At 48.1% G+C, this 115343-nt stretch carries 110 protein-coding genes, 1 riboswitch and 1 other annotated feature (2 of these 112 cut by a window edge); of the genes, 104 read left to right on the top strand and 6 right to left on the bottom strand.

All coding sequences use genetic code 11. From position 1 onward, the window contains the following. The 75 genes from fliM to pduL form a co-directional block, all read left to right on the top strand. Positions 1-416 carry the 3' end of a flagellar motor switch protein FliM gene (fliM, locus tag AC0YNZ_RS01095; protein WP_110769010.1) on the top strand. It extends 586 nt beyond the left edge of the window, so only the last 416 of its 1002 coding nucleotides appear in the window; its start codon lies off the left edge, out of view; the stop codon is at positions 414-416. After that, a complete protein-coding gene (gene fliY, locus AC0YNZ_RS01090) occupies positions 406-1761 on the top strand; it encodes a flagellar motor switch phosphatase FliY (RefSeq protein WP_475824899.1) in 1356 nt (451 codons plus the stop codon). The genes fliM and fliY overlap by 11 nt, the downstream gene beginning before the upstream one ends. 22 nt (positions 1762-1783) lie before the next feature. Continuing rightward, positions 1784-2146 carry a response regulator gene (locus AC0YNZ_RS01085; RefSeq protein ID WP_110769008.1) on the top strand — a complete coding sequence of 121 codons (363 nt, stop codon included), beginning with the start codon at positions 1784-1786 and terminating at the stop codon, positions 2144-2146. A 12-nt stretch (positions 2147-2158) separates the two neighbouring features. Continuing rightward, positions 2159-2803, top strand: coding sequence for a flagellar biosynthetic protein FliO (locus tag AC0YNZ_RS01080; protein ID WP_475824898.1), 645 nt, complete (start codon positions 2159-2161; stop codon positions 2801-2803). Positions 2804-2840: 37 nt separating this feature from the next. Continuing rightward, positions 2841-3548 (top strand): flagellar type III secretion system pore protein FliP, encoded by a 708-nt coding sequence (gene fliP, locus AC0YNZ_RS01075; protein ID WP_475825473.1) that lies wholly within the window; start codon positions 2841-2843, stop codon positions 3546-3548. A gap of 22 nt (positions 3549-3570) precedes the next feature. Further along, positions 3571-3840, top strand: a complete 270-nt coding sequence (gene fliQ / locus AC0YNZ_RS01070; RefSeq protein WP_110769005.1) for a flagellar biosynthesis protein FliQ — start codon at positions 3571-3573, stop codon at positions 3838-3840. 11 nt (positions 3841-3851) lie between these two features. Further along, on the top strand, positions 3852-4649 hold the full coding sequence (gene fliR / locus AC0YNZ_RS01065) for a flagellar biosynthetic protein FliR (protein WP_475824897.1): 798 nt from the start codon (positions 3852-3854) through the stop codon (positions 4647-4649). Positions 4650-4662: 13 nt separating this feature from the next. Beyond that, positions 4663-5760, top strand: a complete 1098-nt coding sequence (gene flhB / locus AC0YNZ_RS01060) for a flagellar biosynthesis protein FlhB (RefSeq protein ID WP_475824896.1) — start codon at positions 4663-4665, stop codon at positions 5758-5760. Positions 5761-5782: 22 nt separating this feature from the next. After that, a complete protein-coding gene (gene flhA, locus AC0YNZ_RS01055) occupies positions 5783-7813 on the top strand; it encodes a flagellar biosynthesis protein FlhA (protein WP_475824895.1) in 2031 nt (676 codons plus the stop codon). Then, positions 7810-9012 (top strand): flagellar biosynthesis protein FlhF, encoded by a 1203-nt coding sequence (gene flhF, locus AC0YNZ_RS01050; protein WP_475824894.1) that lies wholly within the window; start codon positions 7810-7812, stop codon positions 9010-9012. Before flhA ends, flhF begins: the two co-directional genes overlap by 4 nt. After that, on the top strand, positions 9009-9878 hold the full coding sequence (locus AC0YNZ_RS01045; RefSeq protein ID WP_475824893.1) for a MinD/ParA family protein: 870 nt from the start codon (positions 9009-9011) through the stop codon (positions 9876-9878). Before flhF ends, AC0YNZ_RS01045 begins: the two co-directional genes overlap by 4 nt. 26 nt (positions 9879-9904) lie before the next feature. Then, positions 9905-11263 (top strand): protein-glutamate methylesterase/protein-glutamine glutaminase, encoded by a 1359-nt coding sequence (locus AC0YNZ_RS01040; protein ID WP_475824892.1) that lies wholly within the window; start codon positions 9905-9907, stop codon positions 11261-11263. Between the two features lie 44 nt (positions 11264-11307). Further along, on the top strand, positions 11308-13392 hold the full coding sequence (locus AC0YNZ_RS01035) for a chemotaxis protein CheW (RefSeq protein ID WP_475824891.1): 2085 nt from the start codon (positions 11308-11310) through the stop codon (positions 13390-13392). Positions 13393-13405: 13 nt separating this feature from the next. Continuing rightward, a complete protein-coding gene (locus tag AC0YNZ_RS01030; RefSeq protein WP_475824890.1) occupies positions 13406-13867 on the top strand; it encodes a chemotaxis protein CheW in 462 nt (153 codons plus the stop codon). A gap of 36 nt (positions 13868-13903) precedes the next feature. Then, positions 13904-14491, top strand: coding sequence for a chemotaxis protein CheC (locus tag AC0YNZ_RS01025; protein ID WP_475825472.1), 588 nt, complete (start codon positions 13904-13906; stop codon positions 14489-14491). Beyond that, a complete protein-coding gene (locus AC0YNZ_RS01020; RefSeq protein WP_475824889.1) occupies positions 14488-14982 on the top strand; it encodes a chemotaxis protein CheD in 495 nt (164 codons plus the stop codon). Before AC0YNZ_RS01025 ends, AC0YNZ_RS01020 begins: the two co-directional genes overlap by 4 nt. A gap of 1 nt (position 14983) precedes the next feature. Further along, positions 14984-15421 carry a hypothetical protein gene (locus AC0YNZ_RS01015; RefSeq protein WP_475824888.1) on the top strand — a complete coding sequence of 146 codons (438 nt, stop codon included), beginning with the start codon at positions 14984-14986 and terminating at the stop codon, positions 15419-15421. 4 nt (positions 15422-15425) lie between these two features. Beyond that, positions 15426-16211: a FliA/WhiG family RNA polymerase sigma factor gene (locus AC0YNZ_RS01010; RefSeq protein WP_475824887.1), complete on the top strand. Its 786-nt coding sequence runs from the start codon at positions 15426-15428 to the stop codon at positions 16209-16211. A gap of 16 nt (positions 16212-16227) precedes the next feature. Further along, complete coding sequence (locus AC0YNZ_RS01005; protein ID WP_475824886.1) at positions 16228-17634, top strand: DUF342 domain-containing protein; 1407 nt, start codon at positions 16228-16230, stop codon at positions 17632-17634. A gap of 36 nt (positions 17635-17670) precedes the next feature. Further along, the gene (locus tag AC0YNZ_RS01000; RefSeq protein ID WP_475824885.1) at positions 17671-17997 is read left to right on the top strand and encodes a hypothetical protein; all 327 of its coding nucleotides are present in this window, start codon (positions 17671-17673) and stop codon (positions 17995-17997) included. Positions 17998-18037: 40 nt separating this feature from the next. After that, positions 18038-18604, top strand: a complete 567-nt coding sequence (locus AC0YNZ_RS00995) for a DUF6115 domain-containing protein (RefSeq protein ID WP_475824884.1) — start codon at positions 18038-18040, stop codon at positions 18602-18604. After that, positions 18597-19127, top strand: a complete 531-nt coding sequence (locus AC0YNZ_RS00990) for a hypothetical protein (RefSeq protein WP_475824883.1) — start codon at positions 18597-18599, stop codon at positions 19125-19127. Before AC0YNZ_RS00995 ends, AC0YNZ_RS00990 begins: the two co-directional genes overlap by 8 nt. A 189-nt stretch (positions 19128-19316) precedes the next feature. Continuing rightward, positions 19317-20015, top strand: coding sequence for a 30S ribosomal protein S2 (gene rpsB / locus AC0YNZ_RS00985; RefSeq protein ID WP_053375748.1), 699 nt, complete (start codon positions 19317-19319; stop codon positions 20013-20015). Positions 20016-20142: 127 nt separating this feature from the next. Next, positions 20143-20808, top strand: coding sequence for a translation elongation factor Ts (gene tsf, locus AC0YNZ_RS00980; RefSeq protein WP_475825471.1), 666 nt, complete (start codon positions 20143-20145; stop codon positions 20806-20808). 102 nt (positions 20809-20910) lie between these two features. Further along, entirely contained in the window at positions 20911-21639 is a 729-nt protein-coding gene (gene pyrH / locus AC0YNZ_RS00975; protein WP_110768988.1) for a UMP kinase, read from the top strand. Then, positions 21639-22193, top strand: a complete 555-nt coding sequence (gene frr, locus AC0YNZ_RS00970) for a ribosome recycling factor (protein WP_056637192.1) — start codon at positions 21639-21641, stop codon at positions 22191-22193. The genes pyrH and frr overlap by 1 nt, the downstream gene beginning before the upstream one ends. Before the next feature lie 62 nt (positions 22194-22255). Next, entirely contained in the window at positions 22256-23020 is a 765-nt protein-coding gene (locus AC0YNZ_RS00965) for an isoprenyl transferase (RefSeq protein WP_110768986.1), read from the top strand. A gap of 27 nt (positions 23021-23047) precedes the next feature. Then, positions 23048-23842 carry a phosphatidate cytidylyltransferase gene (locus tag AC0YNZ_RS00960; RefSeq protein WP_475824882.1) on the top strand — a complete coding sequence of 265 codons (795 nt, stop codon included), beginning with the start codon at positions 23048-23050 and terminating at the stop codon, positions 23840-23842. Positions 23843-23859: 17 nt separating this feature from the next. Continuing rightward, positions 23860-24999, top strand: coding sequence for a 1-deoxy-D-xylulose-5-phosphate reductoisomerase (locus AC0YNZ_RS00955; protein ID WP_475824881.1), 1140 nt, complete (start codon positions 23860-23862; stop codon positions 24997-24999). An 88-nt stretch (positions 25000-25087) separates the two neighbouring features. Next, a complete protein-coding gene (gene rseP, locus AC0YNZ_RS00950) occupies positions 25088-26362 on the top strand; it encodes an RIP metalloprotease RseP (protein ID WP_475824880.1) in 1275 nt (424 codons plus the stop codon). A 10-nt stretch (positions 26363-26372) separates the two neighbouring features. Further along, on the top strand, positions 26373-27821 hold the full coding sequence (gene proS / locus AC0YNZ_RS00945) for a proline--tRNA ligase (protein WP_475824879.1): 1449 nt from the start codon (positions 26373-26375) through the stop codon (positions 27819-27821). A 43-nt stretch (positions 27822-27864) separates the two neighbouring features. Next, entirely contained in the window at positions 27865-32172 is a 4308-nt protein-coding gene (locus tag AC0YNZ_RS00940) for a PolC-type DNA polymerase III (RefSeq protein WP_475824878.1), read from the top strand. Positions 32173-32341: 169 nt separating this feature from the next. Beyond that, positions 32342-32803 carry a ribosome maturation factor RimP gene (gene rimP, locus AC0YNZ_RS00935; protein ID WP_110768980.1) on the top strand — a complete coding sequence of 154 codons (462 nt, stop codon included), beginning with the start codon at positions 32342-32344 and terminating at the stop codon, positions 32801-32803. 38 nt (positions 32804-32841) lie between these two features. Continuing rightward, positions 32842-33939, top strand: coding sequence for a transcription termination factor NusA (gene nusA / locus AC0YNZ_RS00930; RefSeq protein ID WP_110768979.1), 1098 nt, complete (start codon positions 32842-32844; stop codon positions 33937-33939). Between the two features lie 51 nt (positions 33940-33990). Next, the gene (gene rnpM / locus AC0YNZ_RS00925; RefSeq protein WP_056637219.1) at positions 33991-34305 is read left to right on the top strand and encodes an RNase P modulator RnpM; all 315 of its coding nucleotides are present in this window, start codon (positions 33991-33993) and stop codon (positions 34303-34305) included. Then, the gene (locus AC0YNZ_RS00920; protein ID WP_056637221.1) at positions 34292-34624 is read left to right on the top strand and encodes a L7Ae/L30e/S12e/Gadd45 family ribosomal protein; all 333 of its coding nucleotides are present in this window, start codon (positions 34292-34294) and stop codon (positions 34622-34624) included. The genes rnpM and AC0YNZ_RS00920 overlap by 14 nt, the downstream gene beginning before the upstream one ends. Next, a complete protein-coding gene (gene infB / locus AC0YNZ_RS00915) occupies positions 34614-37250 on the top strand; it encodes a translation initiation factor IF-2 (RefSeq protein ID WP_475824877.1) in 2637 nt (878 codons plus the stop codon). The genes AC0YNZ_RS00920 and infB overlap by 11 nt, the downstream gene beginning before the upstream one ends. A 7-nt stretch (positions 37251-37257) precedes the next feature. After that, complete coding sequence (rbfA, locus tag AC0YNZ_RS00910; RefSeq protein ID WP_110768977.1) at positions 37258-37614, top strand: 30S ribosome-binding factor RbfA; 357 nt, start codon at positions 37258-37260, stop codon at positions 37612-37614. Then, entirely contained in the window at positions 37611-38600 is a 990-nt protein-coding gene (locus AC0YNZ_RS00905) for a DHH family phosphoesterase (protein WP_475824876.1), read from the top strand. The genes rbfA and AC0YNZ_RS00905 overlap by 4 nt, the downstream gene beginning before the upstream one ends. Before the next feature lie 3 nt (positions 38601-38603). Further along, entirely contained in the window at positions 38604-39518 is a 915-nt protein-coding gene (gene truB, locus AC0YNZ_RS00900; RefSeq protein ID WP_475824875.1) for a tRNA pseudouridine(55) synthase TruB, read from the top strand. 44 nt (positions 39519-39562) lie between these two features. Continuing rightward, positions 39563-40510: a bifunctional riboflavin kinase/FAD synthetase gene (locus AC0YNZ_RS00895; protein ID WP_475824874.1), complete on the top strand. Its 948-nt coding sequence runs from the start codon at positions 39563-39565 to the stop codon at positions 40508-40510. Between the two features lie 211 nt (positions 40511-40721). Further along, the gene (gene rpsO / locus AC0YNZ_RS00890) at positions 40722-40991 is read left to right on the top strand and encodes a 30S ribosomal protein S15 (RefSeq protein WP_053375765.1); all 270 of its coding nucleotides are present in this window, start codon (positions 40722-40724) and stop codon (positions 40989-40991) included. A 152-nt stretch (positions 40992-41143) separates the two neighbouring features. Next, positions 41144-43243, top strand: a complete 2100-nt coding sequence (gene pnp, locus AC0YNZ_RS00885) for a polyribonucleotide nucleotidyltransferase (protein ID WP_110768973.1) — start codon at positions 41144-41146, stop codon at positions 43241-43243. Between the two features lie 208 nt (positions 43244-43451). Further along, positions 43452-44450 carry a polysaccharide deacetylase family protein gene (locus tag AC0YNZ_RS00880; protein WP_475824873.1) on the top strand — a complete coding sequence of 333 codons (999 nt, stop codon included), beginning with the start codon at positions 43452-43454 and terminating at the stop codon, positions 44448-44450. A 111-nt stretch (positions 44451-44561) separates the two neighbouring features. Then, on the top strand, positions 44562-45830 hold the full coding sequence (locus AC0YNZ_RS00875; RefSeq protein ID WP_110768971.1) for a M16 family metallopeptidase: 1269 nt from the start codon (positions 44562-44564) through the stop codon (positions 45828-45830). Continuing rightward, positions 45811-46254, top strand: coding sequence for a dUTP diphosphatase (gene dut / locus AC0YNZ_RS00870; protein ID WP_475824872.1), 444 nt, complete (start codon positions 45811-45813; stop codon positions 46252-46254). Before AC0YNZ_RS00875 ends, dut begins: the two co-directional genes overlap by 20 nt. 135 nt (positions 46255-46389) lie before the next feature. After that, positions 46390-47289, top strand: coding sequence for a dipicolinate synthase subunit DpsA (gene dpsA / locus AC0YNZ_RS00865; RefSeq protein ID WP_475824871.1), 900 nt, complete (start codon positions 46390-46392; stop codon positions 47287-47289). Next, positions 47286-47873 carry a dipicolinate synthase subunit B gene (locus AC0YNZ_RS00860; RefSeq protein ID WP_056637256.1) on the top strand — a complete coding sequence of 196 codons (588 nt, stop codon included), beginning with the start codon at positions 47286-47288 and terminating at the stop codon, positions 47871-47873. Before dpsA ends, AC0YNZ_RS00860 begins: the two co-directional genes overlap by 4 nt. A gap of 31 nt (positions 47874-47904) precedes the next feature. Further along, on the top strand, positions 47905-48939 hold the full coding sequence (locus AC0YNZ_RS00855; protein ID WP_475824870.1) for an aspartate-semialdehyde dehydrogenase: 1035 nt from the start codon (positions 47905-47907) through the stop codon (positions 48937-48939). Between the two features lie 59 nt (positions 48940-48998). Continuing rightward, a complete protein-coding gene (gene dapG / locus AC0YNZ_RS00850) occupies positions 48999-50213 on the top strand; it encodes an aspartate kinase (RefSeq protein ID WP_475824869.1) in 1215 nt (404 codons plus the stop codon). A 27-nt stretch (positions 50214-50240) separates the two neighbouring features. Further along, on the top strand, positions 50241-51116 hold the full coding sequence (gene dapA, locus AC0YNZ_RS00845; protein ID WP_475824868.1) for a 4-hydroxy-tetrahydrodipicolinate synthase: 876 nt from the start codon (positions 50241-50243) through the stop codon (positions 51114-51116). A gap of 364 nt (positions 51117-51480) precedes the next feature. Further along, positions 51481-53160: a ribonuclease J gene (locus AC0YNZ_RS00840; protein WP_110768965.1), complete on the top strand. Its 1680-nt coding sequence runs from the start codon at positions 51481-51483 to the stop codon at positions 53158-53160. Between the two features lie 189 nt (positions 53161-53349). Further along, the gene (locus tag AC0YNZ_RS00835; RefSeq protein WP_110769466.1) at positions 53350-54084 is read left to right on the top strand and encodes a ClpP family protease; all 735 of its coding nucleotides are present in this window, start codon (positions 53350-53352) and stop codon (positions 54082-54084) included. After that, positions 54081-54293: a YlzJ-like family protein gene (locus AC0YNZ_RS00830; RefSeq protein ID WP_475824867.1), complete on the top strand. Its 213-nt coding sequence runs from the start codon at positions 54081-54083 to the stop codon at positions 54291-54293. Before AC0YNZ_RS00835 ends, AC0YNZ_RS00830 begins: the two co-directional genes overlap by 4 nt. A gap of 81 nt (positions 54294-54374) precedes the next feature. After that, positions 54375-57047 (top strand): FtsK/SpoIIIE family DNA translocase, encoded by a 2673-nt coding sequence (locus AC0YNZ_RS00825; RefSeq protein ID WP_475824866.1) that lies wholly within the window; start codon positions 54375-54377, stop codon positions 57045-57047. A 118-nt stretch (positions 57048-57165) separates the two neighbouring features. Continuing rightward, positions 57166-57948 carry a spore cortex-lytic enzyme gene (gene sleB, locus AC0YNZ_RS00820; RefSeq protein WP_475824865.1) on the top strand — a complete coding sequence of 261 codons (783 nt, stop codon included), beginning with the start codon at positions 57166-57168 and terminating at the stop codon, positions 57946-57948. A gap of 129 nt (positions 57949-58077) precedes the next feature. Beyond that, on the top strand, positions 58078-59370 hold the full coding sequence (gene yfmF / locus AC0YNZ_RS00815; protein WP_475825470.1) for an EF-P 5-aminopentanol modification-associated protein YfmF: 1293 nt from the start codon (positions 58078-58080) through the stop codon (positions 59368-59370). Positions 59371-59373: 3 nt separating this feature from the next. Further along, a complete protein-coding gene (gene yfmH, locus AC0YNZ_RS00810; protein ID WP_475824864.1) occupies positions 59374-60660 on the top strand; it encodes an EF-P 5-aminopentanol modification-associated protein YfmH in 1287 nt (428 codons plus the stop codon). Next, positions 60657-61403, top strand: coding sequence for an elongation factor P 5-aminopentanone reductase (gene ymfI / locus AC0YNZ_RS00805; protein ID WP_110768960.1), 747 nt, complete (start codon positions 60657-60659; stop codon positions 61401-61403). Before yfmH ends, ymfI begins: the two co-directional genes overlap by 4 nt. Positions 61404-61528: 125 nt before the next feature. Continuing rightward, positions 61529-61780: a DUF3243 family protein gene (locus tag AC0YNZ_RS00800; RefSeq protein ID WP_475824863.1), complete on the top strand. Its 252-nt coding sequence runs from the start codon at positions 61529-61531 to the stop codon at positions 61778-61780. 190 nt (positions 61781-61970) lie between these two features. Beyond that, positions 61971-62738 (top strand): DUF3388 domain-containing protein, encoded by a 768-nt coding sequence (locus AC0YNZ_RS00795; RefSeq protein ID WP_475824862.1) that lies wholly within the window; start codon positions 61971-61973, stop codon positions 62736-62738. 18 nt (positions 62739-62756) lie between these two features. Then, positions 62757-63767, top strand: a complete 1011-nt coding sequence (locus AC0YNZ_RS00790; RefSeq protein ID WP_475824861.1) for a RodZ domain-containing protein — start codon at positions 62757-62759, stop codon at positions 63765-63767. Between the two features lie 29 nt (positions 63768-63796). After that, positions 63797-64294 (top strand): YajQ family cyclic di-GMP-binding protein, encoded by a 498-nt coding sequence (locus AC0YNZ_RS00785; RefSeq protein WP_475824860.1) that lies wholly within the window; start codon positions 63797-63799, stop codon positions 64292-64294. A 157-nt stretch (positions 64295-64451) separates the two neighbouring features. Then, positions 64452-64595 carry a hypothetical protein gene (locus AC0YNZ_RS00780; protein WP_475824859.1) on the top strand — a complete coding sequence of 48 codons (144 nt, stop codon included), beginning with the start codon at positions 64452-64454 and terminating at the stop codon, positions 64593-64595. Further along, complete coding sequence (gene pgsA / locus AC0YNZ_RS00775) at positions 64592-65167, top strand: CDP-diacylglycerol--glycerol-3-phosphate 3-phosphatidyltransferase (protein WP_475824858.1); 576 nt, start codon at positions 64592-64594, stop codon at positions 65165-65167. The genes AC0YNZ_RS00780 and pgsA overlap by 4 nt, the downstream gene beginning before the upstream one ends. 91 nt (positions 65168-65258) lie before the next feature. Then, positions 65259-66509, top strand: a complete 1251-nt coding sequence (locus AC0YNZ_RS00770) for a competence/damage-inducible protein A (RefSeq protein ID WP_475824857.1) — start codon at positions 65259-65261, stop codon at positions 66507-66509. 256 nt (positions 66510-66765) lie between these two features. Continuing rightward, positions 66766-67818: a recombinase RecA gene (gene recA, locus AC0YNZ_RS00765; RefSeq protein ID WP_475824856.1), complete on the top strand. Its 1053-nt coding sequence runs from the start codon at positions 66766-66768 to the stop codon at positions 67816-67818. Between the two features lie 79 nt (positions 67819-67897). Further along, the gene (locus AC0YNZ_RS00760) at positions 67898-68602 is read left to right on the top strand and encodes a RecX family transcriptional regulator (protein WP_475824855.1); all 705 of its coding nucleotides are present in this window, start codon (positions 67898-67900) and stop codon (positions 68600-68602) included. 181 nt (positions 68603-68783) lie between these two features. Next, positions 68784-70328 carry a ribonuclease Y gene (gene rny / locus AC0YNZ_RS00755; protein WP_475824854.1) on the top strand — a complete coding sequence of 515 codons (1545 nt, stop codon included), beginning with the start codon at positions 68784-68786 and terminating at the stop codon, positions 70326-70328. 89 nt (positions 70329-70417) lie between these two features. Beyond that, entirely contained in the window at positions 70418-71212 is a 795-nt protein-coding gene (locus tag AC0YNZ_RS00750) for a TIGR00282 family metallophosphoesterase (RefSeq protein WP_475824853.1), read from the top strand. Positions 71213-71350: 138 nt separating this feature from the next. Next, positions 71351-71611, top strand: coding sequence for a stage V sporulation protein S (locus AC0YNZ_RS00745; protein WP_006036664.1), 261 nt, complete (start codon positions 71351-71353; stop codon positions 71609-71611). A 113-nt stretch (positions 71612-71724) separates the two neighbouring features. Next, on the top strand, positions 71725-72666 hold the full coding sequence (locus AC0YNZ_RS00740; protein WP_475824852.1) for a dipeptidase: 942 nt from the start codon (positions 71725-71727) through the stop codon (positions 72664-72666). A 182-nt stretch (positions 72667-72848) separates the two neighbouring features. After that, positions 72849-74606 carry a 2-oxoacid:acceptor oxidoreductase subunit alpha gene (locus AC0YNZ_RS00735; RefSeq protein WP_475824851.1) on the top strand — a complete coding sequence of 586 codons (1758 nt, stop codon included), beginning with the start codon at positions 72849-72851 and terminating at the stop codon, positions 74604-74606. Beyond that, positions 74584-75450 (top strand): 2-oxoacid:ferredoxin oxidoreductase subunit beta, encoded by an 867-nt coding sequence (locus tag AC0YNZ_RS00730; RefSeq protein WP_475824850.1) that lies wholly within the window; start codon positions 74584-74586, stop codon positions 75448-75450. The genes AC0YNZ_RS00735 and AC0YNZ_RS00730 overlap by 23 nt, the downstream gene beginning before the upstream one ends. Positions 75451-75541: 91 nt before the next feature. Then, complete coding sequence (gene pduL / locus AC0YNZ_RS00725; RefSeq protein ID WP_475824849.1) at positions 75542-76117, top strand: phosphate propanoyltransferase; 576 nt, start codon at positions 75542-75544, stop codon at positions 76115-76117. A gap of 83 nt (positions 76118-76200) precedes the next feature. Here the strand turns inward: pduL and AC0YNZ_RS00720 are convergent, their stop codons facing one another. Further along, positions 76201-77694 (bottom strand): MDR family MFS transporter, encoded by a 1494-nt coding sequence (locus AC0YNZ_RS00720; protein WP_475824848.1) that lies wholly within the window; start codon positions 77692-77694, stop codon positions 76201-76203. A 187-nt stretch (positions 77695-77881) separates the two neighbouring features. Here AC0YNZ_RS00720 and AC0YNZ_RS00715 point away from each other — a divergent pair, with 187 nt between their 5' ends. The 3 genes from AC0YNZ_RS00715 (at position 77882) to AC0YNZ_RS00705 (ending at position 80663) form a co-directional block, all read left to right on the top strand. After that, positions 77882-78484 carry a TetR/AcrR family transcriptional regulator gene (locus AC0YNZ_RS00715; protein ID WP_475824847.1) on the top strand — a complete coding sequence of 201 codons (603 nt, stop codon included), beginning with the start codon at positions 77882-77884 and terminating at the stop codon, positions 78482-78484. Positions 78485-78552: 68 nt separating this feature from the next. Then, positions 78553-80145 (top strand): tRNA (N6-isopentenyl adenosine(37)-C2)-methylthiotransferase MiaB, encoded by a 1593-nt coding sequence (gene miaB / locus AC0YNZ_RS00710; RefSeq protein ID WP_475824846.1) that lies wholly within the window; start codon positions 78553-78555, stop codon positions 80143-80145. Between the two features lie 23 nt (positions 80146-80168). Then, positions 80169-80663: a YlbF/YmcA family competence regulator gene (locus AC0YNZ_RS00705; RefSeq protein WP_475824845.1), complete on the top strand. Its 495-nt coding sequence runs from the start codon at positions 80169-80171 to the stop codon at positions 80661-80663. A gap of 290 nt (positions 80664-80953) precedes the next feature. Here AC0YNZ_RS00705 and AC0YNZ_RS00700 read toward each other — a convergent pair whose 3' ends face one another. Continuing rightward, the gene (locus tag AC0YNZ_RS00700) at positions 80954-81568 is read right to left on the bottom strand and encodes a biotin transporter BioY (RefSeq protein ID WP_475824844.1); all 615 of its coding nucleotides are present in this window, start codon (positions 81566-81568) and stop codon (positions 80954-80956) included. A gap of 123 nt (positions 81569-81691) precedes the next feature. On the opposite strand from AC0YNZ_RS00700, the gene AC0YNZ_RS00695 reads away from it, so the two are divergent. Then, positions 81692-82543, top strand: a complete 852-nt coding sequence (locus tag AC0YNZ_RS00695; protein ID WP_475824843.1) for an ATP-binding cassette domain-containing protein — start codon at positions 81692-81694, stop codon at positions 82541-82543. Beyond that, positions 82533-84293, top strand: coding sequence for an ATP-binding cassette domain-containing protein (locus AC0YNZ_RS00690; protein ID WP_475824842.1), 1761 nt, complete (start codon positions 82533-82535; stop codon positions 84291-84293). Before AC0YNZ_RS00695 ends, AC0YNZ_RS00690 begins: the two co-directional genes overlap by 11 nt. On the opposite strand, the gene AC0YNZ_RS00685 is transcribed toward AC0YNZ_RS00690, so the two are convergent. Both AC0YNZ_RS00685 and AC0YNZ_RS00680 read right to left on the bottom strand, forming a co-directional pair. Then, the gene (locus tag AC0YNZ_RS00685) at positions 84276-84866 is read right to left on the bottom strand and encodes an HAD family hydrolase (protein WP_475824841.1); all 591 of its coding nucleotides are present in this window, start codon (positions 84864-84866) and stop codon (positions 84276-84278) included. The two genes, AC0YNZ_RS00690 and AC0YNZ_RS00685, sit on opposite strands and share 18 nt — an antisense overlap. After that, positions 84863-86074 (bottom strand): MFS transporter, encoded by a 1212-nt coding sequence (locus AC0YNZ_RS00680; protein ID WP_475824840.1) that lies wholly within the window; start codon positions 86072-86074, stop codon positions 84863-84865. The genes AC0YNZ_RS00685 and AC0YNZ_RS00680 overlap by 4 nt, the downstream gene beginning before the upstream one ends. 167 nt (positions 86075-86241) lie before the next feature. On the opposite strand from AC0YNZ_RS00680, the gene lepB reads away from it, so the two are divergent. The 8 genes from lepB to AC0YNZ_RS00640 all read left to right on the top strand — a co-directional run bounded on the left by lepB (position 86242) and on the right by AC0YNZ_RS00640 (position 98406). Next, entirely contained in the window at positions 86242-86793 is a 552-nt protein-coding gene (gene lepB / locus AC0YNZ_RS00675; RefSeq protein ID WP_475824839.1) for a signal peptidase I, read from the top strand. Positions 86794-86981: 188 nt separating this feature from the next. After that, positions 86982-88457: a sensor histidine kinase gene (locus tag AC0YNZ_RS00670; protein ID WP_475824838.1), complete on the top strand. Its 1476-nt coding sequence runs from the start codon at positions 86982-86984 to the stop codon at positions 88455-88457. Further along, complete coding sequence (locus tag AC0YNZ_RS00665) at positions 88435-89124, top strand: response regulator transcription factor (RefSeq protein WP_475824837.1); 690 nt, start codon at positions 88435-88437, stop codon at positions 89122-89124. The genes AC0YNZ_RS00670 and AC0YNZ_RS00665 overlap by 23 nt, the downstream gene beginning before the upstream one ends. 24 nt (positions 89125-89148) lie before the next feature. Beyond that, on the top strand, positions 89149-92178 hold the full coding sequence (locus tag AC0YNZ_RS00660; RefSeq protein WP_475824836.1) for an efflux RND transporter permease subunit: 3030 nt from the start codon (positions 89149-89151) through the stop codon (positions 92176-92178). A 370-nt stretch (positions 92179-92548) separates the two neighbouring features. Continuing rightward, positions 92549-92716, top strand: a complete 168-nt coding sequence (locus tag AC0YNZ_RS00655) for a hypothetical protein (RefSeq protein WP_475824835.1) — start codon at positions 92549-92551, stop codon at positions 92714-92716. A gap of 161 nt (positions 92717-92877) precedes the next feature. Then, on the top strand, positions 92878-94830 hold the full coding sequence (locus tag AC0YNZ_RS00650) for a putative thiazole-containing bacteriocin maturation protein (protein ID WP_475824834.1): 1953 nt from the start codon (positions 92878-92880) through the stop codon (positions 94828-94830). After that, positions 94827-96767 (top strand): TOMM precursor leader peptide-binding protein, encoded by a 1941-nt coding sequence (locus tag AC0YNZ_RS00645; RefSeq protein WP_475824833.1) that lies wholly within the window; start codon positions 94827-94829, stop codon positions 96765-96767. Before AC0YNZ_RS00650 ends, AC0YNZ_RS00645 begins: the two co-directional genes overlap by 4 nt. A gap of 61 nt (positions 96768-96828) precedes the next feature. Next, on the top strand, positions 96829-98406 hold the full coding sequence (locus AC0YNZ_RS00640) for a SagB family peptide dehydrogenase (protein WP_475824832.1): 1578 nt from the start codon (positions 96829-96831) through the stop codon (positions 98404-98406). A 90-nt stretch (positions 98407-98496) separates the two neighbouring features. On the opposite strand, the gene AC0YNZ_RS00635 is transcribed toward AC0YNZ_RS00640, so the two are convergent. Further along, positions 98497-98988: a hypothetical protein gene (locus tag AC0YNZ_RS00635; protein WP_475824831.1), complete on the bottom strand. Its 492-nt coding sequence runs from the start codon at positions 98986-98988 to the stop codon at positions 98497-98499. Between the two features lie 188 nt (positions 98989-99176). Between AC0YNZ_RS00635 and AC0YNZ_RS00630 the strand changes: the two genes are divergently transcribed. The 8 genes from AC0YNZ_RS00630 (at position 99177) to AC0YNZ_RS00595 (ending at position 107715) form a co-directional block, all read left to right on the top strand. Continuing rightward, positions 99177-99515, top strand: a complete 339-nt coding sequence (locus tag AC0YNZ_RS00630; protein WP_475824830.1) for a DUF3889 domain-containing protein — start codon at positions 99177-99179, stop codon at positions 99513-99515. A gap of 84 nt (positions 99516-99599) precedes the next feature. Next, positions 99600-99911 carry a YbjQ family protein gene (locus tag AC0YNZ_RS00625; protein WP_056637404.1) on the top strand — a complete coding sequence of 104 codons (312 nt, stop codon included), beginning with the start codon at positions 99600-99602 and terminating at the stop codon, positions 99909-99911. A 294-nt stretch (positions 99912-100205) separates the two neighbouring features. Beyond that, a complete protein-coding gene (locus AC0YNZ_RS00620) occupies positions 100206-100895 on the top strand; it encodes a pseudouridine synthase (RefSeq protein WP_475824829.1) in 690 nt (229 codons plus the stop codon). 82 nt (positions 100896-100977) lie between these two features. Continuing rightward, complete coding sequence (locus AC0YNZ_RS00615) at positions 100978-101328, top strand: rhodanese-like domain-containing protein (RefSeq protein WP_475824828.1); 351 nt, start codon at positions 100978-100980, stop codon at positions 101326-101328. A gap of 348 nt (positions 101329-101676) precedes the next feature. Beyond that, positions 101677-102423 carry a type I methionyl aminopeptidase gene (gene map, locus AC0YNZ_RS00610; protein ID WP_475824826.1) on the top strand — a complete coding sequence of 249 codons (747 nt, stop codon included), beginning with the start codon at positions 101677-101679 and terminating at the stop codon, positions 102421-102423. Positions 102424-102510: 87 nt separating this feature from the next. Then, positions 102511-102743: a binding site (T-box leader), on the top strand. A gap of 49 nt (positions 102744-102792) precedes the next feature. Further along, on the top strand, positions 102793-104664 hold the full coding sequence (locus AC0YNZ_RS00605; protein WP_475824825.1) for an arginine--tRNA ligase: 1872 nt from the start codon (positions 102793-102795) through the stop codon (positions 104662-104664). 97 nt (positions 104665-104761) lie between these two features. Beyond that, positions 104762-107029 (top strand): heavy metal translocating P-type ATPase, encoded by a 2268-nt coding sequence (locus AC0YNZ_RS00600; RefSeq protein ID WP_475824824.1) that lies wholly within the window; start codon positions 104762-104764, stop codon positions 107027-107029. Then, positions 107029-107715 (top strand): sulfite exporter TauE/SafE family protein, encoded by a 687-nt coding sequence (locus tag AC0YNZ_RS00595; protein ID WP_475824823.1) that lies wholly within the window; start codon positions 107029-107031, stop codon positions 107713-107715. The genes AC0YNZ_RS00600 and AC0YNZ_RS00595 overlap by 1 nt, the downstream gene beginning before the upstream one ends. Before the next feature lie 5 nt (positions 107716-107720). Here AC0YNZ_RS00595 and AC0YNZ_RS00590 read toward each other — a convergent pair whose 3' ends face one another. After that, entirely contained in the window at positions 107721-108164 is a 444-nt protein-coding gene (locus AC0YNZ_RS00590; protein WP_475824822.1) for a hypothetical protein, read from the bottom strand. 215 nt (positions 108165-108379) lie between these two features. Further along, positions 108380-108537, top strand: a riboswitch (cobalamin riboswitch). Positions 108538-108701: 164 nt separating this feature from the next. On the opposite strand from AC0YNZ_RS00590, the gene AC0YNZ_RS00585 reads away from it, so the two are divergent. The 8 genes in view from AC0YNZ_RS00585 to cobD are tightly spaced (at most 40 nt apart) and all read left to right on the top strand, a layout consistent with a single transcriptional unit that may run on beyond the window. Then, complete coding sequence (locus AC0YNZ_RS00585; RefSeq protein WP_475824821.1) at positions 108702-109673, top strand: ABC transporter substrate-binding protein; 972 nt, start codon at positions 108702-108704, stop codon at positions 109671-109673. A gap of 40 nt (positions 109674-109713) precedes the next feature. Next, complete coding sequence (locus AC0YNZ_RS00580) at positions 109714-110715, top strand: FecCD family ABC transporter permease (protein ID WP_475824820.1); 1002 nt, start codon at positions 109714-109716, stop codon at positions 110713-110715. Then, positions 110712-111494 carry a heme ABC transporter ATP-binding protein gene (locus AC0YNZ_RS00575; RefSeq protein ID WP_475824819.1) on the top strand — a complete coding sequence of 261 codons (783 nt, stop codon included), beginning with the start codon at positions 110712-110714 and terminating at the stop codon, positions 111492-111494. Before AC0YNZ_RS00580 ends, AC0YNZ_RS00575 begins: the two co-directional genes overlap by 4 nt. A gap of 32 nt (positions 111495-111526) precedes the next feature. Then, positions 111527-112591: a nicotinate-nucleotide--dimethylbenzimidazole phosphoribosyltransferase gene (cobT, locus tag AC0YNZ_RS00570; RefSeq protein ID WP_475824818.1), complete on the top strand. Its 1065-nt coding sequence runs from the start codon at positions 111527-111529 to the stop codon at positions 112589-112591. A 10-nt stretch (positions 112592-112601) separates the two neighbouring features. Beyond that, positions 112602-113192, top strand: a complete 591-nt coding sequence (gene cobU, locus AC0YNZ_RS00565; protein ID WP_475824817.1) for a bifunctional adenosylcobinamide kinase/adenosylcobinamide-phosphate guanylyltransferase — start codon at positions 112602-112604, stop codon at positions 113190-113192. Continuing rightward, on the top strand, positions 113189-114169 hold the full coding sequence (gene cbiB, locus AC0YNZ_RS00560) for an adenosylcobinamide-phosphate synthase CbiB (RefSeq protein ID WP_475824816.1): 981 nt from the start codon (positions 113189-113191) through the stop codon (positions 114167-114169). The genes cobU and cbiB overlap by 4 nt, the downstream gene beginning before the upstream one ends. Next, positions 114151-114963 (top strand): adenosylcobinamide-GDP ribazoletransferase, encoded by an 813-nt coding sequence (gene cobS, locus AC0YNZ_RS00555; protein WP_475824815.1) that lies wholly within the window; start codon positions 114151-114153, stop codon positions 114961-114963. Before cbiB ends, cobS begins: the two co-directional genes overlap by 19 nt. Positions 114964-114983: 20 nt before the next feature. Beyond that, on the top strand, positions 114984-115343 hold the start of the coding sequence (gene cobD / locus AC0YNZ_RS00550) for a threonine-phosphate decarboxylase CobD (protein ID WP_475824814.1). It continues 744 nt past the right edge of the window; 360 of the gene's 1104 nt are visible here — the first part of the coding sequence; its start codon is at positions 114984-114986; its stop codon lies off the right edge, out of view.

Raw genomic sequence — 115343 nt, 5'->3', positions numbered from 1 at the left:
CGATAGCACTTATTTCTTTCAGCACCAAAATTGGCGACACGACAGGAATGATCAACCTTTGTATTCCGCATGTCGTTATCGAACCGATTATGTCCAGATTATCTGTTCATCATTGGTTTGTTTCGCAGAAGAAAGCCCGTGCGCCAGAAGAGGTTGAAATATTGGAGCAGCGGGTGAACAAAGCGAAGCTTCCAATCGTAGCTGAGCTTGGTGAATCCTCGCTTACGATCAAAGAATTTCTGGGACTGAATATAGGCGATGTTATTTCATTGAATAAGTCAGTCGATGATGGTCTGAAGATTAAAGTGGGAGAGAAGCTTAAGTTTATTGGCAGTCCGGGCTCCGTTAAGGATCGACTGGCTGTTCAAGTAGATCAGGTTGTCAGCGAAGGAGTGGAAGAAGATTATGACGAGTAAGGACTATTTGTCACAAGAGGAAATTGATGCATTGCTTCGTCAATCCGTAAGTGAGCCGGAACCGGAGCTGCCCTCTGAGGCCGGACAACAACTTTCAGACTTCTTATCCGAAATGGAACAGTCTGCGCTGGGCGAAATCGGAAATATCACCTTTGGCAGTGCCGCGACAGCACTATCGACGCTGCTTGGCAAAAAAGTAGACATCACGACGCCGCAGGTTAGCATCGTTAAAAAAGACGAACTCCCGGACATTTTCCCTAAACCGCATGTCGCGGTCAGCGTGCAATATGTTGACGGATTTCAAGGCATTAACTCTCTCGTTATTAAGACAAAGGATGCCCAAATCATTGCTGATTTGATGCTGGGCGGTGAAGGGAACAACATCACTGTCGAAGAACTGAACGAAATTCATATTAGTGCTGTACAAGAAGCCATGAATCAAATGATGGGTTCTTCCGCGACGTCGATGTCAACGATCTTTAATCGATTTGTCAACATTTCACCGCCAGGAATTGATATTTTAGATGTGAATAACGGCGATGGCATGGAGCATTTGCCGCCAGTGGATTTGTTTATTAAAATTTCTTTCCGGTTGACGATCGGCGATCTTATCGATTCGACGATTATGCAGCTTCTTCCTATCCCTTTTGCAAAGCAAATGGTTGATATATTGATGGGGGTAGTAGAAGAACCGCCAGCACAGCCTGCAGTTACAGCTCCAGCTGCTGCTCCTGCAGTTCCCGCAGCGCAGCAAGCAATGGCTATGCAGGAAACAGCTGCCGCAGCTCACATGAACGCTGTGCTGCCACAAATGCACATGGCACCGCCTATGCAGGAAATGCCGCAAATGAGTCAAATGAACCAGATGTACGAAATGAACCAGATGAATCATATGAACCATATGAACCATATGAACCATATGAACCAGATGCCGCCGATGCAGTTTCAGACACCGGCAGCCGGCTACGATATTCCCATGCAGCCGCCTGGACCTCATACATATGGTCATTCAGCTAATCGTAATGTAAACGTTCAGCCTGTCCAATTTGCTAATTTCGGCAACGCTCCGTTTATTCAGCCAGATGAGACAAACCTCAATTTACTGCTCGACATACCGCTTAAGGTCACGGTAGAATTAGGAAGGACCCAGAAGCAAATAAAAGATATTTTGGAGCTGTCGCAAGGTTCGATTATCGAGCTGGACAAGCTTGCCGGCGAGCCGGTCGACATCCTGGTGAACAATAAGCTAATTGCCAAAGGCGAGGTTGTTGTTATCGATGAAAACTTTGGTGTTCGCGTGACGGATATCGTAAGTCAATGGGACCGTATTCAAAAATTACAATAGTATCCTGGGAGGATAAAAAGAGATGGCAAACCGCATTCTTATCGTAGACGACGCAGCTTTCATGCGCATGATGATTCGTGACATTTTATCAAAGAACGGCTACGAAGTCGTCGGTGAAGCCCCGGATGGCGCTCAGGCGGTAGAAAAGTACAAAGAACTGAAACCGGATTTGACAACAATGGATATTACGATGCCTGAGATGGACGGAATCTCCGCACTGAAAGAGATCAAAAAGATAGACAGCAATGCAAAAGTGATTATGTGTTCAGCAATGGGTCAGCAAGCAATGGTTATTGATGCGATCCAAGCAGGCGCAAAGGACTTCATCGTTAAACCGTTCCAAGCTGATCGCGTAATTGAAGCGATCAAGAAAACGCTCGGATAGCGGATAGACAAGATGTTTAACTTACCTTCGCGCATTTCAATGGTGTCTGCTCTTGGGATGGCGATTTGGCCTCGTTTTGCTGCTGCTGCTGCAACAGACGGCAGCAGCGCAAACAATGATGAACAGATGGTGTTCACGGGTACAAAGGATCTAGCGGGCAGCTTGATTTGGGTCATTATCGCGCTTGCCATCGTTATCGTGTTGATCATTTTAGTCATCAAATGGTTGTCTCAGCGCAACCGTACGTGGGGAACGAATCGTTCGCTTCGTTCGCTCGGCGGAATTGCGCTCGGACAAAACAATTCGCTTCAAGTCGTTGAAATTGCTGGACGGATTTATATTGTTGGTGTCGGCGAGAACATTACCCTAATCGATAAGATTGACAATGCTGAGCAGGCAAACGCTGTCATAACTGCGCTCGAACGCCAGCAGCAATCTGCGTGGTCCAAAGACATCATTTCTGAGCTGCTTAGCAAGCTTAGAAACCGTAACGAAAGAGCCGAAACAGAGCTGTCAGAAGAGCAATGGAATTCAACATCCTCCTTTCAGCATCTGTTGCAAAACAAGCTTAGTAAACAAGCAGACCGCAAACAACAATTGGAATCGATGCTGCATGAATCTAAATCAAATGAACGGTTGATGGATGATGAAAAATAAGTGGTGGATATCAATCGTTGCTGTACAACTGTTTGCCATGCTCATACATAATCAGGCATTTGCGGAGCCTTTGCCCGACGTATCCATTAACATTGGCGACGGAAGCGGCGACACGCCCGGTACTAGCGCCTTATCCATTCTTTTATTAATAACAGTATTAAGCATCGCACCGGCAATTATGGTGCTAATGACCAGCTTTACCCGAATTGTTATCGTTCTAGGCTTTGTAAGAACTTCACTTGGAACGCAGCAAATGCCTCCCAATCAAGTATTAATCGGTCTTGCGATGTTTTTAACTTTTTTCATCATGGCGCCAACGTTCTCGCAGGTCAACGACGTTGCACTTCAGCCCTATTTAAAAGGTCAAATCTCGCAAACTGAGGCTTTCCAAGAAGCATCCGTCCCAATGAAGAAGTTTATGTTCTCCCATACGCGGGAAAAGGATTTAATGCTCTTCATGAATTACACCAAAACGGAGAAACCTGCTTCATTTAAAGAGATTCCAATTACGGTATTAATACCTGCATATGCGATCAGCGAGCTCAAAACAGCTTTTCAAATGGGATTTATGATTTTCATTCCGTTTCTAGTCATCGATATGATTGTTGCGAGCACATTGATGGCAATGGGGATGATGATGCTGCCTCCCGTAATGATATCTTTGCCGTTTAAACTGCTTCTATTTGTATTAGTAGATGGATGGTATTTGATCGTAAAATCTTTATTACTAAGCTTCAACACGTGATACTAGCAGGGAGTGACGTTCGATGAGTACTGATTTCATAATCGGATTGGCCAGCGAGGCTGTATTCGTCGTTTTGAAAGCCAGTGCACCAATGCTCGTTCTTGCTTTGGTCGTAGGGTTACTTGTCAGCATATTTCAGGCAACAACACAGATTCAAGAGCAGACGCTGGCATTTGTCCCGAAAATTGTAGCTGTTTTCGTTTCCATCATTATTTTTGGCCCATGGATTCTAAATACGGTTATCGACTTTACTTACAATCTGCTGAACAATCTTCATAATTACATCGGTTAGGTTGTGAGTGAATGAACGCGATCGTACAAGGTTTTCCTATTTTTTTGCTAATCTTTTGTCGAATAACTGCGTTTTTCGTCGTAGCGCCTGTGTTCTCCTCGCGAGGCGTGCCGAACGTGTTCAAGATCGGTCTCGGCTTCTTCATTTCGTTTATCGTTTTTTTAACGTACGGAATGAAGCAGACGATTGTACCGGACGCAGAGTATGTGCTTGTGCTGTTTCGTGAAATATTAGTCGGCGTTTTGATGGGTTATGTGGTCTATTTGTTCTTCGCCGTTGTTCAAACCGCAGGCGCCTTTATGGATTTGCAGGTTGGTTTTGCGATGGCAAACATAGTAGACCCTCATACGGGTACGTCAGCCCCTTTGCTCGGCAATTTTAAGTACATGCTGATTATCGTCATTTTTCTGATGATGAACGGCCATCATTTTTTAATAACGGGTCTCATGGATAGCTACAAATGGATGCCTTTGTCAAATGAACTTTTTAGCAGATTGATGAGCGGCAGCGTGACCGACTTTTTAACGAGATTGGCAGGCAACACGTTTCTGCTTGCCATTCAAGTAGCTGCGCCGCTTATTGTGGCCATGTTTTTGACCGATGTAGGCTTGGGTTTCCTGACTAAAACAGCTCCTCAATTCAATGTGTTTGTAATCGGTATCCCGTTAAAGCTTATCATCGGCATGATTCTGCTTGTCTTGTTAATGCCAAGCCTTGCTGGCATATTTGAAAGATTGTTTTCCATCATGTTTGGCGCTCTGGAACAGCTATTCGGTATTGTGCAGGGTCCGCCGCCTGAAGGGCAATAGGAGGATGCTGCCCATGCGCAATTACCGTCTAAAGCTTGATCTTCAGCTGTTCAGTCAGGAGAAGACTGAGCAAGCCACTCCGAGAAAACGGGATGAAGCAAGAAAGAAAGGTCAGATCGCCAGATCCGCTGATCTGCCTGGTTCACTTATTTTAATGTTTGTTTTTATGAGCTTCATCATGTTAGGCGGTTATTTCAAAGCGCATATTATGATGCTGTTCGGAAATTTATTCGAAGACTGGCTGCTGATGGATTTAACGGCTGGAAACGTGATGTCACTCTTCAGCGATGTAGCAATCGAGCTGCTGCTCATTTTGCTGCCGATATTTGCAATTGCCGTTATTACCGGGATCCTTGGTAACATTGTGCAGTTTGGTTTTTTGTTGACAGGCGATCCTCTTAAAATGAAATTTAGCAAGTTGAACCCGGTTAACGGGTTTAAACAAATATTTTCAGCAAAAACAATAGTTGAATTTTTAAAGAGTGTTCTGAAGCTTCTGATCATAGCAGTACTCGTGTATATGACGATCATGAAGGAGTGGGATCGGATATTAGTATTGGCAAGCCTTCCGGTTCAACAAATATTTAGCTTTATCGCAGGTTTAACCGTGAAGCTAGGGATTGAAATCGGTGCGGTGCTTACGGTACTCGCGCTAGCCGATTATTTCTATCAACGCTTTGAACATAGCAAAAGCTTAAGAATGTCTAAACAAGATATAAAGGATGAATACAAGAAATCGGAGGGTGACCCGATCATCAAGGGCCGTATTCGTGAGCGTCAACGCAGAATGGCGCTGCAGCGAATGATGCAGGAGGTTCCGAATGCGGATGTCATCATTACGAACCCTACACATTTTGCCATCGCATTGAAGTACGATGCGACGAAGATGGAGGCGCCCAAGATAATTGCCAAAGGGATGGATCACGTAGCGCTTCGCATCAAAGAAATAGCCAAACAAAACGGTGTTGTCACAATGGAAAATAAGCCGCTGGCCAGAGCGCTTTACGAACGGGCTGAGATTGGGGATGTGATTCCGCAAGATTTGTTCCAAGCTGTGGCTGAGGTGCTCGCATATGTATATAAACTGAAAGGACGCGTGAAATCATCATAACACTACCGGAGGAGACGGCGTCATGAAAGCAAAGGACTTTGTAGTACTTTTTGGCGTAATTGGAATTGTGCTCATGATGATAATCCCGATCCCAGTCCTACTACTAGATATTCTCATTATATTAAACATTTCGATCGCTTTGATGATTTTGCTGATCGCTATGAATACAAGGGAAGCACTTGATTTCTCAATATTCCCGGCCATTCTATTAATCACTACTCTATTCCGTCTAGCGCTGAATGTTTCAACGACTAGAAATATTTTATCGCATGCTGAAGCGGGGGAGGTCGTCGCTACATTTGGCAGCTGGGTTGGCGGGGGAGAAATTGCAATCGGCTTTATCGTCTTCCTCATCCTCGTTGTCGTTCAATTTATCGTCATCACGAAAGGCTCCGAGCGGGTAGCGGAGGTCGCTGCAAGATTTACGCTAGACGCGATGCCAGGTAAACAAATGAGTATCGATGCGGACCTGAATGCTGGATTGATCAATGAACAGCAAGCGAAAGCCCGCCGATCCAAAATCGAACGGGAAGCCGATTTTTACGGTGCGATGGACGGTGCCAGTAAATTCGTAAAAGGCGATGCGATTGCCTCTATCATCATTCTAGCCATCAACTTGGTAGGCGGATTCATAATCGGTATGGCTATCCATGATTTAAGCTTCGGCGAATCACTTTCGACGTTCTCTATCCTTACAATCGGTGACGGACTCGTCAGTCAAATACCTGCTTTGCTTATTTCAACCGCCGCAGGCCTGATCGTTACCCGTGCAGCATCTGACGGAAACCTGGCTGAGGATGTTACGGCGCAGCTTTTCAAATATCCGAAGCTCTTATTTATCGCCGCAGGAACGATAGCTTTACTGGGTCTTACACCAATCGGGCCAATGCGGACTTGGCCATTCGCGATTATGCTGGCATACGGCGGCTGGTTCATGCATAAAGCGATTCATAAGCAGAAGGAACAAGAGGAGATGCTCGTTGAAGAGCAGCAGATTGAAGAGGTTCGCAGTCCCGAAAGCGTCATTAGCCTTCTGCAAATTGATCCGATTGAATTCGAGTTTGGATATGGACTTATACCGCTTGCGGATACGCAGCAGGGTGGAGATTTGCTGGATCGGATCATTATGATCCGCAGGCAATGCGCGCTGGAACTAGGGCTCGTTGTACCAGTTATCCGGATTCGGGATAACATTCAACTGAAGCCGAATGAATATGTAATCAAAATTAAAGGCAACACCGTAGCCCGCGGTGACTTGCTGCTCAATCATTATTTGGCCATGAGCCCGGGGTTCGAGGACGATTCGGTCATCGGTATAGAAACAACCGAGCCAGCTTTCGGATTGCCTGCCATGTGGATCGATGAGCAGATGAAGGAGCGGGCAGAGCTGTCCGGTTATACAGTCGTAGATCCACCATCTGTAGTGGCGACGCATTTGACGGAAATCATTAAACGTCATGCACATGAGCTCATAGGCCGCCAAGAAACGAAACAGTTAGTAGAAAATGTGAAAGAAACGTATCCTGCGCTTATTGATGAGTTAATTCCTTCTATTCTCGCAATCGGCGACGTACAGAAAGTATTGTCTAAGCTGCTGCGTGAAAAGGTATCGATTCGTGACCTCGTTACCATTTTTGAAGCATTAGCTGATCACGGTAATTATACGAAGGACACTGATATCTTGACAGAATATGTACGTCAGTCATTATCCAGACAAATTACACAGCAGTTTTCTTCAGGCAGCGACACCCTGAGGGTTATTACGGTCGGACCGCAGCTTGAGAAAAAAATTGCAGAGTCTGTACAGCAGTCGGATCAAGGAAGCTATATTGCGCTCGATCCCGTTTCTACGCAGCAGATTTTTCAAAAGCTTAATGAGCATGTCAATCGTCAAATTCAATCCGGCCAACAGCCAGTCGTACTCGCATCGCCTACCATTCGAATGTATTTGAGACAGATCGTGGAGAGAACGATGCAAGATGTGCCTGTGCTTTCCTACAGCGAGCTTGAACCGAATATTGAAGTACAAAGCGTCGGGGTGGTGAACCTATGAGAGTAAAGAGATATGTGGTAAATGCACTGCCTGAGGCTGTTTCCATGATTAGGAGCGAGCTCGGGAAGGATGCCGTTATTCTGAATACAAAGGAAATAAAGGTCGGCGGGTTTATGGGCATGTTCCGGAAGAAGAAGATGGAGGTTATAGCCGCTATCGAGTCGAATCATACGCCACCTCCGCCGCAGCCTATACGTAAAGCGGATCCTCAAGTGGATGCGGCCGTGGAGCAAATATTGCTTACGGCGCAACGCACTGCTACTGCAGTAATGGAACCGCCCGCAGCTCCTCCTGTTGTGGAACGAAATGCCAGCATCGGACGCGAGCAGTTCATAATTGATGAGATTCGAGATTTAAGAGAATACATGGTCAAGCTCTCTAAACAATCAAGTAATCAAATGGCGATGTCCGAGCAATTGATTCAGCTCAAAGAGCATTTGATCGAGCAGGAGTTGGATGCGCAGTGGATCGAACGTTTGCTTCAATCGATAATGGACCAGCAGAACGAGGAACGAATTGAATTCAGCAAGGAGCAGGTTTGGGATCTTGCCGCTTCACAGCTTGAAGAGTGGCTGCGGCCCTACATAGGCAGCGGTATTAGCAGTCAAGCAAGAGTTGTGCATTTTGTCGGACCAACAGGTGTGGGCAAGACCACAACGATCGCAAAGCTTGCAGCAGAACATACGATTAAGAACGGACGGCAGGTTGGATTTATTACTTCTGATACATACCGGATTGCGGCAGTCGATCAGCTTAGAACATATGCAAACATATTGAACGTCCCTCTAGAGGTCGTTTTCTCGCCAATGGATTTGCCGCGTGCCTTCATGCAGCTTGCCGAGCGGGATTTAATTTATATGGATACAGCAGGGCGGAATTTCCGCAGCGAGCTGCATGTATCCGAAGTGAACAGCTTGCTTCAAACGACCGAGCCCAGCGAAACGGTGCTGGTGCTTAGCATGACAGGCAAGACTCGCGACATGGCTGCGGTTGCGGAACATTTTAGCAAATACGGTGTTCGCAAGGTATTGTTTACGAAGCTGGATGAAACAGCGGTTTTCGGAGCGATTTTTAATCTGATTATGAACTATGAATTGCTTCCTACATATATGGCCAGCGGACAGACCGTTCCGGACGATATTGCGAAGTTTCAACTAGAAACGTACATACAGCAGCTGCTCAGGAGTAAGAACCCATGATGGATCAAGCGGAAGCGTTACGTAACTTAGTAAAGCAGCAAGAGCTTCAAGACGAGGGCCGTACGACTCGTGTTGTAACGGTCACCAGCGGAAAGGGCGGCGTCGGAAAATCGAATTTTAGCCTGAATTTCGCATTGTCGCTGCAGCGGTTGGGAAAAAAAGTGCTTGTATTCGATGCAGATCTCGGAATGGCTAACATTGATGTGCTGATGGGCGTATCTTCGACCTACAATTTATATCATTTGCTTAAGCAGGAAAAAACGATTTGGGAAATCGTGCAGGAAGGGCCGGAGGGACTGAACTTTATCGCGGGCGGATCCGGTTTACGTGATTTGATGGATTTATCGGCGGAGCAGCTTGACCGTTTCGCGGAGGAAATAGGCAAGCTGCATGGCAAATATGATGTGATCTTGTTTGATACAGGTGCCGGACTTTCAAAGGAAACGGTTAAGTTTATCACTTCCGCCCAGGAAACAATCGTCGTCACTACACCTGAGCCAACATCGATTACGGATGCTTACGCGTTAATTAAGATGGTTAAAGCAATGGAAGCTGACGTTCAATTCAAATTAATCGTCAACCGCGCCTCAGATTTCAGGGAAGGGAAGCAAACCGCAGATAAAATCAGCATGGTAGCTAAGCGGTTTCTCCAGTCAGATCTGCCTCATTTAGGCATTTTGCCAGATGATCCAAACGTTTCTAAAGCTGTTAAGCGTCAATTGCCGTTTACCGTCGCTTACCCGGGAAGCGAAGCATCGCTCGCGGTTGACCGGATTGCGAAGCACTTTCTTGAGATACCGCAAATCACTGCAGTTAGCGGCGGAGTCAAAGGGTTTTTGCATAAAATGTTCAGGCGCTCAAGATAATCCTTTGGAAGTGAGGAGGAAACAAGATGGCTCCTTATCGTGTCCTTGTTGTTGATGATTCCGGATTTATGCGGAAAATCATAAGCGATTTAATTGTTCAGGATCCGCAATTTACGATTGTGGCGACTGCTGAGAATGGACTAGACGCCATTGAAGCGGTTCGTGAATGGAAACCGGATGCTGTTACATTAGATTTGGAAATGCCGTTAATGAACGGAATAGAAGCATTGCAAATGATAATGAAAGACAACCCTACGCCTGTCATTATGCTCTCGGGAATTAGCGAAGATAATACGAGAGAGACGATTAAGGCGCTGCAATTCGGTGCATTCGATTTTATAAGAAAGCCTTCAAGTGCCCTATCAAACGATATTCATCAGGTCGGCGAGGTTTTGCTTGAAAAATTGCGTATCGCCGTTCTGACGAAGCGGCATCAACCTGTCATTACGATTAGCGAGAAGCCGGAGTCGATTGTCGAAGAAGTAAAGACGAGAATACATAGTATTGACAATGCTTTGAAAAAGCCTCTGCATCTTGAGGAGCCTGTAATTGCACCGCTGCCTGCACCAATTAAAGATCGGAACAAGCCGCTTTTCCCGAAAGTGGAGCACAAGCAGCGGCCGCAGCAAGAGGCACCCCCATTACATACAAAACCAAAAGGCGCAAAACCTGAAGTAACTGACAAGGGAAAGGCAGCTTCGACTGCTGCCCGCAATTCCGTCAGTAAGGAACCGCTGGCTGATGCTAAACCTCTTTTTGCAGAGCCGCTTTCTATTAGGAAGGCCAAAACTAGCGACCCGCAATCAGCATTCAAACATATAGTAGCAATCGGTACATCGACAGGCGGACCAAGGGCGCTCCATGAAGTGATTACATCTTTGCCAGCGGATTTTCCGGCTCCTGTGCTCATCGTCCAGCATATGCCTCCAAAATTTACAAAGTCACTGGCTCAGCGACTTGACAGTTTTAGCGGTCTGCATGTTGTTGAGGCGGAGCAGGGGCAGAGAGTGGGTGCCGGAGTTGTTTATCTTGCGCCTGGGGGATATCACATGGAGCTTGCTAAGGATTCGTCCGGCTACTCGATTTTATTGACGGAACAGCCTCAACGCAACGGTCATCGCCCTTCCGTCGACGTTTTGTTTGAATCGTTGACAGCATTTCGGGAGCTAAAGAGGCATGCAGTCATCATGACAGGTATGGGAAGCGACGGCGCGAAGGGCATGAAGCTGCTAGTCGAATGCGGTGCCGAAACAACGATTGCCGAAGCGGAAGAAACCTGTGTCGTTTATGGCATGCCCAGGTCCGCGGTTGAGGCTGGCTGCGTGGGCAAAGTATTGCCGCTGCAGCACATTGCCCCGCAGCTTGTGCAGGCAGTGCTGAAATAATAGGCTAGATCGCTTTTAACCATACTTACAGGAGGTGCTGAGAAATGGATATGAATGCCTATTTATCGATGTTTATCGATGAATCTAATGATCACCTGCAAGCGCTGAATGAAAATTTGCTTCGACTGGAAAGCGAGCCTGAGGAGCTTAGTATCGTTCAAAATATATTTCGTTCAGCTCATACGCTGAAAGGGATGTCGGCCACTATGGGCTTTGAAGATTTAGCTGCGCTGACGCATGAAATGGAAAACGTGCTCGACCTCGTTCGAAACAGCAAGCTAAAAATGGACAGCTTTATTTTTGATACCTTGTTTAAAGGGCTGGATGCTCTAGAGGCGATGGTTCAGGATATCGTAGGCGGCGGAACGGGCAAAGCTGACGTCACCTCCATCGTGAACTCGCTGCAAATTATTTTAAAGAGTGACTACAGTGCGAGCAAAACGGTTGAAGCTCAGGCAGTGGCGGCAAGTGCAGTAGGTGCTCCAGTTTCAAGCGCATCAGGGGCGATGCTGCTCGATGAATTCCAATCCTCCATATTGCTTCAATCGATTGAGTCGGGCCACAACGTATTTCACATTCAGATAGCTATTCGTGATAATTGCTTGCTGAAAGCGGTTCGCGCGTATATGGTGTTTGAGCTGCTTGAGCGTACGGGCGAGGTTATTAAATCTGATCCATCCGTTCAGGATATTGAGCAGGAAAAGTTCGATTTCACCTTCACTGTATTTACGATTTCGCAAGTGGCGCAGGAAGATCTTCAAGCACAGCTTCTTAACATATCTGAGATTGAGTCAGCTGTTGTAACGTTATTGGACGCAGAATCGTTAGCTGTACTCAGTCAATCTCATGCAGCTGCGGCAGTAGAAGTGATTGAGGTTGCTGAGGTTGCGAAGGCTGATGCTCCGTCTAAAGCTGGTGGTGATACGCCGCGTGAAGAAGCAACAAGCAAAGGACAAGCTTCGTCTGCGCCAGCTAATGTATCTAGAACCATTCGTGTCGATATTGAGCGCTTGGATACGCTTATGAACTTGTTTAGCGAATTGCTCATCGACCGCGTAAGACTTGAGCAGCTATCCAGCGAAATTAAACGAAACGACTTAACCGAAACGGTAGAGCATATGACGCGCGTAAGCTCGGACCTTCAAAGCATCGTTCTTAAGCTGCGGATGGTTCCGGTTGATTCTGTATTTAATCGTTTCCCTCGTATGATTAGAGATTTGGCTAAATCGCTGGACAAAAAAATCGAACTTGTCATTAATGGCGCTGATACAGAACTTGACCGTACCGTAATTGATGAGATTGGCGACCCGCTAGTTCACTTGCTTCGTAATTCGGTTGACCATGGTATTGAAACCGTCGATGAGCGAATTGCAGCCGGCAAGCCGGAAACGGGCACAATCTACCTGCGCGCCTATCACAGCGGAAACCATGTCTTTATTGAAGTGGAGGAGGACGGTCGCGGCATTCACCAGGAGCGCGTTCTCAAAACGGCTGTCAAAAACGGCGTCGTAACCGAGGAGCAGGCTAAGCAGCTGTCCCCGGACGATATCAATATGCTGATTTTTGCTGCGGGCTTTAGCACAGCCGATAAAATTTCTGATATTTCGGGACGCGGCGTCGGTCTAGACGTCGTGCGGTCCAAAATCACCTCTTTAGGCGGTAACGTGACTATCGATTCCGTATTTGGAAGAGGGACAAAGTTTTCTGTTCAGCTGCCGCTTACGCTTTCTATTATTTCGGCGATGCTTATTCAGCTGGGCTCTGAGAAATATGCGATTCCTTTATCCTCTATCGTCGAAACCGGAATCATTCGCAAGGAACAAATTTTGCATGTTCATGGCCATAAAATGATTGAGTTTAGAAACACGATCATACCGTTGATATCACTTAGCAAAGTGCTGGATTCTCCGGATTTTAATGAAAATGACGAGCCAGAAACCGAAATTGTGGTCATTCGCAAAGGGGAGAAATGGGCTGCCGTTATGGTTGATGAATTTATTGGCCAAAGTGAAATTGTCCTAAAAACCTTAGGAAAATATTTAACGAATATTGAAGCAATTTCTGGCGCAACGATACTTGGCGACGGGTATGTCGCATTGATTATTGATCCGAATGCATTAATCAAATAGGGAGGTTTTTACGATGGGGGAAGAATTAAAAGTTATCGTGTTCGCGCTTGGCAATGAAGAATACGGAATTGAAGTAGATAAGGTCCGCACGATTGAAAGACTATCTCCGATTACGCGCGTCCCGAAAACTGCAGCTTTTATTAAAGGGGTTATTAATTTGCGCGGCGTAGTCGTTCCTGTCATCGACCTGCGTGGCCGGTTTGACCTGCCGGAAACGCCGGCTACCGAAAATTCCAGAATTATTGTTGTCGTTGCAGCAGACATCGAGGTAGGCTTTATTGTTGATTCAGCGAATGATGTCATCGATATCGATTCGGATACGATCGATTTGCCGCCGGAAATTGTCGGAGGCATTAAAGCTAAATACTTAAGAGGCATTGCAAAGCTTGGTGAAGGCCGACTTCTCATCATGCTGAATTTGTCCGAGGTGTTGAACAAGAGCGAAATCATTCAAATAGAGCAGATAGAGGTATAACTAGTGAGCCTATTCAGCCGCTTTGAAGCATTTGAGATGGATGTATTGAAAGAAGTCGGCAACATCGGGGCAGGTAACGCTGCGACCGCGCTATCACGCTTGTTAGACAAACCAGTCGATATGGCTGTACCAAAAGTAAGCTTACTGCCCTTTGAAGAGATTGCGGAACGGGTTGGCGGCTCCGAACAAATCGTGCTGGCGGTGTTCCTTAGGGTAGAGGGTGAAGCTCCCGGCAACATGTTTTTTATAATAGAAGAAGCATCTGCCAGACGAATTTTGCGTCAGCTGCTTTCTATGAATATTGCAGAGCAGGAGGGTTACTCCGAAATGGAGCTGTCTGCGCTATGCGAGATCGGCAATATTTTGGCAGGCTCTTATTTATCCTCATTAGCTGATTTTACTCATTTAACGATGGCCCCATCCGTCCCTGCAATAGCAGTAGATATGGCAGGAGCCGTACTGAGCTACGGTTTAATGCAGTACGGAGAGATGGGGGACTCGGCCCTTCTAATCGAAACGACATTTTTGGAAGATTGCCAGTCGCTTGAAGGACACTTCTTCCTTATTCCAGATCCGGAGTCGTTTGAAAAGATTTTTAGGGCTTTGGGAGTCGTTAGCGAATGATACAACAAAATCTGGTCAAAGTCGGCATGGCTGATTTAAATATTGCAACAGATGGAGCAATACTCAAAACGACCGGCTTAGGATCTTGTGTGGGGCTTACTTTGTATGACCCCATCCGAAAAATAGCCGGAATGGCACATGTGATGCTGCCATCATCAGATATTGCCCGAGAGACCAAAATGAATTTGGCCAAATATGCCGATACGGCTATCCCCGAATTGCTTGATCGGATGATCGCAGCCGGCGCATATGTCGAGCGAATGAAAGCAAAGATGGCTGGCGGTGCTCAAATGTTTGCTATGTCGGGCCACACTGATTCCTTAAGAATTGGTCCCCGTAACGTAGAGTCATGCACGGAGATGCTGCGAAGATTGAATATCCCGGTTATTTCTCAGGATACGGGAGGAAGCTTTGGGCGGACGATTGAATTTGACAGTTCGAGCGGAATGCTGTCCATCAGAAGCGTACAGTTTGGAACAAAGGAGATTTGATATGCTGGGAACATGGCGATGGAATGTCGTATTTGGTATTTTCGGCACCGTGCTTACGGTAGCTTTCTCGATCGGAAACAATCCGGTTACTGTTATGCTGCTTAGAAGTATGTATGCTTTCATCGCTTTTTTTGTTCTGGCGTATGGAGTACGGGCAATATTGGCATACATTCTTCAGCCCCCTTCTCTTGTGGGCGAGCAGACCGAAGTCGATGAGGGTAAAGGGATTCAGCTGGATTTGCAAACTCCTGACGAGTCGATGGATATTAACCAAATGCTAAAATCGCAGCTGCAGGATGGCGGGTCAGCGCCATCCGCTGATGCTTTATCTAATGAAACAGCCGGCTTTCGACCGTTAAATCCTCCACAATTATTATCTACAAAAAATACGCAGCCGGAAGAATTGGTAAAAGCCATTCGTCACCTGACAGGAGAGTGAGTCAATGATCGAGCAGAAAACCCCTCATTTGACAAACTTGCAGATGTGGCAAGCATGGAGAGAACAGGGCGATTTGGAAGCTAAGAAGAGGCTTATTGAGCAATATTTGCCGCTAGTTGATTATGTAACGAATCGAATGGCGATCGGACTTCCGAAAAACGTTATGAAGGACGATCTTTCCAGCAATGGCGTTATGGGTCTTATTGATGCAATCGAGAAATTTGATTACGGACGCGGCTTGCAATTCGAAACCTATGCATCGTGGCGCATTCGCGGTTCAATTATTGATGGATTACGGCAGGGGGACTGGGTTCCGCGTTCCGTCCGGGAGAAAGCGAAAAGAGTGGAAGAGGCATATCAGCATTTGGAGCAACAATATTTGCGCTCTGTAACTGATGCTGAAATTAGCCGTTACCTTGAAGTGTCTGAGAAAGAATTTACGAACATACTCCAAGATATTGCGGTCACAACCGTATGCTCCTTGGAAGATCCGATTAGGGAAGAGGAATCGGAGACGAGAATGTCATTGCTGGTAGATGATAAAGCAAAAAACCCGGATCATAAGGTACATGAGTTTTATTTAAAGGAATCATTAGTTAAAGGTATTGAACGGCTTACAGAAAAGGAACGCACAGTCGTTTCACTGTTTTACTATGAGGAATTATCATTAAGTGAAATTGCTGAAGTAATGACACTATCACCATCGAGAATTTCCCAGCTCCACTCGAAAGCTATTTTGCGGCTGAGGGGAGCTTTGGCTAAGCATAAAGATCAACTCATGCAGCATTAGAAAGGAGGGCAGTAAGGTGAATAACCTACAATTAGAATCATACCTGAGCATTCAGATATCAGCTGATAAGTTGGCTGCATTTTTAACATTTATCCGAATTTCAGATGAATTTGAATGTAAGGTCGATGAGCTGGAGCGTTTCGTGCGCAGCAAGGGGGTCGTTCACGGCCTGCTTACTGATGTTCTGAATCAAATCGCTGCTAATCCTCTGGCATATTATAAGGAACAGACGCTAGTTGCACAAGGTGAGTCTCCCGTACCAGGCAAGGACGGCTTCATCAAGCCTGTATATGATATGGAATCTGGTAATAGCGCCCCTGCTGAGCTTGAGGATGGAAAGGTCGACTTTAAAGAGGTCGTGCAGCTCAAAAACGTCAAGCGCGGTCAATTGATTGCAGAACGTTTCGATCCTCAGCCGGGACCGTTCGGTAAAACTGTGACGGGAGAGGAAATTCCGGCCAAGCTTGGCAAGCAGGTTAGATTTAAGGTTGGCAAAAATGTCGTGCTTAATGATGGCCAGACAGCGATGTACTCCGCCATTGACGGTCTTATTTCACTTACGGATAAAGAGAAAATCAATGTTTTTCCTGTGTATGAAGTGAACGGCGACGTCGATTACAGCGTCGGAAACATTGATTTTGTAGGAACGGTAGTCATTAGAGGCAACGTGCTCAGCGGTTTCCGGATTAAAGCATCCGGCGACATCCGGGTAATTGGCGGTGTCGAAGGGGCAGAAATCGAGTCAGAGGGCTCCGTTGAAATTACGGGCGGCATCCTGGGGAGCAATAAGGGCTTTGTAAAAGCAGGGCGTAACGTGCGAAGCACATTTATTCAAGAAGGCAATGTAATGGCCGGTGAAGAGGTGCTCGTTTCGCAAAGTATCATGCATTCGCATGTAAGAGCAGGTAAAAATGTCATTTGCTCCGGCGCCAAAGGATTAATCGTTGGCGGGCTCGTACAGGCTGGCGATTTTGTCAGCGCCCGAACGGTTGGTAACTCCATGTCCACGGCAACGACGATTGAGGTAGGTGTAAAGCCTGAATACCGTATAGAGATGCTCGAGTTGAGAACTAGACTTAGACATAATATGGAAAGTTTGGACAAAACAAATAAGGCTCTAGCTATTTTGGATCAATTGGCAGCTACAGGCCAGTTGTCTCCGGAAAAGTTGGCATTGCGCATTAAACTAACGGCTACGAAGCGCCAAACGCTCCTGGAAAACGACCATACTAAAGACAGAATTCTTAATATTGAGAAATCGCTTGAGGATACTGACCGCTCGAAGATCGACGTTAGCAATATCGTTTATGGCGGCACGAAAATCGTGATAGGCAGATATACCAAATTTGTGAAGGATCCTTCGCAGCGTGTATCCTTCCGGTATTCTGAAGGAGATATCGTTTTACTTCCGTATACCAAATAAACAGCACAAATGAATAGCGCAAAGAGGTGAGCTGATTTGTCGTTCAAATCCATTGATTTGCAGATGTCCGTACCTCGCACACAAGAATTCAGCGGCATGCAAGGACAAGCTATTCATAAGCCCGTGATGGATCAAAATATGCTAGCAGCTCAAGCATCGAAACAAACCGAGCTTGCTAGAGGGAAAAATATCGCAATAGAGCAAACGAACGGGCTTCATGTACGCAGCGAGCATGATGGGCAGCAGGGGAATGCTTATCAGAAGCCAAGGCAGAAGCGTACAGATTTAGAGAATGCGGATAGTGAGCATGAGCAGTCTCCGGCTCATCCGTTTAAAGGGCATAAGTTAGATATAAAGCTGTAAAAAAATAAAAGGCGAATATTAGAAAGGCAGGCTATGAACGATGCAGCCATATTTGCAATATATTGTATTATTCGGAGCGGTTGTCATTGTTGGCGCCTTTGTAATGCCTCGGAAAAAGCAGGATAAAGCATTTCCGCCGCAAACTATACAAAATATGGAGACGGCATTAGAGCAGTTTATGGAAAACATGGAGAAAGATAATGAAGAGCTCGTTCTCTTAGTTAGAAAAGCGCAGCAGGAGACAAAATCTGATGCTGAGCGCAAAGAGCAAAGAATTGCTCAGCTGGAGAAAAAATGCGAACTGCTTACAGAACAGCTGCAATTGACGCTGTCCAATTCTGCCTCTTTGGCACTCCAGAGTGTTTCTACTCCCCAAACCGCAGCTATCGATACGACTAAGCATGAAGCAAAGCATGCGCAGCAGCAAGAGCCAATAATTGAGGAGCCTCCGATGATGAATAGTATCCATGCCCGATATTCGGAGCTTTTCATGTTATATGAGCAAGGCAAATCCGTTGAAATGATTTCCAAAAAGCTTGGAATGAATATGGGCGAGGTACAGCTTATTATTCAGCTCGCAAAGCAGGAGGCGGCTGTCCATGCTTAAAAACCGGGCATTTATGATCGGCCTCGGCGCTGGCATCATTCTTGGGGCCTTGCTTTTCCAGCTCATGCTCTCTGGCGAGCAGAGCAGACAAAAACTAGGCCAACTTGGCAAAGATACGGCTGAGAGGCTGTATACGCGGGCAGAAGTCGATGCGTTACTGGAGGCAGAGAAACTGAAAGAGCAGCCTGCAGCCGCAGCTGAGCCGGTCAAGAAGGAGTCAAGCGGGGCATATCTTAAAGAAGCCGCACAAGAAGCCGAGCTTGTCAAGGAGAAGGCCGCAGCTGTGCATGTCATCCGTATCGAAGCGGGTTCTGGGTTAGCCAAAACGGCAGAGCTGCTGGCTGCACAAAATATTATCCATGATCAAGCAGCTTTCATCAGTCAGATGAACAAGTCGAAAAAGCTGGTCCGCGCCGGTTATTTTTTGTTTCAAGAAAATATAACGGTGGATGAAGCCATTACCGTCGTTACGGGACAGCCGATAACGGAAGAACAAGCGGGTGCGATTGATATAAGCAATTAAGCAAGCTAACCTTTCTTTTCGAAAAAACGTCTGTTGCGCGTGCTAGTTATTTATGGTATATTAATTCACGGTGTTAAAAACGCACGCAGGTCAATTTTGTCAAACGGTGCTTCCGCCCGGCGGAAGTTTTGGCGAAAGATGCGACTAGCGGAGGAGCACTAAAAAACCATTACAGGAGGTGTTGAAGAAATGGCGGTTATTTCCATGAAACAGCTACTAGAAGCTGGGGTACACTTCGGTCATCAGACTCGTCGTTGGAACCCGAAGATGGATCGTTATATCTTCACTGAAAGAAACGGGATTTACATTATTGATTTGCAAAAAACGGTTAAAAAAGTTGACGAAGCGTACAACTTTGTTAAATCGATCGCTGCAGACGGCGGCACTATGCTGTTCGTAGGTACGAAAAAACAAGCACAAGATTCCGTGAAAGAAGAAGCAGAGCGTTGCGGCAACTTCTACATCAACCAACGTTGGCTTGGCGGAACTTTGACTAACTTCCAAACGATTCAAAAACGTATCGATCGTTTGAAACAGCTTGAGAAATGGGAAGAGGACGGCACTTTTGAAGTTCTTCCGAAGAAAGAAGTTATCATTCTTCGTAAAGAAAAAGACCGTTTGGAAAAATTCCTTGGCGGTATTAAAGGAATGAAAGGTTTGCCAAGCGCGTTGTTCATCATTGACCCACGCAAAGAGCGTATCGCTGTTGCTGAAGCTCGCAAACTTGGTATCCCAATCGTTGGTATCGTTGATACGAACTGTGATCCAGACGAAATCGACTACGTAATCCCAGGTAACGATGATGCAATTCGTGCCGTTAAGTTGTTGACGTCGAAAATGGCTGATGCAATCGTTGAAGCTAACCAAGGCGAACAAACAACGGCTTAATTAGAGGCTTTAGTTAAACAACAAAGGGTGGTCAGATGGTGATAAACCTCTCACTGCCCTTTTTTCGAATGTAAATCACGGATGTCAATAATTTACAATTACGGAGCTATATGACTTCGTAAAACTTATAGGAGGGCTTATAATGGCAGTTAGTGCTAGCGCTGTAAAAGAACTACGGGAAAGAACTGGAGCAGGTATGCTCGATTGCAAGAAAGCTTTGGACGAAACAAACAATGACATCGATAAAGCGATCGCGTTTCTTCGTGAAAAAGGTTTGGCGGCTGCAGCAAACAAAGCAGGCCGTATTGCAACTGAAGGCGTAGTTGAATCGTACATCCACGCTGGCGGCCGTATCGGCGTTATCGTTGAAGTTAACTGCGAAACAGATTTCGTTGCGAAAACAGATCAATTCCGTGATTTCGCAAGAGACGTTGCTATGCAAATCGCAGCAGCTAATCCGAAATTTGTTCGTCGTGAGGATGTTTCTTCTGAAGAGCTTGAAAAAGAACGTGAAATTTTGAAAGCTCAAGCGCTAAACGAAGGTAAACCAGAAAAAATCGTTGAGAAAATGGTTGAAGGACGTATTTCGAAATACTACGAAGAGTTCTGTCTTCTTGAGCAATCCTTCATCAAAGATCCAGACAAAACAATCGCTACTTTGCTTAATGAAAAAATTAGCAAAATCGGCGAAAACATCTCTATCCGCCGCTTCGTTCGTTATGAGCTTGGTGAAGGCCTAGAGAAAAAAGTTGACAATTTCGTTGAAGAAGTAATGGCTCAAGTTAAACATTAATCCGAACGCACAGGCGGGGCGGGGCGTCCGCCCCGCCTGCTTGTGTGAATAGAACATATTTGAAGAACCTCTTTTAAAGAGGTACTTGATGGGGGTATTAACGTGGAGCAACCTGTTTATAAACGTATCGTACTGAAAGTTAGCGGTGAAGCATTGTCTGGAACTGAAGGGTATGGCATTGAAGCTTCGGTCATTGCTTCGATAGCTGATCAGGTGAAGGAAGTCGTTGCACTTGGCATTGAAGTAGCAATTGTCGTCGGCGGCGGCAACATTTGGCGCGGTATTGCCGGCACTGCAAAAGGGATCGACCGTGCAACAGCCGATTATATGGGAATGTTGGCTACTCTTATGAACGCACTCGCACTTCAAGATGCACTGGAACAAGCTGATGTACCAACCCGCGTACAAACGTCGATCGCTATGCAGCAAATTGCTGAGCCTTACATCAGACGCCGTGCGATTCGCCATTTAGAGAAAGGTCGCGTCGTTATTTTTGCTGCAGGTACAGGGAATCCGTTCTTCTCAACGGATACGACAGCAGCGCTGCGTGCGGCTGAGATCGAAGCAGAAGTTATTCTAATGGCGAAAAACAAAGTGGATGGCGTATATTCCGCAGATCCATTTAAGGATAATACGGCTGAGAAATTTAAGGAACTTACATACCTCGATATGCTGAACCGTAATCTAGGTGTAATGGATTCAACAGCTGCCTCACTATGTATGGACAATAATATTCCGCTTATCGTATTTGCAATTACGGAGAAAGGGAATATTAAACGCGTCGTACTGGGTGAGGAAATCGGAACGATTGTGAGAGGAAGTGCGAAATAATGCCACAAGATTTAAAGAAAAATGCAGAAGAACGTATGGATAAAGCGATCTCGGCGCTAAAACGTGATTTATCTTCCTTACGCGCCGGTAAAGCAAACCCTTCTTTGCTGGACCGTATTCAAGTGGAATATTACGGAGCTATGACACCTGTCAATCAATTGGCTAACATAAATACTCCTGACTCGCGCACGTTGTTTATTCAACCGTGGGACAAATCGTCTATGTCGGCAATCGAGAAAGCGATTATGAAATCGGATCTTGGTCTAACGCCTTCCAACGATGGTGTAGCAATTCGTATTTCTATTCCGCCGCTTACGGAAGAGCGTCGTGCTGAGCTTGTGAAAACTTCGAAAAAGTTTGGTGAAGAAGCGAAGGTAGCGATTCGCAATATTCGCCGTGACGCTAACGATGGCATAAAGAAGCTTGAGAAAACGACGATTTCTGAAGACGAATCGCGTGGACATCAAGAGGACATTCAGAAAGTAACGGATAAATTTATTGCCGAAGTAGACAAAGTGCTAGTTGCCAAAGAAAAAGAAATTATGGAAGTATAATGATACTCTGAGCCCCTCCGATAGGTGGGGTTTGGTTTTGATTTCGGTTGGGAGGAAGTAAGATGATCGAGCGACTTTGGGCCAAACTAGGCAAATCGTCCTTACAGCCGACTGATTCTGTGGCCTTAGAAAATGTGCCTGAGCATGTTGCGATTATAATGGACGGGAACGGTCGCTGGGCTAAGGATCGTGGATTGCCACGAATGGCAGGTCATCATTCCGGCATGAAAGCGGTCAAACGCATTACAATTGCAGCAGATCGGTTAGGCGTCAAATATTTGACGTTATATGCGTTTTCAACGGAAAACTGGAAGAGACCGAAAGCTGAAGTGGATTTTCTCATGAAGCTGCCGCAGCAATTTCTTGAAATTGAATTGGAAGAGCTGATTGCTAACAATGTGCAGGTTCGTATGATGGGGCATAAAGAGGATTTGCCGTCATTTACGATAAGCGCTGTTGAAGAAGCAATCGTCAAGACCGCCAATAATACAGGACTTGTTTTGAATTTTGCTTTAAATTACGGAAGCCGTAAGGAAATGCTTGAAGCTGTGAAAAATATAGCAGCAGATGTTCAAAATGGACATTTGGCCATAGATGATATTGACGATAAAGTGATGGCCGATCGATTGCTTACGAGCGGATTGCCCGATCCGGACTTGCTTATTCGTACAAGCGGAGAATTGCGGCTAAGCAATTTTATGATGTGGCAGCTTGCATACAGTGAATTGTGGTTTACCGATGTGTATTGGCCGGAATTTACGGAAGCGCATTTTCAAGAGGCGATTTTGGAATATCAACGCCGTGCACGTCGATATGGTGGATTGTAGCTTCAAGCATCGGAGTGTGACTTCTCTTTGAGACAACGAATTATTACCGGAGTTGTAGCAGGTGCAGGGTTCATCGGACTAACGGTAGTAGGCGGATGGCTATATACTTGTCTCCTCATATTACTTGCGGTTATCGGCTTTACAGAATATGCGCGCATGAATGGTGTAGCATGGTCGCATCCGTCTTCATTGCTCGGATACGCGGGCGTGCTACTGTTCGTGCTTCCATGGTCAGCATGGGGGATTACGGTTCCATCAGTGCTGACGATCGTTTGGATGCTTGCCTTCTTACTGCTCGCACTAACCGTTATTACAAAAAATAGAACGACGATTGATGGCGCCGCACTTATGTTGCTAGGCGCTTTATATGTAGGTTATGGCTTTGCAGCCATGGCTGAAGTGCGTCAAATCGAGCATTACGGTTTATTATGGACGTTTTTGTCCTTTGGGTGCATTTGGGCATCGGATATAGGTGCTTATTTTACGGGACGGGCTATCGGGAAAACGAAGCTCTGGCCGTCGATTAGCCCGAACAAAACGGTTGAAGGCGCCTTGGGGGGCGTGCTTCTTTCCTTAATCGTATCCGCCGTTTTCGCTTTATCGATTCCGGACTTTGTTGCTTTGCCAAAAGCCTTGCTGATTGGATTAATTGCTGCAGTTGCCGGTCAATTCGGAGATCTGATACAGTCAGCTTACAAGCGAGTGAGAGACATTAAGGATACAGGCACGTTATTACCGGGACATGGCGGTGTGCTTGACCGATGCGACAGTTGGCTCATCGTATTTCCGCTGTTGGTGCTGACCGAGCTGCTGCCCGTATAAGTCAGGAGGGTTTTTGCATGAAAAAAATAAGTATACTGGGTTCGACAGGTTCAATCGGAACACAGACATTGGACATTGTAGCTCACGATCCTGATCGCTATAAGGTTGTCGGTTTGTCCGCAGGTGCAAATGTCGATTTGATTATAGAGCAAGCGAAGCGATTTAAGCCTGCACTCGTAAGCGTAGCCACGAAAGAAGCTGCTGATGCCGCACGTCCTCACATGCCGTCTGGCACGAGAATGGTCTACGGTGAAGAGGGGCTTATCGAAGTAGCGGCTGGAACGGATGCTGACATCGTTGTAACGGCAATTATGGGAAGCAGAGGGTTGCCCGCAACGTTAGCGGCTATTGATGCCGGCAAAACGATTGGCTTAGCAAACAAAGAAACGCTCGTTACCGCGGGCCATATCGTGATGGACCGAGCTAGGCAGCGCGGAGTATCGATATTGCCGATTGACAGCGAGCATTCTGCGATATTTCAATGCTTGAACGGTGAAAATCGTCAATCGATCAAACAAATCACGCTGACGGCTTCCGGCGGTTCTTTTCGCGATCGCACAAGGGAGCAGCTTGAAGGCGTGACGGTTGCTGAAGCGCTCAATCATCCAAACTGGTCAATGGGCGCGAAAATTACGATTGATTCCGCGACGATGGTCAATAAAGGACTTGAGGTCATCGAGGCAAGATGGCTGTTCGATGTTACATACGATCAAATAGATGTCATTATTCATCCGGAAAGCATCATTCATTCATATGTCGAGTTTACCGATCACAGCATAATCGCACAGCTTGGACTGCCGGATATGCGTGTGCCGATTCAATACGCTTTATCCTATCCGGAGCGCAACGTAACGCCAACGGGCAGGCTGAATCTGGCGCAAATCGGCAAGCTGAATTTCCGTGAGATGGATTTCGCCAGATATCCTTGTCTAAGGCTAGCCTTTGAGTGCGGCCGCCAAGGTCAATCGTCACCGGCGGTATTCAATGCAGCTAACGAGGTTGCCGTCGCACGCTTTTTGAAGGGCGAAATTACGTTTCTTGACATCGAGCGGATATTGGAGACAGTAGTTGGTCGACACGAAGCATCTGATATCAATGACTTGCAAATGATCGCAGAAGTGGACGCTTGGGCGCGCCAGCTGGCAGAATCCGTATAATATCGGTCAAATACCGGTTCTCTTGTATCGGACGGGAGAATAATGATAATCTATGTACAGGCCGTAATGAACAGGAGGCTTCAGCTTAATGCACATGATTCAAGTCGTCTTTTTGACTATACTCGTCTTTTTCGTTATCGTAACGATCCACGAATGGGGTCATTACTATTTCGCAAAACGCGCGGGCATATTGGTTCGGGAATTTGCAATTGGCTTCGGACCTAAACTCTTTTCCGTAAAACGTGGTGAGACCAGATATACGCTTAGGCTTATTCCTGCTGGTGGATTTGTACGGATGGCTGGTGAGGATCCTGAGATTATCGATGTACAGCCAGGGCAAACGATAGCCGTTAGAGTGAAGGACAATCGGATCACCCGGCTCTATATGGACCGTCTTGATGAGCGCAGCGGCGTTATACGCGGTGAAGTCGTTGCTATTGATTTAGAACGCAAGCTTGCTGTTACATTGGACGTTGAAGGGGAAAACGAGAGCTTCTCGGTGCATCCTGCGGCGTTGATGATTTCAAAAGGCAAGGAAACACAGATCGCGCCGATAGACCGACAATTCGGCAGCAAAACGGTAGCTCAGCGCGCGATGGCTATTTTTGCGGGACCACTTATGAATTTCGTGCTCGCCTTCGTTTTGTTCGCTGCGTACATTCAGATGGCTGGTGTTCCAGTCGATTCGCCGGATAAGCTGCTCGTTAATGAAATTTCAGAAGGCATGCCCGCAGATAAAGTCGATTTGAAAAAGGGCGATGTTATTGACGCGGTCAACGGCGTTAAAATCGGCGCTGACTTCGATAAAATGATCGCAATTATCGGCAAATCGCCGAATGTGCCCATCAGAATGGATATCATTCGAGACGGCAAAGCCCAGCAGGTTGTTATCACCCCTGAACCGAACAAGGAAGGGGTAGGCAAGGTGGGGATTAGCGCGGCACTGCCGACACGGCCCGCTACCTTTTCAGAAACATTTACTGGCGCAGGCAAGCTGATGAAGTTTATGACGATAAGCATTTTTGAAGGATTCAAAAAGCTTCTTTTTGGAGAGTTCAAGCTTGATGATCTGGGAGGACCTGTACGGACCGCTGAGGTAACAAGTCAAATTGCGCAGAAAGGCATTGCGCAGCTTACATCGTGGACGGCTTTGCTAAGCTTGTATTTAGGAATATTCAACTTGCTGCCGATTCCGGCGCTAGATGGCAGTCGTCTCATATTCCTGGGAATTGAAGCGATTCGCCGTCGTCCTATTGATCCAAACCGGGAAAGCATGGTGCATTTCGTTGGCTTTGCGCTCATCATGCTGCTGATGCTAGTAGTTACTTATAATGATATTTTACGATTGGTTAGAGGGGAGTAATTCGTCGCTCATGTCTAAGGATAAACAGTTTGTCACAGAAATTACGCCACAAGGCGAAGATTTCTCCAGATGGTATTTAGATGTAATTAAAAAAGCGGAGCTTATGGATTACTCACCGGTACGGGGCTGTATCGTGTTCCGTCCGGAAGGCTATGAGCTTTGGGAAAATATTCAGCGCGATCTGGACCGGCGCTTCAAGGAAACCGGTCATCGCAATGCATATTTCCCAATATTTATCCCCGAAAGCTTCTTTCAGAAAGAAAAGGAGCATGTTGAAGGCTTTAATCCTGAGCTGCCATGGGTAACGGAAGCAGCAGGCGAGAAGCTCGAAGAACGTCTCGCTATTCGTCCTACATCGGAAACGATGTTTGGCCATATGTATTCGAAATGGATTCAATCGTATCGTGATCTTCCTTTGCTCATTAACCAATGGGCCAACGTGGTGCGTTGGGAGAAGCGGACGATGCCTTTCCTGCGGACGAGCGAATTTTTGTGGCAGGAAGGACATACAGCACATGAGACGGAAGAGGAAGCGCGTCAAGAGACGATGCAGATGCTCGATGTTTACACGCAGTTTGTAGAGGAGTTTCTCGCTATTCCGGTTATTAAAGGCGAGAAAACGCCTTCGGAGCGCTTCGCGGGTGCGGTTGATACGTATTCCATCGAGGCGATGATGAAGGACGGAAAGGCCGTACAAGCTGGTACCTCCCATTACCTCGGCACTAAGTTTGCGGTTGCTTTCGACATTAAATTTCTTGATCGTGAGAATACATTGCAGTTCGCGCATACGACTTCTTGGGGCGTAAGCACAAGGTTAATCGGCGCACTAGTTATGGTCCATGGCGATGACCGCGGTCTGGCACTGCCTCCGAAGGTGGCACCAACCCAAGTTATTATGATTCCTATTGGTCCGGCGAAAATGCGCGAGCAGGTTGTCGGCCGCGTTGACGAGCTTTATGCTGAGCTCAAAAAAGCCGGAATACGGGTACGTGTGGACGATCGCGCAGACGTCAGCCCAGGCTGGAAATTTAACGAATACGAAATGCGCGGCGTACCGCTGCGTCTAGAGCTCGGACCGCGTGATATGGAAAACGGACAAGTTGTGCTCGTATCCCGTATCACAGGCGAGAAGCGCATTGTGCAGCAAGCGAATCTCATCGCTGAAGTAGAAGCATTCCTGGAAGAAACGCATCAAGAAATGTACAACCGTGCGAAGCAATTCCGCAGCGACAACTCGCGTTCGGTTGAGAAGCTCGATGAAATGAAGAGCTTCCTTGAGGAGCAGCGCGGCTTCGTAGAAGCTGGCTGGTGCGGTTCCGCCGCATGCGAGAAGCAGGTAAAAGAAGAAACAGGCGCAACTAGCCGCAATATTCCTTTCGAGCCTGCAACGCAAAAGAAAACATGTCTTGTGTGCGGCGATGATGCCAAGCATACTGTCGTATTTGCACGTGCTTATTAAGAACTGAAGCTAGCTCGGTTCGGATCTTAAGGAGTTGAGTTTTATGAGCCAAACCGTGGACAAGCGGCAGCGCTTCGAGCTGCTTTTGCAGCAGGCGCAGCTGCCGCATGAACTTATCCAAACTTATTTTCAAGATGGTTATATAGATCAAGTTATCGTTAGCAACAGCAACCGGGAATGGACGTTTTGCATCCGCAAAACGTCCATGGTTCCTTTACAGGCCTATAATGGTCTGTGTCAAGCTGTTCGGGTGAAGTTTGAGCATATCGCAGCGGTCACCTTTGTACTCATCTACGATCCTGTAGTGGAGACGGAGTCCATTGTTTTGCAATATTGGGGATTATTTATGGAATGGGCACAGCGCGAGATCGCTTCCGTAAATGGATGGCTGCAGAAGGCTACCATTGCAGTTGAGGGCGACGTGCTGACGCTGTCTTTGCTCGATAATACAGGTTTGGAGCTTGCCCGCAAAAAACGTTTGGACGAGGAAATTATACGTTTTTACAATCAGTATTTTCAGCGCGCATGCAAAGTGAAAATGATCGTCAGTGAGTCCAGACAGGAGATTTTGGACGAGTACGCCCTTCGGATAGAGCAGGAGGAGCGAGAATACGTTCAGGAGCTGATGGCCAGCTCGCAATCCGAATCGGACCTCGTTGATGATGCTGAAATTAAGCTTGCTGTCGGTTATGATATTCGGGAAGAGCCTGTTCCATTGATGAACATCATGGAGGAAGAGAAGAAAATTACGGTACAAGGCGCTGTTTTTGGTCTTGACGTGAAGGAGCTTCGCAACGGAAGCACCTTATTTACGTTTAATGTTACCGATTTCTCGGATTCAATCGCAATGAAGATGTTTGCTAAGACGAAGGATGACGTAAAAATATTAAACCAGCTGGCTAACGGCAAGTGGGTTAAAGCACGCGGGCGGATCGAATACGACCGCTTCATGCAAGAGCCTGAGCTGGTCATGATGCCAAATGATTTGCATGAGGTGAAATCGCCTCCTGATCGTATGGATAAAGCAGAGGAAAAGCGCGTCGAATTTCATCTTCATACAACGATGAGCGCAATGGACGCGGTTACGCCAATAGACGTATATATTAAGACCGCCGCAAAATGGGGACATAAAGCCATTGCGGTAACGGATCACAGCAACGTACAATGTTATCCCGATGCGAATAAAGCAGCCAAAAAAAATGGTATCAAGGTGCTGTTCGGCGTAGAAGCTAATGTCGTTAACGATGCGGTTCCGATGGTGCTGGAATCCAGACCAGAACCGCTTGCAACGGCAACTTACGTCGTGTTCGATATTGAGACGACGGGCTTATCGGTAATCAACAACAAAATTATAGAGCTGGCCGGCGTTAAAATGCGCGAAGGCAAAGAAATCGACCGTTTCTCAACGCTAATTGATCCGCATGAAAAAATCCCATATCATATCCAGCAGTTGACGAATATCAATGATGATATGGTAAAAGGGCAGCCGGACATTGAGCCGAAGCTTCGCGAATTTATCGAGTTTATCGGTGATGATGTGCTGGTTGCGCACAATGCAAGGTTCGATATCGGTTTTATTCAAGCGAACTGTAAAGCATTTGGCATGCCAGAGGTGAAAAATCCAGTGCTGGATACGCTGGAGCTGGCCAGATTTATTTTTCCGACACTCAAAAATCACCGTTTGAATACGTTAGCAGATAAATACAAGATCAGCCTCGAAAACCATCACCGGGCTGTGGATGACTCACTCGCGCTCGGCGGCGTGCTTTACGGCTTGATTGCAGATGCAGCAGAGCGGAATATTACGAACCTGCATCAATTAAATGATTATGTCGGCATTGATTTATCGAATTCACGTCCGTTCCACAGCAATATTTACGCGTTAAATGCGGTCGGCAAGAAAAATTTGTTTAAGCTTATTTCTATTTCGCATACAGAGCATTTTAAACGAGTTGCTACGATTCCAAAGAGCAAGCTCGTCGAGCTCCGAGAAGGCTTGCTCGTAATTTCCGGCTGTGAGAAGGGCGAGTTTTTCGAGACGGTGTTGAATAAATCGTACGAAGAAGCGCTGGACGTTGCCCGCTTCTATGACGTCCTTGAAATTCAACCAATCGACTTTTATATGCATCTGGTTGAGAAGGGGCTTGTCGGCAGCCGGGCTGAGATCGAGCAAGCGCATCGCCGGATTTGTGAAATCGGTGATGAACTCGGTAAACCGGTAATCGCTACCGGGAATGTGCATTATTTGAATCCGCGCGACAAAATGTACCGGGATATTACGATTCACGGCATAACGGGCTTCAGTCCGCTGAAGAGTATACGCAAGCCCGATGCTCATTTCCGCACGACGGAAGAAATGTTGGAGGAGTTTGCTTTTCTCGGCGAAGCAAGAGCATACGAGGTTGTGGTCAAAAATACGGTTGAGCTAGCTGATCGTTTTGAACCGTATGATATGTTCCCGACAGGCCTGTTCGCGCCAAACATTGAAGGGGCAGATGAGGAAATTCGCAATACCTGCTACGACACGGCGAAATCGATGTATGGCGAAGAGTTGCCGCAAGTCGTCATTGACCGCTTAGAGAAAGAACTAGTACCGATCATTAAATTTAAGTTTTCCGCCAACTATTTGATTTCTGAAAAGCTCGTGAAGAAATCCAATGCGGACGGTTATTTGGTCGGCTCGAGGGGATCGGTCGGTTCTTCAGTCGTCGCTACGTTTCTAGGCATTTCTGAGGTTAATCCGCTGCCTGCCCATTATTTGTGCAAAAATTCGGATTGCCGGCATAGCGAGTGGTTTTTGGATGGAAGTATTCCAAGCGGCTTCGATTTACCGGACAAGCTATGCCCGAAATGCGATAAGCCGATGAAGGGCGAAGGACAGGATATCCCGTTTGAAACGTTCCTTGGCTTTAAAGGCGATAAGGTTCCCGATATCGATCTTAACTTTTCTGGCGATTATCAGCCAGTCGCCCATAACTATACGAAAGTATTGTTTGGCGAGAAAAGCGTATTCCGTGCGGGTACGATCGGTACTGTCGCAGAAAAAACGGCCTACGGTTTCGCTAAAAAATACGAAGAGGAGCACAGCAAGAAATGGCGCGGAGCGGAGCTCGCCAGACTTGCTAGCGGCTGTACCGGCGTAAAGCGGAGTACCGGACAGCATCCGGGCGGTATTGTCGTCGTTCCCGACTATATAGAGGTCGAGGATATTACACCCGTGCAGTATCCTGCAGACGATGTGAACGCGGAATGGAAAACGACTCATTTCGATTATCATGCTTTTGATGAAAATTTGCTGAAGCTCGATATACTCGGACATGATGATCCGACCATGATGCGGATGCTGCAGGATTTGACGGGGGTTGATCCGACTTCCATTCCGATGAACGACCCTAAAGTAATGAGCATGTTTAACTCTACGAAAGCGCTGGACGTTCCGGGGGAGCAAATACGTTCTTCGGTTGCGACTTACGGCGTACCCGAGATGGGAACTAAATTCGTAAGGCAAATGCTTCAGGAAACGCAGCCGTCCTCTTTTGCGGATTTGCTGCAAATTTCCGGTTTGTCGCACGGTACTGGCGTTTGGCTCGGAAATGCCCAGGAGTTAATTAAGAACGGAACCTGCAACATTAAGACGGTTATCGGCTGCCGGGATGACATCATGCTGTTCCTGATTTACAAAGCGGGCATGGATGCAGGTCTTGCGTTTAAAATTACGGAAAGCGTGCGTAAAGGAAAAGGCTTGACGCCGGAGTGGATAGAAGAGATGAAACGGTGCAAGGTGCCGCAGTGGTACATCGATTCCTGCCTGCGCATCGAGTATATGTTCCCGAAAGCGCATGCTGCCGCCTACGTTATTTCCGCGGTTCGAACTGCATATTTCAAACTCTATTATCCGATTCAGTACTATGCCACTTACTTTACGGTCAGAGCGGATGATTTCGATTTAGAGCTGCTGTGCCAAGGGTACGATGCGATTTTGCGGAAGCTGATTGAAATCGAAGCTAAAGGGTTTAATGCGCTGCCTAAAGAGAAAAACATGGTTTCCCAGCTGGAAATGTCGCTTGAAATGACAGCAAGAGGCTTCTCATTCAAACCGATTGACCTGTACCGCTCCGATGCAACGAAGTTTCTTGTTGACGGTGATTCGCTTATTCCGCCATTCGCTGCTATTGCCGGTATCGGAGATAACGCGGCACGCAACATTGCAGCTTCTAGAGATGATGGCGAGTACTTGTCGATCGAGGATTTCCAAATGAAATCGAAGGCGACGAAGACGATTGTTGAGGTACTCGGCAACATGGGATGCTTCCGTGGATTGCCTGAATCCAATCAGCTTTCACTGTTTTAGAATAAGGCCGGTTAGAAAAGATTTCTTGTCACTATAGTGCGGTTATGATATAATTTTTCTGGCAATGATGATGATAAAGACTTTGATGCAGAAGAGTGGGGAAACCCACTCTTTACGTTTTGTAATTGGCAAAATGGCATAGTGCGTATAAACAGGAGGTCAACTGAATTTGAGTAATTCCAAAATCAAAGCTGCCGTTCAAGATATGGTGCTACCATACCTAAGCAGTAATGGATTTGAACTAGTTGATATTGAGTATGTCAAAGAAGGCAGCAACTACTTCCTTCGCATATTCGTGGATAAAGAAGGCGGCATTGATATCGATGATTGCGGCCGCATCAGCGAATTTATGAGCGAGCAATTAGATAAAAACGATCCGGTAACTGACGCTTATTTTCTAGAGGTTTCTTCCCCTGGCGCAGAAAGACCGCTTAAGAAGGAAGAAGATGTCCGTAAAGCAATCGGTAAACACGTTTACATAACGACATATGAACCGATTAGCGGCGCTAAAGAATTCGAAGGGCTGCTTCTTGCATTTGACGGGGAAAATGCGGTTGTACGTACAGGGAAGAAGGATTATACGATTCCTTATGCCAAGGTAGCAAGCGCAAGGCTCGCTATCGTGTTTTAAATATTGTTTTTTATATTGAAAGGGGGAAATCCAGTCCAATGAGCATGGATTTTATTGAAGCATTACAGGAAATAGAAAGAGATAAAGGGATTACGAAGGATGTGCTTCTGGAAGCCATCGAGGCCGCGCTTATCTCCAGCTACAAAAGGAATTTTAATACTGCGCAAAACGTACGGGTCGATATAAATCGTCATACTGGCGTTATTAAAGTATATGCCCGTAAGACGGTTGTCGATGAGGTGCTGGACCCGCGTCTGGAAATTACGGTAGAGGCATCGCGTGAAATCAATCCTCACTATCAGCTTGATGATATTGCTGATATTGAAGTGACGCCGCGTGACTTTGGACGTATCGCTGCCCAAACAGCGAAGCAAGTCGTTACGCAACGTATTCGTGAAGCAGAGCGCGGACTGATTTATAACGCATTCATCGATAAAGAGGAAGATATCGTTAACGGTATCGTTCAGCGTCAGGATGTTCGCAACTTATTCGTGGATCTTGGCAAGGTTGAGGCTGTATTGCCTTTGACTGAGCTTATGCCAACCGACAAGTTTAAGCATGGCGACCGCGTGAAGTCTTATATCACGAAAGTGGAAAATACGACTAAAGGTCCACAAATCATTTTATCCCGTACGCATCCGGGCTTACTTAAACGTTTGTTCGAGCTTGAAGTGCCGGAAATCTATGACGGTGTCGTAGAAATCCGTTCGGTTGCCCGGGAAGCTGGCTTCCGTTCGAAAATCGCCGTTCATTCCCGTAACTCCGAGGTTGATCCAGTTGGTTCATGTGTCGGGCAAAAAGGACTGCGCGTTCAGACGATCGTAAACGAGCTTAAAGGCGAGAAGATCGATATCGTTCGTTGGTCTGAAAGCGTGGATGAATATGTTGCGAATGCACTCAGCCCATCCAAGGTGCTTGAGGTTATCGTGTTCGAACAGGAGAAGATGGCCAGAGTTATCGTACCGGACTATCAGTTATCGCTTGCGATTGGTATCAAAGGTCAGAATGCGAGGCTTGCCGCTAAGCTTACTGGCTGGAAAATCGACATTAAGAGCGAGACACAAGCGGAGCAGGAGTATGGCCGTCCTAAATCATTGACTACGGTTATGCACCAGGACTCGGTTTCCATCGATTAAACAATTGTTAGATGGATAGCGTCATTTCAGTTGGCATAGGAGGGGTGTACAATGAGACCGAGAAAAGTACCACTTCGCAAATGCGTCGCTTGTCAGGAGATGAAGCCGAAGAAGGAACTTATTCGGATTGTGCGGACACCGGCCGAAGAGGTGCAGATTGACCTGACAGGCAAAAAAGCGGGCCGCGGAGCGTATTTGTGCGGTAAAGTGAGCTGCTTTAAATTAGCGAAGAAATCCAAGGCGCTTGATCGAGCGTTAAAGCAGCATGTTGGAGAGCATATTTATGATCAGCTTGAGCAGGATTTCGTTGCGGTAGAGGAGCAGTTTATCGCCGGCAAGGAGCTGATAAGCGATGAAGCAGAATAAGAGCTTATCGCAGCTTGGCATGGCAATGCGTGCCGGCAAGCTTATTACTGGCGATGAAATCGTGCTTAAAGCGGTAAGATCCAAACAAGTGCATCTCGTTATTATTGCAGGGGATGCTTCAGAAAATACGAAAAAAAAATTTCGTGACAAATGCAACACCTACGGTATACAACTCGCCGAAGCATTCGACCGTGAGCAACTAGGAAAGGCGATTGGTAAGCCAGAACGGGTTGTAATAGCGGTAACCGATGCACAATTCGGAAAAATGATTGCGAGTCATCTGAGCCATAATACGGAGGTGGACCATATTGGACAATAAACAAGACAGCAAGGACAATAAAGATAAGCTGCGCGTTTACGAGTATGCCAAGTCACTTAATATGAGCAGCAAAGAAATCATTACGATTCTTAAACGACTTGATTTACCTGTCAATAACCATATGAGTGTCATGGAGAATGAGATGGTAAACAAAGTCGAAGGATTTTTTCGCAATATTAAACAAAATGCCGCCGCTAAGCGTGCACAGGAAACAACTAGCGTATCTGTATCCTCCGCTCAACCAACTGCAAGCAGGCCGCAATCGCAGCAGCCGCAGCAGCAACAGGAACGGAAGGTACAGCCGATTCAAGAAAACAAAAATCTAAAGCAAGACAGACAGGGGCCTATGAATTCTATTAATACGAAACCACAAACCAACCAACAGCAGTCTGAACAACGACCAGCAGGACAACAATCGAGCCGTCCAGCGCAACAGTCCAGCAATAATCGTCCGTCACAAGGAAACAATAGCTCCAGCCGTCCGAACCAAGGACAAGGCGGACAAGGAAATCGCCCGGGTCAATCAAACGCGGGTTCAAGCCGTCCAGGCCAAGGTCAGGGCGGTCAAGGGAATCGTCCAGCTTCATCTGGACAAAACCGTCCAGCGCAAGGCGGTCAAGGGAATACAGCAAACCGTCCAAGCGCTCCGCGTCAAGATGCAACCAGCCGTCCGGCTCCATCCGGCCAAAGCCGTTTTGACTCCAAACCGGCGCAAGGTCAAGCACGCGGTAATGACAATAGAAATGCAAGACCTGGTCAAAAAAGATTTGAAGATGGAAAACCGGGTGGCTTTAGAGGGAACAACAACCGCGGTCAAAAAGGACGCGGAGGAAAATACCAGCAGCAGCAGCCGCCACGTGAGAAAATCGACAATACACCTAAAAAGATTATCGTACGCGGTACGATGACCGTTGGCGAAATGGCTAAATTGCTTCATAAGGATGCATCGGAAGTAATCAAAAAGCTGATTTTCCTAGGCGTTATGGCTACGATCAACCAAGAGATCGATATGGACGCCATTCATTTGATCGCTACAGATTACGGCGTAGAGGTTGAAGTGAAAATTCCGGTTGAGGAAGATGACTTCGAAACCGTTGAAGAGACAGATGAAGATGAGGATTTGGTATCACGTCCACCGGTTGTTACCATTATGGGTCACGTTGACCATGGTAAAACGACCCTGCTTGATGCGATTCGCAAAACGAACGTAACAGGCGGAGAAGCCGGCGGTATTACGCAGCATATCGGTGCTTACCAAGTTGAAATTAACCATAAAAAAATTACGTTCCTCGATACTCCGGGTCACGAAGCGTTTACGCTTATGCGTGCCCGTGGAGCGCAGGTGACGGATATCACAATTATCGTTGTAGCCGCTGATGACGGCATTATGCCGCAAACGGTCGAAGCGATCAACCATGCCAAAGCAGCTGGCGTTCCAATTATCGTAGCGGTTAACAAAATCGATAAGCCGGAAGCGAATACCGAAAAAATCAAGCAAGAGATGACCGAATATGAACTCGTTCCGGAAGAGTGGGGCGGCGATACAATTTTTGTCGAAGTTTCCGCTAAGCAAAGAATTGGTCTTGAAGGCCTTCTCGAAATGATTCTATTGGTTGCAGAAGTGAATGATTACAAAGCGAACCCGAACAAGCGCGCTCGCGCTACCGTTATTGAAGCCGAGCTTGATAAAGGTAAAGGTCCGGTTGCGCGTATTCTCGTACAGCACGGAACGTTGAAAATCGGTGATGCTTTCGTTGCAGGTAACTGCTTCGGCCGTATCAGGGCAATGGTGAATGATAAAGGCCGTCGCTTAAAAGAAGTTGGTCCTTCTACTCCAGTAGAAATTACTGGTTTAACCGAAGTTCCGCAAGCCGGAGATCCGTTCATGGTGTTCGAAGATGAACGTAAAGCCCGCGCCATTGCTGACCGTCGTTCCATTAAACAGCGTCAATCGGATATGGGTGCAAATACACGCGTAACGCTTGATGATCTGTATAACCATATCAAAGATGGTGAAATTAAAGACCTGAACGTTATTATTAAATCTGACGTTCAAGGCTCGTCTGAAGCACTCAAAGGCTCGCTCGCAAAAATCGATATCGAAGGCGTTCGAGTAAAAATCATCCACAGCGGTGTTGGTGCGATTACGGAATCCGACATCATTTTGGCGTCAGCTTCAAATGCAATCGTAATCGGGTTTAACGTTCGCCCTGATCCGCAAGCTGAAGCAACAATTGCGCAAGAAAAAGTTGACGTGCGCATGCACCGCGTCATTTACAATGTAATCGATGAGATTGAGCAAGCCATGAAAGGTATGCTTGATCCGATCTTCAAAGAGGTTGTTATCGGTCATGCTGAGGTTCGTAACGTATTTAAAGTTACGAAGGTTGGCGCAATTGCAGGTTGTATGGTCACTTCCGGTAAAATTACCCGTAACGCAGAAGCGCGTCTTATTCGTGCCGGCATTGTAGTCTTTACAGGCAAGATCGATTCCCTTAAGCGTTTCAAAGATGATGCCAAAGAAGTTGCTCAAGGTTATGAGTGCGGTATAACGCTTGATCGTTACAACGATGTTCGTGAGGGAGACACGATCGAAGCGTTTGTCATGGAATCAGTAGAGAGGTGAGTATAGCATGGCAAAAATCCGGGTAGGACGGGTCGGCGAACAAATTAAAAAAGAGCTGAGCCAAATTATTCAAACAGAGCTGAAAGATCCAAGAATCGGTTTCATTACCGTAACCGGTGTTGAAACGTCGAGCGATCTGTCGCAAGCTAAAGTGTTTTTAAGCGTGCTTGGCAGTGAAGAACAGAAGGAAGCCACGCTTAAAGCTCTTGCAAACGGAACAGGCTTTATTCGCACTGAGCTTGGCAAGCGTATGCGCCTTCGTCATACTCCAGTACTGCTGTTTAAGTTTGACAGCAGTATCGAGTACGGCAGCCGTATCGAAGCACTGCTTGAAAACATCAATAGCGGGAATTCAGCCCGATGACGGTACAAGGTAGCTATTTGAAGCAGTTGGATGATGCGCTGGCGTTTATCAGCGATTCCGATCATTTTCTGGTCGTGTCGCATGTTCAGCCGGACGGTGATGCTATAAGCTCTACTGTAGTCGTAGGCTGGCTGCTTCAGAAAATGGGCAAATCGGCTGTGCTGATTAATGAAAGCGAGTTGCCTTCGAGACTTAGCTACTTACATCAATTCGATTCGATTGTTAATTATAAGCAAGCTGTGCCACAGCAAAAATTCAATGCCATTATTTCGGTCGATTGCGCGGATTTCAAACGCATCGGGGAAGTGGCGAGCAGCTTTGCCCCAGAAGCAAAGCTGCTCAATATTGATCACCATCCGACGAACAACGGATTCGGTGCCGTAAATGTCATAAGAGCGGAAGCTGCTGCCACAGTTGAAATATTGTTTGATCTAATCGAGCGGGCAGCAATTTCGTTGGATCTGAATTGCGCAACGGCTATCTATACCGGTTTATTAACCGACACGGGCGGCTTCCGTTACTCTAATACGAGTCCGCGCGTAATGGAGATTGCCGCTCAACTTCTTGCTGTGGGCGTGTCCGGTAACGAGCTTGCCGATCATTTACTTGAGAAAATGACATTGGCAAAGCTTAAGCTTCTACAAATCGCTTTAAACCGGCTCACCTTTTCAGATAACCTGGAGATCGGTTGGGTTTATATCGGCAAGGATGATTTGCGTAATACAGGCGCGGTATCTGAAGACCTTGAAGGTATCGTAAATTATGCTCTTAATGTTGATGGGGTAGAAGTCGGCATACTCTTTAAAGAAACAGACGACGGCGCTGTCAAAGCGAGCCTGCGTTCAGCAGGCAAAGCTAATGTAGCCGCAATCGCGCAAGCATTTGGCGGTGGCGGTCATGTTAGGGCAGCAGGCTGTCGACTTGAAGGTTCATTAACAGATTCGATTACAGTGCTAGTGGAAGCGGTCAGAAAGGCGTTGGTTTAAACGATGGACGGCATTTTGGCAGTTTGGAAGCCTGAAGGCTGGACTTCCCACGATGTGGTTGCGAAGGTTCGCCGAATACTAAAGATGAAGCGGATTGGACATGCTGGTACGCTTGATCCTATGGTGACTGGTGTACTCCCTTTATGTTTGGGACGTGCAACTAGAGTGGTTGAATATGTACAAGAGCGACCTAAGTCATATGAAGCCGTATTGCAGCTTGGTATTGCTACGGATACGGAAGACTTAACCGGAACGGTCATCGAGCGCCAATCGTCAGTTGCTGTTACTGAGGAAGCGGTTCGTCAAGCATTATCGCGTTTTAACGGTGAAATTGAACAAGTTCCGCCGATGTATTCTGCGGTAAAAGTGGATGGCAAACGTTTGTACGAGCTGGCGAGAGAAGGAAAAACGGTTGAGCGGAAATCGAGAAAAGTGACGATTCATCAAATTAATCTCATTGACGCACAGCTTGAACTCGAACAGCCGAAAATAACGTTCTCGGTCGTTTGTTCAAAAGGTACATACATTCGCACCTTATGTGTAGATATCGGCAAATCGCTGGGCGTTCCTGCGACAATGGCCCATTTGACGAGAACGATGTCAGGCGGTATAACGAAGGAAAGCTGCTTGACGCTGGAACAGATCGAGGAATTGCAGCAGACTGGTAAGTTAAGCGAGCATTTAATTGCCGCGGATGAAGCCATTGCGCATTTGGAGCGGGCAACCGTTCCGGAATCGATCGGGAAGCTTGCTTTGCAGGGGCAGAAAGTTAACCTGAACCATGCAGGCATTTCGGCATCAACAGCTGAAGATGGACAGCTCATCCGTCTTTATAACGATCATAGCTCGTTTCTTGGCATTTTTCAGATTGATCTGGGAGCAGCTGCTTTCAGGCCAGTTAAAGTATTTTCGGCTTAACCTATCGATGTAGAAAGTTAACAGGAAATGCAGGTGTTTCAGCGTTGGAAATTATTCCATTAAGTTTTCCTTTAAACGGATTGTCCACGTTATCGCTGGACAGACCGCTTTCCATAGCAATCGGTCACTTTGACGGTGTTCATCGCGGGCACCAAAACGTAATTCGCCAAGCAGTGAATGAGGCGAAGGGAGCCGAAATGCTATCGGCGGTCTTAACCTTCGATCCCCATCCGAAAGAAGTTCTCGGACAAGGGGATCAATATTACCGTTGTCTTACGCCTCTTGACGTTAAGACTGCTTTATTCGCTGAGCTCGGAGTAGACCTTGTATTTGTTATGAGGTTTGATCACGAGTTTGCTTCCGTATCTCCTGAGCGATTTGTGGACGAAGTGCTGCGGACACTGCGTGCCAAGCAGGTAGTTGTAGGCTTCGATTTTAATTTCGGCCATAAAGGCTTAGGCAATACAGAAGCTCTGAAGCAGTTAGGACAACCCGACATCGCCGTTCATGTCATCGAACCTCTGTTCGAGAACGGGATAAAAGTGAGCAGCACCTATATCCGTGAAGCGCTTGAGCTGGGTGATCTAGAACTGGCTGAACGCTTGCTTGGGCGTCCGTACGAAGTACGCGGCAATATCGTGCATGGAGATAAGCGAGGAAGGACAATCGGCTTTCCGACAGCTAATCTTAAGTTTAATGCTTCGTACATCGCGCCGAGACTGGGCGTCTACGCGATAACGGCTTGGCTTAACGATAAAGCATATCCCGGCGTCTTGAATTACGGCTTAAAGCCAACCTTTCATGAGAAAGAGCTGCAGCCGGTGATGGAGGCTCATTTGTTTGACTTCAATGGAGACATCTATGGTGAACAGATGCGTTTGCAATTCCATTCGTTTATCCGTTCTGAGAAAAAATTCAATTCCATTGATGAACTTATCAAACAAATCGAATCCGACTCGCATCAGGCTAAGGAAATTCTCGGTTACCACTGACGTGCATGTTTGTTTCAAGGTGATATTAACTTCTTGATAGTTAGGAAGATATGCTCCTCGACAACTGTCCGCATTATATGTTATACTATACAACGTTGTGAGTAGTCATACATGCTGTATGTATTACCCAAAACTTAACCTTAGCTTGGGTGTCCGATCTCACCGACGGCAGCGAGGCTAATGGCGATTATTTAGAAGGAGGTGAATTAGGATGGCAATTACACAAGTACGTAAAAACGAACTGATTGAGACGCATAAGACACATGCAACTGACACGGGTTCTCCGGAAGTTCAAGTAGCTATCCTGACTGAAAACATCGTTAACTTGACTCAACATTTGCGGGAGCACAAGAAAGATCATCATTCCCGCCGTGGTTTGCTCAAGATGGTAGGTCAGCGCCGTAAGCTGCTTGCATACCTCAAAAACAATGATGTTAGACGTTACAGCGCATTGATCGAAAAACTCGGCCTACGCCGTTAAAACATGCGTAATGAAAAGCAACCTGGTTGTCCAGCCGTCCGGGAATACCGGATATGCGGATTCGGGTTGCTTTTTGTAATAGGGAGACACTCAGAAAAACCTGCCGATTTGCAGTGAAATAGACAAAACAAATAACCTTTAGGAGGGATAAAATGGTACAACGAATTGAGATGATAGTAGGCGGAAGACCGCTATCCATTGAAACAGGCCGCCTTGCGAAGCAAGCGAATGCCGCTGTAACCGTGCAATACGGCGATACTGTCGTATTGTGTACTGTAACAGCTTCTGCAGGACCGAAAGATCTGGATTTTTTTCCATTGACAGTAAACTACGAAGAACGTTTGTACGCTGTCGGTAAAATCCCTGGTGGATTCATTAAACGTGAAGGCCGTCCAAGCGAGAAGGCGATTTTGTCCAGCCGGCTTACGGATAGGCCTATTCGTCCGTTGTTCCCGGAAGGCTTCCGAAATGACGTTCAAGTGATGAATATCGTTATGAGCGTGGACCAGGACTGCCCGCCGGAAATCGCATCTATGATCGGTACCTCGGCTGCATTATCGATTTCTGACGTTCCATTCGACGGTCCGATTGGCGGCGTAAGCGTTGGTCGCGTGAATGGTCAATTTGTCATTAATCCGACAGTTGAGCAGGAGCAGCAAACGGATCTGTTTGTTGTCGTAGCCGGCACAAAGGATGCCATAATGATGGTTGAAGCGGAAGCGAACGAAGTTTCTGAAGAAGTTATGCTCGAAGCGATTATGTTCGGTCATGATGAAATCAAAAACATTGTTGCCAAGATCGAGGAATTGCAAGCGATTGCCGGCAAGCCGAAAATGGAAGTTAAACTACATACCGTGAATGCACAAGTAAATGCTGAAGTTCGCGCTTTTGCTTCTGCCCAGCTGGTAGAAGCCATTAAAGTGGAAGAGAAACATGCCCGCCAGGATGCTATTGACGCTGTTAACAGCGCGGCTGTTGCTCACTTTGAAGAGCAATATATCGATACGCCAGAGCTGATTTCCGATGTGAAGGAAGTTCTTTATGACATCGTGAAGGAAGAGGTTCGCCGTCTAATTTCGCATGATAAGGTTCGTCCAGACGGTCGTTCACTTGAAGAAATTCGTCCAATTGATTGTGACGTAGCGCTTCTGCCACGTACACATGGTTCGGGCTTGTTCACGCGTGGACAAACACAAGCGTTAAGCATTTGTACATTAGGCGCAATGGGCGACGTTCAAATTTTGGACGGCATCTCTCCTGAGGAAACAAAACGTTTTATGCATCACTACAACTTCCCGCCATTTAGCGTTGGTGAGGCTCGTCCGCTTCGTCCGCCGGGGCGCCGGGAAATTGGTCACGGAGCGCTTGGCGAGCGCGCGCTTTCCAAAGTTATCCCATCTGAAGCGGATTTCCCTTATACGATTCGTCTCGTTTCCGAAGTGCTGGAATCGAACGGTTCATCATCACAAGCAAGCATTTGTGCAAGCACGCTGGCTATGATGGATGCAGGCGTACCTATCAAAGCTCCTGTTGCAGGTATCGCGATGGGTCTCATTAAAGACGGCGAACACTTCGCTATCCTCTCTGATATTCAAGGCATGGAGGATCATCTTGGCGATATGGACTTCAAGGTTGCCGGTACAGCTGAAGGCGTAACAGCTATTCAAATGGACATCAAAATTGCGGGCATTAATCGGGCGATTTTGCAGCAAGCTCTTGAACAAGCACGTCAGGGACGCATTTTTATACTAGGTAAAATGCTGGAAAGCCTGCCGACTACACGGACAAGCTTATCGAAGTATGCGCCGAAAATTTTGACGCTTCGCATTAACCCGGACAAAATCCGTGATGTTATCGGCGCAGGCGGAAAAATCATCAACAAAATTATTGAAGAAACAGGCGTTAAAATCGATATCGAGCAAGACGGAATGGTATTCATTGCTTCCTCAAACGAAGAGATGAACCAGAAGGCAAAAGCGATTATCGAAGGTATTGTGAGAGAGGTTGTCGTTGGCGAAATTTACGTGGGTACAGTTAAACGCGTAGAAAAATTCGGTGCTTTTGTTGAGATTTTGCCGAATAAGGATGGACTTGTCCATATTTCGCAGCTGTCGACTGAACGTGTTGCCAAAACGGAGGATGTCGTGAATATTGGCGACCAAATCAAAGTTAAAGTAACAGAAATCGACCAACAAGGCCGAATTAATTTGTCTGCCAAAGTATTAATGACGCAAGAAGCATCACCGCAATAAGAGTTCATCTCTAAGGCGAAAAATAGCAGCATGAGTAAGAAAAGAGCCAGATTCGATCTGTCTCTTTTTATTTTTTTATATAGGACCGAATTGCCGTAGCTCGTTTATGCTTGCATAATCTCGTCCCATATTTCATACAAATGGATTAACATGCTTCTTTAAGGTCAAGCTTAGGAAGAGTGCGAGGTCGTTTACGGGAGTGGGAGTTATGATGGTGAGAAAAGCTGCTGCAATCGCTGCAAGCATGCTGATGCTGCTTGTTTTCGTGAGCATTAATGATGATGTATCGCAATTTCTTGCCTCATTGAAATATGGCAATGCTAAACCGGCTTCAGCAGTGCTTACTGCTTCCCTGCCGGAGCGTCAAAGGCTGCTGACCATCATTTCAGCGGAAGCGGAGAAGCGAAAAATCGATCCTGTTGATGCGCGGATTGACCGCGTATGGAAAGCGATTCCTGGTTATAATGGGATAGAAGTGGATGTAGAGAAAACGCTTGAAGCAGCATTGCTTGCTCCTCCCACGAATACGATACAGTATGTCTTTAAAGAAGTTGAGCCGAAAATCAAGCTTAACGATCTTGGCCCCTATCCCATCTACCGCGGAAATCCGAACAAGAAAATGATTTCCCTCATGATTAATGTAGCTTGGGGTAATGAATACATAGATTCTATTCTAAAAACACTCAAACGGGATAATGTGAAAGCAACCTTTTTCTTAGATGGCAGCTGGCTGAACAAGAACGCGGATATCGCCAAACGAATACAAGCCGAAGGACATGAGATGTCTAATCATGCATATACTCATCCTGATATGAGTGCTTTAAGCAGGCAGGCGCAATATAATCAAATTTCCAAAACCGAGGCGTTATTGAAATCCGCATTAAATGTAAATAACAAATGGTTTGCTCCTCCGTCAGGCTCATTTAATCAAGCTACCGTTCAAATTGCCGAGGAGCAGGGATTAAAAACGGTGTTGTGGACAATCGACACGGTTGATTGGATGAAGCCCCCGGCTGATTCAATTATACGCAAAATCTCGATGAAGCTGGAGCCGGGCGCATTAATACTGATGCATCCCACATCCTCGACGCGCGATGCGCTTGCAGGCATAATCGCTACGGCTAAAACAAAGGGCTATACGCTTGGAACGGTCAGTGAGACGCTATCATCAAAGCGCATACCTGCTGCTGTTGAGGGGGCCGACTGATTCTGATATAGTAAAAACATTCATGTTTAAAAACACATGCTTACGATGCCAGTTCTGTTCGGCAAAACTAATAATGAAGTATTGCCGCGCAAAACATTAGGAGGACTACTGGTGAAAAAATACACGCTTAGCAATGGATTACGCGTTGTCGTCGAATACATTCCGACCGTAAGATCGGTTTCGTTTGGTATTTGGGTTAAAACGGGCTCCCGTAATGAGACGCCTGAAAACAACGGAATTTCCCATTTCATTGAACACATGCTGTTCAAAGGCACAGAGAACCGTACGTCGAAGGACATCGCTGACTTATTTGACGGCATTGGCGGTAATGTCAATGCGTTTACTTCTAAGGAATATACATGTTATTTTGCAAAAGTGCTTGATGAGCATTTGCCGCTCGCTGTGGACGCGCTTTCAGACATGTTCTTCCATTCTAAGCTTGATCCCGAGGAGCTGGCGAAGGAAAAGAATGTCATTCTCGAGGAAATTTCCATGTACGAGGATACCCCCGATGATAAGGTGCATGACGAAGCGTCGCGTGCCGCATTTGGAGATCATCCGTTAGCTTATTCGATATTAGGGCTTGAGGATCGTTTGTCAGCTATGGACTCGAATACGCTTCGCGGGTATATGAACGATGCGTATACGCTTGAGAATACGGTCATCAGTGTTGCAGGCAACGTGGAAGAGCAAGGCCTGCTCGCTTTATTGGAGAAGCATTTTAACAGCTTTTCGAACAGCAAGCCGTCATCCTCGATCGTAAGTCCGCCGGCTTTCCATGGCGATTACTTATTTTACAAGAAGAAAACCGAACAAAATCATTTATGTATATCATTTCCTGGCTGTTCAATTACTGATTCTCACTTGTATGCTATGATTCTGCTTAACAACGCGCTTGGCGGCGGAATGAGCTCCAGACTGTTCCAAGAAATTAGAGAGAAGCGCGGACTTGCTTATTCTGTCTATTCCTACCACACGTCCTATGCAGATACGGGCTTGTTTACTCTTTACGCGGGAACGGCTCCTAAGCAAACCAAGGAAGTGCTCGACTTGACGATGGAGCAGCTTAACGAGCTGTCTGTTAAAGGTCTGGGCGAAGATGAATTGCACCGTGGCAAGGAGCAGCTGAAAGGGAGCTTGATTTTGAGCCTTGAGAGCACGAGCAGCAGAATGAACCGTTTAGGCAAAAACGAGCTGATGCTCGGTCAACACTATACTTTAGACGAGCTGCTGAATCGGATCGATTCGGTACAGATGGCGGACGTTGTTGAAGTGACGAAGCGTATGCTGTCCGTACCTTTTTCCGTCGCAATGGTAGGCTCTAATGATAAAGCAGCAGCGCAGCTGGGGAGGAATCAATTTGTATCAAGTTCTATTTAAACGACTAGAAGGAAATGAAGATATCGCGATTCCGCGAAAAATGTCCGAATGGGCTGCGGGCTTTGACCTGCAGGCTGCTGTAGGAGATCCAACCGTGTTAGAGCCAGGAGAGCGCAAGCTCATACCTACCGGCTTTGCAATGGCTATGCCAGGCGAGCTGGAAGCACAAATTAGACCGCGCAGCGGACTCGCATACAAGCATGGCATTACCTGCTTGAATTCACCAGGAACAATTGATGCGGACTACCGGGGCGAGGTAAAGGTGCTTCTTATCAATTTGGGCCAGCAGCCATTTACGATTACGCGCGGAGAGCGGATCGCTCAAATGGTGTTCCAGCAGGTGCCTGCGGTTACGATTACTGAAACCGAACAATTGCCTGACACTGTACGAGGCGCGGGCGGCTTCGGCCATACGGGCGTATAGGCCGGGATTAAATAATCATACAACTTTTTTATAAAAAGATCGGGTTTTTTGCCTGATCTTTTTTTATTTTTCACCCCGCTCTGGGCGCAAGCATAAGATGATCTAGATCTAGTAGCAAGAAAGGAGTGAAGCTTAATGCTAACAGGCGTTCAAGTGCTGCTGCTTGGCGGTGATGCAAGACAGCTCGAGGTCATACGCAAGCTGACAGAGCTTGATGCTACCGTCACCGTCTCAGGCTTTGACGGCTTACATTCGTCGCTGGACGGAGCCGTTCAAGCGGAGTTCGAAGAACAGCTGTTCGAAGGCATCGATGCGCTTCTGCTGCCCGCGGTAGGCACAGATGACCAAGGCTTGATCCATGCTGTCTTCAGCGATCGTGAAATGCAGCTGACTGATAGCCATTTTGCAAAGCTGCCAAAACACTGCACGGTGTATACGGGAATGGCCAAACCATATTTACGCCAGCTGTGCGAGCAGCACACATTATCTTTAATTGAGCTGTTTGACCGTGATGATGTCGCGATATACAATTCCATACCGACAGCGGAAGGCGCATTGATGATGGCGATTCAGAATACCGATATAACCATTCACGGTGCATCCTCCATGGTACTCGGTTTTGGCAGAACAGGATTTACGATGGCCCGCACACTTCAAGGTTTAGGATCGAAGGTGAAGGTTGGCGTACGTCGTTCGGAGCAGTTTGCAAGAGCTTCGGAAATGGGCTTCGAGCCTTTCTACATCAGTGGTTTGTTGCAGCATGTAAGCAATATTGACTTGCTTTTTAATACAATTCCGACTATGATAGTCACAGCGCAAATTATCGCAAATTTACCTTCGCGGGCCGTAATAATCGACCTCGCATCGAAGCCTGGCGGCACTGATTTCCGCTTTGCAGAGAAGCGGGGAATTAAAGCGATGCTCGCACCCGGACTACCCGGTATCGTCGCACCCAAAACAGCTGGACGTATCATGGCGGATTGCTTATCTCAGTTGATTTTGGAAGATACGATTAAGCGGGGGAATGGGATATGAATTGGTCTGGAATAACTGTGGGTTATGCTTTGTCTGGCTCGCACTGTACATTTGCTGAGGTTATGCCTGAGATTAAAAGGTTCGTCGATGCAGGTGCGAATGTGGTGCCGATCGTATCGAATACGCTTATGACCACGGACACGAGATTCGGAAAGTCCGAGGATTGGCAGGCGCAGCTTAAAGCAATTACTGGAAACGAATTGATATCTACGATCGTGCAGGCGGAGCCGCTAGGTCCTTCTAAGCTTCTGGACGTTCTCGTCATAGCGCCATGCACAGGCAACACAACGAGCAGACTAGCAAATGCGATAACAGACAGCGCGGTGCTCATGGCTGCCAAGGCGCAAATGCGCAATGGACGTCCGATTGTGCTTGCCATTTCAACAAATGATGGTCTCGGTTTAAATGCCGCTAACATAGCGAAGCTGCTAGTGGCTAAACATATTTATTTCGTACCGTTCGGCCAAGATAACCCTGTGCAGAAGCCTAATTCGCTTGTTGCCAGAATGGATTTGGTCTTGGAAGCATGCGAAGCCGCCCTTGCGGGAAAACAGCTGCAGCCTCTGCTTGTCGAACGGCACTAATGACACATGTATAGAGGGGAGACGACAACAAATGTCGAATCAGAAATTGTTTAATGTTGCTGTAGTAGGAGCAACAGGCGCAGTAGGGGAACAAATAATAAAATTACTAGAGTCAAGAAACTTCCCGATTGAGAACCTTAAGCTATTATCGTCTGCTCGTTCAGCAGGCACCAAAATTAATTTCAAAGGTCAAGAGCTGACGGTTGAAGAAGCAACGCCGGATAGCTTCAAAGGTGTTGAAATTGCTTTGTTCAGCGCAGGCGGCGACGTTACTAAAGCTTTGGCTCCGCATGCGGTTGAGCATGGCGCAGTATGTATCGATAACACGAATGCATACCGTATGGATGAGAACACTCCGCTTGTCGTTCCTGAGGTAAATATCGAGAAGGTAAGCGAGCATAATGGCATTATCGCAAACCCGAATTGTTCGACAATCCAAATGGTAGCTGCGCTTAAGCCGCTTCAAGACCGTTATGGCATTTCCCGTATCATCGTTTCCACATATCAAGCCGTTTCAGGTGCGGGAAGCCGTGCAATTGACGAAATGCTGCGTCAAACGCAGGCTGCACTCAATGGCGAAGCTGTAAACCCGGATATTTTGCCGGTAGGAGCATTGCCGGTTAAGCATCAAATCGCATTCAATGCGGTTCCGCAGATCGATAAATTTCAAGAGAATGGCTATACGCTCGAAGAAATGAAAATGGTTCGCGAAACGAAAAAAATTATGGGTGACGAGTCCATCCAGGTTACGGCCACTTGCGTGCGTATTCCTGTCGTTTACGGTCACTCGGAATCCCTGTATGTAGAACTCAAAAACGACTACGATTTGGAAGAGGTAAAGCAGCTGCTGGCAGATGCACCGGGCATTACGCTCGTTGACGATCCTGCTAACCAGCAGTACCCGCTTGCGACTGACGCTGCCGGCAAGCCGGATGTATTCGTTGGTCGCTTGAGACGCGATCTAGGGTCTGAACGCGGACTTAATATGTGGATCGTCTCCGATAACCTGCTCAAAGGCGCAGCATGGAATGCTGTTCAAATCGCTGAACATATCGCAAAAGGTTAACTTATTAAGTAAAGGGTAATACGCTCTTCCTCTCGGGATCGAATACGGAGGATAACAATATGCGCATCCTGATTCAAAAATTCGGGGGCACCTCTTTATCTACCGATCACGCCAGAGAACACGTTATCCATCACATTAGTAGAGAACGCAGTAACGGCTTGGCTGTTGTCGTTGTCGTATCGGCTATGGGCCGCAAGGGAGATCCTTATGCAACGGATACTTTGCTGCAGCTCATTCGTAACAATGGCGACAAGCTGCCGGTGCGTGAGCGGGATATGCTGCTAGGCTGCGGAGAAATTATTTCCGCAGCCGCTTTATGCAGTTTACTCATCGCAAACGGCATCCCATCCGTCGTTTTAACCGGCGGACAGGCGGGCATGATTACTGACGAACAATATGGGCAAGCCCGAATTAAAGAAATTCATCCGGAAAAGGTACTTGGTCATTTAGGTGCAGGAAAGGTTGTTATTGTAACCGGCTTTCAAGGAAGCACGGCACAAGGCGACACGACTACGCTCGGACGCGGCGGCAGTGATACATCTGCAACTGCTCTCGGTGCAGCGCTGCGAGCCGAAATGGTTGACATCTATACGGACGTAAACGGAATCTTAACAGCAGATCCTCGCATAGTTGAAGAGGCAAAGCCACTGCTTGTCGTTAGCTATGCTGAAATATGTAACATGGCAAGGCAAGGCGCGAAGGTTATTCATCCACGTGCCGTAGAGATTGCCCAGCAGGCACGTATACCGCTGCGGGTACGATCTACCTTTTCGAACGAAACGGGGACGCTTGTAACCGATTCAGCCGAGCTAAAAGCAGAACTTACCGTTAAGGATCGGCATGTCACGGGAATTGCGCATGTATCCGGAATTACACAAATATCAGTAAGGGCTATCGAAGGCCGCAATGATGTGCAGCTGCAGGTGTTTCAATCGATGGCAAAACATCATATTAGTGTTGATTTTATAAATGTAACGCCTAGCGGCGCAATTTATACTGTATTTGATCATGATGCTGAACGTGCAGTTAATGTGTTGAAGGACGGCGGATTCGTGCCTTCAGCAATAAATGGCTGTGCAAAGGTATCCGTAATTGGCGGCGGGATGAATGGAGAGCCTGGCGTTATGGCGCGCATTGTGGAAGCGCTGACGGAACAGGGGATTTCCATCATGCAATCAGCTGATTCTAATACAACGATTTGGGTGCTCGTTCGTGAAGCGGATATGGCAGAGGCATTACGTTCTCTCCACGCGAAGTTCGAGCTTCATCGATAGAGAGCAATACTTTTGGGAGGAATTCAGATGGAATTTGGAAGACTAATTACCGCGATGGTAACCCCATTCGATGCGGACGGTCAAATTGATTGGCAAACGACCGGCCGACTGATTGATTATTTAATTGAGGAACAGCAAAGCGATAGTCTTGTCGTTTCAGGCACTACTGGCGAATCGCCGACGCTGTCCGATGAAGAGAAGCTGGAGCTGTTCCGATTTGCTGTCAAGCATGCGAATGGTCGTTGCAAAATTATTGCCGGTACGGGGAGCAACAACACGGCCCATTCCATCCATCTGACGAAAGATGCGGAAGCGGCTGGTGTTGACGGCATCTTGCTTGTCGCTCCTTATTATAACCGTCCTAACCAAGAAGGACTTTATCAGCACTTCAAGGCTATTGCGGAAGCTACGGCTCTGCCTGTCATTTTGTACAACGTGGAAGGCCGCACTGGAGTGAACCTTTCCGTTGAAACGACGCTTCGCTTAGCACAGATCGACAATATTGTGGCAACGAAGGATTGCGCTTCAACCGATCAATTAACACAAATTATTAGCGGCGCCCCCGCTGATTTTAAAGTATACAGCGGAGATGATGGCGCAACTTTGCCAGCCTTGGCTGTTGGCGGCTATGGTATTATCAGCGTAGCAAGCCATATTGTCGGAGCACAGATGAATGAGCTTATTAAAGCTTATATTAGCGGCAACGTGCAGGAAGCTGCTCGTATTAATGGGCATTTATTTCCGATTTTCAAAGGACTGTTCTATTGCCCGCATCCGGTGCCAAATCCAGTCGCAGTAAAATTTGCACTTGGTTTGAAAGGTTTCCCAGTCGGCGGTGTAAGGCTTCCACTAGTAACAGTTAACGAAGCAGAAGCCGCATTTTTACGCAATTTGATCGTATAAATAGACGCTATCGTTGACTGCAGCCGGTGCATCCAGCATCGGTTTTATTTTTTTGGGAAGCATAATGAATAATAGCAATATCGGGTTTCACTTGTATTCCATCTTTTTCTTCATGTATAATGATTTCAAGTGACTGGGTGCGGCAAATATTTGGAAATGAACTTAACGTCAGAGCGGCATCTGACGATAACAGCACATAAGTATAAAAAAGGTTCGGCGTCACAACACCAAATGGATCAGTGTGAAGAAAATTCATGCTATTCCATATTAAGACAATACTTACGAGCGTTCTAGCTTCGCAAAATTTAATAAAAGGATTACGAAGCAAGTTAGCTTCGCAAAATTTTAAGGAGGAAAGATACACTTGTCTAAGAAGAACAACCACGATAAACTGCTCATTTTTGCATTAGGCGGAGTAGGCGAGATCGGTAAAAATATGTACGTCATCCAGTATAACAATGACATTGTTGTTGTTGACTCAGGCTTGAAGTTTCCAGAAGAGGACATGCTCGGAATTGATATCGTTATTCCGGATATCTCGTATCTAACGGAAAATCGCGACAAAGTTCGCGGAATTATTATTACGCATGGACATGAGGATCACATCGGCGGCTTGCCGTATGTGCTGAAGAGCTTAAATGTTCCATTATATGCAACAAAACTTACGCTCGGACTGATCGAAGGTAAACTGAAGGAAGCAGGCTTGCTCGGAGAAACGAAGCGTATTCTCATCAATGCAGACAGCGAAATTCAATTAGGCACTATTCGTGCTTCCTTCTTCAGAACGAATCACAGTATTCCTGATTCCGTAGGTGTTAGCTTGGATACGCCAGAAGGCACAGTCGTTCATACGGGTGACTTTAAATTCGACCACACGCCGGTTAACGAGCAATTCGCTGATTTGCAGCGTATCGCCGAAATTGGCAAACGCGGCGTTTTGGCGCTGTTGTCGGACAGCACGAATGCTGAGCGTCCTGGATATACGCCGTCTGAAGCTCAGGTAGGCGATAATCTTGAAGATATTTTCCGGAAGTCATTACAGCGCGTAGTTGTTGCGACTTTCGCATCAAATGTACACCGGATTCAACAAATTATTAATGCTGCAATCGCTACCCGCCGCAAAATCGCTGTTGTAGGCCGCAGCATGGTGAACGTTGTTGGCATCGCTTCCGATCTTGGTTATTTGAACATTCCAGAGGGTATGATTATCGAACCGGAAGAAGTTAACAAATTGGCTGCTGACCGGGTTGTCATTTTATGTACAGGCAGCCAAGGCGAGCCAATGTCGGCGCTTACGCGCATGGCTCGTTCAACACACCGCAAGGTCGATATTTTACCTGGAGATACGGTTATTATCGCCGCAACGCCGATTCCAGGCAACGAACGTTATGTTGGTCGTACGGTTGATGAATTATTCCGTTTGGGCGCAAATGTTATTTACGGCAATGGTTCGGTCTCTGGCGTGCACGTATCCGGTCACGGCAGCCAAGAAGAATTGAAGCTTATGCTTAACCTGATTAAGCCTAAATATTTCATTCCAATTCATGGTGAATACCGGATGCTTCGCCAGCATGCTAAGCTTGGAGAAGCGATTGGCATCGACCGCGAAAACATCTTTGTCATCGATAACGGCGACACTGTCGAATTCCAGAACGGGAACGGCCGTAAAGGCTCGAAAGTACAAGCAGGCAATGTCCTAATCGATGGTTTGGGTGTTGGCGATGTCGGTAATATCGTACTGCGTGACCGCAAGCTGTTGTCGCAAGACGGCATTTTGGTCGTCGTGGTCACATTAAGCAAACAGGATGGAGCGATCTTGTCCGGTCCGGACATTATTTCTCGCGGTTTCGTTTATGTTCGCGAATCCGAGGGTCTGCTTGATGAAGCAAATCGCATCGTTACTTCAACGCTTACACGTCTGATGAATGATAAGGTAAATGAATGGGCATCGCTTAAAACGAATGTGAAGGATGCGCTTGGCCGCTTTTTGTACGAGCAGACTCGCCGCCGCCCAATGATTTTGCCAATTATTATGGAAGTTTAATTCGATAGCTGAACAATGAAGAGGATCGCTTGTCTAATCCGCAGTTGCCGCGGCGGACGCAAGCGATTCTCTTTTTTTTTATATTGCATGTAATCGCTGCTTCAAACTGAATAAATTCGACGTCAGACCCCATACTATGACAAGCAATAATTCATAAGAGGGGGATTGCACATGAATTGGCAATCACAGATGGACATAGCAGCAGAGCAGACCGAACCAAATACGGATGAGAAAAAAAAGGCGAATGCTGTTGTCGAAACGATCCAGCAGCTCGGCCAGACTGCTATACCAGCACAAACAGAATCAAATATTTTTTGTATGACCATTATTGGTCAAGTGGAAGGGCATCTTGTCTTACCTCCACAAAATAAAACGACTAAGTACGAGCATCTGATTCCGCAATTAGTGGCTGCAGAGCAAAATCATAAAATTGAAGGCATCTTTATCGTCCTTAATACGGTAGGCGGCGATGTCGAAGCGGGACTCGCGATTGCTGAAATGATTTCATCCCTTTCCAAGCCAACCGTGACGCTTGTGCTTGGCGGTGGACATTCCATCGGCGTTCCGATTGCAGTAGCAGGGGATATGTCATTTATTGCAGAAACGGCGACGATGACGATTCATCCGATTCGGTTGAACGGACTCGTGATCGGCGTACCGCAAACTTTCGAATATTTGGATAAAATGCAGGAGCGTGTCGTCCGTTTTGTCACATCGCACTCCAACGTGACTGAGCACACCTTTAAAGAGCTGATGTTCAAAACCGGCGAGCTTACCCGCGATATCGGTACAACGGTCATCGGCTCGGATGCCGTGAAGCATGGGCTTATTGATGCGGTGGGCGGCTTGGGCGAAGCGCTTAAAGAATTAAATCGACGGATTGAAGCTGCTAAAAGTGGAAGAGTCGAGGTGAACAGTATATGACGATTTACACAAACATGCCTCTTGAAGTGGTACTGGAGGGCTTTCATGACGAAATGGAGCAGCTGCAAGAAGTATGGTTGAAAGGCGTGAAGATGCAGGTCATGCCTGTGGCGCCTGGAATGGGTAAAATTGTGCGTCTTTTAGAATGCAGTCTTGATGATTACTTAAATCCGAATTTAACGCCGGGCACAATTGTCCATTACCAATAAACAACAAACGTACGTTCGTACGAATGTCTCATAGGAACATTTGTCCACCTATGGTATAATCTTTTACCAGAGGTGACGAATGTGGCAAAGAAAAAGAGACGAAAAAAATCAATCGGCACAAACTTAAAATACGAAGTATATGGCATTTTGCTCATTACGATCTCCATTATTGCTCTTTCAGGAGAAGCAGCTGTCGGGCGCTCGTTATCCAAACTTTTTGGACTAGTGCTCGGCAAGTTTTATTTCGTGCTTGCTTTAATTGGCATACTTGTCGGATTGGCAGTCATGATTAAACGGGCTTGGCCAAAGGGCTGGACTAATAAACGGACTGGCTTTTTTATTTTGGTACTCGCTTTTACGTTGATGAGCTCGATATCGGAAATTGACCAAAAGCTGAGGCCAACGGCTGATTTGACAGGTACGATGATATTCAGGCAGCTCAGCAGTGATTTGCAATTATATTTAATAAGCGTACCGGCAGATAACAATTTACCGATAAGTAGTAAAGAAATTAGCGGCGGCTACGTCGGCGCGATTCAATATTCATTATTTTTCTCCTTGTTTGGTTACTATGGAGCAAAGTTAATTATGTTCGTCATGTTCGCTATTTCTATTATGCTGATGACGGGTAAGTCGTACGTGGAATTAGGAAGATTGGTGAGCGCCAGAGCTATTCGAATGTTCAAATTGCTGGCGGCCAAATGGGCGACAAGATCATCACGGCGTGTTTCTGCTGCGGCGGTTAATGCAAATGCAGGGCAAACGGATCTAGACGATGATGAGACGATCGACGACGATCATGAAGGCTATGTTGTGTCTCCGCCAAGGAGGAGGAGATCCTTGTTTTTCTCTTGGAGACAGGATCGCGATACCGAGGCACCGGGCAATCAGGATGAAGAGCGGGATGAATGGGTATTCGAGCCAGATGGCACGGAAACACGTGATAGCAATAAACCGGCGTGGCAAAATGATTTTGAACCGCCGTGGGAGAAATCAGGCGAGGATCTACATACAGAAGTAAGAAATGCTGCGCCTGTACGGGATGGCGTTATGCCATGGGAAGAGGCAGGAACAGGCATTATTATCGATCATGTGCAGCCTGCCGGGCCGATCGGGGAAGAATGGAACGAGTCATGGCCTGTTCAGGAACCTGCCGATGCCGGGCTGGATGATGAGGAAGAGGATGAACAGGAGGACGAGCAGGATTTACAGGATTCGGACAACATGCGATCCGTTGCAGGCGCCGAAGCATCGGAAGCCATCGTAAATGAGGATAGTATGTTGCAGACTGCACCGAAACACCCGATAGCTCTGGAAGAGGCTATGGCGAAGCCATATTTGCTGCCTCCGTTTTCGCTGCTTACGAAGCCGAATTTACTTGGCAAAAGTGCCGATGCATCCGATATGTACGATTCGCGAAGAAAACTTGAGGCGACGCTTGAAAGCTTTGGCGTGCGGGCTAAAGTGCTAGATGTGGTCAGAGGTCCCGCAGTGACGCGCTATGAAGTTCAGCCGGCTACAGGAGTTAAAGTTAGCCGTATCGTTGGACTTACGGATGATATCGCTCTTGCATTAGCTGCCAAGGACATCCGGATGGAAGCGCCGATTCCAGGCAAATCTGCGATTGGAATAGAAGTGCCGAACATGGAAGTATCCGTCGTCACGATGCGCGAGGTAATGGAGACGGCGACTTTCCAAAATGCATCGTCTAAATTATCAATCGCATTCGGGCGCGACATTTCCGGTCAGACGATTGTGGGCAATTTAGCAAAAATGCCCCACTTACTCGTTGCAGGCGCTACAGGCTCGGGTAAATCGGTTTGTATTAACGGTATCATTACGAGTATTCTGTATAAAGCTGCGCCGGACGAAGTGAAATTTCTCATGATTGACCCGAAGATGGTTGAATTGAATGTGTACAATGGAATACCGCATTTGCTTGCTCCTGTCGTGACGAATCCTAAGCGGGCGTCACTCGCCTTGAAGAAGATTGTTGTAGAGATGGAGAGCCGCTACGAGCTGTTTTCTAAATCTGCGACGCGTAACATTGAAGGGTATAACACTTTAATGGCGGATAATCCGGCTGCAGTTCTTCCGTATATCGTTGTTATAGTGGACGAGCTTGCAGATTTAATGATGGTTGCCGCGAATGACGTGGAGGATTCGATCGCAAGACTTGCCCAAATGGCGCGTGCTGCCGGCATTCATCTCATCATCGCGACCCAACGCCCGTCAGTCGATGTTATTACAGGTGTGATCAAAGCGAACATTCCGTCGCGTATCGCATTTGGCGTATCTTCTCAAGTCGACTCGCGCACCATTCTTGATATGGTTGGAGCAGAGAAGCTGCTTGGCCGCGGCGATATGCTGTTCTTGCCTGTAGGAATGTCTAAGCCGATAAGGGTGCAAGGCGCCTTTCTATCGGATCAGGAAGTGGAAACGCTCGTTAATTATGCTCGAGGCCAAGCCGAAGCGGAATATAAAACAGATCTTGTACCTGAGGTTGAAGAAGAATCGTCTGATTCCGATGAGGTGCTCGATGAGCTTTACGATCAAGCGGTACAAATTATTTTGGAAGCCAAGCAAGCGTCAGTGTCCTTGCTGCAGCGTCGAATGAGGATCGGCTATACGAGAGCTGCAAGATTGATCGATCAGATGGAGGCTCGTTCTATTGTCGGTCCATATGAAGGCAGCAAGCCGCGTGAAGTGCTTATTACGATGGATGAATTTCAAGCTGGCAGGGTCAGCTCTTAATTTCCGCTAATTGCTGGAAGAGGGACTTCATGCATAGAAGAGGGATCAATTTCTCATACTAAAGTTAGGTAACGCTACCTTAAGCGAACTAACTTGCAAGAGAAAGGCAGATCCCATCATGAGAAATCGTTTGATATTGATGACCTCGATTATCGTGCTGTTGCTGTTCGGGTCCATTTCATTACTGCGCGGAGAGCATAACGAAGCAGCGGAAACGTTCAGCAACGCTACTTTGACGGTAGGTTCCTCCGGTCAGGACGTCTATGAATTGCAAGGACGGCTCAAGCATCTCGGTTATTTCAAAGGTGAAATAGACGGGAAGTTTGGACAAAGCACTAAAAACGCGGTAACGTGGTTCCAATGGAAGTTCGGCATGAAGTCGGACGGCGTTGTCGGAGCAAAAACAAAGCTTAAACTTTGGGAAGCTACGAAAAGCTGGAAGCCGACTGCAGCTCCTTCAGACTCAAAAGCAGGTGCCGGCGGGAAAGAAACCGCTAGCTCGAAAGACAGCAAAACGTCAATTGCAAAGTCCAACCGACTCGGCTTGACGGATAATGATTTGAAGATAATGGCCAACGCCGTATACGGCGAAGCGCGCGGAGAGCCTTATGAGGGACAAGTAGCGGTTGCAGCTGTTATTCTTAACCGTTTGAAATCGCAAAGCTTTCCGAATACGATTTACGGCGTCATCTTCCAGCCTCTCGCTTTCACAGCGGTTGCCGACGGTCAAATTTGGCTGACGCCTAATGAAAAAGCGAGAGAAGCGGTCGAGGATGCCATTAACGGCTGGGATCCAACTGGCGGCTGCGTCTACTATTTTAATCCGGAAACGGCTACCTCGAAATGGATCTGGACCCGGACGCAAATTAAAACGATCGGTAAGCATATTTTCTGCATGTAACTATAAGGATTTCACGAAAGGAAGCAGCCATTACTGTCTAGCGCAGCAGTGGTTGCTTCTTCCATTTCCTATAGGTTAGAATGGTATAGTGAATTGTCAAATGGAATAGATTTACTCTATAACGCGCCGATGAAAGGAGCAAACCGAGTGACCCAATTCGAAAGAGGGCAGCTGCAGCGTATTCGTCTGCATGTGCTGCCTACAAAACGATTTAAAACGTTTGCTATTTCCTTATTTGCGGGACTTACACTTGAAGAGGCAACAGTAACTCCGGTTGCGCTTATTCCGTTCGTTCTGAGAAGAGGCACAGCGAACTTGCCGGAAACCATCGCTTTCCGTGAGAAGCTGGATGATTTATATGGAGCAGGCTTCGGTTTCGACGTATATAAAAGAGGCGATTCCCAGATCGTTCAATTCCGCATGGATGTCATAAATGATGAATTTGTTTCGTCGAACACTTCGCTCCTTGCAGAATCGCTTCGCTTCCTGGGGGATGTGCTTACCGATCCGCTGTTAGACAATAATGGTTTCCATCATAAATATGTGGATGCAGAGAAAACAACGCTTAAGAAAAGGCTAGAGGCGATCGTGAATGATAAGATACGGTATGCGGCTGAGCGATGCCTAGAGGAAATGTGTGCGGATGAGCCTTACCGTCTTCATCCGCTTGGCAAGCTGGCAGACATCGATGCGATTACACCTTCATCGTTGTATGCGAATTATGAGCAGTGGCTGGATAACGCCGCGCTTGATTTATATGTTGTTGGCGATACGACGCTGGAGGAAGTTACTGAGCTTGTAACGAAAGCTTTTAGGCTAAAGGAAGGCTCGCCATCTGTTTATTCGGTTCCAAATGTGCAGCATCCGGTTAAAGAAGTGAAGACCGTTACGGAGCGGATGGAGGTTAGTCAAGGTAAGCTGAATTTGGGTCTTCGCACTGGAGTAGGTTATGAAGATGACGCTTATCCGGCAGTCTTAATGTATAACGGCATTTTGGGCGGATATCCGCATTCGAAGCTGTTTTTGAACGTGCGCGAGAAGGAAAGCTTGGCGTATTATGCTTCATCACGGCTTGACGGCCATAAAGGTCTTTGCACGATTCAATCCGGCATTGAGTTTGCCAATTACGACCGTGCGGTCGTTATTATTAAGGAGCAGCTTGAAAGCATGCGCCAAGGCCAGCTTTCAGAGCTGGAGCTGAATCAAACGAAGGCGATGATCTCTAATCACCTCCGTGAGCTTCAGGATTCCGCTTATGAGATGATCGCCTATGATTTCAATAGCGTACTTACCGGGAAGCAGCGAAGCGCGGAGCAGCTGCTTGAGCAGGTTCAGGCGGTTACCGCTGAGGATATCGTGAAGGTTGCGGAGCGCGTTCAGCTGGATACGATTTACTTTTTGCGCGATCGAAAGGAGGCATAACGAATGCAAACCCTTAGCTATCCAAACGTGCAGGAGACGTTATATCGGGAAGTGCTTGATAACGGGCTTGAGGTTATCGTGCTGCCGAAGGAAGGCTTTAATAAAACCTATGCGACATTTTCTACGAAATATGGCTCGGTTGACAACCGGTTCTCGGTAGGCAATCAGCCTCCGGCGAAAGTGCCTGACGGCATCGCTCATTTCTTGGAGCATAAAATGTTCGAAGAGCCTACGGGCGACATTTTTGCCGTTTTTGCATCTCAGGGAGCGTCAGCGAACGCGTTTACGAGCTTCGACAGAACGGTTTATTTGTTTTCGGCGACGGAGCAAATTAACGAGAACTTGGAGACGCTGATCAATTTCGTTCAAAATCCTTATTTTACGGATACGAACGTAGAGAAGGAAAAGGGGATTATCGAGCAGGAAATTAATATGTACCGTGACAATCCCGATTGGAGAGTTTATTTCGGCCTGATTGATGCGCTTTATCACGAGCATCCGGTGCATATCGATATCGCTGGTACGGTAGAGTCCATCAGACAAATCGACAAGGAAACCCTTTACCGCTGCTATGAGACGTTTTATCATCCATCCAATATGCTGTTGTTCATCGTAGGCGGCGTAAATGCGGAGGAAGTGTTCCAGCTTGTACGCGAGAATCAAAACGGCAAATCGTTTGAGCCGCAAGGACCGATAGAGCGATATTTTGAGAAGGAGCCTGAATCCGTAAAGATTAAACGCAAGGTGACGGAGCTGCCAGTGTCATTGCCTAAATGCATGCTCGGCTTCAAAGAAAAGAAGACAGGTCTAAGCGGGGAAGCGCTTCTGCGGCAAGAAGTGACGACGAAGCTAATGCTTGAGGCTCTGATTGGCCCTAGCTCCAAGCTTTACCAACAGCTTTATGAAAATGATCTGATCTCGGATTCCTTCGGTCACGAATACAATTCGAGCACCGGCTATGCCTTCTCGGTCATTGGCGGCGATACGCCTAACCCGGATGAGCTCATCAAGCAAATACGAACGGCTGTAGAAGGTATATTGGCCAGCGGTATTGAACCAACCGCGTTCGAGAGATCCAAACGAAAAAAAATCGGCGGATATTTACGTATGCTAAACTCCCCAGAAGCGATTGCCGGCGAATTTACGAGATATCGGTTCCGTGACAGCGATATGTTCGATGTGCTCGATTTTTATGAAAAATGTACGCTTGAAGAAGTTAATGAGCGGCTGCGCGAGCATTTCGATTTTGAACAGCTTGCGGTATCGACTGTGGAACAGCCGTCAAAATGAAGACGCTCCAGCAAATGACGGTGCTTATTACCGGGGGAGGCCGCGGGATCGGGGCAGCCATTGCTAAACGATTTGCGGCTGAGGGTGTAAATATCGTCATTCATTATTTACAATCGCATGAAACGGCTAACGAGACGGCGCGAACTTGCATGGCTCTTGGGGCGAACGTATTAACGATCTCAGCAGATCTGCGCTCGAAGGAGCAGCTCGAGCGGATGCGGGAGAAGCTGGAGAGCCATAACATGCTTCCGGATATATTGGTTAACAACGGCGGTATCTCACACTACGGTATGCTGATGGATGTGTCGGAGGAAGAATGGGATGAAGTGATGGCCGTTAACCTGAAGGGAATGTTTCTTTGCTCGCAGCTGTTTATGCCCTATATGATTGCACAGCGTTATGGCCGAATTATTAATGTTTCTTCCATTTGGGGGATGTCGGGAGCATCCTGCGAAGTGCTTTATTCTACAACCAAGGGCGGCATGAACGCTTTTACGAAGGCGCTGGCGAAGGAGCTGGCGCCGACGGGCGTTACCGTTAACGCCGTTGCTCCAGGAGCTGTTGACACGGAAATGATGGACGGGTTCAACGCGGAGGAGAAGGCTGCGATACAGCAGGAAATACCAGTCGGACGATTCGGCTCCACAGATGAAATCGCTTCGCTTGTTTATTTTCTGGCGCTGCCGGAGTCATCCTACATTACGGGGCAAATCATCAGCCCTAACGGCGGTTGGCATACTTAATTTCAAGACTGCCGTTATTATGGACAAGTCTTTTGGTCTTTTGGTCTTTTGCATAATTAGAGCAGCATTTACGCATGATAAGACCGTTGATGATTCTTTTCTATATCTGTAGGAGGCGAAGGAACATGTCAACTGTCCTTACTAATTTTGCAACATGGAAGCATTTTTTGGCGGACCGAGTATCGCAAGCGAAAAAGATGGGGATGTCGGAAGAAACAATTTCATCTTTAGCTTTCGAAATCGGTTCTTTTCTCGAAGAGAAGGTTGATCCGAAAAATGAGGAAGAACGCGTGTTGAAGGAGCTATGGGATGTTGGTGACGAGAGTGAACGAAAAGCGCTTTCCTGCTTGATGGTCAAGCTCGTTCAAAAATCTTAACTGCCCCCGTACGGAGACGATATTTTCGTCAACAGAAGCAGAAGCAGGAGAGCCTCCCAATAGGAGGCTTTTCTGCAATGTTTCTTTTTGGGTTGCAGGATTGTGACGAAAATTGTAGAATTATGTTTTATGACGAACATATCCATCATTTACATACTTCTATAACAACAGGTTTAGGACGGTGACAGTTTTGGAATCAAAACAGTGGTACATGGAATATAAAATACATAAGAACCGCCCGGGTTTACTCGGAGATATCGCCTCTTTGCTAGGTATGCTTGAGGTCAATATTATGACCATTAACGGTGTTGAAGATCGGACACGGGGCATGCTTCTTCAAACCAATGACGACGAGAAGATCGAGCTGCTTGGCAAAATGCTGCAAAAGGTTGATAATATTACAGTAAATAAACTAAGAACGCCAACGATCGTCGATATTTTGGCGGTTCGTCATGGGCGTTATATCGAGCGTGATTCGGACGATCGCAAAACATTCCGTTTTACGCGCGATGAGCTCGGTATATTAGTCGACTTTTTAGGTGAAGTGTTTAAGCGAGACGGAAATCAGGTTATAGGATTACGGGGGATGCCTCGAGTAGGCAAGACGGAATCTATCATAGCGGGCAGCGTATGCTCAAACAAACGGTGGACATTCGTGTCCTCTACTTTGCTTCGGCAAACGGTTAGAAGTCAGCTGTCTGATGACGAGATGCAGCCGAACAATATTTTTATTATTGACGGAATCGTAAGCACCATTCGCTCGAATGAGAAGCATCACGGCTTGCTGCAGGAAATTATGGCCATGCCATCGACGAAAGTAATTGAGCACCCGGATATATTCATTAAGGAATCTAATTTCGATTACAGCCATTTTGACATTATTGTTGAACTACGCAATACGCCAGATGAGGAAATATCGTATGAATCTTTCACAGCAAACTATACAGACGATTTCTAATTGGAAGGAGGCCGTCTCATGTCTGATTTAGGTGAATTGCTTCGTAAGGCGAGGGACCAGCGCGGCTTAACGCTAGATGATATTCAAGAAACGACAAAAATAAGAAAACGGTACTTGGAAGCGATTGAGAGTGGAGATCACAGGGTTTTGCCCGGTCCTTTTTATGTTCGGGCATTTGTGAAAAATTACTCAGAAGCTGTAGGACTAGATCCTGACGAAGTGCTTCGTTTGTATCAGCATGAGGTGCCTGCTGCACCGGTTGAGCAAATTTCAGAGCCTATTGTGGCAAGATCGCCACGTCGGGTGAAGTCACAATCGTCAGAGAGACTTGGCAAAATCGGTTTCAATGTCATGATGTGGTCCTTTCTTATTTTGATCGTTGTCGTCATATGGGTGTATGTCATCAATAGCGACTCTGACGCTCCTAAACAGGTTGATAATAGCACGGATATAACGGAAGCCTCCGAACCGCCGGTAATCGATACGGAGGATAATGCCACAGGTACAGGGAACGTGAGCACACCGACTACCCCGCCCGTTTCTCCTACACCAACACAAGCGCCGACTACTGTTACATTCGGAAGCAAGGTGGGGAAGGCTGACCAATATGATATTGGACCTGCAGGCACCATCCATAAGGTTGAAGTTAAAGTAGCTGGCGGAAGAAGCTGGCTGGAGGTTCGCTCGGGCAGCAATAAAGGAGAGAAGCTTTACTCGGCAAATGCTGAGGATGGAACTGTCGAATCCTATGATCTTACCGGACCTATCTACATCAATGTGGGCAGATCCGATCTGACGGAAATAAAAGTGGATGGCGTGCTTGTGCCGGACGGCGATCGGGCGGGCTCAAAAAAACTGCTGCTTAAACCCGTTAGTGACGGAACTCCGGCAGCTGACGGAAGCACAGGTACCGGGGCAGGTACTGAAACAGGCACGGGGACTGATGCTCAACCAGGCACTGAAACAGGCACTGGTACCGGAACCGGGACAGGTGTCGGAGCAGGCGCCGATCAAGTGAAAACAGAATAATGATTACAGTAACAAAGGAGAGGTTTTAAATGGCTTCAGAAAATGCTTTTGATATCGTATCCAAGGTAGACATGCAAGAATTAGCGAACGCCATTAAGCAAGCGGAACGTGAGATAGAAACGCGTTTTGACTTTAAGGGCAGCAAGAGCTCCATTGCACTTGAGAAAGAAGAGCTGGTAGTCGCTTCAGACGATGACTATAAACTAAAAAACGTTCTTGATATATTATTGTCCAAAATGGTAAAACGAGGCGTTCCGATCAAAAACTTGGATTACGGTAAAATTGAAGGCGCATCGGGCAATACCGTTCGTCAGCGTATTAAGCTAAGACAAGGCATAGAACAGGATGTTTCGAAAAAAATCAATATTTTAATTCGTGATTCGAAGTTGAAGGTAAAGAGCTTAATTCAAGGCGATCAGATAAGAGTATCGGGTAAAAGTCTTGACGATTTGCAAGCGGTTATGAAGCTGCTGAGAGAAGCAGACTTACCTGTTGAGCTTCAATTTACTAATTATCGCTCATCGTAATAATGAAGCTTCGTTTCATCGGAATTCGAGAAACGGGGCTTTTCGTTTTTGCTGCAGCCGCAGCTCCAAAATGAGGCTTTTGCCGCTTTTGACACGTGTAATAGCATGTATTATACTTGGTTAGATAGCTTCAGGGAAGGATCTGGGGGATACATAGATGAAAGAGAGTACAAATGCATTAACTCAAGGTTGCTTAGCTACTGATCCGCAGCTGGAAATAAAATCCGGTTTTATTATCGAACAAAGGGTTCCCGTAACGCACACCAATGAGTTAGATCGATCTAAGGAGGGAATTGCGTGAATCTGGCGAACCGCATTACTCTTGCCAGAATATTTTTGGTGCCGGTTATTATGTTTTTTCTGCTTATTAAAGTGGATTTGGGGTCGTTCAGCATCTCGGACTTCTCCATTACATACAATCAAATCGCAGCGGCACTCATTTTTATTGTGGCGGCAAGCACAGACGGACTAGACGGCTACATTGCGCGCAAGAACAAAATCGTAACGAACCTCGGCAAGCTGCTCGATCCTTTGGCGGATAAGCTGCTTGTAGCTGCTGTACTTATTTCGCTTGTCGAAATGGACAAGCTGAACGCTTTGATTGCGATTGTTATCATTAGCCGAGAATTCGCGGTAACGGGTCTTCGTCAGGTAGCGCTTCTTGAAGGCTCCGTAATGGCTGCCAGCAAATGGGGCAAATGGAAGACGGCTATTCAAATTACAATGATTATCGCGCTCTTGATCAATAACTTTCCATTCAATTTCATTGACTTTCCGTTCGATGTTGTCGCTAGCTGGGTGGCAGCCGCCATTACGGTTTACTCAGGCATCGATTATTTCGTGAAGAACAAGCATTTGATTCCGGTAGAATAACGTCAAAGCATCTTTCCTATAAACGGAGAGATGCTTTTGTATATTTGCTTACGGTTAAACTTACTTATGAAGGCGGAGGGAACCCAAAATTATGAAAGCAGAAATCATCGCGGTCGGAACGGAGCTGCTGCTCGGCCAAATCGTAAATACGAATGCGCAATTTTTGTCACAGAAGCTTGCCGGATTAGGTATCGACGTTTATTTTCAAACGGTTGTCGGAGACAATTCTGAGCGGCTGCGGCAAGCGATAGAAATAGGAAGAAGCCGGGCTGATTTGCTAGTCTTTACGGGGGGACTCGGACCGACGCAGGATGATCTTACGAAGGATGTTTTAGCAGAATATTTGAACCGTAAGCTCATTATTCACGAGCCTTCGATGGCGCAAATCGAGGAAATGTTCAGCTCACGCGGCATCCATATGGTCGAAAGCAACCGCCGGCAGGCGTTAATGATCGAGGGCGGTGAGCCGCTCGAAAATATGACGGGACTAGCCGTAGGCAACGGTTTGTCTGTAGACGGCACTCTGTATTTGCTTCTTCCAGGGCCGCCGCGCGAAATGAAGCCGATGATGGATGGCGCTGGCGAGGTATGGCTGCGTTCCGTGCTGGGGGAGACAAAGCCGCTTTATTCGCGGATACTGAAATTCGCGGGGATTGGAGAGTCGAACCTAGAAGCGAAGCTGCTTGATTTGATTGACGGTCAGGTAGACCCAACCATTGCCCCTTATGCGAAGGAAGGCGAGGTTTCCATTCGGGTATCCACCAAAGCGGGCACACCTAATGAAGCGGATCAGAAAATCGATAAAACGCTCGAGAAGATCAAGGAACGTGTAGGCGAGCATTTATACGCACAACAGGATATCCCGATCGAAGAAGAGGTTGTACACCTGCTGAGAGCCTCAAGGCGCAAGCTGGCGAGCGCGGAAAGCTGCAGCGGGGGTTTGTTTGCCGAACTTATTACAAACGTTCCTGGAAGCAGTGGAGAGTATGTAGGAGGGGTTGTCACCTACACCAATATAATGAAGCATCATTTGCTTAGCATTCCGATGACGCAGCTTGAGGGGGAAGGTGCGCCCGGCGCCATTAGCGATTCGACTGCTGCATTGATGGCGGAGCGGGTCAGAGAACTTGCGGACGCTGATTTTGGCGTTTCCTTGACAGGAGTTGCGGGACCGTCAGAATCCGAGGGCAAGCCTGTTGGGCTTGTTTATGTAGGTATCGCAGAGCGCGGCAAGAAGGCCGTCGTTCATACCTTGAACCTAAGCGGAGGCAGAAGCATGATTAGGCTGCGTGCCGTCAAGGTTGCTTTATATCGTCTATGGCTGGCGCTGCAAGGGCGTTAAGGAAACGATATCGAATGGCTGAAGTCTACCGTTTCCGAGGAAATTCGATAAAATAAATAATATTTGTCAAATGTCGACTTTCAGGTTATAATTAATTATAGTTACCGGAAGAACCGTGGCGAAGATTACTTTGCTGCGGTTTTTTTATGTCCATTTGATGGGGAAACAAAAGGCGAATGTATGTTCGAAAAAATGCTTGTCATCCCATCGGAAAAAAGGTATCATAACATTATAAATAAAGAAGGATGTGAGTTTCTTGTCGGATCGTCGCGCTGCACTAGAAATGGCTTTGCGTCAAATTGAGAAGCAATTTGGTAAAGGCTCCATCATGAAATTAGGAGAATCCACACACATGCAGGTAGAGACCGTGCCTAGCGGTTCCCTTGCTCTAGATATCGCATTAGGAATAGGCGGCTTGCCGCGTGGACGTGTTATTGAAATATATGGACCGGAATCTTCCGGTAAAACGACAGTTGCACTTCATGCAATTGCAGAGGTTCAACGAATTGGCGGACAAGCTGCTTTTATCGATGCAGAGCATGCGCTAGATCCGCTTTATGCAAACAAGCTTGGTGTTAATATTGATGAACTTTTGCTTTCACAGCCTGATACGGGCGAGCAAGCCTTGGAAATCGCTGAAGCACTCGTACGCAGTGGCGCTGTTGATATCGTCGTAATTGACTCCGTTGCGGCGCTTGTACCGAAAGCGGAAATTGAAGGCGATATGGGTGATTCTCACGTAGGTCTTCAAGCACGTCTGATGTCACAGGCTTTGCGGAAGCTTTCGGGGGCAATCAGCAAATCGAAGACGATTGCGATCTTCATCAACCAATTGCGTGAAAAAGTAGGCGTTATGTTCGGTAACCCCGAGACAACGCCAGGCGGACGCGCTTTGAAGTTCTACTCCAGTGTACGTCTTGACGTACGCCGTATCGAGACATTGAAGCAAGGTAATGATATGGTCGGTAACCGTACCCGTATTAAGGTCGTTAAGAACAAAGTTGCTCCTCCGTTTAAGCAAGCGGAGATCGACATTATGTACGGCGAAGGAATTTCCAGAGAAGGTACGCTTGTCGATATGGGCGTAGAGATGGATATTGTGCAGAAGAGCGGAGCATGGTTCTCTTATAATGGGGAGCGCCTTGGCCAAGGCCGCGAGAATGCGAAGCAGTATTTGAAGGATCACAAGGATATCGCTGAAGTCATCGAAAAGCAGATTCGTGAAGCGAGCAACCTGTCGGCTGCAGCAACTCAGGCTAACTTTAAGGCTGAGGAAGAAGACGACGAGGAATTCGAAGATCTGGAATAAATTTATTTGATCATATACTTACTGATGCTTCGCCGTCCCATTAGGGGCGGCGATGCTGTGTTTAGAGAGGATGTACAGTGTGGTCCATAGCAATCTAAGCGATGTCGAAGAATGGATGATCTTATCTGTTCGACAGGACAAGAAGGAACGAAAATTGTATCATCTCTTTGCTGATTCTGAGAAAGCGATGCTATCGGTGCATGAAGACATATTGATCCGTTTCCGACTGACGAAGGGGCAAATATTAACGGAAGTTCAAATGGAAGAAATACGAATGGAAGATGAACGGTACCGTGCTTATGTGCTGGCCATCGCTTATTTGGGCGCAAAGCCGCGAACAAGAAAGCAAATCGAGCAATATTTAAATCGCAAATTGTTTGAGGCTGACAATATTCAATATGCGCTTGACCGTTTAGAAAGGGAGCATATTGTGGATGATGAACAATATGCACGTATGTTTGCTATCGGCCGGCTTAGAAACAGCTTGAAGGGGCGTCGCTTTATCAAACAGGAGCTGCAGCTGCGAGGCGTGTCGAAAGAAGCCGCAGCGGAAGCAACCGATTCATTAGACCGCAAGGTAGAGCTGGCGTCAGCAAAAAAGGCTGCTGAAAAGAAATGGCGCTCTTTAAAAGGAGAGCCGGTAGACCGAAAGCGCAAGCTAATGGGCTATTTAATGCGTAGAGGCTTTCCAGGAGATATCGTGAAGGAAGCGCTAAAGTCGATCGATCTGAATGGGGAAGACGATGTATTCGAGGAAGATGATGGGCTTTTGCTTGACAATTGATTTTACGAAACGATAAAATGAGGTTGTATTCCTTCAATTTTGAATCAATTTTCCTTCCAAAAGTTGATTCAAAACGATTATTTTCGTCAAATTAGTAAATGTTGAAACGGTTTGTAGCCGGTTGAAAACCTAATATCATCCCAAGCAGTGCCTTGGTGTATGCAGCAAGGAGGTGAAACAGATGCCTAATGAGGTCATTTGGATCTTGATCTGTCTCTTTGTTGGCGCAATTTTCTTTGGGATTGGTTATTTTATTCGAAAGTCGATTGCCGAGGCCAAAATTTCAAGCGCTGAGCAAGCTGCTGTCCAAATCGTAGAAAATGCGAAGAAAGAAGCGGAAGCTCAGAAGAAAGAAACCGTGCTAGAAGCAAAAGATGAAGTCCACAAACTTCGTTCCGAAGCTGAGAGAGACATTCGTGAACGACGCAACGAGGCTCAACGTCAGGAAAGACGTTTGCTCCAAAAAGAGGAGTCGCTGGATAAAAAGTTAGAAGCACTAGAACGCAAAGAAGAAACTGTAGCCAACAAAGAAAAACGGATCGAAGAAACGCAAGAGCAGATTGATTCCATTTACAAGCAGCAGCTTAGTGAATTGGAACGCATATCGGGTCTGACAACGGAAGACGCGAAATCGATCATTTTATCCAATGTTGAACAGGAAGTACGACATGAAACAGCACAGATGATTAAAGAGATCGAGCAGCAAGCGAAAGAAGAGGCCGACAAGAAAGCCCGTGATATTATATCACTCGCTATTCAACGTTGTGCGGCTGATCATGTGGCTGAGACGACGGTTTCCGTCGTAACATTGCCGAATGAAGAAATGAAAGGCCGTATTATTGGGCGTGAAGGCCGAAATATCCGAGCTTTGGAAACATTGACTGGTATCGATCTCATTATCGACGATACACCGGAAGCGGTCATTTTGTCTGGTTTCGACCCGATAAGACGCGAGATTGCCCGCACTTCTTTGGAAAAGCTTGTGGCTGACGGTCGTATCCATCCTGCCCGCATTGAAGAAATGGTTGAAAAATCTCGTAAAGAAGTGGACGAGCGAATCCGTGAATATGGTGAGCAAGCTACTTTCGAGGTTGGCGTTCATGGCTTGCATCCGGATTTAATTAAGATTTTAGGTCGATTGAAGTACCGGACAAGTTATGGTCAAAACGTATTGAAGCACTCCATGGAGGTTGCTTACTTGACTGGCTTGATGGCTGCAGAGCTTGGCGAAGATATAACGCTGGCAAAGCGTGCAGGATTGCTGCATGATATCGGTAAAGCGCTGGACCACGAAGTGGAAGGCTCACACGTTGAAATCGGTGTTGAGCTTGCTAAGAAATACAAGGAGCATCCTGTCGTTATTAACAGTATTGCCTCCCACCACGGTGATACGGAAGCGACTTCTGTTATTGCGATGCTCGTAGGAGCGGCTGATGCATTATCGGCTGCACGTCCGGGGGCTCGTCGCGAAACGCTTGAAACGTACATTAAACGACTGGAGAAGCTTGAAGACATTTCCGAATCGTTTGAAGGCGTTGAGAAATCGTATGCGATCCAAGCTGGCCGCGAAGTGCGCGTCATGGTGCAGCCAGAAAAAATCGACGATACGGAAGCATTCCGCCTCGCACGAGATATTACGAAAAAAATCGAGAGCGAACTCGATTATCCGGGTCATATTAAAGTCACGGTTATTCGGGAAACACGCGCGGTTGAATATGCAAAGTAATCAACAAAAAAATATCAGCTTTACAGAAAAGTGGCTGCTTGTTAGCCACTTTTCTGTTTGCAGGCGTACAAAAAAGGAAGTGTAATGACATGAATGTATTATTTATCGGCGATATCGTAGGGAACGTAGGAAGAAGTGCTTTAAAGCGTGTGCTGCCAGCTCTTAAAAGTAAATATAACCCTCATATAATCATTGCAAATGGCGAGAATGCGGCTGCAGGCAGAGGGATTACGGCAACAATTGCGAAGGAATTTTTCGAATGGGGTATTCATGGCATAACGATGGGTAACCATACGTGGGATAATAAAGATATTTTTGAATGGATCGATGACGAACCCCGCCTTGTTCGCCCGGCGAATTATGCAGAAGGCGCTCCTGGACAAGGCATGGCCTTTATCAAAGCCGGAGGAAAACAGCTGGCCATTATCAATTTGCAAGGCCGTACGTTTTTGCCGCCGATCGATTGCCCTTTCCGCAAGGCAGATGAGCTGATCGAAGAGGCTAGAGAGCACACGCCAAACATTTTGGTTGATTTTCATGCGGAAGCAACCTCGGAGAAGATCGCGATGGGCTGGCATCTGGACGGCAGAGCATCGATTGTGCTTGGAACACATACGCATGTACAAACGAATGACGATACGATTTTGCCTGGAGGAACGGCTTACATAACCGATGTTGGCATGGTTGGTCCTAAGGAAGGCGTACTAGGCATGGAGCGCAATGCAGTATTGCATAAATTTATTACGCAGCTGCCGGTCCGTTTTGTGGTGGATGAAGGAAAATGGCATTTGCATGCTATTTCCGTTCAGATCGATGAAGCAACGGGACAAGCGCGCAAAATTGAGAAAATCCGTCTCACAGAGGACGAATGGCTTCTGATGTAATGCTTGGAATCTTTGAAAAGTTCCGACAATTCAGAACAGTTTGTGAATAAGTGGAATAAAAGCAGGAATTTTTTAATCTCCCTCGAATACTATTTAAAAGTGGAATCCATCCAACAGTCCAAGGGGAGGTACTTTTTTATGGATGTATTAAAAGTTTCAGCAAAGTCCAATCCAAATTCCGTTGCAGGTGCGCTCGCAGGCGTTCTTCGTGAACGTGGCGGTGCGGAACTGCAGGCCATTGGTGCTGGTGCGTTAAACCAAGCGATCAAAGCAGTCGCGATTGCTCGCGGATTTGTCGCTCCCAGCGGGGTGGATTTAATTTGCATACCGGCTTTTACTGACATTGTTATTGACGGGGAGGATCGAACAGCAATCAAATTGATTGTTGAGCCTCGGTAGCAAGTCCAAGCGGCGCTAATGCATCAGCCAATTGGATAAAAGGAGAGGGTTCGCCTGTTTACGTCGTAGACAGGTTTTTTTGCTGCGAGTCAAACAAATGGTGAGGTGTCTCTATGAAAGTAGTCGATTTTCATTGCGATGTGCTCTGCAAGCTGCTGCTTGATGAGGATTTAAATTTTCAAGGAAGCAAGGCTGGCCGTTTAGATGTTACATACGAGCGCCTGAAGGCAGCAGGAACTGTTCTGCAAACATTCGCGATCTACATACCGCAATCTATGAACGGAAGATTAGAGCCTGTTTTGGAGAGCGTGGATCGCTTTCACCAAATGGTATTATCGTGCGAGGACATGATTTGGGTAAGAACGGCTCAGGATTTAGACGATTGTATCCGGGACGGAAAAATCGGAGCGCTTTTGTCGCTGGAAGGTGTCGATGGACTTCAAGGTCAAATGTCTCTGCTTCGGACCATGCATCGATTAGGCATTCGCGCAGCGGGAATGACCTGGAATCATGCGAACTGGGCTGCAGACGGTGCTATGGAGCCGCGCGGCGGAGGCTTGTCAATAAAAGGCAGAATGTTTGTAGAAGAATGTGATAAATTGGATATACTATTAGATGTATCCCATTTGTCCGAGCGGGCGTTTTGGGAGGTGGCCGAGCTCTCGCAAAGACCAATTATCGCCTCTCACTCCAATGCAAGATCGATATGTGATCATCCGAGAAATTTAACAGATGCCCAGATTGAGAAATTAATTGCGAAGCAAGGGCTGATCGGGGTCACATTCGTTCCCTGGTTTGTATCGAACGCGGAGGTCGTAGTCATCGATGATTTGCTTCGTCATATCGAGCATATCTGTGAGCTTGGCGGAGAATCCCATATAATGCTCGGCTCTGATTTTGATGGAATTGATCGTTATATAGAAGGATTAACGCATCCAGGAGAGCTTTTCTCGCTTCAGGAAGCGCTGCTGAAAAGGTATTCCGAGCGGCAAACCGAGCAGTTTATGTCTGGGAACGCACTTCGTTTTTTGAGAAAGAGCCTCCCGATTGCATAAGGGCTGTTCGATCTATTTGCGGTATGGAAACAATCGAAACAAACTATGTTTTGTTTAAGCGTTTACATCTTGATTTTTGTTAGTGTGAGTTTTAAAATTGTTGTGACTGTTATGACTTATATTATATAATTGCTTGATGATATGAATATTTGCACGTTCTAGAAAAAGAGGAGTTGGGCATTTTGATCAGTCAATTGTCTTGGAAGATCGGGGGACAACAAGGCGAAGGCGTCGAAAGTACGGACCGGATCTTTTCCACGGCGCTTAATCGCTTGGGTTATTATTTATATGGATATCGACACTTTTCCTCGAGGATCAAGGGCGGACATACTAATAATAAAATACGCATTAGTACGAAACCGATTCGCGCTATTTCGGATGATTTGGATATTCTAGTTGCATTTGACCAAGAAAGTATCGATCTGAATGCAAAGGAACTTCGTCTCGGCGGCGTTATTGTCGCTGATGCTAAATTTAATCCAACCATACCAGAAGGTATAGAAGCAAGATTGTTTGCCGTTCCTATTACAGCAATGGCTGAGGAGCTGGGCACGTCATTAATGAAAAACATGGTTGCTTCAGGCGCATCCTGGGCGCTTCTTGGACTGCCGCTGGAAGTATTCAATAAAGCGGTTGAAGAAGAGTTCGGACGCAAAGGCGCAGCTATCGTTGAGAAGAATATTGAAGCGGTTAAACGCGGTGCTGAGTTTGTGCTGGAGCAAGCGGGCGGACCGCTGGATGAGTTCAAGCTTGATGAGGCTGACGGGCAGCAGAAGCTGTTCATGATCGGCAATGAGGCTATCGGTCTTGGCTCTATAGCGGCAGGCTGCCGTCTGATGGCCGCTTATCCGATTACGCCTGCTTCCGAGATCATGGAATATCTGATCAAGAAGCTTCCTAAATTCGGCGGTACGGTCGTACAAACCGAGGATGAAATTGCAGCGGTAACAATGGCAATCGGCGCAAACTATGCAGGCGTTCGCACGATGACGGCATCCGCGGGTCCTGGCCTCTCGCTAATGATGGAGGCGATCGGTCTTGCTGGCATGACGGAAACACCGCTTGTGATCGTGAATACGCAGCGGGGCGGTCCATCGACTGGATTGCCGACAAAGCAAGAGCAGTCAGACCTGAATGCAATGGTTTACGGTACGCATGGGGAAATTCCGAAAGTCGTTATCGCGCCGGCATCGATTGAAGACTGCTTCTACGATACGATTGAATCCTTTAACTTGGCTGAACAATACCAAGTTCCGGTTATTTTGATGACGGATCTGCAGCTATCGCTTGGTAAGCAATCATGTGAAGAACTGGATTACAATAAAATTGAAATCAAGCGCGGCAAGCTGGTCGAAAATGTACCTGCTCTTGAAGGCCATGATTTGTTTAAGCGGTATGAGCTTACGGAGGACGGCATCTCCCCTCGCGTCTTGCCTGGCGAGAAGGGCGGTCTGCATCACGTAACAGGCGTTGAGCATGATGAGACGGGGCGTCCCTCGGAAAATGCATTGAACCGTCAGAACATGATGGATAAGCGGCTTGGCAAGCTGAACGATATGTATATTCGTGACGCAATCCGCGTCGACGCGCCTTTTGATACGCCGGAATTGCTTATTATCGGCATGGGTTCGACCGGTGGTACGATAGACGAGGCTAGGAGCCTGCTTGCGCAGGAACAGATATCGTCAAACCACATAACGATTCGCCAAATTCACCCGTTCCCTACGAAGCTTCTGCTTCCTTACTTGCAAAATGCGAAAAAAGTGATCGTCATCGAGAACAACGCTACGGGTCAGCTAGCAGCCCAAATCAAAATGAACGCAGGCTTTGCAGATAAAATAGAAAGCTTGCTTAAATATGACGGCAATCCGTTCTTGCCTTCCGACGTTCACAAAGCTTGTAAGGAGTTGAGTTTAGATGGCAACATTCAAAGAGTTTAGAAATAATGTAAAGCCCAACTGGTGCCCAGGCTGCGGAGATTTCTCCATTCAAGCGGCAATTCAACGTGCGGCTGCTAACGTAGGGTTAGAGCCTGAGCAGCTTGCGGTCATCTCGGGTATCGGCTGCTCCGGACGGATTTCCGGCTACATTAATGCATATGGCTTCCATGGCATACATGGTCGTGTGCTTCCAATCGCTCAGGGCGTTAAGCTTGCTAACCGCGAACTAACGGTTATCGCATCCGGAGGCGACGGAGACGGGTTCGCAATCGGCATGGGTCACACGGTTCACGCCATTCGCCGTAACCTGAACGTCACCTATATCGTGATGGATAACCAAATTTACGGATTGACGAAAGGTCAAACCTCGCCGCGCAGCGCCGAGGGCTTTAAAACGAAATCGACGCCTGAAGGCTCGATTGAGTCGACGCTTTCGCCGCTCGAAATTGCATTGTCCGCAGGCGCGACGTTCGTTGCCCAATCGTTCTCCAGCGATTTGAAGCAGTTGACGAGGCTAATTGAAGAGGGGATCAACCATGAAGGCTTCTCCCTTATCAACGTATTCAGCCCATGCGTTACGTTCAACAAAATTAATACTTACGACTGGTTCAAAGAAAATATCGTCAACCTGGAGCAATTCCCGGACTACGATCCATCGAACCGCGTGCAAGCGATGAACAAGATCATGGAAACGAACGGCATGCTCACTGGTCTTATTTATCAGAATAAAACGCGTAAGTCCTACGAGGATCTCGTGACCGGCTTCAAGCCTGAGGGTCTGTCTAAGCAGAACATCAAGATTACCCCGGAAGAATTCGGGAAGCTTGTTGCCGAATTTAAATAAGCGGTATGACCAGCATACGGCCGATAGGCCGTATGCTTTTTCAATCGACTGGAGCGGCAGGTCGATTATTACATAGCAGGAGAGTGACAGCATGATAAATAGAGAAGTACCAATCGGCGTATCCGCAAGACATATTCACTTATCACAGGAGCATGTCGGGCTGTTGTTCGGCCAAGGTTACGAGTTAACGGAAATGAAGCCCCTATCCCAACCGGGTCAATATGCAGCGAATGAAACGGTCGCTGTTGTCGGACCAAAAGGGAGTTTCGCTAAAGTAAGAATTCTCGGTCCTGCCCGTAAGCAGACTCAGCTCGAGGTATCGCGTACGGATGCATTTGCGCTCGGCGTTAATCCACCTGTACGGGAATCCGGCGACACGAAAGGCTCAGCTGGCATTAAGCTCCAAGGGCCTGCCGGCGAGGTAACAATAGAAGAGGGCGTAATCGTAGCGGCAAGGCATATACACTTCCACACGAGCGATGCTGAGCGGTTTGGCATAGCAGACAAGCAGTCGCTCAAAGTTCGCTTTGCCGGTGAGCGCGGCGTCGTATTCGAAAATGTAGTCGCGCGCGTATCCGAGCAATTTGCGCTCGATATGCATATCGATACCGATGAAGCGAATGCGGCGGGCGTGAAAAACGGCGATATCGCAGAAATCATAGATTAACCGTTAAAAAAAGACTGCTCTCAGGTCGTCAGAGACGATTTGAAAGCAGTCTTTTTTATAGAGCAGCTGGTAAGTAAGAGCGGTTAATGACCCATCATCATGGACACTTCAGGCTTCTCTTCCGGATTCGTGCTTTGCTCTTGTTTCGGTCTGCGAAGCAATAATGCGACAATGGCGCCAGCGATTGAAACGGAAGCTAGGATGAAGAACGTATCCCCATAGGAGGAATAGATGACGTTTGGTCCTGGATTTGTTGTGCTGTAGTGTTCTATTCTGCTGGCCAGTATAGTCGACAAGCCGGCGATTGCGAAGGAGGTCATTACCTGCTGTGCTGCTGCTGTTAAAGAGGTTACACGGCTAACAAGCTCTTTAGGAGCTGACTGCATGATGTGCGTATTAAGCGGCATCATCGACAGGCCCATGCCCGCGCCAAGCATGGAAAGTGGTATCATAAGCGTAAGAATAGTCGTATCCGCAGAAATTTGGCTAAGTATGATGCCTGCAAACGTAACGATAGCTAAGCCGGTAATGACGACGGGACGCGCTCCAAAACGGTCAAACAGCTTACCGCCGATCGGCATGAATATACCTGCTGCAACTGCTTGCGGAAGCAGGATTAGACCCGTTTCAAATGCAGAGTAGTTTTTGGCGATTTGCAGGAAAATGGGAACAAGGAACAACGTACCGAATAAAGCGATTTGTACGATCCATTGCAAAACGATACCGCGGGTGAAATTGCTTGATTTGAAAACGCGAAGCTCAAGCAATGGTTCTTTACGGCTAAGCTCCACGATTATGAATATAATTAGCGCGATACCGCCAACGATCATACCCGTCAATGCTGCTGGTGAAGTCCAGCCGCTGCCTGCTCCGCCCTCTCCGCCGCCAGCTGAGCTTACGCCGTAAGCAAGCATGGCGAACGCCAGAGGCGCAAAAATGATACCTAAGAAATCAAGAGCGGGTACGCGTTTCCGTTCGACATTAGGCAATGTGCGAAGTCCGACGATAACAGCAACTACGCCGATCGGAAGATTGATAATAAAGATCCAATGCCAAGATACATAATCTACGAGCCAGCCGGCCACAACAGGGCCAAGAGCAGGTGCCAGAAGCATCGGAATACCGATCATGCCCATCACCGCGCCTTGCTTGCCCGGAGGGCTTAGTCTAAAGGTAAAGGCCATAGCGATTGGTGCAACCATACCGCCGCCAAGACCTTGGATGATCCGGAATACGATAAGCTGCTCTGCTGTTGTGGCAAGAGCGCATAGACCCGATCCGAGCGTAAACATAATGATCGAGAACAAGAAAACCTGTTTCGCCCCGAATCGGTCGGACATCCATCCAGCAAGCGGAATAACGGCGGCTTGCGCAAGCGCGTAGCCCGTTATCGTCCATTGAACGAGAGACATGGAGCTTTTGAAATCAGCCATTAATCCAGGCATAGCGACATTCATTGCGGTACCGTCCAAAATAACCATAAACATACCGACTATTATGGCGATGAGCGGCGCGATAATATTGCGAATCGACATCGGATCGCCAGCGGGTGCTCCTTTTTGTGAAGCTGAAGCCATATCATTTCCTCCTATCCGTATATAGGGGTCTATTCTTCCTCTTATTGACCTGTGCTAACTTGTCAGGATACAATAAAAAGATGACCGCATCTATGTGCGGACAATTGTCCGCACTACTGAATCATAAAGACGAATTGAGCAATTGTCAATCGTTTATTTGTTAACGCGGAAAAAGGAGACAGAAACGATGACTGCACCAGAAAACGGCAGAACGAAACAAGAACTAAGCAAAGCGATACTGCATACTGCTAATCACTTGTTTACGGAGCATGGGGTAGAATCGGTCAGTATGCACCAAATAGCCAAATCGGTTGGCATTGGACAAGGCACCCTTTACCGGAGGTATTCTAATAAAGGCGATTTGTGCATGGATATGATGAAAGAGAACTTCGACATCTTTATCAGCGAGATCGATGAATATTTAAAAGCCGCAGCGCAGCAGACCGTGCAGCAGCGACTAAGCGGAGTCATGCGCAAAATTATCGCATTCATCGATAAGGAATCGAAATGGCTGGGCGTTATGCAATCCTATAATAAAACGGAAGATCATAAAGCCGATTTTTTTCAATCGCCGCCGTATCAATATTTACACAATGTGCTTAGCAGCTTATTTAGAGAGGCTGTCGAGTCAGAGCAGGTGCATAAGGTTGATCCGGCCTATACGGCCCATTCTTTTATAGCTGTGCAATCGCCGCATACGTACAGGCATCTGCGGCATGTGATGGGTTATACGTGCGAAGAGATTCAAGACCGATTTTGTTTGACCTTTATTGACCCTCTATTCCGTTAACTGGTATAATACTGAATTGGGCTATCTGAACAAGCAACTATTTGTACCCATAAGGAAGTGAATCGGCATTGACGAAGGAAAGTAACCAGACCGCTGCGGACAAGAAGCAGGACCAGCTTAAGGATTACTCCAAATATTTTGATTTTAGCGATGCGAAAGTGATCGATCAGGATGAGAATTCAACGACCTACCGCATTAAAGGAAGGATCGTCAATATAAATGCGGCACCAAGCCACAAGGATGAGAAGAAACGCGGCAAAGAGGACATCGAGGTGCATTACGATTTTGCAATCCCCGATGAGCTGCGAACGATCGGCGCGGGCAAGCATTATCTGATCCAAACGTACGGCTGCCAAATGAACGAGCATGACACCGAGGTCATGAAGGGCATGTTCGAAGAAATGGGCTATACACCTACAGAGGATCGAAAGCTTGCAGACGTTATTTTGCTCAATACTTGCGCGATCCGTGAAAATGCGGAGGACAAGGTGTTTGGCGAGCTCGGTCACCTTAAGACGCTGAAGACGGAGAAACCGGACTTGCTGCTCGGCGTTTGCGGCTGCATGTCGCAGGAGGAATCGGTTGTCGGACGTATATTGCAAAAGCATGCTTTCGTGGACATGATCTTTGGAACGCATAACATACACAGACTGCCGTATTTGCTGCAAAACGCCTATTTCAGCAAAGAGCTGGTCGTTGAGGTATGGTCCAAGGAAGGCGACATTATCGAAAATATGCCCAAGAAGCGCGAAGGCATGCGTGCTTGGGTGAACATTATGTATGGCTGCGATAAGTTCTGCACCTACTGCATCGTACCGTATACGCGCGGCAAGGAGCGCAGCAGGCGTCCTGAGGATGTGATCGCCGAGGTGCGCGACTTAGCCCGCAAAGGGTTTAAGGAAATTACGCTGCTGGGCCAAAACGTTAATGCGTACGGCAAAGATTTCGAAGACATTAACTATCGCTTTGGCGATCTGATGCAGGACATGTCCAAAATCGATATTCCAAGAATCCGCTTTATGACGAGCCATCCGCGTGATTTCGATGATCATTTAATTGAGGTGCTTGGTACGGGCGGCAATTTGGTCGAGCATATTCATTTGCCGGTGCAGTCCGGAAGCACTGAAATATTGAAACGAATGAGCCGCAAGTATACCCGTGAAATGTATTTGGAGCTGGTTGGCAAAATTAAAAAAGCGATCCCGAACGCCATGCTGACTTCGGATATCATCGTCGGCTTCCCGGGCGAAACGGATGAGCAGTTCGAGGATACAATGACGCTGGTGCAGGAAGTAGGCTTCGATTCCGCATATACCTTCCTCTATTCTCCCCGCGAAGGAACACCTGCCGCAGGCATGGAGGACAATGTGCCGCTTGAGGTGAAGAAGGCGCGGCTGCAGCGCTTAAACGCGCAGCTAGCAGCGAATGCGAGAGAAATGAATGAGCAGCTGCGAGGCCAAATCGTTGAAGTGCTCATTGAAGGCGAAAGTAAAAACAATGCGAATGTCCTATCCGGACGGACGCGCACGAATAAATTAGTTCATTTGGAAGGTCCAAAGGAATGGATCGGGCAGTTCATTATGGCGAAGGTAACCGAGGCTCAAACCTGGTATATTAAAGCCGAAGCGATCGAACAGAGCCCACAAGAAGCCGTTAGCTAACGGGGAAACAGGAGAGATGACAAATGGCAGAGAAGCATACAGCAGAAAATCAAGCGGGGCAATGCGATCACGGGCATGAGCATGGAGAGGGCTGCGGCATTCCGAGCTTTCATACGCGCGACCTCATCGTTCGCGAAGATATTAATAAAAAAGCGAAGGAGCTGGCCGATCTAATCTTCACATCGGAGGAAGTACAGCACTATCGCCGTGCGGAGCAGCAAATCAACGGCAATGAACGCATACAGCAGCTTATTGCCAAAATCAAAAAGAAACAAAAGGAAGTTGTCGCATTCGAAACGACTTTCAAAAACGCGGATATGGTTAAAAAAATTGAAGCTGAGATGGAAGAGCTGCAGGATGAGCTTGACGGTATTCCAATCGTAACCGAATTTCAACAAAGTCAATCCGACATTAACTATTTGCTGCAGCTTGTCATCTCTATTGTACGCGACACGGTAGCTGAGAAGATCAACGTGGAAGATGCTTCGGAGCCAGCTCCAGAGGAATGCATCGAGTAAGCCGTTCTAGTTAAGTGAAGGTTAGCGGTTCGGTAAGTGAGAATGAATCGGAATAAGCCGTATATGACGCTGCTCCTGACGGTGCAGTGTCATATACGGCTTTTTTAAGTGAATGAATTGTACATATTCCCCATTTCGATTCGTGTATTAGGCAGCGGACGTTGCAGTACTATTAGCTGCAAGTTATATCCGGGCACGGGGCCCAACGTATAAATAACAAAAACCGCTTATCCCTAGTTGATAGAATCAATGAAAGGAATTAGCGGTTTTTTTGTATGCTAGTTATAGCTTTATACGTTAAATGAAGATTTTTCCGCACGGCTGCTTGCGGTTGACGAGCGAATGTAGACGATGTAAGGTGTTAAGGAGATTGCTAAAATCGTGCTTGCGAGCGATTTTAGTGCATCGCCGATGATGAAAGGATAAAAGCCGGCTGTCATCGCCTTCTGGAACGGAAGATCGAGACTTTGCATGAGCCAAGGAATACCCGGAATGTATGCGCATAGCGAGCTGAATAACTCGAAAATAACGAAAAAAGCAATAAAAGCTATGATTTTATTTCCTTTGGAGCTGCTGCTGCGTAAGAAGGCACCAGCAGCAAGGCTGACTAATAGCGCGCAGAACGGGAAGGCGAAGATAAACCCGCCGGTAGGACCTGTCAGATGTGCAATTCCGCCTTGGCCGCTGAACAACGGCAGGCCGAATGCTGCGAGCACGATGACGATAAATATGCTTAGGAAAGCGTTGCGCGGCGTCAGGAACAGACCGGCTAACGCAACAGCTAATGTCTGAAGCGTAATAGGAACAAACGAGCCTCCGAGTTTAATCGTCAGAGAGCTCATGACGATAAACAACGCTGCGAATAAAGCGATGAAGACGAGTGATCGAATGTTATTGGTTTGCATAATGCGAAACGACTCCTTTATGTAGTTGCTGATTAATGTTAACCATTTATATGTGATCTCAGTTAACAAAATAGAATTGTAGCATAGCCAATCGTTTTGGGGAAGAGGTTGGGTGAAAGTTTTTTGGATGAAATCAGTCAGATCGAATTGAAGCAAGTAACGGTTACGCCGCCTGTCATGCTGGAAGGGCAGAAGCGGCTGCCTATTATAAAAAATGTATCCCTGACTATACATAAAGGGGAGTGGATATCGCTGCTCGGGCGAAACGGAAGCGGGAAGAGTACGCTTGCCAAAGTAGCTGCGGGCTTCCGTACAGCCGGCGTTGCCGGACAAATTACGAGGAGCATAAAGACTGCGGCAGAAGGCAAGCCGATTCCGATCGTGTTGCAGCAGCCGGAGACAGCGATGGTCGGAGCAACGCCTTGGGAGGACGTCATTCTTATGCTTGAGCAAAATGAGCTGGCGGCTGCCGATATTCCATTAGAAGCCGCGCTTGCGCTGCGAAAAGTCGGGATGAGCGAGCGGCTGCATCAGCCTATTGAAACGCTATCCGGAGGGCAAAAGCAGCTGGTTGCCATAGCAGGCTGTTTGGCGGTGCAATCCCCTTTGCTCGTTCTTGATGAAGTGACGGCCATGCTGGAGCCAGAGGCAGCGAGCGCAGTGCTGGAGCAGGTAAGGAGCCTGCAGCAATCCGGCGTAACGGTTATGTGGATTACGCAGAAGCTGGAGGAGCTGCGCGAGGGCGATCGCATCGTCGCGATGAATGACGGTTCGATTGCGTATGACGGGCAAGCTGGGGAATGGTTCGCCAGATCACAATCCGGGGTGAAAGACAGCTTATGCGAGCGGCTCGGTTTTGAGGCGCCATATGCAGTGCAGGTCGCTTGGGAGCTTGAAGAACAAGGCGTCATGCTGCGGCCGTTTCCATTTACGGACAAAATGCTGGCAGAGGCGGTGAAGCGCTATGAATGCTGATTGGAAGTTAAGCGGCGTTAGCGTCTTTGCTGACGGAGCGGAAAAAAAACAGCTGCTTAATGATGTTCATATGAGCTTCGAAGCGGGAAAGATTACTTTGCTGATTGGACGCAACGGTGCGGGAAAATCAACATTGCTTGAGACGATTGCCGGAATCCGTACGATCCAGGCAGGCATCGTAGAGCTCGGCGGCAATCCGCTGTGGATCAAGGAGAGCCGCCGAAGGCGGCTTAATCGGGACGTTACGCTAAGGCTCGGCATTGCTATGCAAAGCTCTGAATCGCAATGGTTTGCTTCTACCGTACGTGACGAGCTCCTCTATTCGCTTAAGCCTTATCATGTGGATGCCGCTAAAGCGGAGGCGAGAATGGAGCGGGCGCTGGAGGGGACAGGCTTACCGCAGGAGATGATGGAGCGTGATCCGTGGACGCTCAGCGGAGGGCAGCAGCGAAGGCTGTCGCTCGCCTGTTTGCTGGCGTGCGAGCCGGAATGGCTGCTGCTCGACGAACCGACGGCGGGGTTAGACGCCGCCGGCATCCGCCTGCTGTGCGCGGTGCTTGAGGCGCACAGGGCGGCGGGGCGCGGAGCGGTCGTGGCAACGCACGACCTCGACGCGCTGCTGCCGCTGGCGGACGCGGTCGCCGTGGTTGACGGCGGCACGGTCCGCGCAGCGGCTCCTGCGGCGGCGATTGCGCATGCCGCAGCGGCGCCGCAGGCGCTGCGCGCGCTGGCTGAGCTGCGCGCGGAGGCGGCTTTGCCGCCGCAGGTGCCGGCGCGGAGCGACGGAGCGCCGTGGCCAGCGCCGCGCGAGGTTGCGGCGGTGCTGGCAGCGGAGCTTGGGCGGCGAGCGGCCGTGCGTGCCGCCGCCCAAGCTGATCAAGCGGAGGCGTGCATTTTGCCCAAACTATCGTTGAACGAAGGACAACCGCTGAACTGTAAACCGGAAGATGATCATGCAGCAGCTGAAAGGTCCGCTGCAGCCATCACCCTTCCAGCATCAGAAGGGTCGGAGCGGCTTCGTTCCGGCCACTTCGATCCGCGTGCGCTTATGCTTGTTTATTTATTTCTTTCGGCTAGCGTGCTTGCGCAAAAAACAGCTTTGGAGCTATCGCTTGCCGCGCTGGTAACGCTGATGCTGTTAGCGCCGTTTCGAGCGTTCATATGGCCTTGGATGCGGGTCATTCGCGCTTATGTCATGATGATCCTTGTTTTTTGTATAATTGGGGGCGTAGAATTTGGGCCGTTCTCCTTCGACTGTGACAAGGTTTGGCCGATTGCGATAAAGTTTGGCAAGCTGCTTCTTATTATGCTCATTGGGATGCCGATGCTTAAGCTGATGACGCCTTACAGGCTGCAGCGGTCCATCGAGCAAACGTTTGGCTGGCTCGACAGACTGCGAGTGCCCATTCATTCCTTTGCGCTTATCGTAACGCTTATTTTTCGGTTTATTCCGCTTTTAACTGGAGAGTGGGAGAGGTTTGCAAAGCTTGCACATGCGAGAGGGAAGGCGGTTACGCCTTTGAGAACGGTGCCGTTCAGCATGCTTCTTTCGGTTCTTATTCCTTATATGCGTTCTATCCTTCGATTAGCGGAGCAAATGGCGGATGCGCTGGAGGCACGCGGCTTCGGCTATATGAAGCGAAAGCCTGCTTACGGCTTTCGCCTGCGGTTCGGCATGCCTGATGTCTATTTGCTCAGTATTGCCGCGGGAAGCGGCATACTGCTCTTCGTATTAGCTTTCTTGCTTTAACAGCGGGAGAACAAACGAAATCCACTGTCCATCCTCATCGGCAAGCAGCGTCCGCCAGCCGAGCGACGCTGCTTGCTTTAAATTTTTTTCATGGTCATCGACGAACAACACATCGCTGCCTGAAGGTATAGATGCGGCCGCCCTGGCGTAAATTTCAGGGTGAGGCTTTTTTATAGCTGCCTCGCTTGAAATCGTTACGCTCTTCAAATAGGGCCTGATTGGCTTAACGATAGGTTCGACCCAAGCGGGAAGATGATTGCTTAGCAGATGAATATCGGCGACAGCATGCCATTCAGCGATTTTCGCTAGTGCCGGCAATGGCTGCAAGCTCCTATCAATAAATGTTCTCGCTGTTTCTGTGTTCAGCAGCGGCGTATAATTCTTGATCCATTCCCAGAACTGTTCCTCCAAAATGCTGCCTGTCCATAAATGTTCGCTTATTTGCCGCTTATATTCAGAGTAGAGCGCTTCTTCAGAAATGTTGGCTTCCGCAGCCAGCAGCTGCCAGAAGAGCGGCGATAAGTTTGTCGCAAGCACGCCGCCGATGTCCAGTACAAGCTGGGGTCTCATCATCCCGTTACCTCCTCAGCACTCTCTTTACGGATGATCATTTTTGCATGACGCTCCTTCATAGCCCACACGACGACAAGCGCGAATGCTATTGCGCCGAGCATTGAACCAAACAGGAAGCCGCCATTCAAGCCCCAGCTTTCATTCAGCCAGCCGGCCAGAAAAGGCCCCGAGAACATCCCGATTGCATATAATGCCTGATACAAGCCCATTGCGGTAGCGCGTCCGGGAAGCTCGACGTCGCGAATAGCAAGCCCTAGCAGTAGAGGCATATGCAGTCCCTGCGCAAAGCCGTTAATCGCTTGCGTCGCGACGAGCACGTTGAACGAATCCGCAAATACCATAGCCGCCGTACAAATCGTGCTCAAAAAAAAGCCAAGCCCAATCGTGCCCCAGTAACCAAATCTAGGCGTGAACCACCTCGCTGTTACTAATGAAGCGAAGGCATGTGGAAGCATGAAAGCAAACACAAGCATGGTCAGCTTAAGCCCGTCAGCGCCCATTTCTTCCGCTTTAAGCGGCGTAAAGCCGAACATGGTAATAAAGAGAACGCCATGAGCGAGAATGGAGAGCAGCGATACCTGCAGCAGCGTTTTCGTTCGCACGACGTTTTTAATCATCGCAAAAGACATTCCCGGCTGTTCGCGTAGTTCCGTACGAGGCTCTTTTAACATAAATGCAAGCAGAAGCCCGATGACTGCAAGTACAGCTCCGGTGGCGAACGGCGCATTTGCGTTAAAACCGTCAGTGAGCCAGCCGCTAAGCAGCATGCCGATCATTTGCCCCGACACGGTCATAACGCTGATATTGCCCATTGCGCGTCCTGTCTGTCCAGCTCCAAAATAGCTGGCGTAAAGGACGGTGAAAGCGACCCAGGTGGAAGCGCAAACGCCAGCCATCAGTCTGCCCGCCAGCGGCCATATCCAAAGTCCCGGTATAAGAAACAGCAAGCAGCTGATTCCAGCGGTCAGCATGCCGAGCAGGATGAATGGCTTGCGTTTTCCGAAGCGGTCCGATAAGATACCAAGCGGAAAACGGACGAACATTTGCACGAAGCCATAGCTTCCAAGCACGATGCCGATAAAAGGCAAAGAAAGTCCGCGATCGCTCAGGTAAGGCGACAAAGTCGGGACGTATACGTACATAGAGGTCCAGTATAAAATGGTTACAGTCGTAAAAAGCAATCTTTGTGCAGCGGATATTTGATTCATCGCTCTTAAAAACCCCTCTCACTTTCACTTTATCGCATGGCAGCTGCCGTTGTCACTCCCTATTTTCAAAGCCTATATGGAAACTTTCTCCATCCAATGGCGTATAAAGCAAGGGACTTTTTAAGGTCTTATCCGGCGGAACCGATTAATGGTAGAGGAGAATGCTTGTGAAGACAGAAAAACTTCAAGCTAAAGAATGGCATAAAGAATTACGGGAATGGGCTATATCGCTTGGCATAGCGGTTGTCGTAGCCATGCTGTTCCAGACGTATGTATATGCGCAATCGGAAGTTCGAAATGTATCCATGCAAAATACGCTAGTCGCGGGACAACGTTTGATCGAGGACAAATGGTCCTATCATTTTCACGAGCCGCGTCACGGGGATATTGTCATTATAAACGGCCCGGAGAGTGATTTGCGTCTGATTAAGCGAGTCGTTGGCTTACCGGGTGACGTAGTCGATATCCATAATGGGGAAGTATATTTAAACGGGGAAAAAATCGATGAGCATTACGTCAAAGGACAGACGTTTGCGGGCAGCATAGACATCCCATTTACAGTAGAAGAAGGGCAGCTGTTCGTCATGGGCGATAACCGCGAGCACAGCATGGACAGCCGGGAAATCGGTCCGATCGCAAGATCAAGCATCGAGGGTAAAGCCGTATTGCGCATATGGCCGCTTCCTAAATTCGGAACGCTTAACGAAGAGCAGGAGTAAAGTTCAATCCGCTCACATTAAATGAGATTAATTATTTATGACATTAAATAATAATGCCATTAATATATGAAAGCATTATTCAACCAAACGTAATAATTTCGTAAGAAATGGTTACAAGTTCGTTTAGAAATAGCCGTTATGATAAACCATAGATTCAACAATAAGGATCAGCGAGGCGTGAAAAAAGATTGTCCATTCGAGTGAAGCTGTACATGTCCTATTTGGCGATGGTGTTCGTACCGATCATATTAATGAGTGCTTTTATGATTTTCATTTTTTATGCCGGCGGCGTCGAAGATGTTCGTCATTACTATGAGAGGGAAGACAAAGAGCCCTACCAGCAAGCGCTCGTATATGGCGAATTGTCATATGTGCTGCGCAATGATGCAGGCGAGCTGGAGAAGAAGCAATACGCGGCCGAGATTCAAGAAAGGCTTGGAGAGCTGTGGGCGGGCCTGCTTATTTCAAGGGATGGGAAGATTACATCGGTCGCACCTTTTTTGGAGCAGGCCGCGCCGAATGAAAATTGGCAGCAATTATTAGAGCAGCCGCCAGCAACGGTAACGTTCAATTCGTACCGCTTCGAAACGAGCACGGTCGATTTTGCCTATCCGGATGGAGGCGAAGGCAGAGCTGTGCTGTTCAGAAGGAATGATACTGTTCCTATTTATTGGAGACCTGTCGGCACAGCATTCAGCTTGGCTTTTATCGGTCTAACGAGCCTGCTGCTTACTTATTTCGTTTCCAGGAGCATCATCCGTCCGATTAAGAAGCTTGAGGCGGCGGCGCTGCAAATTAAGGAGGGTGATTTGACTCACAAGGTCGAGGCGACGACGAAGGGTGAAATCGGACAGCTCAGCATCGCATTCGAGGATATGAGGGTGAGGCTGAAGCAGTCGATCGATCAAAGTCTGCAATATGAAGAAAATCGCAAAATGCTGCTTTCTCACATTTCGCATGATCTGAAAACGCCAATATCAGCGATTAAAGGCTATGTGGAAGGCATTATGGACGGAATCGCGAACACGGAAGAGAAGCGCAGCCGTTACATGGAAACGATCTACCGGAAGGCTGCGGACATGGATCAACTGATTGATGAGCTGTTCCTATTCTCGAAGCTTGATCTTCAAACCGTCGCATTTGATTTTAAAGTAATCGACATTATCCGTTATTTGGAGCATTTCTTGGACGAGCAGCGCTTTGATCTGGAGAAATCGGGCGTAAGACTGCTTTACAGAGAGCAAGCGGAGCCTATCATGATCGCCGCTGATCCGGATAAGCTCAGCCGGGTACTCACTAATATTTTGAACAATTGCGTTAAATATATGGCTCAGCACTCCGAGCTTGCAGCGAAAGATATCACCGTCAGAGTAAAGGAATTAGAGCAGCATGCTCTCGTAGAAATCGAAGATTCGGGTCCAGGCATTGATAAGGACGATTTGCCTTATATTTTCGACCGTTTCTACCGTGCGGAGCAATCCCGCAATTCGGAAACAGGAGGAAGCGGTCTCGGACTTGCGATTGTCAAACAAATTATTGAAGGGCATGGCGGTGTCGTTTGGGCGGAAAATGCAGAGCATGGGGGAGCCCGCTTCTGTCTGAAGCTGCCTAAGTCGATTCCCGTCAAAACGGTGGGTGAGCATGAAGAACATACTAATCATTGAAGACGAGAAAGCCATTGCCGAGCTGGAACGTGATTACTTGGAAAGCTACGGCTTTAGCGTGCACATTGAAGGGAGAGGCGATATCGGGCTGCAGAAAGCATTGGAAGGAAAGTTTGACCTTATTATTTTGGATGTTATGCTGCCAAAGATAGACGGCTTCGAAATTTGCCGCCAGATTAGACAGACGGTCAATATTCCAGTACTTATGGTGACAGCTAAGAAGGAAGACATCGACAAAATTAGAGGGCTTGGCCTAGGAGCCGACGATTATATGACCAAGCCCTTCAGCCCAAGCGAGCTCGTTGCGCGTGTGAAAGCACATTTAGCCCGGTATGAGCGGCTTACGTCGGATAAAACAGTACGTGGCGACCTTATTCGAATCCGCGGGTTGTTCATAGATAAACCATCGCGCAGAGTGATGATTCATGAGCAGGAAGCGATGCTGACATCTAAGGAATACGAGCTGCTGCTTCTGCTGGCCTCTCATCCCAATCGCGTATTTGAGAAGGAAGAGCTGTTTGAGCGGATTTGGGGGCTTGATTCAAACGGGGACGCAGCTACAGTCACGGTACATATACGGAGACTGCGCGAGAAAATAGAGCATGACCCGTCAAAGCCCCAATATATCGAGACGATTTGGGGAGTTGGCTACCGTTTTAAAGTATAGATAGAAGATGAGGAGTGGAACAAATTGAAAAGCATCATTCGATTTTCGATTAATAACAAATTTGCTTTATGGATATTGACGCTGCTAGTTTTGATCGCCGGGCTTTATTCGGGAATGAATATGAAGATGGAAACACTGCCTGACATCACGGTACCTATCGTTAGCGTGACGACGGTATATCCCGGGGCAGCCCCGGAAGAAATTATGGAAAAAATAACGAAGCCGATCGAGCAGCGCACACGCAATCTGAACGGCGTGAACGTTATCAGCTCAACGTCCTACGAGAATGCTTCCTCGGTCGTGATCGAGTATACGTATGAGACGGATATGGAAAAAGCGGCTGAAGAAGTGAAAAACGCGCTTGCTGAGCTCTCGCTTCCAGATGGCGCTCAGGACCCTTCGGTATCACGAATCAGCCTGAATGCCTTCCCGGTATTATCGCTTAGCTTGTCTAGCGAAAGCATGAATTTAGAGCAGCTAACAAAGGAAGTTCAAGCAAATGTTTTGCCGAATTTGCAAGGCATAGAAGGTGTGGCGAGCATCCAGATTTCAGGCCAAAATGTGATGGAAGGCGAGCTTGCCTTTAAGAAGGATAAGCTGAAGCAATTCGGCTTGACCGAGGATATGGTAAAAGGAATTATTAATGCTTCGGCCGTAACCGTCCCGCTTGGCATTTATGAATTCGGCGATACAGAGAAGGCGATCGTCGTTGACGGAAATATTTCTTCAGAGAATGACCTGAAAAATCTAATGATCATGCCGGGCGTCAAGCTAAGCGATATAGCGGATCTTAGCATTGTCGGCAAAGCGGAGTCGATCTCCCGTACGAACGGCAAAAATGCAATCGGCCTGAGTGTGGTGAAGGCGGCCGATTCCAACACTGTCGATGTCGTAAATAAAGTGAAAGAGGCAATTAAACAGCTTGAAAGTAAAAATGAAGGCTTAACGTTTGTAACTACGCTCGATCAAGGAAAGCCGATCGAGGATTCCGTGCACACCATGCTAAGCAAAGCGATCATTGGTGCCCTGTTCGCTGTTATTATCATTATGATTTTCTTGCGCGATATTCGTTCCACGATCATTGCGGTCGTCTCGATTCCGTTGTCGATCCTGATAGCTCTCCTTCTATTGAGCCGGATGGATATTACGCTGAACATTATGACGCTAGGCGCAATGACTGTCGCCATCGGGCGTGTAATTGATGACTCCATTGTCGTAATCGAGAACATCTACCGGAGAATGGCTCTCTCCACAGAGAAGCTGAAGGGCAAGGATTTGATCCTCGACGCAACGCGCGAAATGTTCGTACCGATATTGGCATCGACCATCGTAACGATTGCGGTGTTTCTGCCGCTTGGACTTGTCTCCGGCATGATCGGTGAAATTTTCCTTCCGTTTGCATTAACGATCGTATTTGCCTTGTCGGCATCGCTCCTTGTAGCAATTACGGTTGTGCCGATGCTGGCGCATATGATGTTCCGTAAAGGCATAAAGCCGGGCAAAGCGCATCACGATAAGCCAGGACGCATGGCTGAGTGGTATAAAGGCGTTCTTCGTTGGTCACTTAACCATAAATTTATCGCATTTGGTTTGGCTGTTCTCCTGTTAGTCGGAAGCCTGTTCCTAGTTCCTGTTATTGGTACCAGCTTTCTAGCCGGCGACGAAGAGAAAATGATGGTCGTTTCCTATAACCCTGCCCCTGGCGAAACGCGCGAGCACGTTGAGAAGTTGTCGCTTGAAGCGGAACAGCAATTGCTTGACCGCGAAGGCATCACAGTCGTGCAATATTCAGTGGGCGGTCAAAATCCGTTTAGTCCAGGAGCTTCGAAGCAAGCCTTATTTAACCTGAGTTACGAAGATGATTTTGCGGACTTCACCGCCGAAAAAGAAAAAATCGTACCGCTTCTTCAGGCGTTAGGCGGCAAAGGCGAATGGAAACAGCAGGACTTCACCGGCGGCGGCCTAGGCGGATCAGGCATATCGATGCTCGTCTATGGACCGGATATGAAGTCGCTGCAGCCAGTGGTTGATGATTTAGTGACAAAGCTCGAGGGCAACAAGGATTTGAAAAATATCAGTTCCAGCTTATCTGAAACGTATGACCAATACAGACTTGTGGCGAGTCAAGAGAAGCTAATTCAAAACGGCCTGACGGCTGGCCAAATTGCAATGGCGCTGAGTCCGGTTCGCGAACGTCCCGTACTGACGACGATCGAAAAGGATGGTGAACAATTCAACGTTTATGTGAAGGTTGAAGCAAAGACGTATTCAAACAAAGCAGATCTAGAAAACGTGATGCTGACATCGCAGATGGGCAAGGAAGTGGCGCTCAAGGATGTTGTGACGATCGAGGAAGGCGAGTCGCCTAACACGATTACAAGACGCGATGATCGTATTTATGCCGAAGTAAAGGCCGATGTAACGGCGTCCGACGTAGGAAAAGTATCGACTGAGCTTCAGAAGATGATTGACGAGACTGATTTTCCTGCCGGTGTTGATATTGAAATGGGCGGCGTCTCAGAACAAATCAATGAATCGTTTACGCAGCTTGGCCTAGCGATGCTGGCGGCTATCGCGGTTGTATATCTCGTACTTGTCATCACGTTTGGCGGAGCCGTTACGCCTTTTGCGATATTATTCTCACTGCCGTTTACGATTATCGGCGCATTAGTGGCATTGCTCATAGCAGGGGAAACACTCAGTGTAACCGCAATGATTGGAGCGCTAATGTTAATCGGTATCGTGGTCACGAACGCGATCGTTCTAGTCGACCGCGTCATCCAGAAGGAGAAGGAAGGCTTATCCGTTCGCGAATCGCTGCTTGAAGCAGCGGGCACTCGGCTTCGTCCAATATTAATGACGGCGATTGCTACTGTCGGAGCGCTGATTCCGCTGGCATTTGGCTTCGAATCCGGCGGACTGATCTCCAAAGGGATGGCGGTTACGGTCATTGGCGGCTTAACGAGCTCGACCTTGCTCACGCTCATTATCGTTCCAGTCGTCTATGAGTTCTTGAACCGTAAGAAAAAACCACGTGCCGCAGAAGAAGGATAACGAGGCCTTGCTAAAAGGCGCAATAGTGAGGCTGTCTTCAAGATCATTGACCTTGAAGGCAGCCTCTCTGTACGTTCACGGGTATATCTATTAAACGGCATATAGGCGAATGCAGCAGGAACACTTGCGGAGTTAATTTCATAAGTATATGTCATGAACAATCAACGGCTTAAGATCAGTTCGACATGCCCAACCGGAAAAATGTCTAATTTTGTCTGGACCGTTGAAAAAATCATGAACACATAACGGAGGCTACAGAGATGAATGAGTTTAAAAATGATCTGCAAAATCTGAATATTGACCCTTACAAAACGAGTGGAATAACGCCAAACGCCGGTCAAGGTCAGGTTGATCCTAAAGATTCGCGGCTGTGCATCGGCTTTTGTATCGGCTTTTGCATCGGTTTTTGTTCCTGCTCAAGCTGTTCCTGCAGCAACTGTTTCAGATGCTCGAACTGCTTCCGCTGTGCAAACTGTGTCCGCTGTTCGAACTGCTTCCGCTGCAGCAGCTGTGCGCGCTGCCGCTAAAGCATCATTAAAGATTATGTAAACGCAAGATTCAAGAAGTCCCAGTCAGCGATCCGGCTAACTGGGGCTTCTTTCTATATAAGAGCAGTCATGACGGACAAATAGCCCTACATACCTTTATAGAGGAAATGTTGCAAGGATTTGTGGAAATTTCGACAAGGGGGTATGGAACTTGGATTCTTCTATGCGTCTTAAAGTGAGAGGGGATACTTTTTTTCTCCCGAGCTCTGACGGAAGCGTTTATTTTCGAAACAATATCGGCTCGTTTCGAATGGAAGGAAGCTCGATCAATCAGTGGATTGAAAAACTAATGCCGGTATTTAACGGCGAGCATTCGATGCATGATTTGACGGACGGCTTGCCGGAGCAATATCGAAAGATGGTGTATGAAATCGCGGAAGATCTGTATAGAAACGGATTTGTCCGGGATGTAAGCCGGGATCTGCCGCATCACCTGAAAGAGGAAGTTCTTGAGAAATATGGGTCGCAAATCGAATTTTTGGACAGCTTTGAAGGCTCAGGCGCCCATAAGTTTCAGCGCTTTCGCCAGTCGAACGTACTTGCCGCCGGATCCGGCTCTTTTTTTGTATCGCTGGTGAAATGTTTGCTGGAGGCCGGGATGCCGCAAATTCGCATGCTGATTACGAATCCTGAAACGACGAATCGGGAGCGGATATTGGAGCTGGCGGAGCATGCCCGCCGAACGGACCCGGAGGTCAGGGTGGACGAGGTCGTCCAGACTAAAAAGGGGCGGATTGATTGGCGTTCGGCGGTGCAGTCGTTCGATGCGGTATTATTTGTGTCGGGAGAGGATGGGGAGCCGGAGCTTAGAATTATGCAAGAGATTTGCAGGGAGGAGAAAAAGGTGCTGCTGCCTGCAGTATTGCTGAAGCAGGTTGGGCTGGCCGGACCGCTTGTACATCCGGATTTGAAGGGGGACTGGGAATCCGCTAGGCGCCGGATCCATCAACAAGCGATTTACAAAGATCCCCGGCTTCATGCTGCCTCCGCCCCGGCGGAAGCTATGCTTGCGAATGTAATCGTCTTTGAATGGTTCAAAACGGCTGCCGGGGTTGCAGGATCGGAGCTGAAAAATAAATTGTTTCTGCTTGATTTGGAGACATTGGACGGAAGCTGGCATCCGTTCCTGCCGCATCCGCTTGCGAACGGACGTCCATCCGTCAATCAGGTAGACCACTTGAAGCTGCTGTCAGCAGGAGAATCGGAACAAAGGAGCCTGGCGGGTTTAATGACTTACTTCAGCCGGCTAACATCGGGTGAAACGGGCATTTTTCATGCTTGGGAGGAAGGTGATCTGCGGCAGCTCCCACTGTCACAGTGCCGCGTGCAGACGGCAGATCCGCTGTCGGAAGGTCCGGCAGAGCTGCTGCCTGAGATCATCAGCAATGGCATCAATCATGAGGAAGCACGCAGGGAAGCTGGGCTTGCCGGCATCGAGGCTTATGTGTCGCGAATGACGGGCTTGCTTGTAAATACGGTGCATGCGGAAAACGATCCTGCAGCTCCGTCAAGCCCGCTTGAATTCATTGGCGTCGGAGCGGGAGAGTCGGCCGCGGAGGGCATTATCCGCGGTTTGCAAAAATGTCTGACAGACGTCTATGAAACGGCGTTAGAAGCTCATGCTCCTTCCGTCAATCCGGTGCAGCTTAAACTAGTAGACGATGATCGATGCCGCTATTATTTAAGCGCGCTGACGACGATTCAAGGCTCGCCTTCGATCGGCTTTGGCGAAGATGATAACGGCTTTCCTGTCGCGTGGGTTGAAGCAAGCGGCTGCTGGTATGGCGCGGTCGACCTCAATCGCACGAGGGCGCTGCGCAGATCGCTGCAGCGGGCGCTGCTGGCTGCCCAAAACAAAGAAGCTTGCGGAGCGGCGAATACGATTAGCAAGTCCTCCGTAAATGTGAAGGAAGCGATGGCGGAGAGCGTATCCATTCCGGCATGCAATCCGTTCGAGAATCGTGAGGTGCTGCATTCCGCATTGCAGCAATTAAATCGTTCCCGGAAGCATATAGTCGTCTACGATCTAGCGGTTGAGTCATTTTTGAAGGAGGGGCTGGCAGGGGCATTCGGCGTGTCGCTTCGAGAGGAGGAGGAAGGGTGAGCGCTACCGTAGCGGTTATAGGGGAAGGGCAGCTTGCAGACTATGTATGCGGCGAATTATCCGGTGACTGCCGAATCGTCCGCCAAAAGGATTTCACATCCGAAGTGCCGGAATCCGCTAAGCTGGCGCTTCTTCTACATGATGGATACAACCCCTCGGACCATCTATTTGCCGAGGAAGTGTTTCAGCGCTCCGGCGTGCCATGGCTGAGAGCGTTTGTTTCGTTCGGGGAGGGTGTGATCGGGCCGCTCGTTGTTCCAGGAATGGCGGGATGCGGAAATTGCGCCGATCTGCGCCGCTTAATGGCGGGAAATGACCGGAAGGAAATGTGGGAGCTTCAGCAGCATTTCATGCAAGAAGGCGTTTCTTCCGATGTATGGTCTTCACGCCTCGGTCTTCTTCATATGGCTCAAGTTACGGCGGCTGAGGCTCGTAGCGTGCTTGCGGGCTCACCAGCCCGAACGGAAAACCGGATCATGCTGATCCATCTGCAAACGTTAAATAGCTCCGCTCATTTCTTTTTGCCGGATCCGCTTTGTCCTTCATGCGGAACGTCGCCGGACGATGGTGAGGAAGCCGCCCGGATTTCGCTGCAGCCAAGTCTGAAAATTAGCGCAAGCAGCTATCGCTGCCGTTCAGGTGACGAACTGAAAGCAGTATTGACGAATGACTATGTGGACGCGCGAACGGGCTTTTTGAACGGAAAAATGATCGATCTGGTGTCGCCGTTTGCCGATTCGAGCGTCAATTTGCCTCTGTTCTCGGGGGATGAAGGCTGCGCCGGCCGGACGCATTCCTTTGCGGACAGTGAGATGACCGCCATTTTGGAAGGCTTGGAGCGATATTGCGGCATGTCGCCTCGCGGGAAGCGGACGGCCGTTCATGACAGTTATTTGAATTTGAAAGAGTTGGCGCTCGATCCCGTTTCAGTTGGCGTTCATGAAAAGGAGCAGTATGAAAGGCCCGGCTTTCCATTCCGGCCGTTTGATCCAGGCCGGCAAATCGACTGGGTGTGGGGCTACTCGTTTTTGCAGCAGAGACCGATTCTCGTACCGGAGCAGCTCGCCTACTACAGCGCGGGATGCGGCCACGGCTTTGTTTATGAAAGCTCAAACGGCTGCGCGTTGGGCGGCAGCCTGGAGGAAGCTGTTTTTTACGGCATAATGGAAGTGGTAGAACGCGATTCGTTCCTTCTGACCTGGTATGCTCAGCTGCAGCTTGCTCCTATCGACCTGTATTCCTCCGGGGATCTTGAATTGAATTTAATGGTCGAGCGTTTGCGCGAGGTGGTCGGCTATGACGTACATTTATTTAACTCGACGATGGAACACGGCATTCCAAGCGTTTGGGCGCTAGCCAAAAACAAGGCGGATAAGGGAGTGAACATCATATGCGCGGCTGGTGCGCATCCGGATCCGGTGCGCGCGGCAAAAGGTGCGATCCATGAGATCGCGGGCATGCTGCTGTCGTTGAACGAGAAACTGGAGGAAAACCGGGAGCAATTTGAACAAATGCTGAACGATCCGTTTCTCGTACGGCAAATGGACGATCATGCGATGCTGTACAGCTTGAAGCAGTCGGAGGAACGGCTTGATTTTTTGTTGCAAAACGGCCGCCCGTACAGGACTTTCGCTGAAGAGTTTAAACCAAAGGCAGAGCATGCGGATTTGACGGATGATTTAAGAGCCATTCTTCAAAATTTCCGCGAGTTGAATCTGGATGTCATCGTGGTCGATCAGACGACGCCTGAGACGCTGCGAAACGGACTTCATTGTGTGAAGGTATTGATCCCGGGCATGCTGCCGATGACGTTCGGACAGCAGCTTATCCGCTTGAGCGGCCTGGAGAGGGTATTGCGAATTCCTGCAGAGCTTGGGTATGCCGATAAGCCGCTTGCGCCTGAGCAGTTAAACCGTCACCCGCATCCGTTTCCGTAATGGCCCGTCTGCTGTTTTAAAGCGGGTTTTGCCTTAAGCAAAGCCTTTAGGAGGAGTAGGAATGAGTCTGAAGGCATTTTTGCACCAATTGCAATTCGATCCGGACAAGGTTAAGCCTCAAAATTGGGAGACCGATTGGGAAGACGCCCCGCTTCCGTATAAGCTTTACCGGCGGCTGCCGGCTTTTCCGCTGTCCGCGGAAGTTCCGTTAACCTTGGAGCATAAGCCGGAATGTGCTGAGCCGACGCTACGCGGGCTCGGCCATTTTCTGTGGTATACGTTCGGGCTTACTCAGCTCAGCCAGGCTGTATCAGGACCGGAAGCGGGTGACGAGTGGGGAAGCCCGATGCAGCTTTGCAGGCGCTACGTTCCTTCAGGCGGCGGCTTGTATCCAAGCGAGCTTTATCTTTATTTGAAGCTGGAGGATTTGCCGCATGGCGTTTATCATTATGATGTGGCGCATCACCGATTGATTCTGCTTCGCGAAGGCAATTATGATTGCTATTTGGGAAAGGCGTTAGGCAATCGATGCGACATACCCGCTTGTTTCGGCGTCGCGTTCGTGTCGACCATGTTTTGGAAAAATTACTATAAGTACAATAACTTTTCTTATCGTCTGCAGGGGCTCGATGCCGGATTGCTGCTCGGACAACTGCTGGAGGTGGCAAAACGGTACGGTTTTCAGACAGGCGTGTACTTTCAATTTCTTGACCGTGCCGTTAACCATTTGCTAGGTTTATCCGAGCAGGAAGAGAGCGCCTATGCGGTCGTACCGTTATCTGCTGAGCCGGATACCGAATGGTTTTATGAAAATAAGGACGAAGACTTTATATCGGCGGCCGATTTGTGCAAAGAGCTGGCAGCGGTTGAGCATGAGCACTATATACGTTCGAGGAGAGTGGCGGAATATCCGGTAGTCTTAAAGATGAACGCCGCAGCCATGACGGATTCCCCGCAATGGTTCCGGCAAATCGGAATGGAAGAAGAAGCGTCCGATAAAAACGCTGCGTATAGGCTCCCGCACGTGAACAGGCTTTCATATGACCTGGCGTCCGTTCTCAGGGAGCGTTATTCGCCGGAAAACGAATACGTATTGCGGACGGTTAGCAGCACCTGCCTTGCTGCTTTATTACAAGAGGTTATGGCTTCTTTTAAATACCGGAACGATTTGGACGGCAAGCTGCCGAGTCCAGAACCTCGTGTTTCCCTTTACGGCTGCTTCTATGGCGTAGAAGGAATTGGGAATGGCGCGTATCGCTATGACGGCTCGGAGCATGCTTTGCGGCTCGTTCGTACCGGTGATCTCCGGTCTTGGCTGCAGCGGGGGATGGCTCTGGATAACGTGAATTTGTACCAAGTGCCGCTTTGCTTTCATGTGGCAGGAGATACGAATCATCACTTTGAAAAGTTGTGCTATCGCGGCTATCGTATCCAGCAAATGGAGGCGGGGATGCTCGTTCATCGCTTGCTGCTTGCCGCTGCCGCTTCCCAAATGGGCGGGCGCCCACTGCTCGGCTACGATGCAAACACGAGTGACGAGATTTACGGAATGGTTTCCCGGGGACATACGAGCCTTATTCAGATACCGGTCGGTCATTGCCGCCGCCGTTCGCGGCTGGAGGGTAGTTTGGCACACTAGCTGTTAAACGAAAAAGGACAGATGGAATGTCGGTGACATTCCATCTGTCCTCTTTTGTTTATGCGGTTTGTTAAGCGGAGGGCTGCAAATTTACCGAGGCTGCTCCTTATCAGCTGCCGCTGCCGGGTAACATACGACAGGCAGGCATACATGGTGAGGGTGAACCATTGGATGGACCCATTCATGATGATAATCGATAGAGGTGTGTTCCCATCCATCATGCGAATAATGATCGAAGTGAATATGGTGCTCATCATCATGCATCTCAGGATGGAAATCATGCATGTGATGAAGGTCATGCATTTGATGCATCTCAGGATGGAAATCATGCATGTCATGCATGTCATGCATAAGATGGAGGTCATGCATGTAGTGGTGGAATTCGAGCATATGATGGAAATCATGCATGTGATGATAATCATACATGTGGCTCAGATCTACACAGCAATGGCACTGGGATTTCGGTGTCTCCTCCGTCTCGGCTTCTGCCTGTGTAGCCGGTTGGTTAGGAATAAATTGCATTTGCTGGTAATACTCCGGCATGGCTGCCGATTGTTGCACATAAGGCTGATTGGGTATCATGATTTGCCTCCTTTTTTTCATACTTTACAATATGCCTTAATCGAAAAAAGGGCACTTATCCCTATAAAATGGGCTGAAGCAGTGGAGACGGCTTCTTGCAATAGCTATTCATCCAATTAATTTGCATAGGACGGAACGAAGAGGGTGACGCTAGTACTATCACAATGAATCAGACAGGTGGTGGTAAAATGCTTCGTCATATCGTTATGAAGGCTGTATTTGTTTTGCTAAGCTTAGCTCACACTGAGGTGAGGACAGCGGATGAGGCTGCCCTGCATGCTGAACCGGCTTATGCGAAGTGGGGTAAACTTGCCGTGGAGGAAACGTCGAGGATGTATCGTAACGCATCTATTCTCGATTATAAATACGTTGGCAGAACAAAGCTGTCAGAGGAACAAGCGGAGGAAAACTTCGTGCTTTGGCTGCGTAAGGACTCGAAGGAATTCGGTGTTAGGGTCAGTATTACGATTCAGACAAGCTCGGATCAGCTGCTGCATCTCAATATAAAAGAACTTGATCCGAATTAATTGAAACATCTTATGAAGCTGCCTCGTAATAGAAGAAGCAAAACGAGATCAAATGCTTCAGAATGAAGCGGGAGGAGCTTAACGATGCTAATTACGACAACGCCAACGATTGAGGGACGTCCGATTCAGGATTATGTAGGGGTCGTTACGGGTGAAGCGATTATGGGAGCCAACGTCGTTCGCGATTTTTTTGCATCGATTACGGACATCGTAGGAGGACGCTCCGGTGCATACGAGGGCAAGCTGAAGGAAGCGCGTGACGTTGCGATCGATGAGATGAAGAATCAGGCTGCGCGGCTGGGAGCCAATGCGATCGTTGCTATCGATATTGATTATGAGGTCGTGCGCGAAGGAATGCTTATGGTTGCCGTTAGCGGAACGGCCGTTCGTCTGTAACTTAAGCGCGATTTTGAAGGAAAGCGATACAACTTTGATTGGTATAAGCAGCGCTTATGTAATCGGGTTTTGTCGCTTTTTTTGTTATGCAGGTGCTGCGATCGGTTGAATGATAAACTGCGTTTGTCTATTCTATTGATTTTACAATCTATTAGGTAAAATGATATGTTTCGGTTATACTCAGGTTGAAAGCTTTGATAAAATGCTTACCAGTTTACATGGTTACTCAGCATCTGATTTCAAACGAAATCAGGTGCTTTTTTATTTGATTTTTGATTGGAAAGCGGGCTGCATATGAGAATTAATAAATATATAAGCGAAACAGGCTTTTGTTCCAGAAGGGAAACGGACCGCTTAATAAGCGCCCGAAGAATTACAATTAATCATGTGATTTGTTTGCCGGGGGCTTCCGTAGCGCCAGAAGACGTTGTTCTTATTGACGGACATGCAATAGCAAGCAAAGGGGAAGCCGTTTATATTGCGCTTAATAAACCGGTTGGCATAACTTGTACAGCAGCAAAGCATGTTACAGGTAATATTATTGACTTTATAAACCATCCCTCCCGGATTTTTGCGATCGGCAGATTGGATAAAGCATCAGAGGGATTAATACTATTAACGAATGACGGAGATATCGTAAACAAAATGATGCGCTCGGAGAACGGTCATGAGAAAGAATACTTGGTGAAAGTGGATAAACCGGTCACATCCCAATTTCTTCAGGAAATGTCGAACGGCGTAGATATTTTGAACACTAGAACCAAGCCATGCGCTGCTATTATGCATAGTGAATATGAGTTCCGGATCATTCTGACTGAAGGTCTTAATCTGCAAATTCGGAGAATGTGCAAGGCTCTCGGTTTTAGAGTTCTAAGACTCGAACGCATAAGAATTATGAATATTACCTTGGACGGTTTAGAAAAAGGGGAATGGAAAGACCTTACCGCAGGCCAGTTACAGAGGCTGTTCGCTCAGCTTAATTAAACAAGTTATATAGTTGCGTTCATATGCGGTGTGTTCATTCCAATATGGACATTGACGTACCTTCGCGATACAATGCATGTGAATGAATAAACAACAAGCAAAGCTTGAAGGGATGAAAAATATGTATCCGGAAATAACGACAGCCGAGCTGGAGAACCAGCTGAAAGAAGGCAAATCCTTAAACCTCGTTGATGTTCGTGAGCCAGACGAATGGCAGGCTGGCCATATCAAGGAAGCACGCAGCATTCCGCTTTCTGAGCTTCAAGAGCGCATCAATGAGCTTCAGCAGGGCGATCAAGAAATCATACTCATCTGCCGCAGCGGCGGACGCAGCGGCAAAGCCTGCGACTTCCTGCAAGCCCAAGGCTATAAAGTTGTCAACGTAACCGGCGGCATGCTCCAATGGCCAGGCGAAGTTACATACGGCGAATAAACGGGATGATCAATCCCTGCACAAAGCGATATTTTGAAAAAAGTCCTTCTGAGGGCTTTTTTTTATCCGGTCCCATAGGAAAACCCGGCAATGGATAATGGAAATAAAGTCGGCTGCACAATAAAAACCTGCGGCTTTTTGATGTGGACGATCATCCTAATTTAATAAATTCGCTTATTGGATCATAAAAAAGAGTATAAGGATGCAGCTGCTTACAGCTTGTTATGGGGGTTAGATGTTAGTTGGATATATTTTTAACGACATTTAGGTTAATCTAAAAAGCATATTGGTTTCAGGGAAAACAGTTCAAGCTGCGTCGTAAATGAAGTGAAGGATTGGGTGATAGCAATGATCATAATCAAGACGAAGGACGAAATTTTGAAAATGAAAAAAGCGGGCGAGATTTTAGCGGCCTGTCACCGGGAGCTGCGGACATTCATTCGCGCCGGTATTACGACACTGGAAATCGATCAATTTGTTGAAACCTTTTTACAAAATAATGGAGCAATACCGGAACAAAAAGGGTATCACGGATATCCGTTTGCTACTTGTACTTCGGTTAATGATGTTATATGTCACGGTTTTCCTAGTCAGACGCTGTTAGTGGAAGGAGATATCGTGACGGTCGATATGGTTGTCAACCTGGATGGCTGGCTGGCGGATTCGGCATGGTCGTATGCGATCGGGAATGTGTCGGAAAAATCGCAGAAGCTGCTCGATGTTACGAAGGAATCGCTCTATAGAGGCATTGAACAGGCCGTTGTGGGAAATAGAATCGGCGACATTTCGCATGCTATTCAAGTTTTTGCTGAGTCGCAAGGGTTCTCGGTCGTGAGAGATTTTATTGGACACGGCATCGGCCAGGAAATGCATGAGGAGCCTCAAGTGCCCCATTATGGACCTCCGCATAAAGGAACGCGTTTAAAGGCTGGAATGGTACTGACAATCGAACCGATGTTAAATACGGGGAAATATCATAGCAAAATCGATCAAGACGGCTGGACGGCCAGAACGGTTGACGGCGGCTTATCGGCCCAATATGAGCACACGATTGCCATTACAGAAGATGGTCCGGTCATCCTGACGGAGCAGTAGGCTTGCATGCAAAACGGTCTTATATTCCATCTTGACATGGCCATTCGTATCCTGTATAAATACATTTAAGCAATCAATTGGATATAAATAACATTAGTGATTGGGACAGTAGTCTATGACGGATAGTTGCAGCGAGCCGGGTCAGTGGAAGCCGGTACGGATGTCTTAGATGAAGCGGGCCCAGGAAATGGTTTGCCGAACCGAACGTGCAGCAGTAGGCAAATCCGGTCATAGACCGTTATGAAAACGAGGGGCCAAGCCGGAATTAAGCTTGGCACTTAGAGTGGTACCACGGGATCTTTACGGCTCTCGTCTCTTATTTTAGAGACGGGGGCCTTTTTTTATTTTAGCCGAATGGAGGAGACTTTAATGATTCATGAACAAATCATAGCGGCCATTGAAGAAATAACGCAGGACCTTCTATCGGGGCAGAAGCTGGTGCGACCAGAAAATTTAAAGATCGCGGTCGAGCATCCCGTTAGTCTTGAGCATGGCGATTACAGCAGCAGCATCGCTATGCAGCTTGCAAAGTTATTGAAGCGTGCGCCATCGCAAATCGCAAGTGAATTCAAACAAAAGCTGCTTGCTCATTCAGGCATTGCCGCTTCGGTCGGAAAAATTGAGGTCGCGCCTCCAGGCTTTCTTAACTTTTTTGTAAATTGGACCTGGTGGGCGGAGGCATCGGCTCAGCCGGCGTATTTCAGCATGCAATCCGGCAATAAAGTGCTCATCGAGCATACGTCGATCAATCCGAATAAATCGGCTCATATCGGTCACTTGCGCAATTCCTGCATAGGCGACACATTAGCCCGAATGCTGAGAAGGACAGGTCATGAAGTAGAGGTGCATAACTATATCGATGACTTGGGCAATCAGTTAGCAGATACAGTGGTAGGCATTCTGAATACGACGACGGAGCAGCCTTATGACCGTTTTGGCGATTTTTGCTGGGAGACGTATGCCAAAATCAATAAAGCGTACAAGGAGCAGCCAGAAATGCTCAAGCAGCGTACAAGTGTGCTAACCATGCTGGAGGAGGGCCATTCCAATGTTGGATGGATGGGCCTGCTCATTGCGGAACGGATCGTACGCGAGCATATCGAGGAAATGAAGCGGTTCGGCATCACTTACGATGTTCTCGTGTGGGAAAGCAGCATTGTAAGGGAGGGCTTTTGGTCAAGGGCGTTTGCGCTTCTGCAGACGACAGAAATATTCCGTCTGGAAGACGAAGGAAAGCTGAAGGGCTGCTATGTGCTGAAGCAGCCGGCAGCCGAGGGCGAGCCGGATGAGCAATCGGAGTTTCAAGCCGATAAAGTACTCGTTCGCTCGAATGGCATTCTGACCTATACCGCCAAGGACATCGCTTATCACCTCTGGAAGTTTGGTTTGCTCGATCAAGATTTTCGCTACAAAAAGTTTGCGGATCGCCTATGGTCCACCCATTCAGGCGGTGTGAGGAAGAAAATAGGCCGCGCCGATATGGTCATTAATGTGATTGATCAGCGGCAGGAATATCCGCAGGCGATGGTCAAGCAGGCGCTGCTCGCCCTAGGCTATCAGAAGCAAGCAGAGCAGCTCCGGCATGTCAGCTATGGCGTCGTGTCGCTTAGTCAAGGCATAGCAAAGGGTCTCGGCATCGATACATCCGACGGCAAACATGCCTACGCTATGTCGGGCAGACAAGGGATCGGCATCAAAATTGCTGATTTTTTGGAACGAATGGAACAAATCATCGATGCGAAACGTTCCCGCAAAGCCGGTTTAGCGAGTCATGTGATAGCGGCCGCATCTATCCGTTACTATTTGCTGCGTTACCATCTGCAGACGGAGGTTGTATTTGATCTCGATCAGGCGACGGAGATATCCGGGAATACCGGTGTTTATTTGCTTTATTCCTATGCGCGCTCCAGCAGCATTTTGAAGAGGACCGGAGTGTCTGATTCACCCCCGCATGATTTATTGGCGTTCAATGAGCTGGGGGCTCAGGAACGAAGTCTGCTTCGACAGCTTGCTTATTGGCCTGAGACCCTTCAAGCAGCTGTCAAGGAGCTGGCTCCGCATCAATTGTGCTCGTATGTTTATGAGCTTTCTGCTTTATTTAATCACTTCTATGCAGCCTGTCCGATTCTTAAAGCAGAAGGACAGGCGAAGTGCTTGCGCATATGGCTTACCGGGCGTTATAAACAAACGATGCAGGATGCGCTGGAAATATTGGGCATACCCGCTCCGAACAGGATGTAGCCGCATGTTCCATTCATGCAATTCGATTGCCTGTCATATAGATAAACGCAGAGGTACAGGCATTTGGACGGCAATGAATGGAAGGCGGGTGCTTTAGTTGAAGCATGCAGCTCAGAATGATGAGTCGGAACGGGATATTACGATAGATTTTGCGGTGCATGGTATGAGCTGCTCAGCTTGCGCAGCGAGGATCGAGAAGGCAGTCGGCAAAATGGATGGCGTACAGTTGGCGGCGGTCAGTTTTCCGCTTCGAACAGCATGGGTTCAGTTTAAGCCGGAATTGCTCGGTTCTAAACAAATAGCCGAGCGGGTAAAGCAGCTGGGATTTGTGGCGCTCCTGAATGAGACGGCAGAGGCAGGACTGCATAAAGAGCATAAATCGCTTAAGCTAAGGCTCGCCGTATCGGCTGTGCTAACGCTGCCGCTATTAACCGGTATGGTACAGCATATTCCTCTGCTGGAGCCATGGCTTGCCAGCTTGCCGGCGTGGTTAACGCTGCCATGGCTGCAGCTTGCGCTCGCTTCGATCATACAGTTTGTGATTGGACTTCCCTTTTATTTTGGCGCCTATCATGCGGTGCGCGAGCGGAGCGCGAATATGGATGTACTGGTTGTGATCGGCACGACCGCTGCTTATTTGTACAGCCATTATGCCGTATTTCAGAACGGCTTGCTAAGTCCGGTTTCAGCTTCTGCTGCTCATGCCCCGCCGCTATATTTCGAAACCTCCGCTGTCGTGATTACGGCCGTGCTGCTTGGAAAATATATTGAAGTCTCGGCTTCGCTCCGGGCGCAGCACGGAGCGGACGGCTATGGCAAGCTGCAGAGCCAAACAGCTGCGGTTGAACGGGCTGGGGAAATTGTTCGCATGAAGACGGAGTTTGTTCGAGAAGGCGACATCGTGATCGTTGAGGCAGGCGAGGTTGTGCCGGTCGACGGTATCGTATGCGGCGGTCAGTCGGCAGCGGATGAATCCCTGCTTACTGGAGAAAGCTTGCCGATTGCTAAGCGAGAGGGCGATCCGGTGTGGGCGGGAACTCGTAACGAAAGCGCGCGGCTTCGCATCCGGACGAGGGCGGCCGGACATGATACAATGCTGAGCCGGATTCAAGAGCTTGTCAGGCAAGCGCAGCGGTCGAAATCAGCGATTCAGCGCAATGTCGATGCGGCTGCGAGCTGGTTTGTACCCGTTATGCTCGTCTTCGCGCTGGCAACGCTTGTGATGTGGGGAACGATTCTTGAGCCGGGCAATTGGAATCAAGCCTATATTTGCGCTATAGCAGTCCTGTTAGCGGCTTGCCCATGCGCTCTTGGGTTAGCGGCACCGATCTCGCTAGTCCTCGCATCCGCCAGACTCGCGAAGCAAGGGATTGTGGCGAAGGAAGCGGGAGCGCTCGAGCGCTTAGCGAGAATTCAAACGATTATTTTTGACAAGACGGGGACATTAACGGAGGGCAAGCCGCATGTAAGCGCCATGCTGGCTGTTAATGGAAGCCGGGCTTCGGTTTTGCGATTGGCGGCTGCCGCCGAAGCACGGACGGCTCATCCGCTTTCACTTGCCATTATGCGTGAGGCCGGCAAGCTTGGACTTGTCATCCCTGACGCCAGTCAGCATAAGTTTACGCCAGGCGGGGGCGTAGAAGCGGTTGTTGAGGAACAACGATTCGCGGTAGGCAATGCCAGATTTGCACATGAACGTGAATGGACCACAAGCAGCGAAGCCGCCGCATTTGCGAAGCAGCGGGAGGCTCTTGGTGAAACGGTGCTTTACGCCGCGCTCGAAGGACAATGCGTTGGCGTACTCGCATTTAGCGATAAGGTTAAGTCAAATGCCGGAAATACGGTAAAGGAGCTAAGGGCGCTGGGCGTTTCGTCGCTGCTGGCAACAGGCGATCACGAGGCCCCGGCTCGAGCGGCTGCAAAAGCTGCAGGTATCGCTGCCGTTCATGCTTCCATGCTGCCAGAGAGCAAGGTAGCGCTTATTGAGCAGCTGAAGCGTCAAGGCAAGCGGGTCGCAATGGCCGGCGATGGCTGGAATGATGCGCCGGCATTGGCTGCTGCTGATGTTGGGCTTGCGATGGGGGAAGGGACGGACGCGGCGCTGAGCGCAGGTCATATGACTTTGCTCTTCTCCCGCTTGCAGGCGATCCCTGAAGCGATCAGAATAAGCCGCTTAACGATTCGTAATGTCAGGCAAAACTTAACATTCGCCTTTCTCTACAATGTGATTATTATTCCCTTTGCCGCATTTGGCCTGCTTGAGCCTTGGATGGCAGGAACCGCAATGGCTCTCAGCTCGGTATCGGTCGTTGGCAACGCGCTCCGGCTCACGGGTCAGCTTCGGCGAAAGGCTGGAGCAAGCTAATGACGATGACGTGGCAGCAGGTGGGCTTCATTATGTTGACCGGCTTGTTCAGCGCGCCGCATTGCATCGGAATGTGCGGCGGGATCGTGTCCGCCGTATCGCTGAATTCCTCGGCATCTGTGCATAAATCTATGCTTCTATACAATGCAGGACGTGTTTTATCCTATAGTATGCTGGGAGCCGTTATGGGAGTAGTTGGTTCTTTTGTTGATGTGGCCGGCAAGCTTGCAGGCGTGCAAGGCCTAGCTTCTATTATAGGCGGCTGTTTTTTGCTGCTGTGGCTGTGGCGCAGATTTCAGCTGCCGCTTATGCACCGGTTATCGGCCATCCTTCACCGGAGATTGGCAGGCGGCGCTCAGCGCTCCGTTAATCAAGAACATTGGCATTTGCTAGCTACAGGAGTTGCTTTCGGATTTTTGCCTTGCGGCTTGACGTATGCGATGCAGATGACAGCCGCCTCCACCGGTTCTGGGCTTCAAGGGGCGGCTGTCATGGCTTTGTTTGGGCTTTCAACCTTTCCGGCATTAGCGGCTGCTGCATCTATTGCCTCCTTTGCCAACAGGAAATGGCGGCGGTTCATGCGCAAAGCGAGCGTCGTGACGGCAATAGCCGTAGGCGTCATATCCATTTTGCGCGGGCTGGCCGTCAACGGTGTTATCCCGACAATAAATCCGTGGCTTTGGTAAGCGGACTAATGGATTGCCCGTAATAGTCTTACAATATTATACGTGTGATCGCCCGTTACAAGCGTTAACGTTGCCTTCCACGTGCCGGCCATTAAAGGTACACCTTCACCCGAATACTTTCCCGGAGCAATTTCGGTCATGCTGAACTCGTAATCGCCGCAGATCATATTCAGCATCTCAAGCTTGACCGTTAAGCCGGCATTCTGCAAGGGAGCTCCGGACAGATCGGTCAGTTCTATTGAAAAGTTGTTGCTGTGAAGCACTTTAGCCGGATAAGCATCGATCGACCATATCGCATGTCCGCTCTCGAATGCGTGCTCCGTTACAGGGGGCGGCGCTTCGTCGCGATCGCGGAGCAAGGTAAATGCAATTCCGGCGAGAAGCGAAATAGCGACAAAAAAGCAGATGAATCTAAAAAGTGGCGAGATCGGCCTATGCAGGGGCTGCATGTCTGGTAATGACCTCCTTTACGGTCAAACAGAAGTAGATTACGTTAAAGAGTAATGAAAGAGGCTATTACGTTACCTATGCGGCAAATGGAAGGAGCAGAACGGGATTGACGCGCTGAATAATTGTAAGGATATGAATGGACAAATTTCGAGAGACAGTGTATATTAACAACTGATAATTTCATAATGGATAAACAGGTGTGGATACGAGGTTGTCTTACAAGGAGGAAACAGCTTGTAAACTCTCGTGGACACTTAATAGGGAAGACCGGTGAGAATCCGGCACGGACCCGCCACTGTAAGGATTGACAGCGAAAGCACGCTTTCGCTGCGCTAACCGAGTCAGAAAATCTGCCTGTTTACATAACGCTTAAACCTACGTGGACTTAGGACGGTGTTAGGGAAGCTTTTCGCTTAGCTTGTTTTTAGAGAGCGTATAACAGCATTTCTGGCACAATTGCCAGAGATGCTTTTTTTTATTTTATACGAAAAAATAATATAGAGGTGAAGAACGAGATGAATGGGATTAACCGTAATATGATGAAGTTGCTTATCAGCTTGCTTATGACGATGATGCTCGTATTTACGAGCGCGTGCGGTGCAAGCAGCGAAACGGAGAACAAGCCTGGCAATACGGCTGCTAATTCGGAGCAGGCCGCTGCGAACGAGCCGGCGCCGGCCGAGAAAGCTACTGTTTATCCGCTCACGCTAAAGGATGATACAGGAGAGGAGATTACCATCGCGCAAGAACCGGCGAAGGTCGTTACGCTAGTTCCTAGTGAAACGGAAGCTATCTATGCCATTGGCTCAGGCGGGCAAGTGGTTGGCGTCGATGAATACAGCAATTATCCGGTGGAGGCGGCGTCCAAGCCGAAAGTTGGCGATATGACGACTAATATCGAAGCAGTCGCTGCGCTGGACCCTGATCTCGTGCTCGCGTCATCGTCGATGAACACGGAAGCGATCACGAAGCTGCGCCAATTGAAAATTCCGGTATATGCGACAGATCCGCTTACTTATGAAGCAGTTATTGCCAAAATCGAAAATTTAGGTCATATTATGAATAAACAATCCGAAGCGGCTGTAATTGCTGAGCATATGCGTATGATTAAGCAGCAGGTCACAGATGCCGTGAAGGACGCTGAGAAGAAGAACGTATACTTGGAATTTTCGCCTGGTTGGACGGTTGGATCCGGCACATTCCTCGATGAGCTGCTGACACTGGCAGGCGGTAAGAACATTGCAGCTGCTAAACCTGGCTGGTACGAGGTTAGCGCAGAGGAAGTCGTTACTCAAAATCCGGAGCTTATTATTTACCCTGATTTGAAGGAGGACCCGAATCCTATCGTTGCTGGCATTGAAAGCCGTCCCGGTTGGAATGTCATCGATGCGGTGAAAAATAAGCAAATGTTTGCTGTGACCGAGGATCCTCTCGTACGCGTAGGACCGCGTCTTGCCGACGGTTTGCTCGAGCTTGCTAAAGTGATTCACCCGGATCTCGTAAAATAATCAAATGACCTATAAACTTGTCTGGTATGGAGGAGCAGCTATGCTCCTTCTTGCTGTTTCTATCGTTGTTAGTCTATCGATCGGCTCGGCTGGCATCTCTGTTCGGGACGTATGGGGAATAATGATTCATCAGCTGCCTTGGCTTGCGGATAAGCCGCTTCCTTATACGCCGGGAGAAATAGCGATCGTAACTCAGGTAAGACTTTCACGCGTTTTGCTTGCAGTCCTTGTCGGCGCTTGCCTTGCGCTTGCGGGCACCGGTTTTCAAGGTGTGCTGCGCAATCCGTTAGCCGATCCGTACACGTTAGGCGTAGCCTCGGGCTGCTCGGTAGGTGCCGCATTCATCATATTATTCGGGCTGCAGACTGCGATTGGCATGTGGACGATTCCGCTTATAGCCTTCGGTACGGGAACCGTTACGCTGCTTGGCGTCTTCTGGCTCTCGCGGAGCAAAGGCGTCATGCTTATTGAAACGCTTATTTTGTCAGGCGTCATTGTCCAATCGTTTCTTGGCGCTTTCGTATCTTTCATGGTGTCGATGTCCGAGGGCGTCGTTAATCAGATTTTGTTTTGGCTGATGGGCTCGCTTGCCATGCGGAGCTGGGACAATGTCTATATGCTTATTCCATTTCTGCTGGTCGGGTTTCCGCTCTTGCTCATCTACGGTCAGTCACTCAATTTATTCGTGCTTGGAGAGCGGCATGCTGCGCATCTCGGGATTAACGTCGAACGAACGAAGCTAATCGTATTAATCAGCTCGACGCTGCTGACGGCAGCAGCCGTATCCGTATCCGGCGTTATTGGCTTCGTCGGGCTTGTGGTTCCTCATCTGATCCGTTTGCTTGTCGGTCCGGACTATCGGCTGATTACCCCCTTATCAGCAATCGGAGGGGGCGCATTCGTCCTTTGGTCAGATACGCTGGCGCGAATAGCGCTGTCGCCAAAAGAAATTCCGCTGGGCGTCGTTACGGCGCTTATCGGTGCGCCTTTCTTCGCCTATTTACTGCACAGGCGGCAGCTGAAGCAAGGAGGGACGATATGATCGAGGTGCAAAGCATTGTACAGACGGTGCAGGGAAGGCCTGTGCTGAACGGCCTTTCCTGCTCGTTTATGGAAGGGCGTATTTACGGCATTATCGGACCCAATGGCGTTGGCAAGTCAACGCTGCTTCACTTGCTTTCCGGCGTCGATCAGCCTAAGGAAGGAGAGGTGCTGCTCGCAGGCCGAAACGTAGCATCTTACCCGCGCAAGCAGCTAGCCAAGAAGTTGGCTGTGCTGCAGCAGGGCGGTCTGCCTCCTTCCTTGTTCTCTGTTCGCGAGGTCGTCAGCATGGGAAGATATCCGTTCCAAAACTGGCTTGGCAGCGAACAAAATGATTCGGAGTCGATTATCGATGGAGCATTAGCCGCGATGGGCCTTCAAGAGCTGGAGCACCGCAAAATGGATCAGCTTAGCGGAGGAGAACGGCAGCGCGTAGCGTTGGCAAAGCTGATGGCGCAGGAGCCGTCTATAATTTTGCTGGACGAGCCGACAACCTATTTGGATATTGGCTATCAGGTACAGCTGCTCGATACAGTGCGATTATGGCAGCGCGAGCGCGGATTAACTGTTATCGCCGTGCTTCATGATTTGAATTTAGCTTCTCTTTATTGTGACGAGCTCCTCGTACTTCATCAAGGTAAGGTCGCTGCCGCAGGAACGCCGCAAGAGGTGCTTACGTCAGCGCTAATCGAACAGGTTTATGAGACGACTACTGCTATCATCATGCATCCTTTGACAGGCGCTCCGCAAATCATGATTCAACCAAATTTATTTAACTAAACAGCCCAAGCGGGTTTGAAGGAGCTGACGAAATGGAAAACGATTTGTATAAACAGCTTACGGATACGATTGCTCAAATAAAGCCCTTCAATGAAGAGGCAGCGGCATTAGCCGCCAGACATTCTGATTCTTTAACGAAGCCCCCGGGCAGCTTAGGCAAGCTTGAGGCCATTGCAAAGCAGCTGGCCGGTATTTCAGGTCAATTATGGCCTGATTTATCACGCAAATCTGTCATTGTGATGGCAGGCGACCACGGCGTTTGCGATGAGGGAGTTAGCGCGTTTCCGCAGGCGGTGACTCCGCAGATGGTACTCAACTTTCTAAACGGCGGAGCGGCTGTCAACGTATTGGCGCGGCAAGCCGGAGCAGACGTCATATGCGTCGATATTGGCGTGAATGCGGATTTGGAGCATGAGCGGCTCGTAAGCCGCAAAGTAGTTCGCGGGACGGCCAATATGACGAAGCAGCCTGCATTGACGCGTGAAGAAGCCATTAAAGCGATTTTGGTTGGAATAGAAGTCGTGAACGAGCAGGTGCAGCGCGGCTGCCGTTTGTTTGCAACGGGTGAAATGGGCATTGGCAATACGACAGCCAGCGCCGCTATCACAACCGTATTGACGGGGCTAACGCCGGAAGAGTCAGTAGGCCGCGGAACAGGGATTAACGATGCGGGCTGGTTAAACAAAGTGGATGTCGTGAAACGCGCGATCGCTGTTAATCAGGTTGATTCGTCTGATCCAATCGATGTGCTCGCCAAGGTCGGAGGGGCGGAAATTGCCGGGCTTGTCGGCGTCATTATCGGAGCTGCGGCGAACGGGTGCGCGGTCGTTATCGACGGCTATATTTCATCGGCTGCGGCGCTTGTCGCATCGCGTATCGCAGAGCAGACGCTTCCCTTTATGCTCGCTTCCCATCTCTCGCAGGAGCAGGGTCATCTGAAGCTGTTGGAATCGATCGGCTTGCTGCCGATGATGCAGCTGGAGATGCGCCTTGGAGAAGGTACGGGAGCGGTATTATGTTTTCATTTTATTGACGCTGCGCTCCATCTCATGCAGGAGATGGCAACTTTCGAGAGCGCAGGCGTATCCAAGGGCTAGGTGATGGAAGTTGGCAATACTGGTAACCGGCGGGGCCCGCAGCGGAAAGAGCGGTTTCGCTGAGCAATATGCGAAGCGGGCTGCGGCCCGCGGCATTTATATCGCGACCTGTCTCCCTTATGATGAAGAGATGGTTGAACGAATCGGAAAGCATCGTACAGATCGCGTCGAATCCGGCTTTTGCTGGGAAACGAAAGAGGAAGCCTATGAAGCAGCTGAACGGCTGAATCGGATGGCCGAGCAATTTAAAGCAGCAGCACACAATGGCCACGAGCCGCCCGTAGTTCTGCTCGATTGTTTAACCTTATGGCTGACGAATTGGCTTCTGCGAATCGAGCAGGAATCGTTAGAAGAGAATCGGCTGGAAATAGAAATAACTAAGCTGCTGGAAGCTATCCGAAATTATCCTTATCCCTTGCTCATTGTCACGAATGAGGTTGGCTCCGGCATCGTGCCGGTTTATCCGCTGGGCAGATTGTTCCGAGACGAAGCGGGGCGTCTTAATCAGCAGGCAGCAGCGATTTGCGAGCGGGTCTTTCTCGTGACGGCGGGCATACCAATCGAGCTTAAATCGCAAGCCTTCAGGTGGGATCAACTATGATTTTATACTCCATGAAGGAGCTGCTGCTGCTTGCGGCGGCAGCTATTGCGATTGACTGGATAGCAGGTGATCCGAAATGGCCAACCCATCCTGTTATATGGATAGGACGGCTCATTCGGCTGCTTGAGCGCATTCTCGCACCAGAACGGTTCACTGGTCGACCTGCCGCTGTTAAGGCTTTGGGAGTCATTCTTACTTCGGTAACGCTTGCGGTAAGCTGGGGATCCATGTGGTTGATCGTTTGGGCAGCGGATGCCCTGCATCCGTGGCTCGGTTATGCGGTAAGCGCATGGTTTATATCGACTACGCTGGCGGTCAAGGGCTTGAAGGAAGCGGCCATGCTGGTCTATGTCCCGCTAGCCGCGGGGAAACTTGGTGAAGCGCGAAAGTATGTCGGTTATATTGTCGGGCGGGATACGGCAAAGCTTGATGAACGGGAGGCTTCGCGGGCTGCTGTCGAGACCGTAGCCGAGAATACGGTAGACGCGCTTGTATCGCCGTTATTGTTCGCTCTTATCGGAGGAGCACCGCTCGCTATGCTGTATCGCGCTGCGAACACGCTGGATTCGATGGTCGGGTACCGCAATGAGAAGTATATATGGTTTGGCTGGTGCTCGGCACGGACGGATGATGTGCTTAATTACATACCTGCGAGATTAACAGGCGTAATGCTTACGATCTCGGCATTGTTCTTCCGGCGAATGAAGGCAGGGCGAGCGGTTCGCGCCATATTCGCCTTCTCGCATCTTCATCCGAGCCCAAACAGCGGCATCCCGGAGTCCGCGGTGGCTGGAGCGCTTGGCATTGAGCTGGGCGGCACAAATGTGTACTTCGGCGTCGCTAGTGAACGGGCAAGAATGGGCTGGCCGACGCGTCTGCTGCAGCCGAACGATATACTGCTTACCGTTCGTTTATTGTATAGCGTTAGCTTTATTTTATTTGCGGGAGTGATAGCGGTATGGTTCGTCGTGAGTTAAAGCTGCATGTTCAAGCTCTTATCGCTGCATTTCAATTTTTAACGCGCTTTCCGGTCCCGGTGATGGTTCCTTTTCAAGGACCCGTTCTTGCACGGAGTGTGATCTATTTCCCGCTCGCGGGAGCGCTCATAGGCGTTTGCCTCGCCGCTTTCGCTTGGTTAATAGACTTATTTGCTCCGGCAGCGCCCGGAGTTGTTTTGGTGCTCGCCTTTTGGACGGCATTAAGCGGGGGCCTGCATCTAGACGGCTGGATGGACACGGCAGACGGCGTATTAAGTAACCGCTCCCGCGAGCGGATGCTCGAAATTATGAAGGATAGCCGGGTAGGGGCGATGGGCGTGCTAGCTGCCGTGCTGCTGCTGTTGTTTAAAGCCTCGTTGTTATACGAATTATTGGATGGTGTTCAGGCTAAGCTTTATTGGCCGCTGCTCGTGATCGGTCCGATATGGAGCCGGGCTTGGATGAGCGCGGCAATTGCATGCTGGCCAAATGCGAGGCAAGGAGAAGGAATTGCTGTATTGTTTAATGAAGTTAAAGGTTTGCACGCTGCGGCAGCGTTTGTCGCAGCTGCTGCCGGCACATGGATCGTTTTATGGATTTCTGGCATGAGAGAGAACGCAGCATTCATCTTGCTGTTGATTATAGGATTGATAACCGCTTGTTGCGGCTGGTTCCTTGCGGCATGGCTGAATCGGAAGCTTGGCGGTTTGACCGGCGATACATATGGGGCTATGAACGAAGCGATTGAAGCGGTGCTGTTGTTTGCTGCGGTCATATGGCTGCATGCGCTATAGAAAAGGAGTTGCAAGCAAAAATGTTGGAAAGATACGGTCATGGCGGTGACTTGCGGACCGCGGAGGAAGCTTTCGGAATACCTGCACAAAAATTTGTGGATTTCAGCTCGAACATGAATCCGCTGGGGCCGCCGCTTAGTGTAAAGCAAGCTTTACTCGCCTATACGGAGCTTATCGGACAATACCCGGATCCTGCCGTGCGCGGACTGAGACAGAAGCTAGCGAAGCTGCACAATATCGATGAGCAATCGATTGTCGTCGGTAATGGGGCAGCGGAATTGATTGATCTAATCGTACGTGTGCTGCAGCCCAAATTAACGACGCTGGCTATCCCCTGCTTTGACGAATACGGAGACGCTTTACGGAAAATTGGCGGGGCG

Source organism: Paenibacillus sp. J2L1-98, from assembly GCF_056269405.1.
This window is presented reverse-complemented; position numbering and strand designations above follow the sequence as displayed.

What these genes read in the sequence shown, in the direction of transcription:
- AC0YNZ_RS01085 (WP_110769008.1), top strand. Translation starts at nt 1,784, where the DNA reads ATGGCAAACCGCATTCTTATCGTAGACGACGCAGCTTTCATGCGCATG.
- dpsA (WP_475824871.1), top strand. Translation starts at nt 46,390, where the DNA reads ATGCTAACAGGCGTTCAAGTGCTGCTGCTTGGCGGTGATGCAAGACAG.
- cobT (WP_475824818.1), top strand. Translation starts at nt 111,527, where the DNA reads ATGGAAAACGATTTGTATAAACAGCTTACGGATACGATTGCTCAAATA.
- AC0YNZ_RS00955 (WP_475824881.1), top strand. Translation starts at nt 23,860, where the DNA reads ATGAAAAAAATAAGTATACTGGGTTCGACAGGTTCAATCGGAACACAG.
- fliR (WP_475824897.1), top strand. Translation starts at nt 3,852, where the DNA reads ATGAACGCGATCGTACAAGGTTTTCCTATTTTTTTGCTAATCTTTTGT.
- AC0YNZ_RS00965 (WP_110768986.1), top strand. Translation starts at nt 22,256, where the DNA reads ATGATCGAGCGACTTTGGGCCAAACTAGGCAAATCGTCCTTACAGCCG.
- AC0YNZ_RS00580 (WP_475824820.1), top strand. Translation starts at nt 109,714, where the DNA reads ATGCTCCTTCTTGCTGTTTCTATCGTTGTTAGTCTATCGATCGGCTCG.
- rny (WP_475824854.1), top strand. Translation starts at nt 68,784, where the DNA reads ATGCCTAATGAGGTCATTTGGATCTTGATCTGTCTCTTTGTTGGCGCA.
- AC0YNZ_RS00620 (WP_475824829.1), top strand. Translation starts at nt 100,206, where the DNA reads ATGAGAATTAATAAATATATAAGCGAAACAGGCTTTTGTTCCAGAAGG.
- AC0YNZ_RS00800 (WP_475824863.1), top strand. Translation starts at nt 61,529, where the DNA reads ATGTCAACTGTCCTTACTAATTTTGCAACATGGAAGCATTTTTTGGCG.
- flhF (WP_475824894.1), top strand. Translation starts at nt 7,810, where the DNA reads ATGAGAGTAAAGAGATATGTGGTAAATGCACTGCCTGAGGCTGTTTCC.
- proS (WP_475824879.1), top strand. Translation starts at nt 26,373, where the DNA reads ATGTCTAAGGATAAACAGTTTGTCACAGAAATTACGCCACAAGGCGAA.
- flhB (WP_475824896.1), top strand. Translation starts at nt 4,663, where the DNA reads ATGCGCAATTACCGTCTAAAGCTTGATCTTCAGCTGTTCAGTCAGGAG.
- pnp (WP_110768973.1), top strand. Translation starts at nt 41,144, where the DNA reads ATGGTACAACGAATTGAGATGATAGTAGGCGGAAGACCGCTATCCATT.
- truB (WP_475824875.1), top strand. Translation starts at nt 38,604, where the DNA reads ATGGACGGCATTTTGGCAGTTTGGAAGCCTGAAGGCTGGACTTCCCAC.
- AC0YNZ_RS00705 (WP_475824845.1), top strand. Translation starts at nt 80,169, where the DNA reads ATGGCAGAGAAGCATACAGCAGAAAATCAAGCGGGGCAATGCGATCAC.
- AC0YNZ_RS00575 (WP_475824819.1), top strand. Translation starts at nt 110,712, where the DNA reads ATGATCGAGGTGCAAAGCATTGTACAGACGGTGCAGGGAAGGCCTGTG.
- AC0YNZ_RS00860 (WP_056637256.1), top strand. Translation starts at nt 47,286, where the DNA reads ATGAATTGGTCTGGAATAACTGTGGGTTATGCTTTGTCTGGCTCGCAC.
- ymfI (WP_110768960.1), top strand. Translation starts at nt 60,657, where the DNA reads ATGAAGACGCTCCAGCAAATGACGGTGCTTATTACCGGGGGAGGCCGC.
- rpsO (WP_053375765.1), top strand. Translation starts at nt 40,722, where the DNA reads ATGGCAATTACACAAGTACGTAAAAACGAACTGATTGAGACGCATAAG.
- AC0YNZ_RS00590 (WP_475824822.1), bottom strand. Translation starts at nt 108,164, where the DNA reads ATGCAGCCCCTGCATAGGCCGATCTCGCCACTTTTTAGATTCATCTGC.
- AC0YNZ_RS00625 (WP_056637404.1), top strand. Translation starts at nt 99,600, where the DNA reads ATGCTAATTACGACAACGCCAACGATTGAGGGACGTCCGATTCAGGAT.
- AC0YNZ_RS00835 (WP_110769466.1), top strand. Translation starts at nt 53,350, where the DNA reads ATGGACATAGCAGCAGAGCAGACCGAACCAAATACGGATGAGAAAAAA.
- AC0YNZ_RS00715 (WP_475824847.1), top strand. Translation starts at nt 77,882, where the DNA reads ATGACTGCACCAGAAAACGGCAGAACGAAACAAGAACTAAGCAAAGCG.
- yfmH (WP_475824864.1), top strand. Translation starts at nt 59,374, where the DNA reads ATGCAAACCCTTAGCTATCCAAACGTGCAGGAGACGTTATATCGGGAA.
- AC0YNZ_RS00630 (WP_475824830.1), top strand. Translation starts at nt 99,177, where the DNA reads ATGCTTCGTCATATCGTTATGAAGGCTGTATTTGTTTTGCTAAGCTTA.
- rnpM (WP_056637219.1), top strand. Translation starts at nt 33,991, where the DNA reads ATGAGACCGAGAAAAGTACCACTTCGCAAATGCGTCGCTTGTCAGGAG.
- rseP (WP_475824880.1), top strand. Translation starts at nt 25,088, where the DNA reads ATGCACATGATTCAAGTCGTCTTTTTGACTATACTCGTCTTTTTCGTT.
- rpsB (WP_053375748.1), top strand. Translation starts at nt 19,317, where the DNA reads ATGGCGGTTATTTCCATGAAACAGCTACTAGAAGCTGGGGTACACTTC.
- AC0YNZ_RS01030 (WP_475824890.1), top strand. Translation starts at nt 13,406, where the DNA reads ATGGGGGAAGAATTAAAAGTTATCGTGTTCGCGCTTGGCAATGAAGAA.
- AC0YNZ_RS00790 (WP_475824861.1), top strand. Translation starts at nt 62,757, where the DNA reads ATGTCTGATTTAGGTGAATTGCTTCGTAAGGCGAGGGACCAGCGCGGC.
- AC0YNZ_RS00940 (WP_475824878.1), top strand. Translation starts at nt 27,865, where the DNA reads ATGAGCCAAACCGTGGACAAGCGGCAGCGCTTCGAGCTGCTTTTGCAG.
- AC0YNZ_RS00615 (WP_475824828.1), top strand. Translation starts at nt 100,978, where the DNA reads ATGAATAAACAACAAGCAAAGCTTGAAGGGATGAAAAATATGTATCCG.
- AC0YNZ_RS00690 (WP_475824842.1), top strand. Translation starts at nt 82,533, where the DNA reads ATGAATGCTGATTGGAAGTTAAGCGGCGTTAGCGTCTTTGCTGACGGA.
- AC0YNZ_RS00585 (WP_475824821.1), top strand. Translation starts at nt 108,702, where the DNA reads ATGATGAAGTTGCTTATCAGCTTGCTTATGACGATGATGCTCGTATTT.
- pduL (WP_475824849.1), top strand. Translation starts at nt 75,542, where the DNA reads ATGATAAATAGAGAAGTACCAATCGGCGTATCCGCAAGACATATTCAC.
- fliY (WP_475824899.1), top strand. Translation starts at nt 406, where the DNA reads ATGACGAGTAAGGACTATTTGTCACAAGAGGAAATTGATGCATTGCTT.
- AC0YNZ_RS00745 (WP_006036664.1), top strand. Translation starts at nt 71,351, where the DNA reads ATGGATGTATTAAAAGTTTCAGCAAAGTCCAATCCAAATTCCGTTGCA.
- AC0YNZ_RS00770 (WP_475824857.1), top strand. Translation starts at nt 65,259, where the DNA reads ATGAAAGCAGAAATCATCGCGGTCGGAACGGAGCTGCTGCTCGGCCAA.
- AC0YNZ_RS00995 (WP_475824884.1), top strand. Translation starts at nt 18,038, where the DNA reads ATGCAGCCATATTTGCAATATATTGTATTATTCGGAGCGGTTGTCATT.
- yfmF (WP_475825470.1), top strand. Translation starts at nt 58,078, where the DNA reads ATGAAAGGAGCAAACCGAGTGACCCAATTCGAAAGAGGGCAGCTGCAG.
- AC0YNZ_RS01035 (WP_475824891.1), top strand. Translation starts at nt 11,308, where the DNA reads ATGGATATGAATGCCTATTTATCGATGTTTATCGATGAATCTAATGAT.
- dapA (WP_475824868.1), top strand. Translation starts at nt 50,241, where the DNA reads ATGGAATTTGGAAGACTAATTACCGCGATGGTAACCCCATTCGATGCG.
- AC0YNZ_RS00680 (WP_475824840.1), bottom strand. Translation starts at nt 86,074, where the DNA reads ATGAATCAAATATCCGCTGCACAAAGATTGCTTTTTACGACTGTAACC.
- AC0YNZ_RS00780 (WP_475824859.1), top strand. Translation starts at nt 64,452, where the DNA reads ATGAAAGAGAGTACAAATGCATTAACTCAAGGTTGCTTAGCTACTGAT.
- AC0YNZ_RS01020 (WP_475824889.1), top strand. Translation starts at nt 14,488, where the DNA reads ATGATACAACAAAATCTGGTCAAAGTCGGCATGGCTGATTTAAATATT.
- AC0YNZ_RS00905 (WP_475824876.1), top strand. Translation starts at nt 37,611, where the DNA reads ATGACGGTACAAGGTAGCTATTTGAAGCAGTTGGATGATGCGCTGGCG.
- AC0YNZ_RS00720 (WP_475824848.1), bottom strand. Translation starts at nt 77,694, where the DNA reads ATGGCTTCAGCTTCACAAAAAGGAGCACCCGCTGGCGATCCGATGTCG.
- AC0YNZ_RS00595 (WP_475824823.1), top strand. Translation starts at nt 107,029, where the DNA reads ATGACGATGACGTGGCAGCAGGTGGGCTTCATTATGTTGACCGGCTTG.
- AC0YNZ_RS00855 (WP_475824870.1), top strand. Translation starts at nt 47,905, where the DNA reads ATGTCGAATCAGAAATTGTTTAATGTTGCTGTAGTAGGAGCAACAGGC.
- AC0YNZ_RS00785 (WP_475824860.1), top strand. Translation starts at nt 63,797, where the DNA reads ATGGCTTCAGAAAATGCTTTTGATATCGTATCCAAGGTAGACATGCAA.
- AC0YNZ_RS01080 (WP_475824898.1), top strand. Translation starts at nt 2,159, where the DNA reads ATGTTTAACTTACCTTCGCGCATTTCAATGGTGTCTGCTCTTGGGATG.
- fliP (WP_475825473.1), top strand. Translation starts at nt 2,841, where the DNA reads ATGCTCATACATAATCAGGCATTTGCGGAGCCTTTGCCCGACGTATCC.
- AC0YNZ_RS00990 (WP_475824883.1), top strand. Translation starts at nt 18,597, where the DNA reads ATGCTTAAAAACCGGGCATTTATGATCGGCCTCGGCGCTGGCATCATT.
- cobS (WP_475824815.1), top strand. Translation starts at nt 114,151, where the DNA reads ATGGTTCGTCGTGAGTTAAAGCTGCATGTTCAAGCTCTTATCGCTGCA.
- AC0YNZ_RS00920 (WP_056637221.1), top strand. Translation starts at nt 34,292, where the DNA reads ATGAAGCAGAATAAGAGCTTATCGCAGCTTGGCATGGCAATGCGTGCC.
- frr (WP_056637192.1), top strand. Translation starts at nt 21,639, where the DNA reads ATGCCACAAGATTTAAAGAAAAATGCAGAAGAACGTATGGATAAAGCG.
- AC0YNZ_RS00605 (WP_475824825.1), top strand. Translation starts at nt 102,793, where the DNA reads ATGATTCATGAACAAATCATAGCGGCCATTGAAGAAATAACGCAGGAC.
- dapG (WP_475824869.1), top strand. Translation starts at nt 48,999, where the DNA reads ATGCGCATCCTGATTCAAAAATTCGGGGGCACCTCTTTATCTACCGAT.
- AC0YNZ_RS01010 (WP_475824887.1), top strand. Translation starts at nt 15,426, where the DNA reads ATGATCGAGCAGAAAACCCCTCATTTGACAAACTTGCAGATGTGGCAA.
- rbfA (WP_110768977.1), top strand. Translation starts at nt 37,258, where the DNA reads ATGGCAAAAATCCGGGTAGGACGGGTCGGCGAACAAATTAAAAAAGAG.
- AC0YNZ_RS01045 (WP_475824893.1), top strand. Translation starts at nt 9,009, where the DNA reads ATGATGGATCAAGCGGAAGCGTTACGTAACTTAGTAAAGCAGCAAGAG.
- AC0YNZ_RS00640 (WP_475824832.1), top strand. Translation starts at nt 96,829, where the DNA reads ATGAGTCTGAAGGCATTTTTGCACCAATTGCAATTCGATCCGGACAAG.
- AC0YNZ_RS00685 (WP_475824841.1), bottom strand. Translation starts at nt 84,866, where the DNA reads ATGATGAGACCCCAGCTTGTACTGGACATCGGCGGCGTGCTTGCGACA.
- fliQ (WP_110769005.1), top strand. Translation starts at nt 3,571, where the DNA reads ATGAGTACTGATTTCATAATCGGATTGGCCAGCGAGGCTGTATTCGTC.
- sleB (WP_475824865.1), top strand. Translation starts at nt 57,166, where the DNA reads ATGAGAAATCGTTTGATATTGATGACCTCGATTATCGTGCTGTTGCTG.
- AC0YNZ_RS00750 (WP_475824853.1), top strand. Translation starts at nt 70,418, where the DNA reads ATGAATGTATTATTTATCGGCGATATCGTAGGGAACGTAGGAAGAAGT.
- AC0YNZ_RS01025 (WP_475825472.1), top strand. Translation starts at nt 13,904, where the DNA reads ATGGATGTATTGAAAGAAGTCGGCAACATCGGGGCAGGTAACGCTGCG.
- AC0YNZ_RS00665 (WP_475824837.1), top strand. Translation starts at nt 88,435, where the DNA reads ATGAAGAACATACTAATCATTGAAGACGAGAAAGCCATTGCCGAGCTG.
- AC0YNZ_RS00740 (WP_475824852.1), top strand. Translation starts at nt 71,725, where the DNA reads ATGAAAGTAGTCGATTTTCATTGCGATGTGCTCTGCAAGCTGCTGCTT.
- map (WP_475824826.1), top strand. Translation starts at nt 101,677, where the DNA reads ATGATCATAATCAAGACGAAGGACGAAATTTTGAAAATGAAAAAAGCG.
- AC0YNZ_RS01015 (WP_475824888.1), top strand. Translation starts at nt 14,984, where the DNA reads ATGCTGGGAACATGGCGATGGAATGTCGTATTTGGTATTTTCGGCACC.
- flhA (WP_475824895.1), top strand. Translation starts at nt 5,783, where the DNA reads ATGAAAGCAAAGGACTTTGTAGTACTTTTTGGCGTAATTGGAATTGTG.
- AC0YNZ_RS00635 (WP_475824831.1), bottom strand. Translation starts at nt 98,988, where the DNA reads ATGATACCCAATCAGCCTTATGTGCAACAATCGGCAGCCATGCCGGAG.
- AC0YNZ_RS01040 (WP_475824892.1), top strand. Translation starts at nt 9,905, where the DNA reads ATGGCTCCTTATCGTGTCCTTGTTGTTGATGATTCCGGATTTATGCGG.
- AC0YNZ_RS00730 (WP_475824850.1), top strand. Translation starts at nt 74,584, where the DNA reads ATGGCAACATTCAAAGAGTTTAGAAATAATGTAAAGCCCAACTGGTGC.
- nusA (WP_110768979.1), top strand. Translation starts at nt 32,842, where the DNA reads ATGAGCATGGATTTTATTGAAGCATTACAGGAAATAGAAAGAGATAAA.
- AC0YNZ_RS00830 (WP_475824867.1), top strand. Translation starts at nt 54,081, where the DNA reads ATGACGATTTACACAAACATGCCTCTTGAAGTGGTACTGGAGGGCTTT.
- AC0YNZ_RS00880 (WP_475824873.1), top strand. Translation starts at nt 43,452, where the DNA reads ATGATGGTGAGAAAAGCTGCTGCAATCGCTGCAAGCATGCTGATGCTG.
- AC0YNZ_RS00700 (WP_475824844.1), bottom strand. Translation starts at nt 81,568, where the DNA reads ATGCAAACCAATAACATTCGATCACTCGTCTTCATCGCTTTATTCGCA.
- cbiB (WP_475824816.1), top strand. Translation starts at nt 113,189, where the DNA reads ATGATTTTATACTCCATGAAGGAGCTGCTGCTGCTTGCGGCGGCAGCT.